Raw genomic sequence first — 114,291 nt, 5'->3', positions numbered from 1 at the left:
CGCAGCCGGTTGTGCGTCGTGATGGCGCAACGATTGGTGAGCTTGCAGGGCGTCCTGCAGCAATCGTGACCTTCCTTGAAGGCATGTGGATGCGTAAGCCAACCGTCGCTCATTGCGAAGAAGTTGGTCGTGGATTGGCAGAAATGCATCTGGCGGGTGAGGACTTCGACATGCGCCGCCGCAACGGTCTGACATTGCCCGATTGGCGTCCGTTGTGGGACTTGTCCAATGCGCGCGCCGATGCTGTTGAGCAGGGGCTGGCTTCAGAGGCAGAAAGCGATCTTGATTACCTTGAAAAAAATTGGCCAACGGGATTGCCTGAAGGCGTCATCCACGCTGACCTCTTTCCTGATAACGTGTTTTTCCTTGGTGATCGCCTGTCGGGCTTTATCGATTTCTATTTTGCGTGCACGGATATTCTCGCCTATGACGTGGCGGTCTGCCTGAACGCATGGTGCTTTGAGAAAGATTTCTCCTTTAATCTAACCAAGGGCGCGGCCTTCCTGCGGGGTTATAATTCAGTGCGACCGCTTTCGACCGCTGAAATTGAGGCTCTGCCAGTATTGGCCCGCGGCGCTGCTGTTCGCTTCATGCTGACCCGTCTTTATGACTGGCTTAATGTGCCGGATGGCAGCTTTGTCAATAAGAAAGACCCGATGGAATATGTGCGCCGTATGCGCTTCCACCGACAGGTCACATCTGCAACGGAATATGGTCTTGAACTTAGCGGAGCTGACGCGTGAAGCAGATTGAAGCTTTCACGGATGGTGCATGTTCTGGCAATCCCGGTCCCGGTGGCTGGGGCGCTATCGTGCGCTGGAACGGTCATGTGAAAGAGTTGAAGGGCGGCGAAGCCGATACCACCAACAATCGCATGGAGCTGATGGCTGCGATTTCAGCGCTTAATGCGCTCAAAGAGCCATGCGAAGTCGATCTCTACACTGACAGTGTCTATGTGCGTGATGGTATTTCCGGCTGGATTGAGGGCTGGAAGCGCAATGGCTGGAAAACTGCAGCCAAGAAGCCGGTCAAGAATGCAGAGCTGTGGCAGGCACTGGATGAGGCGCGCAAGCCGCATAAGGTGACGTGGCACTGGGTTAAAGGCCATGCTGGCCATCCGGAAAATGAACGCGCTGATGAACTTGCCCGCGCCGGTATGGAGCCATTCAAGTATAACGGTCACAAATCGCTTCAAGTTAAGTAATCAAAGCATTTCGAGTAAAAGTGCGATGCATCGGATAATGCGAGAGAACAAAGCGATAGAGCGGTTTCAATGATTCAGCATTAGCTGGAACCGCTCTAACTTCTGATATTTGGACAAGAAAAAGCCGCGCTGGTTTCAGCGCGGCTTTTTAGTTTCAAGCAGATTACTTGCCCTGCTGTACTTCTGTTGGGTCTTTAAGACGACCTGTCAGGGAAAACGCCAGCAGCGAAGATACCAGCATGACAGCGCCGACAATGAACATTGGCATTTCGTAAAGACCAGTCCAGTCTTTAACGAGGCCTGTGATGTATGGTGCTGCGAAGCCCGCAATATTGCCGATCGTATTGATCAGCGCGATGCCAGCTGCCGCTGCCGTGCCGCTTAGGAAGCGGGACGGAATGGCCCAGAAGTTAGGCAAGGCGGAGAAAATCGCGCAAGCCGTAACTGTGATCATCAGGATCGTGGTTGCAGGCGTTGGCATGAAAAGTGCTGCCGGAATGGCAATGGCGCCAACAAGTGCTGGAATACCAATATGCCATGGGCGCACACCGCGCTTTGCAGCATCGCGGCTCCAGAAATAGAGAGCGATAGCGGCTGGCAGATATGGAATTGCGGTGATGAGACCTTTATCGAACACGTCAAATTTTGTGTTGAACTGTTGCTCGAAGCCGCCAATGATTGTCGGCAGGAAGAAAGCCAGTGCATAGAGGCCGTAGATCAGGCCGAAATAGACAATCGAGAGGAGCCAGACGCGCTTGTCTGCGAGAGCAAGGCCCGTCTTGTGGCTGCCGTGCGCCTTTTCCTTGATCTTCTCTTCCTGAGCGAGCGCGCCGTTCAGCCAGTCGCGTTCTTCCTTGTTCAGCCACTTGGCGTCATTTGGCGTGTCAGGCAGGTAGAAGAAGGTGATGATGCCGACAACGATTGCAGGGACTGCAACGCCGAAGAACATGATGCGCCAGCCTTCGAGACCAAAAGCGCCATGCATTGCGATCAGCTCTGCTGCAAGTGGCGCGCCAATTACAGTGGTCAGCGGCTGTGCGAGATAGAACAGTGCCAGGATCTTGTTGCGGTGACGCGAAGGCACCCAGGTCGACAGGAACAGAATTGCACCTGGGAAGAAGCCAGCTTCAGCAACGCCCAGCAAGAAGCGCAGGATGTAAAGCTCGGTTGCGCTGGAAACCCAAGTGAACAGAAGGGCGACGATGCCCCATGTCACCATGATACGGGCAAGCCATTTGCGTGCGCCAAATTTGTGCAACGCGAGATTGCTAGGCACTTCAAGAATGATATAGCCGACAAAGAAGATACCGGCGGCAAAACCGAACTGAGCTGCTGTCAGCGCAAGGTCGGCAGTCATCCCGTTCGGACCAGCAAAGGAAATTGCGGTGCGATCCAGGAAGTTGATGAAGAACATCAGCGCGATGAAGGGAACCAGCCGGATCGAAATTTTCGATATGGCTGACTTTTCAGCGGACGTCATTTCGTGAGATTTTTGCTGCATTGCAGTTCCTCCCTGCTTGCATAGTAACAAGAGCGAAGGGAACTGCCTGAATGCATATCATACGATATAATGGATTCCAGCGGTGCTTTCGCCCCTAAATACGCGAGATAGCTAAAGAATGCGACATGCCGCCGCAAGCGATTTATTGTCTGTGATTTGTGATAGAACCTCACAGGTATGCTCAGATGCGAACGGGAGTTTCCATGCGTCCATTGCCTTCTTTGAACGCGCTAAAGGCTTTTGAAGCCGTCGCACGCCATCGCTCGATGACGAGGGCGGCAGAGGAATTATGCGTGACGCATGGGGCAGTTAGCCGTCAGATACGATCACTGGAGGATTCCCTTGGCGTGCTTCTGCTTACACGCAATGCGCGACTGAGCGACCCCACGCCCGAAGGTGCGCGACTGGCTGAGGGATTGGCCAGCGCATTTTCAATTATTGAAGGCAGTATAGAGCGTGTAAAGCCGGGACCACTGACCTTGTCGTGTTCGTCCTCAATCATGATGGAGTGGATCATCCCGCGCATTGGCCGATTCCATGATCGCTATCCGGGCATCGAACTGCAGTTCAACATGAATTATGATCGTATCGATTTCATGCGCGACAAGATCGGCATAGCAATCCGCTCAAGCATTATCGAACCGCCAGCAGATGCGGTCATTCGTGATATGGGTCGTGAAGCGATCGGACTTGTCTGTGCGCCGTCCTATCTTGCACAATGCCCGTTGATAACGCCTGCCGACTTGAACCAAGCAGCTGTACTTGCCACGCAAACGCGTCTTGAAGCATTTGCTGACTGGCAAAAAGCGGCACATGCGGATTTCCCGGCGCCAGAGCCAAAATCCAAGTTCCATCATTTCTATCTGCTGATTCAGGCGGTGCTGTGCGGGCTGGGCGTGGCGGTCGTACCGCATATGCTGGTTGCCGAGCATATTGCATCGGGACGTCTGGTAGCGCCTTTTGGCTTCCGTCCGGGGCCGCGTCGAATGTTGCTCTGGATTGCGCCGCACAGGGCAGGGCAACCAGATACGCTTGCACTTGAAAAATGGCTCACGCGTGAAATGCGCGCCCTGCCGGAAAAGCAGGGCGCATAAAGATTTGGATTACAGCTGCTCGATGAGGGTCGCAGCACTTGAAGTTGCGGCCTGACCAGCCTGTTCTTCGATATTGAGGGTCTTGAGCACGCCGTCTTCAACAATTGCCGAATAGCGCTTCGAGCGGATGCCAAGGCCACCAGCGGTCGCATCCAGTTCCAGACCGAGAGCTTTGGTGAACAGGGCCGAACCGTCAGCGAGATAGAGAATCTTGCCTTCGCCGCCGGTGCTCTGTGCCCATGCGCCCATAACGAAAGCGTCATTCACGGCAACGACTGCGATCTGATCAACGCCTTTTGCAAGGATGGTGTCGCGGTTTTCGAGATAGCCAGGCAGGTGGTTAAGGCTGCAGGTTGGCGTGAAAGCGCCGGGAACCGCAAACAGAACAACCTTCTTACCAGCGAAGACTTCGTCGGTCGTCACTTCTTTGACGCCGTCTGCGGTCTTTACCTTGAAGGTTGCTGCGGGCAGCTTGTCACCAACTTTGATCGTCATCGTTTTTCTCCTGAAGGTGAGCCTTTGCCGTTATGGCCCACCTTTATGATGGCTGAATTTCGAGTGCCCATGCTTGAAACATGGCAAAGACATTTAAGCTGATAATAGCCCATTCCACAATTTCAAATTACTGATCTTGCACGTTAATCCAGCCGGACTTGTCCGGAAACTGCTTTACCATTCTGAACCAGCGTATAGTCGATCAGTGCGCCGTCTGCGGCTTTACCATGTAGCGTTGCTGCGAAGCGCGACTGGTCGCTAGCGCTCTGGCGCTTTGCTTCGGAAAGGCTAAGCTGGTCGCTTCCGACAAACAGTTCAGCAGGTGCTTGTGCATCGGGAAGTGCGATCTCGAAAACCGCTTTGCTATCCTCCTGCTTGGCGGTTTTTATGCCGAATTCAGCCGATGCGGGAGTTGGCAGCCGATCAAAGGCTGTTTCAATGATGGTACGCGCGGCAATGGCTTGAGGCGATTGTGCAGAGGTTTCATTCAATGGAAAGTCAAACTGAGCCTGAACGGGAATGCAGATCTTCTCACAGACACCAAGGAAAACGTGTCCTTTCAGGCGTTGCTCGCCGGGCTTTACGTGGAAGGTCAATGGCAACGACACCGAATGCTTGTAACCGATACCGCCTTCACCCCCAGCGTCAAAATGCACGGGGGCAGGGAAGTCGATCCGCGCAAAAGTGTCACCTTCAATGCTAAGCTGCGGCGGTACACCTGCATCACCCGGATTGCGCCAATAGGTTTTCCAGCCCGGGTTAAGATCGATCTGCAACGCGCCGCGCACTTCGCCATCCGGCTTTGCATCTTCGATAATAACGCGCACTTTGCCGCCCGGCGTTTCCGACCAGTCAGATGTAGCGGCTTGAGCAGAAAATGCTGCGCTCATGAGCAAAGGGAGGGCAAGAAACTTCAAAGATCTCATGCGGCGAGATTGGTAGAAAATCATGTTTCTATCAAGGCTGATTTTATGCGTGCAAATTGTAGTTCAGAGTTTCAGCAACAATTGCAGCGCGACACTAGAAAAGATCAGAAAGCCGAGACCAAGATGAAACAGAAACGCGATATTGGATATGATGCGCAGCCTGTCATAATCCGCGAAATTTGAAGCGATTTCATCGGGCGGTGTAGGGTTGTGCCAGAGATATAGTGCGAAACGATAGTTACCGCGTGGCATGGTGAAAAGATAATAGAGATCAGACACATTTCCGATCGCCTTCGTCATTGACGGGCTTTGTCTGATGTAATCAATAAGCGGAGAAAGTCTGACCTGCGCATATATAGAGTAAGCCAGGAAAAATACTGCTGAAACTACAACTATATACATCAACATGCTGGTGATTCTTCTCAATCATTAATTGCATTTCTTCGCCGAGAGGTTGCTTCATTAAGCAACCGGAAATCAAGCCCGTTCGAAACAATAAGGAGCTTTGCACGATTTTCATTGTCATTTGGCGCAGTCTTGCTACCTTGATAGCTATGACCATTCTCAGGAAGCCAAACCAGGAGCAGGGTTTCTTGAACGGGCAATTCCTGCTCGCCATGCCCGGAATGAACGACGAGCGCTTCGCCCGCGCTGTGGTCTATATCTGTGCGCATTCTGAGGAAGGCGCGATGGGTTTCATTATCAATCAGCTTCAGCCGGTGGGTTTCCCCGATCTGCTTCGTCAGATTGGGGTTATCGACGATGAGGATCTGATCGTTCTTCCCTCGCGTGCGCAGAACATGATCGTGCGCAATGGCGGGCCTGTGGATCGCACGCGCGGCTTTGTGCTCCACACCGATGATTACATGGTGGATTCCACCATGCCTGTTTCAGAAGATGTGTGCCTGACAGCAACGGTCGATATCCTACGCGCTATCTATGGCGGGGGCGGCCCTGCTCAGGCTCTTATGACGCTCGGATATTCGGGCTGGTCTCCTGGGCAGCTTGATATGGAATTTGCCGAAAACGGCTGGCTCGCATGTCCTGCTCCCATGGACATGCTGTTCGACAGCGACATTGCCGGAAAGTACGACCGGCTGATGGCTCGTATGGGCATTGATGTGACCCGGCTCGTTTCCGAAGCAGGTCATGCGTGATCTAAGCCTAAGGGAAAATAGTGGGACTTAGGCAGTAGAGGTGTATGTTTCCGTTATCTGAAACAACCGCGAGATGCCTATTCCCTAAAATCACGCAGCAGCAGAATCCTGCTGCTCTCGGATCAGGCGTGTCGCTTCATCGCGGCTCGATGGTTCGCCGAACATGAAGCTCTGCACATATTCACAACCCATCTGGCGCAGTTGAAGCGCATCGCTTTCGCTATCGACGCCTTCTGTTACGACAGCGAGACCGAGGTCATGGGCCATGCTGACGATAGAGCGCAGAAGTGTGGTTTTCTGCGGTTGGTCGCCTTTAACGAATGAACGGTCAATCTTGATTATATCGAACGGGAAGCGGGTGAGATAAGCGAGCGACGAATAGCCAGTGCCGAAATCGTCAAGCGACAGGCCAACACCCATGGTTTTCAAGCGCGCCAGCACATGGGCCGATTGCTCGGGATTTTCCATCAGAACGGATTCTGTCAATTCGAGTTTGAGGCTGCCCGGATTGAGGTGAATGCGCGAGAGAACCGAGCGCACATCATTGATGAGGTCTTGTCGTATCAATTGCGTGCTCGAAAGATTGACTGACACAAACAGATCGAGCTTGGAAAACTGTTCTTGCCAAGCGAACAGATCTTCTGCCGCACGCTGAATAGCAAACAGACCGAGCTGCACGATCAGACCAGAGCTCTCTGCAATCGGAATGAATTCCGATGGTGGGATCGCACCACGGCGCGGATGCTCCCAACGCATCAGAGCTTCAAAGCCTGCAATTGTTCCTTCGTCCAATCGGACAATTGGCTGATAAACGAGACTGATTTCATCGCGCTCAAGCGCACGGCGCAAATCGGATTCGAGCTGCAACTTGTCGCTGCCAATGGCGCGGAATGCCGGGCGGAATGGTTCGATGCGGTCGCCGCCGAAGCGCTTGGCCTGATGCATCGCAAGTTCTGCATCCTTGACGAAATCTTCGGCTGTTGATGCAGTCTTCGTCCAGGTGATGAGGCCGACTGATGCTGTCAGCACGATTTCGCGTTTTGCATAGGCGATAGGCGCGCGTACTGCCTGACGGAGGGCTTCAGCAAAGGAAGCAATACGCCCCGGGTCGCTTTCAGAGGCAAGGAGGAGCCCAAACTGATCAGAAGACAGGCGCGAAAGCGTATCCTGTGGCTTCATCAGGCGCGACAAGCGGCGAGAAATGGTGAGCAGGATTGTATCGCCTGCTGACATGCCGAGACTGTCATTGACCTGCTTGAAGCGGTCAATGTCGATAATAAAAACAGTCGGATGCAATCTGCTCTCGCCACGCGCCATGTTCATCACATTGCTTAGGCGGTCGAGGAAAAGCTCACGATTTGGCAAGCCAGTCAGATTGTCATGCACGGCATCGTGCAGCAGACGTTCTTCGGCTTTTTTCTGCTCAGTCACGTTAATCAATGTGCCGACGCAGCGGACAATCTCACCGTCTGAACCAATCACGGGGCGAGCACGCAGCGCATACCAGTGATAATGGCCATCATTGGCGCGCAAGCGGAAAATCTGTCCAATTCGGCCGCGTCGATTTTCGAGAACGGCATCGAGTGTGGACCGGAAACGGTCGCGATCATCAGCGTGCATGGCCGGCAGCCAGTTACGGACTGGGCCTTGCAGTGAACTCGCTGTGTTGCCGAGATAGTTTGCGATATCTGGCGTTGTGACAACACGGTCACGCGGTACGTCCCAATCCCAGACAATGTCACCTGCACCAATCACAGCAAGTGCCTGACGTTCCATGTCAGAAAGCAGACCTTGCTGAAGTGCCCCGCCTGAAAAGGCGTGCTGCATGACGGTGAAGCCAATCAGCAATACAATAAGAACAAGACCACCGCCAAGCGCGGGTTGGATAATGTCATTATCCAGTTTCCCCGAAACTGTCATCCATGCGCCGAGGAGCCATATGAGTGTGAGCAACCATGCGGGGATCAGCATCACCGCTCGATCATAGCCTTTGACGGCAAGATAACCGATGATGAAAATGCCTGACGCAACGGTTAATGCCAGCGACATGCGCGCAATACCCGAAGCAATTGGTGGGTCGAAAACCGCAACGCCTGCGAGCGCCAGAAGGCCGAGAACCCATGTAACGGCACCATAGCTGAAATGGTCGTGCCAGCGATTGAGGTTGAGATAGGTGAACAGGAAAATCACCAGAGAGGCGGCAAGGGCTACTTCGGTGCCCGCTCGCCAGACTTGCTCATTTCCGGGCGTTATCTCCATCAGCTTGTTCCAGAAGCCGAAGTCAACGCAGATATAGGCAAGAACCGCCCATGCAAGGGCTGCGGTGGCCGGAAACAGTGAGGTTCCCTTGACGACGAAGAGAATGGTCAGGAACAGGGCCAGAAGGCCCGAAATACCAAGCAGAATGCCGCGATAAAGCGTGTAAGAGTTAACCGCATCCTTGTACGCTTCTGGCTCCCACAGATAGAGCTGTGGCAGATTATGCGAGGAAAGCTCAGCAACGAAGGTGACAACCGTACCCGGATTGAGCGTGATGCGGAAAACGTCGGCATCGGCACTTGGCTGACGATCAAGCGCAAAGCCTTCACTGGGCGTAATCGATGAAATGCGCGGCGAACCAAGATCCGGCCAGATGACGCCAGAGCCGACCAGACGGAAGTGTGGTGCAACAATCAGGCGGTCTATCTGCTCGTCTGTCGGGTTGGCAATGGAAAACGCGGCCCAGTCACCGGATGCGTTGGAATTTGGATCAGCCTGCACCTCAATGCGGCGAACAATGCCATCAGCACCGGGAGCTGTAGAAACCTGAACGCTTTCGCCCTGATTACGCAGCAGCTCAACAGCGCGCGAAAGATCAAGGGCAGTATCTTCCTTCGAGATTTTTATAGGTTCAACAGCAGATGCCTGAACGACTGAAAAGGTCACAAAGACGATAAGCGCGAGAAACCGCGCAAGAGTTGAAAATAACTTGTCTGTAAGACCGTTCACGAGCGTTCAACCTTGCCATTGATCATGCGTTTGTCGCTTTCTATCAGAGCAAACAGCAGGTGATCCTGCCAGAAGCCGTTTATCTTGAGATAGGAGCGCAACAGTCCTTCTCTCTGAAATCCGGCTTTTTCGAGAAGCCGTATCGAACGAACATTATGGGGAATACAGGCAGCTTCAATTCGGTGCAACCTCAGTTGACCGAATGCAAAGGGGATAACCAGATTGAGTGCCTCGGTCATATAGCCTTTTCCGGCAAATGAAGCGCCGCTCCAATAGCCGACCATGCCATTCTGCCCCACGCCGCGCTTGATGTTGCCAAGCGTTATACCGCCGACAATCTGGTGGTCGTTGTTGCGAAAAATAAAAAACGGATAGCCGGTTCCGTCAGACATTTCGTCCTGAACGCGGCGTATCCGATAGCGAAAAGCACTTTTTGTAAGTTCGTCGTCGGCCCAGGTGGGTTCCCATGGGGTGAGAAAAGCCCGGCTTTGCGCCCGCAGGCTGGTCCAGGCGGCAAAATCGCTCATCATCGGTTCGCGTATGTAAACGCGTGGACCGCGAAGAACTGTCGGATTGCTGCGCCGGAAAGGCAGGCCGATCATGCGGGTTCCTGTGTTGTTATGAGAGCAGGGGGTAGGGAAGCGATGGCGCGTGTTTTAAAAAATGAACAAACAGTATCGCTCTGTTGATCCAGCCAAGCCGACCCTGGTTCCCCCTATTTCCCTTAGACAGCAATCTTCCTTGTATGCGCGCTCGTCGAAAGCGCATCAGTCAGCCGATCAAAGCTCATCAAGCGTCCGACCGGACCAACACCGGCAATTGTCGGCTTCGTGTCGAGGAACAGTCGGCCTGCAAGATCACTCAGGCGTTCAGGGGTGATCTGCGACAGGCGGTCCATCAGCTCACTGTTTGCAACCGGACGACCATAAAGCAGGAACTGACGCGCAAGCTGACCTGCACGGCTGGCAGCACTTTCCTGTGACATCAGCAGGCTAGCACTATACTGCGCACGAGCACGGTTCACTTCTTCGAGCTGAATGGAGTCTGCAGCTTTATGCAGCTCATCAATGATGACGGGCAGAAGCTCGACAAGCTCATCACGACCGGTTGCCGCATGAATGCCGAACAGGCCGGTGTCAGAGAAGCCCCAATGGAACGCATAGACCGAATAACAAAGGCCACGCTTTTCGCGCACTTCCTGGAACAGACGTGAGGACATGCCGCCGCCCAGAATCATCGACAGAAGCTGAGAGGCGTAGAAGTCGCGTACATGATAGGCGCGACCTTCAAAGCCGATCAGAACCTGCGCATCCATCAGATCACGATCTTCACGGAAGTCGCCGCCAACATATGTTGCGAGGTCAAGCGTAGGGGCTGTGTTGTGAGCACGGAAGCCACCCAGGCGTTGTTCCACTTCTTTCACGAACTGATCGTGATCGATGCCGCCAGCTGCGGTCACAACCATGCGGTCGGCGCTGTATTGCTCGTCCATATATTGACGAAGATCAGCGGACGTAAACGACATCACCGTATCCGGCTCGCCCAGAATGGCGCGCCCGATTGGCTGATGACGATAGGCAGTTTCCGTAAACCGGTCGAAGACGATATCGTCAGGCGTATCGTGCGCCGCACCGATCTCCTGCATGATAACCTGCTTCTCACGTTCAAGCTCGGCTTCATCGAACTTAGAGGCGGTCAGAATATCAGCGAGAATATCGATTGCCAGCGGCACGTCATTGCGCAAGACACGCGCGTAATAGGACGTGGTTTCGACGCTCGTAGCTGCGTTTATCTCTCCACCCACATTTTCAATGTCGGAGGCAATTTGCCAGGCCGTGCGCTTTTCCGTCCCTTTGAACGCCATATGTTCAAGGAGGTGGGCTATGCCATGCCGGTCAGGCGCTTCATTTCGAGCACCAGCTTTGACCCAGATACCCAACGCAACACTTTCCACATGCGGCATGTTATCGGTGGCAATTGTCAGGCCGTTGGAAAGACGCGTTACTTCAACACCCATCAGAAAAATGCTCCCATAGTCCCATTCGGGTTCCCGTTCTTATTCTCGCAAAAGATTTGAATTCATGCCCGAGAATGACGGCGAACGTATTCTTCCACGATTTTCAGGTCGTTGTGAAGAACCGTGAAACTTTCTTTTCGTTCCATAAGGTCCGAAAGCCATGCCGGAAGCGCTGGAGTAACACCGCTTGCAGCCTTTACAGCATCGGGGAATTTGGCCGGATGTGCGGTTGCCAGAACCACCATTGGAGCTGCTTCAGACACATTTTCGCGAGCGACCTTAACCGCAATCGCTGAGTGTGGATCCAGCAGATAACCGTCGGTTTCCAGAACAGATTGAATGGTTTGCGCCGTTTCTTCAACCGAAGAACGACCAGCCGAAAACTCGCTGCGGATAGCAGCAAGTGGCTTTTCGGAAATGGTGAAGCCTCCCGATTGCTTCAGGCCTTCCATCAAACCGCGCACCGCCGCCGCATCACGATCATGTGCTTCAAACAGCAGGCGCTCAAAGTTTGACGAAATTTGAATGTCCATCGATGGCGACGTGGTCTGTTCGACGCCGCGCATTTCATAAGCGCCGGTTTGAAGCGTGCGCGAAAGAATGTCGTTGTCATTGGTCGCAATAATGAGGCGCTCGATTGGCAAGCCCATTTTTTTGGCGACATAACCCGCAAAAATATCCCCGAAATTGCCGGTTGGCACGGTGAACGAGACTGCGCGATCTGGCGCGCCAAGGCTCAGTGCTGCGGAGAAATAATAAACCACCTGGGACATAATGCGTCCCCAGTTGATCGAATTAACGCCGGATAGCGAAATGCTGTCGCGGAATTGAAGATCGTTGAACATGCCTTTGACGAGGTTCTGACAGTCGTCGAAATTGCCTTCGATAGAAAGGGCATGAACATTCGAGAAGCCAGAGCTGGTCATCTGGCGCTGCTGCACCGGAGACACACGGCCATTCGGGAAGAGAATAAAGATATCGGTGTTATCGCGACCGCCGAAGGCTTCGATAGCCGCACCACCTGTGTCGCCGGATGTCGCGCCAACAATGGTCGCGCGCTCGCCGCGTTGAGCAAGAACGTAGTCCATCATGCGCGCAAGGAGCTGCATGGCGACGTCTTTAAAGGCAAGTGTCGGGCCATGAAACAGCTCAAGCACATATTCGTTCGCGCCGGTCTGAACCAATGGGCAGACAGCATCGTGGCGGAAGGAGCTATAGGCTTCGCGTACCATGCGTTCGAAATCGGCGTGAGGAATCTCGCCGCCAGTGAAGGGTGTCAGCACGGCCAATGCGATATCCACATAGGATTTTCCACGAAGATCGCGGATCTGATCTGCGCTGAACTGCGGATATTCCTGTGGGAGATAAAGACCGCCGTCGCGGGCAAGTCCGGCGAGCAAAGCGTCGCTGAACCCCAGAACAGGTGCTTCGCCGCGGGTACTGATATATTTCATCTCAAAGGCCTTCATTTCGGGTCGAGGCGGATTTTTAGCCGTCAATGCAATAGAGCGTCCCTAAAAAAGCCGCAAGAATTAAAGCAACCTTTGAGGGATGGGGTTGCTCTTGGCGACAAAAAACAGGAAAACACCCTCACGCTATGCATTGCGTAGTGGTATAGAACAGGTCGATCAGTGCAGGGAAGCCCGGTTTATGCAGAAAGCATTACAGAATCGTTCATCGTTGTTTCCAGTCTTTGCAACGGTTTTGCTCGCAGCGCTTGCAGGCTGCACCACAAGCGGCACGCAGAAGTCTGCGGATGGCGCGCTTACGGACGCAAGCCAGCCTCGTGTGAAGGAATCGGAGCTTCGCGCCTTTTGTCCATCCGTCACGCTGCGTGACGGCACAGCTTATTTCAACACTTATGAAAAAGGCGGCGATAAGGACGCAAGCCGGGTGATTTATCAGGCTGCTTTGACCGACACCACTCGCAGCTGCCAATATGGCGAAGGGACTATCACCCTTGATGTAGCAGCGGCTGGTAAGGTCGTGCCGGGTCCGAAGTACAAGAGCGGAAATGTCACTATGCCGGTGCGCGTTGCCGTGGTTCAGGGCGACAAGGTGATCTACTCCAAGCTCCACAAGCAGGCTGTTAGTGTTACCAGCGGTGGCGGTGCCACGCAGTTCGTCTTTAACGACAAGGGAATTACGGTGCCGTCTGAAAGTGCTCGCAGCGTTCAGATTTTTGTGGGCTTCGACGAAGGTCCGTACAACACCAAATAATTTCTCAATTTAGAACGCCGATCTGATCCAGTCACATGGGCGTTCTAAGAATATGCATCGACATTACTGATGCAGCTGGAAACTGATAATCAAAAGAGGCGTTCATAGCGATTGTGAGCGCCTTTTTTAGACTTGCACTTTGAATTAATTGCTAATTATAGTGCTCCGAAAGTTTTAGTACTGTATTATATATTGCTTGTTTGAAAGTTTGATTTTGATCTTTAGCAAGAATATTTGAGCATTATTCATTTACATTATTTGTTTTTATGCGCCATATAAGTATGGCGGCGCAGTTTTAAACTGGATTGTCGATTGTCGATATTGAAACGGCAGGTTTTCTGATGGGACTTCAACGCAGGTCTGTTATTTTGCCTGTTTATATCCTGGTCGTCGTCATGCTGCTGCTTGGCGCAATAATAGGCAAATGGACCGGAGAACGTTTCCAGCTTCTTGAAGAAGAACGCGACATGGACGCGTATATGACCGTGCTCATGTCTCAGGCAAACCGCATTGTCACTTCCGCCCGGAAAACTCTGGAACAAACGAACCGCTCACCTTACCTGGTCTGCTCAGACGACGATAAACGTTATTTGAGAGAACTGCTGTTCAGTGCCTATCATATCAAAGACATCGGTCGTCTTATCAATGATCGCCTTCAGTGCTCGACCTTGTTAAACGACATTGACACCGATGAGGTCCGCTCGACTGAAGATGTGCTTTTGGGAGACGGAACTTATGTTTATGGCGACCATCAGCTGCTCACGCCCGGTAGTCATGGGCCTGTCATGGGGCGGGCTGAAGCCAATGTCGTATTAAGTTCGGTTGCTTTTGATGCTCTGCATGTCTCGCAGTATCATTTCGCAGTTTTTCTCGTGAATTCCGATAAAACAAAATCTGCTCGTCTCTACAGCTTTCCGGATGAATTTCCCGGCAATGTCCAGAATAGTTTTGTACCGACGAGGAATAGTCGATTTTTCGGTGTTGGAGACGATATCCTGCGGGAAAACACCTGCGATCCCGTCACGGGTGTTTGTATTGCTCTGGCGACGTCGGAAAGCTGGCATACGCAGTCGGATGGCATTTTGCCTGTCCTGTTCACGGTTCTTGGCACATGCGTAGGAGCAGGGCTCGGTGTCGGTTGGAATTACTATCGCAATCGCGACCGATCATTGATTTCACTTTTGAAAAAGGCGCTGGCGGCGAATAGTCTGACACTGGTTTATCAACCCGTTGTCTGCATCGGCAGCGGTAGAATTACCGGTTTTGAGGCGCTAATTCGTTGGGAAATAACAAAAGGCGATTTTGTCCCGCCCGATTTGTTTATAGCGCGTGCGGAAACTGCTGGGATTGCTGACAGGATCACAATTTACGTCGTCGATCATATGCTTGCAGAAATGGGTGAGCTGCTTCGTGAGCAGCGCGATTTACGTATCAATATCAATATGACGGCAGGCGATGTGCAAAATCCAACTTTCAGGGCAGCACTTGAACAGCGCTTGCTTGCTGCCGACATTGATCCCCATCAGATTGGGCTGGAGCTGACTGAACGCACTGCTGTTGACTTTTCTAAGGCTTCCGAAGGTATCAAGGACCTGCGTGAGCGGGGCCACTGCATCTATATCGACGACTTCGGTACTGGCTATTCCAGTCTTGCCTATCTGGGAGAGTTGCAGGTCGACGCGATCAAGATCGATAAGGCTTTCACCCGAACCGTGGGTGACGAGGATGGCAAGGTTTCGATCGTTCCGCAGATCATTTCCATGGCGCATGGACATAATCTCGATATCGTCGTTGAAGGTATCGAAACCGCTGCTCAGGCGGAATATTTTCGCAGCATTAGTGGCGATATTTCAGGGCAGGGATGGTTTTTCGGAAAGCCGGTTGATGCCAAGTTCGCTCAAGCGCTTGTCGTTGGTTCTAAGAGCCCCAAAAAACGCGGACAGGCAAAGACACCTAATTCGAAATAGATATTTAACTATAGGACAAATCTATAAGATTCTAATTAAATTAAACCGCTTGTGTGAAGTGAATAGCAAGAGGTTTGCGCTAGAACAGTATCAACAGAGATGACTGCATCTGAAGTTCGGACGCAATCATCTTCGACTGAAACTGCAACGAAACAAGAGGATGGGGCGGCTCACAGAAACCGCTCTGGTCTATGCCCATGAAACAGAAATATGAACGCGTGCTTGAACCGACGGATACCTGGGCTATCTTCGATACGATCTCAGGCGAACCTGCTTCACTGGGTGAACGCGTGCTGATCGGATTGAGCGAAAGCGAATCTGAAGAGCTGCTTGCGACACTAAATGCCGCGTCGAAGGGCAAGAGCAAGCGTAGCGCTGCCTGAGCGCTCTAATCATCTGTTTTAACGCGCATCTTGTTCCGAAAACCGTTTCACACTTTTCGGGATGCGCTTTAAGCGGATAGAAATGCTTCATTTCCATGAACTGATGCAGCGAGAACATGCTGCATCAATTGCACCAGCGGCTATAATTCTCCCGAAAATCCATTCCGGAGAAATGGGTGCAAATCAGGCATCCGTCCAAATTGACAGTGCTTCGATCACGCCCGGAAGATCCTTGTGGCGGTGAATAACTGTTTCCGCTCCTGCATCAGTCAGCTTGTCTGCATGTCCGGGATAGGTGTGAGCGCCTCCGGTGAAGCCGATGACGCGCATACCCGCAGCGCGCGCGCCATGAATGCCGTGGGCTGAATCTTCAATAACAATTACATCAGCCGGATCGACACCGAAGTGCTTCGCTGCATGAAGGAAGACGTCTGGTGCAGGCTTTGGCTTCTTGGAGCCAACTTCACGAGACGAGAAGATGTTTGGTTCAAAAAGATCGTAGAGGCCGACGCGCTTCAGCATGAGTTCAAGGCGAGCGCTGGTCGAGTTTGAGCAGATGCACTTTGGAAGGCCAAGAGCTGAAACGACTTCGACGATATCTTCAATCGCCTGAACTTCGTTCTTAAGGCGTTCATCCAGCAGCTTGTCGGCTTTATCGAGCAGGGACGCCGAAAGTGGAATTCCGGCTTCACGCTCAACGGTGAGAAGGATGTCCTGCCATGTAAGGCCTGCGAAACGCTCACCCACTTCTTCCGCTTCAATTGGATAACCGGCTTCAGTGAGAAGGGCGGCATCCACTTGTGCGGCGATGAATTCCGAGTCCACCAATACGCCATCACAGTCAAAAATAATCAGGGACGGAGCCGCCATTTCAAAAAGCCTTTGTGTGGGAGGTGTGGGGGTAATAGCACCCACCGAACTATCGCCGATGAGCTACACCTTTATGACTTAGGCGTCAAACTTGGCGTCTTCAAGGATGAAGGGATATCAGGAACGATATCAGTTGCTGACCGTTTTCTCTTGGTCGGAGCGTGATGCGATCTGACAAACATACTTGACGCGTATCACCGTGAAGCTTGCTTAGGCTCTCCCTGATGCGCTCTCAAAGGAGAATTCGATGCGTAAATCCGTTGTACTGTTTGTTCTGGCAGTTATCGTCGTTCTAACTTTTATTTTTGCCACCCCGTATTATTACCGCGCAACGCCGGAAAACAACGGAAGCGAACCCACTTCCCAAACAAGCCAGTAAACTTAGACCTCGCCTGAAACCTCACGGCGGCGGCGATCCAGTTCTTCACTATAGCGACGCAATGTATGTGCTTCACTCAAAAGCCCCAGCACTTTGCGGTCCTGTGCATTGTTGATGACTGCGAGTGCTTCAGCTTCCGCACGGTCAAAACGCGCAACAGCTTCTTTGGCATTCATCTGTGGAAGCAGGAACTCATCCTGATAGCGCAACAATTCGGAGATACTGCGTGTCTCATCCGTTGTGTCGAAACTCTCGGAATAGGCAGCAGGAACGGGAATCATGCCGACATATCGGCCGTCGCTATCGACGGCGATTACGCGCTGTGTTGAACCAAGCGGAAAGTCGTGGCGGAATGTTTCGATATCTGTGTCGATCTGCACCGTACGCACGTCATGACGCATCATCCGGGTGACAGTCAGGTTACGTATCCAGCCAATATCGTGTGCGGAACGTATAGCTTCACCGCGCAAGTGGAAACGCCAGGTTGCGAAGGAATAGCCGAAGGTTTTGCGAACCATCAGAGATGAAGACACGACGGCACCAAGCACAAGCATCGCAATCGGGAAATCGCCAGTTAGTTCAAGAGCCAGAAAGGTCATCGTCAATGGGCCGCCAACGATGGCGACGGCCATCGAACTCATGCCGATCACAGCGTAGACCTCTGGTTCAAGCGTGAGTGGTAAGACATAGCCGGTCACGGCTGCAAAGAGCTTTCCAGTAAGCGCGCCAAGAAACAGGGACGCAAAGAACAAGCCGCCGCGAAATCCTGAACCGATTGAGATGGCTGAAGCCAGTGACTTGCTGAAAATTAGCAGCAGCAAAACCGGAATGGTTAGATTGGCATTCAGGTCGAGATGCAGGGCGCCATGGCCGGAAGCCAGAACTTGTGGCGAGACGAAAGCGATCATGCCAACAATTGCGCCACCAATGGCTGGAGCGAGAACTGTCGGGACCACGCTTTTGCGTGCGACACGCTCAACGGTTGTCACGCCACGCATGATGAGAATGGCGATGCCAGCAGCAAGAAAGCCGAGAACCAGTGCAGGCACATAGTCGCGTGCCGCAATGCTATCCAAAGGTCCGATGTGAATGACAAAAGGCGGACCACCGATGGCTTGTGTGACCAACATGCCGACGATGGCTGCGACCACCACAGGTGCAAGAGTGGCAATCGAGTAAACGCCGATAATGAGTTCAAACGCGTAGAAAGCGCCGGTCAGCGGTGCGTTAAAGGCGCTTGCAATCGCGGCTGCTGCACCACATCCAACTAAAGTACGCAAATCGGCGCGACGCAATTTCAGTGCACGTCCGATACGCGATGCGAAACCACTGGCGAGCTGCGTATAAGCTGCTTCAAGCCCGACGGACGCACCAAACCCGTTGGAAATAAGGTTCTGCCCGACGAGGATAAAACTGTCCGTCAGCGAAAGATGGCCGCCGTGCAAAGCATTGGCTTCAATGGGGTCAACGATGGGACGTTTACGCCAGCGCGCCAGTACCCATATGACAATGCCCATGAGGATGCCGCCGGCGAGTGGAGCAATGTAAGCGCTGGAACTCAGTTCCGAGGCGGAGCTCAGCCGCTCCCCTTCCGCAAGACCGAACAGAGCTTGGTGCATCCACTGAGAAATGCCGCCAATTGCTGCAACAGCAAGCGCGGAAATCACGCCGATAACCACGCCCGCGATAGCGAGACCAATTTCACTGCCGCGCACAAGCGCGCGCATACGGAAGGGTACGAAAAGAACCCGCAAATACCGGTTGTGGCGCAGCTCGTTGATATTCATGTCAGACACATAGAACAGGTACGCTTATCAGTCTCGGGTTGCAGTCCAAAATATGAAACGGTTTTCGGACAAGCAGCACGTTGAAGCAAATCACTTGAAGGCAATTATAGGCGCAAAACGAATAACCAAGCCTTATTGATTGCGTCATATTGCATTTCTGCACTGCAATTTGTTGACGGCTTTAATATGGCTGGAAGAAAACTGTTTAAGCCATATCGCTCGCAAAAGTGCCGGAAACGCAGGCATTTACCGCTCAATTAAGAAAAGGTTTACGATTTCAATCACTTGGCGTTAACCGCATATTTACCCTACTCAGTAACCATAAGGACAAGTTTTTAGCGTTCACAGGTAATCGAGTATCCCATGTCCCTAGTACGTCTTGCACATGAGTTGCCTATTGAGGCCCCACGTACCGCTTGGCTCGACTCTATCATCAAGGGTGATTGCGTTGCCGCTCTGGAACGCCTTCCTGATCACTCGGTGGACGTCATTTTCGCCGATCCTCCATACAATCTTCAGCTTGGTGGTGATCTCCATCGCCCTGATCAGACGATGGTCAGCGCAGTTGATGATCATTGGGACCAGTTTGAAAGCTTTCAGGCCTATGATGCTTTCACTCGAGCATGGCTTCTGGCCTGCCGCCGCGTTCTGAAGCCAAATGGCACTATCTGGGTCATCGGTTCTTACCACAACATCTTCCGCGTCGGCACGCAGTTGCAGGATATTGGTTTCTGGCTGCTCAACGATATCGTCTGGCGCAAGACCAATCCGATGCCGAACTTCCGCGGTCGTCGTTTCCAGAACGCGCATGAAACGCTGATCTGGGCTTCGCGAGATGCAAAGGGCAAAGGTTACACCTTCAATTACGACGCCATGAAGGCCGCCAATGACGACGTACAGATGCGCTCTGATTGGCTGTTCCCAATCTGCACGGGCTCAGAACGCCTGAAAGATGAAAACGGCGACAAAGTTCATCCGACGCAAAAGCCGGAAGCACTGCTTGCCCGTATCATGATGGCATCGAGCAAGCCGGGCGACGTTATTCTTGATCCGTTCTTCGGTTCCGGCACCACTGGTGCTGTTGCAAAGCGCCTCGGTCGCCACTTCGTTGGTATCGAACGGGAGCAGGCTTATATCGATGCGGCAACAGCTCGCATTGATGCGGTCGAACCGCTGGGCAAGGCCGAACTGACGGTTATGACCGGCAAGCGTGCAGAGCCGCGGGTGGCCTTCACCTCGATCATGGAAGCAGGTCTCCTACGTCCGGGCACGGTTCTTTCTGATGCACGCCGTCGTCATGCCGCCATCGTTCGTGCTGATGGCACACTGGCTGCGAATGGTGAAGCGGGTTCGATCCATCGCATTGGGGCCAAGGTACAGGGATTTGATGCCTGCAATGGTTGGACATTCTGGCACTATGAAGAGGCAGGTATGCTGAAGCCTATCGATGATCTGCGCAAGGTGATCCGCGATCAGATGGCTGTCGCAGGCGCTTAATCTTGATCCATTTGTTTTTGCGTACATCTTGTTCCGAAAACCGCATCGCACTTTTCGGAATGCGCTCTAACACTCTATATTTGCAGCATATTTAAGGAATTATGCTGTAGAGCTTACTATCGGACGACCTCCAACAAAGTCTGATGAAAAGACCCCCGAAGTGTTTCGCTTCGGGGGTCTTTTTCTGTTTAGGTATTTTTTGGATCAGAATGAGAGACCGAGGCTTCTCAGATCGTCTGCCAATTTAGGTGCGCCGGTGAAATGCACAGCCTGCCAACCGGCTGCTTTGGCACCTTCCACATTGGCCGGACTGTCATCAATAAAAAGCGTTGCAGCAGGATCAAGATCGAAGCTTGCAACGTGATGCTCGTAAATTTCGCGGTCTGGTTTCAACATACGGATATCGCCTGAGACCGTGACGCCGCGGCTCTCCGTCAGAAACGGAAACCGTCCTTGCGCTTCACGTAATGTGTCGGAAGCGAAGTTCGTGAGCATGGTTACGTCATTGCCCTCAGCAATAAGTCCGCGCAGGATTGCAACACTGTCGTCATAGGAATGGGGTACCATCAGATTCCAGTTTTGGCGAAATGCGCGAATGTGACTGCTCTTTTCTGGGTGCGCTTCAATCAGCAGCGCTTCAGCATCCTGCCAGCTGCGGCCACGATCCTGCTCGATATTCCAAGCGCCTGTGCAGATATTCTCCAGAAACCAGCGGCGCTCTGCCTCGTCAGGGATCACATCGAGATAGGCAAGCTCTGGGTCATAATGCAACAGCACTTTTCCAATATCGAAAACGACGTGTTTGACTTGATTGGTCAACGGTTTTTCCTCCCCCGTTTGAATGCGTCTGGAATAGCGGCAGTAATTGCCTTTTTCATGACAGTCGGCAGCGCTTCGCCTTCAAGTTCGGAAGGCGAAGACCACCAGCCTTCTGTAATATCGTGCTTGGTGATGTTGGCGGCTGAATAGACGGAAAGGCGCAATTCGAAATGTGTGAAGACATGCGTGATGCTCCCTGAGGCGACCCAGTCGCCAGCAAAAGGAGCGGCATCTACCGTTGCGTCGCCATCAATACGTGCCGTCCAGTGACTGCCCGGCACTTCTGTCATGCCAGCAAGCAGACCTTCACCTTTGCGTTTGCGCAACAAAACGGAACCATCATCGGCAATTGCAACGAAAGCAGCGCCCGTTCGGATTGGCTTCGACGCTTTAGGGGCTTTGACGGGAAATTCTTCCGGGTCGCGCTTTGTAAGAGCTTCGCAGCCGTCATTGACAGGACAGATCGCGCAAGCTGGGCGACGCGGTGTGCAGATGGTTGCGCCTAAATCCATGACTGCTTGCGCAAAATCACCAGGCCTGTCTGCAGGTGTCAACTCTCCCATAAGGAGGCGGATTTCTGCTTTAGCTGCAGGAAGAGGAGTGTCGATAGCATAGAGACGTGAAATAAAACGCTCGACATTGCCGTCCACTACGGCTGCAGGCTGACCAAACGCAATTGCTGCGATCGCCGCAGACGTATAATCGCCGATGCCCGGTAGTTCTTTTAACTCGGCAGCGGTTGTGGGGAAGCTTCCGGCATACTGAGCTGCAACCAGATCTGCGCATTTTTTGAGATTGCGCGCGCGTGAATAATAGCCAAGTCCTGCCCAGGCTCGCAAAATGTCGTCTTCGCTCGCAGCGGCCATAGCTATGACATCCGGCCAGCGTTCGACAAATTTGGTGAAGTATGATTTGACCGCTTCAACCGTTGTTTGTTGAAGCATAATCTCCGAAAGCCATATCCGGTATGGGTCAGCTTTGATGCCGCGCGATTGTTCTGATGGCGATACACGCCATGGTAGAATACGATGGTGCCGATCATACCAGTCAAGAATTCGTCCAGTTCTGTGGCTAACGCAGGTATTAAGCATTTTTCCGGTATGATTTAAGTGTCGGGAGAGGTAGTCATCTCTGATTAGAGACCTTTGTTTAGAATTGATAGAAATTAATGCGTGGCATCGCCTCACTGAGCTGCCAAGAGAATAAAAATTAAGGAGAGCCCGTGGTTGGTTCTGTCCCGGTTTACGCCATCAATCTTGCTCGCTCTCAGGACAGATGGGATGCCCTGCGAGCAAGCGCTGATGCATTCTCCATTGATATTCGTCGCGTAGAAGCAGTCGAGGGTAAACTCCTCGCTCCAGAAGAGCTGACCGATTTGGACGAGAATAGCTTCCGCCGCTGGCATGGAAAAATTCCACTCCCTGCTGAAATCGGATGTTATTTCAGCCATATACGTGCGCTTGAAACAATAATCTCTGAAAATGAGCCTTTTGCAGTCATCATTGAAGATGACGTGGAATTCACACCGGAGTTTCTTCCGTTTTTAGCGGCAGCACGTAAGTTGGCAGGCTGGGATATTATAAAACTCGTCAATCATCGCACAAATAGCTACCGCAATTTTCACACTTTAGGTGCGGGATTTACGATTGGTCGGTGTATGCATGGGCCTTCGGGCAGCTCTGCTGCCTACATCGTTACACTTGAGGGGGCCAAGCGGCTACTTACGGCGATAAAGCCTATGTATCTTCCATATGATGTTGCATTGGAGCGTGGATGGGCGGGCAGTTATGAAATCTTCACGACGAATAAGCCCGTTGTCGCTCTGTCAGAAATACTAATATCTACTATAACACAAGGTAGACAAGGCTACGCCAAAACGCGTTTACCTCCATACAAACGGCTGACAACGTTGTTGTTTAGAGCAACTGACTATATCAGGCGAATCGCATACGCTCTAAGGCGAAATAGCCTGAAAGAGGTTTAAGTGGCATTTCTAAAAAAATCTTTTCTTCTCCGCCGGCGGGTGGACCATTGGGTTCTAGGCGTTGCATCTGCAGCGATGCCCATCCGATTAGGATTGGGCCCAATCATTCTTTTTGTATTTTCATGCATTGGTATCTATCTCAGTTTTGCTCGTCACGCAGCGACCCGTCTATTTGCTAAGAAGTTCTACATATTCATTCTACTTTATGCTGGTTGGTCTTTAGGCCTCATTCTGTTCCGTGGAGAGCCGTTCGCTAACAACAGACAAATTGGCTACACGCTTTTGATCACGGTATTCGCCTTTGCAGGTCCCGGAATGCTGCTGGTTCGGAACCCTCTTCGGGCCTATGTGCTAGGATCGCGTGTCGGTGTCATTATGGCCGTCCTTGCGGTTATTTACCTTGTATTCGCTGAGGGTGGGCGGATTGGTGTTGGTGGCAATGAGGCGGTCTTTGCCTTTGTCGCAGGCGTGGCAGCTATTTCAGCCGCTATTCCAATTGGCAAAACTCATCGCTATCTTCCAAACGGCCCTCATTGGCTGATTTTGGGTTTGGTTTCTGTTCTGGCGTCGGAAACGCGGGCAGTTATTGTTGTGCTGCCGGTTTTTGCAGCGATCGAAGTCATATTCTTCCTCAAACGCTTTAGTATTCGACAACAGGGAGCTGCTTATGCAGCCATGGTGGCCGCTCTCGCGGCTCTTGTCGTTGTAGGACCCGTTGGTGATATTATCTCCAAACGTTTTGCGGGGATGGTCGAATACTACGACAGTGGTGACAGCTCGCAATGGGAAGATAAAATTTCGGCAGATATCCGCGAAGTCATGTGGACGAGTGCTGCAAAGGTTATCGAGCAGAATCCGATAGCGGGGGTTGGTGCTTATTCGAAAATGGATATCGTCCGGGCGCAAGCTGGAGAGCAAGCTTCGCTAATGCAAGGTTTTCGCCACGTCCATAATACTGTGCTCGATGAATTGCTGAACGATGGCATCATCGGATTGTTTTTTATGTTTGCGGCGTTCCTCTCGATTTTTGTGCATCTTTGGCGCAGCTCCGATAGTTGGGCTATGCGCCGAGCCTTGATTTACTTTGCGGTGGTTTGTGGCAGCTATGGCATGTTGCATAATCCATTGCTGCATGAGGTTACGATCTCGTCGGTGATGTTCTTCCTCGCAGCGCTGAATGCTGCAGCATCACGCCGCATTATGGCTTTGCGTCGTGCCGGCCTTACAAACTACATTTGCAGGAAATGACATCCATGAAAGCAATCGTGACGGGCGCCGCTGGTTTCATCGGCTTTCACACCGCAGCGCGCCTTCTGGATGAGGGATGGCAGGTCATAGGTATCGATAATCTTAATGATTATTATCAGGTTGACCTCAAGGAAACGCGTCTTGCCAAGCTGAATGCGCGCGACGGCTTTCGCTTTGCGCAAGCGGATGTTTCCGATGCGGAAGCTTTCAATGCGGCAATTGGTGCTGATCGTGATGTCGATGTCATCGTGCATCTCGCAGCCCAGGCTGGCGTTCGTTATTCCATAGAAAACCCGGCAGCCTATGTGTCGGCCAATGTCATGGGGCAGATTACAGTTTTTGAAACGGCTCTTAAGCTCGAAAAGCGTCCGCCAGTCGTTTATGCCAGCTCGTCGTCAGTCTATGGCGCTAACGAAAAAATTCCGTTTTCTGAAAGCGATGCTGTTGACCATCCGGTCTCGGTTTATGCCGCTACAAAGCGTTCAGGTGAACTTTTGGCCGTGTCTTATAAGCATGTTCACGGCCAGCATTCGACGGGTTTGCGCTTTTTTACGGTCTATGGTCCGTTCGGACGCCCGGACATGGCGCCATGGCTGTTTACCTCGGCAATCCTCAAGGGCGAGCCGATCCGTGTTTTCAACAATGGTGAAATGCAGCGAGATTTCACATTCGTTGATGACATCGTAAGTGGCGTTTTAGGCGCCATAAAACGCATCATGGAACAGCCTGAACAAACTGCGCCTGTCTATAACCTCGGCAATAACCGCCCGGTCATGCTCAGCGATTTCATCTCAGAAATTGAAAAAGCATGTGGAAAGCAAGCGATCCGCAAACTTGAACCGATGCCAGCTGCCGACGTTCCGCGCACCTATGCTGATATTACACTTGCTGCGCGCGATCTTGGTTTCAGCCCTAAAACCACACTCGATGAAGGTATTCCTTTGTTTGTTGAGTGGTTTCGCGGCTATAATGGAACGCGATGAGCGAACGTAAACCCAAAAGAGGCTTCCGCCCTCTGGCAGATATGGCATCTGGTTTGATGGACCCGATGTTGCAAAAGCGTGCGGGTATCAATCTCTCATTGCTGCAATCCTGGGAAGATATTGTCGGCCCGGCAATAGGTGCTTCATCACGCCCGCTGCGCATTATCTGGCCGCGGCGCCTGCATGAAGACGATCCATTCAGTCCCGCTACGCTGATTATTGCCTGCGAAGGTTTTTCTGCTTTGCAGATCCAGCACGAAACGGGTGAAATTATCAGTCGTGTGAATGGCTTCCTTGGCTTCTCGGCTATAGGTCGCATAAAGATTGAGCAGAAGCCGCCTGCGCTGGATTTCAGGCGTAAGCCAAAGCGAATGGCTCCTCTGGCGCCTTCAGAAGAACGGCGTATCGATAAGGCAACGGACGGTATTGAGGACGATGCTCTGCGCGCCGCTCTTGCCCGCCTTGGAAAAAATATACTCGCTGAGAAACGCGCCACGAAGAAGTGAGCGGCTTGCCTTAAATTTGATCCAAGAGTCGTGCTGAACTTCATTTGATCAAGTGAGGGCTGGTGATTAGTCATCGGCCACCCTAAATTGCTCTTAAACGTCAACATTTAAACAGGACTGGATGATTCGTATGCCTGCAACGCTTAACCGCAGACATGTTATTTCTCTTGCAGGCGCAGCTGCCGCAGGGTTGGCTCTTGCTGGCAATGCAAGCGCTCAGTCCCGCAGCGCGGAAGCCACCATCGATGCCGCCAAAGTCGCAGAACCTGGCAAGCTCAAGGACATGGTCTATGGTAAGGCCGATGCTCCAGTCACGATCGTCGAATATGCATCGCTGACCTGTTCGCATTGCGCTGATTTTGCAATCAACACTTTCCCGACCATCAAGGAAAAATACATCGATACCGGCAAGGCGAAGCTGATTTTCCGCGAGTTCCCGTTCGATCCACGCGCAACCGCTGCTTTCATGCTCGCTCGCTGCGCACCGGAAGATCGTTATTTCCCGATGGTTGAAGTGTTCTTCAAGCAGCAGCAGCAATGGGCTGGCGCCGCTGATGGCGAAGCTGCACTGCTCCAGATCGCAAAACTTGCAGGTTTTACACAGGAGTCATTCAAGGCTTGCTTGACGAACCAGCAAGTTCTCGATGATGTGAGAGCAACGATGGAACGCGGTTCGACGGAATTTGGTGTGAACGCCACGCCAACTTTCTTCATCAATGGACAGAAATACGCTGGAGCCCTTTCGGTTGACGAGATGTCGGCAATCATTGACAAGCTGCTCTAAGCCGCCTTTCGGCAAGAAAAGCGGACGCTTCGTTGCGTCCGCTTTTTGTGTTTATACGCAAGCGCCAGGCGAAAAAGTGGAAGCCGGTTTTTCGCATAACCGGCGCGTTGAAACAGTTTCGGGGAGGGCTCACTGATGCGCTTCTCCAAGCTGCGTCTTGTTGGTTTCAAATCCTTTGTCGAACCGATGGAGTTCGTCATTGAAGGTGGGCTGACGGGCGTTGTCGGACCCAATGGCTGTGGCAAGTCCAATCTCGTTGAAGCTCTGCGCTGGGTGATGGGTGAAAACTCATACAAAAACATGCGCGCTTCCGGCATGGACGATGTGATCTTTTCCGGCTCCGCTACGCGACCCGCGCGTAATACGGCGGAAGTGACGCTTTTCCTCGATAATTCTGACCGCACAGCACCTGCTGCCTATAATGATCAGGACGAGTTGCAGGTTTCGCGCCGTATCGAGCGCGAAGCGGGTTCGGTTTATCGCATCAATGGCAAGGAAGCGCGCGCCAAGGATGTGCAGCTGCTCTTTGCTGATCAATCAACCGGCGCCCGCTCGCCATCCATGGTGGGACAGGGCCGGATTGGTGAACTCATTCAGGCCAAGCCACAGGCGCGTCGCGCGCTTCTGGAAGAAGCCGCAGGCATTTCCGGATTGCATACCCGTCGCCACGAGGCGGAATTGCGCCTTCGTGCAGCTGAAGGCAATCTTGAACGTCTCGAAGATGTCGTTGGCGAGCTTGGCAGCCAGATTGAAAGTCTGAAACGTCAGGCGCGTCAGGCCAATCGCTTTAAAGCACTTTCGGCTGATATTCGTCGGGCCGAAGCAGCTTTGCTTCATTTGCGCTGGTCGCAAGCCAAAACGCAGGAAGGCGAGGCGCAAAGCGCACTGGCACAGGCAACCTCTGTTGTCGGCGATATGGCGCAGGCACAGATGAATGCCGCGCGCGAACAGGGCGTTGGCGCGCATAAATTGCCTGAAATGCGTGAGGCAGAAGCCAAAGCCGCTGCCGCTTTGCAGCGTCTTTCAATCGCTCGCACCCAGCTCAACGAAGAAGACGGTCGTATTCGTGCCCGCCGTGCCGAGCTTATGAAGCGGCTCGAACAGTTGACTGCCGACATTGCACGCGAAGAGCAAATGGTGCGCGAGAATGCCGACATTCTGGCACGGCTTGACGAGGAAGAGCAGGAGCTGCTCGCATCCAATGAAGCATCTGGCGAACGGGATGAAGAGTTGCGTGCGATTTTCGAGGAATCGGAAATCCGGTTGCAGGATAGCGAAAACGCGCTTGCTCGCGTGACCGCGGAACGCGCAGAGGCCGCTGCCGAACGAACGCAGATCGAGCGGGCCTTGCAGGAGACGCAAAGCCGTCGTGACCGTCTGGCGAACCAGATGGAAACAATCGAGCGCGATATTGCGGCGGTCACGGAGCAGATCGGTGGACTGTTTGATCCGGCTGAGAAGCGCGTTGCAGTTGAAGCTGCAACTGACGCACTGGCAGCATCCGAAGACGCGGTGACTGCCGCTGAAGAACTCGTGAGTGCTGCGCGTGAGCAGGAGGCGGCAGGCCGCCAGCCGCTCAGCGAAGCGCGCACTGAGCTTAATCGGATCGAGACCGAAGCGCAGACATTGGCGCGCATTCTCAATGCTGGAGAGACAGGACAGTTTCCGCCGGTTGTCGAAGAGTTACAGGTCGAAAAGGGCTATGAAATTGCCTTGGGTGCCGCTCTGGGTGAAGACCTTGATGCAGCGAGCGACGCCGATGCTCCGGTCTTTTGGGCCTATAATCCGGCAGCCGAAACCGATCCGGTTCTGCCTGAAGGCAGTGTATCGCTTGATCGTCTGGTGCAAGGCCCTCAGCAATTGCGCCGCAGACTGGCGCAGGTCGGCGTGGTTTCTGACAATGATGGTCCGCGTTTGCAGGCTTCTCTGCGTCCTGGCCAGCGACTGGTCAGCAAGGCTGGTGCTCTGTGGCGCTGGGATGGCTATACTGCAAGCGCCGATGCGCCGACACCAGCTGCTCAGCGGCTTGCGCAAAAGAACCGTCTGGCGGAGCTTGAGCAGGAAGCAATCAGTGCTGACGCCCGCGTAAAGAGTGCCGAACAGGCCGTGCAACGTTTTGAAATGGCTGTTCGCGAAGCGGTTGAACAGGAACGCGTTGCCCGCGATGCCTGGCGTGCCAATCAGCGCAAGCTAGATGATGCGCGTGAGGCTCTGGCTGCTGTTGAACGTGCTGCGGGTCAGCTGGCGACCAAACGTGCTGGTCTCGAAGAAGCCAAATCGCGCCTTGAGGAAAACCTTGAGGAAGCACAGATCCGTGTTGTTGAGGCCGAAGACCGTCTCAACGAAATGCCCGATATGGATGCCATCGGCGAACGTCATTCGGCCATGACTACGGAAGTGCAAGCGGACCGCGTTCAGCTTGCGGAAGCTCGCGCTGCCTATGAAGGTCAGCGTCGCGAAGCCGACAACCGTTCGCGCCGTTTGGCGATGATTGGGCTTGAACGCCGCAACTGGGCGTCTCGTGCAGAAAACGCCGCGCAGCAGATTGCTGCACTAAATGATCGTCGTTCTGAGACTGCCGATGAAGCTGAAGCACTGGCGGAAGCACCGGAAGAGATCGAAAGCCGCCGCCGCGCTCTGCTTAATGAGCTTTCGGGAGCTGATGAGCGTCGCAAGCAGGCTGCCGACATTCTTGCTGAAGCAGAGGCTGCACAGGCAGAGCTCGACAAGGCCGCAACGCTTGCCATCCAGCAGCTTGCGACCAGCCGCGAACAGCGTGCGCGTGCTGAAGAGCGCCTGACAGCTGCCGAGGAACGTCGCAAGGATACGGAAGCGCGTATTGTCGATGCACTTAATTGTGCGCCGCACGAAGCGATCCGCCACACAGGTTTGAAGCCTGAAGACCGTATGCCTGATCCTGATCAGCTCGAGCGCCAGCTTGAACGTTTGCGGATCGAACGCGAGCGTCTTGGTGCAGTCAACTTGCGCGCGGAAGAGGAAAGTCAGGAGCTTTCGGCGCGTCTTGAGGCGATTATCTCCGAGCGCGAAGACGTCATTGAAGCGATCAAGAAACTGCGTCAGGCGATTCAGAGTCTCAACCGCGAGGGCCGTGAACGGTTGCTGGCTGCATTTGATGTTGTGAATGCGCAATTCCAGCGTCTGTTCACGCATCTTTTTGGTGGTGGTACTGCGGAATTGCAGCTCATTGAGAGCGATGATCCACTGGACGCAGGGCTGGAAATTCTGGCGCGCCCACCGGGCAAGAAGCCGCAGACCATGACGCTGCTTTCAGGTGGCGAACAGGCACTGACTGCAATGGCGCTGATCTTTGCCGTGTTCCTGACGAACCCGGCACCGATCTGCGTACTGGACGAAGTGGACGCGCCGCTCGATGACCATAATGTCGAGCGCTATTGTAATCTGATGGACGAAATGGCGGCTTCAACCGAAACGCGTTTCGTAGTCATCACGCATAATCCGATCACCATGGCGCGCATGAACCGTCTGTTCGGTGTGACCATGGGTGAGCAAGGCGTGAGCCAGCTTGTCTCGGTTGATCTTCAAACCGCGGAGCAGCTGCGCGAAGCAAGCTGATTTTAGAGCGCATCCCGAAAAATGTGAAATGGCTTTTGGAAAATATAGTACTTCCAGCAAAAGTGCGAAGCGGCTCTGCGTCGGATGATGCGCAAAAGCAAATAATCAGATCGACGCGCTCATTTCTGAGTCAGAGTATCACTCTTCATTCCCGCTTTCGTCTTCGTCATCATCATCGGCTTCAATGACTTGCCAAATAAACGCATGAAGACGTTCTTCAATGCTTGCTCTGGATGCACCTGATGCTTCCATTTCACGCTTGATTTTGAAGAACTGATCTTTGTCGGATTGCGACAGATATTTAGCGGCGGTTTCAAGGGATGATAGAGATGTGGACATGGCGGTTGATACTGCTTTGTTTCGCAAGATGCGCTTAGAGCGCGTTTTGATCTGATTATATCAGATCTGCGACCTAAGCATTTTTATTTGAAGCATAATCTTATCGATCCTCGTTTCACTCCGATAGGACTTATGCTCTAAAACAGATAGACAGAGCATTTCCAACAGTTACAGCGGTTCCAGTTAAGAATGAATCGTTGGAACCGCTGTAACTGTTTATTTCTACGCATTATCCGACGCAAAACCGCTTCGCACTTTTACTGGAAATGCTATAAATCGAAATTGGAAAAGCTCTGGCTTCAGGTTTTATCTGATTAGCGAGCCTTATAGGTTACGCTGATCTTTGCGCCTGTCAGAGCGTGTTGTGCAAGTTTGCCCGGCTCCAGATCCTTGAGGCCGATTGGCAACGGCTTGTCGAAATGCACATCCATTGTGAAAAAGCCCGTCGGATTTGGCATGTCCTGAACAAAACGAGCCAGCGCTTTTCTGGAAGCCGCATCGATCTCGCTGTCGGGCATGGCTCCAATGGCTTTGCTGGCAATATCGCGTAGACGCGCAATGTCGACTTCCGGGTCGCTTTCGCCGGTCTCAGATGGCAGTGCAGCGAAATTGACGAGTGTCGGCAAAGCGACACTTTCCAACAGGCCCTGATTATCGAGGCGCAAACGCAGATGCGAAAGTGTGGCGGTCGGATTAACGGTCAGGGAAGCAACCGATGAATCGATCGGCAGGTTGATTTCCGCAGAAATTGAAGCTTTGCCCAGCTTTATGCTGCTGATTTCTGCGTTCTGAATGTGCAGATAACCACTCTCCGGATTGAAGCGATAGGAGGCCGTAAAATCCATCGGCCATTGCTGAATTGAGGTGATGTAATCCGAGATTTTGCTGCCGCTTTGCAGCGTGAAGCGCACACCATCGACCGCAATGCGTCCCCATTGCGGTGCAGTTTTGCTCACATCAGGCGCTTCGGACAGATAGTCCTGCAAACGATCCACTTCGATGATGGCCCTGTCTACTGTCCAGCCCATCATGCTCGTGGCTTGATACAAACCGTTCAAAACAACGCAGCCATCGGGGATGTCTCTGACTGCATAATCCTTACCGGGCTTGAGAACGCTCATACCTTTGAGAAACTCTTCGCATCGGCTGAGCGGTGCGCTGTCGGGCGCAGGCGCCGTTGTCTGAGCGGATGCTGACGAAGCGGCGAGAGAAAGCAGAACGGCTGGGAGAATGAAGCGCATGTCACCAATTCTATGTTGAACTAAATAAGACATGGCGCATCATTTCCATGTGGTCGCTGCTGTCAACTAGCAACTATGATGTTGTTACTTCTCGCTCCAGACAGCAAGCTCATTGCCGGCAGGGTCGGTGAAGTGAAAACGACGACCGCCGGGAAATGCAAAAATCGGTTTCACAACCGTTCCACCAGCTTCTGTCACAGCCTTCAAGGTTTCTTCGAGCTGCGCGGAATAAAGCACAGGCAACGGCTTGCGCGTCGCTTCCGGATCGGCATCAAAACCGCCATCCAGGCCTTCCGCGAAGGCGGAATAGGTCGGCCCATAATCGACGAACGACCAACCAAAAGCGCGCGAATAGAAACTCTTCGCAGCGTCCAGTGATCCATTGCCCGCTGGCATTTCAAGATAATCAAGCTTGCCGGTGATACGCATAATCAACTCCAAATGTTCTATATTTGTTCTTATTTTTGATCTAATCCGTGATCAGAGTCAATCGGTGGATCGGCTTTATTGTCGTCTAATCGATTCTATTACGGTGCTTTGTCTTTTTTGATTGGCAGACAACGACTTGATCGCATAAGCACGAAGATAGTTTCTGCAAGCCTGTGGAAAACCACAGACATTGCGGACCGTTACCTGCGCAAGGGAGGCCGGCATGGCGAAGTGGGTGTACGCATTCGGTGATGGTAAGGCAGAGGGCGCTGCGAGTGATCGCAACCTTCTCGGCGGTAAAGGCGCGAACCTGGCTGAAATGAGCAGCCTTGGTCTGCCAGTGCCGCCCGGTTTTACGATCACGACGGAAGTGTGCACTTCCTATTACGACCATGAGCGGTCCTATCCCGACGAACTTGATCAGCAGGTGCAGACAGCACTTGATCAGGTGGCTGAGCGGACTGGACGCGTGTTCGGTGGTGCGGAAAAGCCGTTGCTTGTGTCGGTGCGATCGGGTGCGCGTGCATCCATGCCGGGCATGATGGATACGGTTCTGAACCTTGGTCTCAATGATGAGACTGTGCAAGCCATTGCGCGTGAGGCTGGCGACGAGCGTTTCGCCTATGACAGCTATCGTCGATTCATCCAGATGTATTCGGATGTCGTGCTGGGTGTTGACCATGGTTTCTTTGAAGAAATCCTCGAAGACAAGAAGGCCGATCTCGGCGTTGAAGTCGATACGGCTCTAAGTGCGGACGACTGGAAAGATGTGATCGCGCTCTACAAGGCGAAGGTCGAGGAAGAGCTCGGCGAGCCTTTTCCGCAAGACCCGCGCGAACAGCTTTGGGGAGCAATCAGTGCTGTTTTCTCCAGCTGGATGAACGCCCGCGCTATCACCTATCGTCGTCTGCATAACATCCCGGCCCAATGGGGTACGGCGGTGAATGTTCAGGCCATGGTGTTCGGCAATATGGGCGAAACGTCTGCGACCGGCGTTGCCTTCACCCGCAATCCATCGACCGGCGAAAAGAAACTCTATGGCGAATTTCTGGTCAATGCGCAGGGTGAAGATGTCGTGGCAGGCATTCGCACACCACAGAACATTACCGAAGAAGCGCGTATTGCTGCGGGTTCTGATAAGCCTTCGCTTGAAAAGGTCATGCCGGAAGCCTTTGCTGACTTTCTGAAAGTGGCAGATCGGCTTGAACAGCATTACCGCGATATGCAGGATCTGGAATTCACCATCGAGCGCGGCAAGCTCTGGATGCTGCAAACCCGCTCCGGCAAGCGCACGGCAAAAGCAGCACTAAAAATGGCTGTTGAAATGGCCGCAGAAGGGCTGATTACTGAAGAAGAAGCCGTGCTGCGCATTGATCCGGCCGCACTCGACCAGCTTCTGCATCCGACCATTGATCCGCGAGCCGAACGCATTGTTATAGGCCAAGGCTTACCCGCTTCTCCTGGCGCTGCGACAGGCGAAATCGTGTTCTCGTCTGAAGATGCAGAACAGGCAAAGGCCGAAGGCCGCAATGTCATTCTGGTGCGTGTTGAGACAAGCCCTGAAGACATTCACGGTATGCACGCGGCTGAGGGCATTCTGACCACGCGCGGTGGCATGACCAGTCACGCGGCAGTGGTTGCACGCGGCATGGGCAAGCCCTGCGTGTCGGGTGCAGGTTCTCTCCGTGTTGATTATCGCAACGGTACCATGCTGGCTGCTGGCCAGACCTTCAAAAAAGGTGATGTAATCACCGTTGATGGCGGCAACGGGCAAGTGCTGAAAGGCAAGGTTGCCATGCTGCAGCCCGAACTGTCGGGCGATTTCGGCAAACTCATGGAATGGGCAGACAAGACCCGCCGCATGAAGGTGCGCGCAAATGCCGAAACGCCTGCCGATGCCCGCACCGCACGCTCGTTCGGGGCAGAAGGCATAGGTCTCTGCCGCACCGAGCATATGTTCTTTGAAGGCGAACGCATTATCGCGATGCGGGAAATGATCCTTGCCGACAAGGAGGATGGCCGCCGTGCGGCTCTAGCAAAGCTTCTGCCGATGCAACGCTCGGATTTTGTCGAGCTGTTCGAGATCATGAAGGGCTTGCCTGTTACCATCCGTTTGCTCGATCCGCCTTTGCACGAATTCCTGCCACGCACTGATGAAGAAGTAGCAGAAGTGGCAAGCGCCATGGGCGTCGACGCCGATAGACTGCGCGAACGTGCCGATAGTCTTCATGAGTTCAATCCGATGCTCGGCCATCGCGGTTGCCGTCTGGCAGTATCCTACCCGGAAATCGCTGAAATGCAGGCGCGCGCGATCTTTGAAGCCGCCATTGAAGCAGGCAAGAAGACCGGTGAGCATGTCGTGCCGGAAGTCATGGTGCCGCTGGTCGGCCTCAAGGCAGAACTTGATTTTGTCAAAGCGCGCATCGATGCGGTGGCAAAAGAAGTGATCGGCGAGTCTGGTGTTCAGATCGACTATATGGTCGGTACGATGATCGAATTGCCGCGTGCCGCTCTTCGGGCTGCTGAAATTGCTGAAACGGCAGAGTTCTTCTCTTTTGGCACGAACGACCTCACGCAGACCACGTTCGGTATTTCGCGTGATGATGCAGCGCCATTCCTTTCGACCTATCAGAGCCGTGGTGTAATCGAACAGGACCCGTTCGTTTCATTGGATTTTGATGGCGTGGGAGAGTTGATCCAGATCGCAGCTGAGCGTGGACGCAAAACCCGCGACAAGCTCAAACTGGGTATTTGTGGCGAGCATGGCGGCGATCCGGCATCGATCAGATTCTGCGAGCATACAGGTCTTGATTACGTGTCCTGCTCGCCATTCCGTGTGCCGATTGCCCGACTGGCGGCAGCTCAAGCTGCAGCCCGCAATAAATAATTACCACATTTCGGCTATGATTCTGGCATTTAAGTTATAAGCTTAATGCCAGAATTTCATTTGCCGGGGTGGCTATGTTTCGTCAGTTGTTAGCGGCGGGGGCCGCGCTTGTTTGCTTGAGCTCTGTGGCCAGCGCCTATGACGCGCTACCGCAGCCAGAGAAGCACGAGAAAATCAGCATTGTTGAACCGCAATTGCGTATCGCCAAAGGTGGTCCTGCTTCGCCACAAGTCGCGCTGACGCTTGATGCCTGCATGGGCAAAACGGATCACCGTATTCTCGATGTGCTGGTAGAGAACCGCATTCCGGCGACAATTTTTGTCACCGCGCGCTGGTTGAAACAGAATGCCGAAGCTTTCGCGGTGATGAAGGCCCATCCTGATCTTTTCGATATCGAGAACCACGGTAATTTGCATGTGCCAGCCATTACGAATGTGCCGACCATGTATAATATCAAAACGGCAGGTTCGCTTGATGCGGTCCGCTCCGAAATCGATGGTGGCGCTGATGCGATCGCGAAATCGGGCGCATCAAAGCCGCAATGGTATCGGGATGCCACGGCCCGTTATTCGACTGACGCTATTAAACTTGCGGAGAGCATGGGTTACAAAATCGGCGGCTACTCGCTCAATGGCGATCAGGGCGCATCCCTGCTTGCACCTGTCGTAGCCCGCCGTATTTCGGCGGCGCGCGATGGCGATGTCATCATTTCCCATATCAACCAGCCGACACGTTCGGCAGGTGAAGGTGTCGCCAAAGGCATTCTTGCGCTTCAGGCAAAAGGCATGAAATTCGTGAAGCTACGCGATGTTCAGACGACGATGACGCTCAACCCGGTGCCAGCACACAATCTTCATGCAATAGCACCAGCTGCAGCTGTGAAGCCGCAGGCCGAGAAATAGTGCTTTAGAGAGCATCCCGAAAAGTGCGAAGCGATCTTTGTGCGCCCAGGAGGGCGCACGGCGCTCTAGGTTCCGTTGGTTGTCTTACCATTCGGTGTCAGGCTTTTCATGACAGCGGCATAATTGCGGCCAAGGCTTTCAAACAGCGCATTGTTGCCGGTTGGCGGAGCGACTGAAAGTGTTGTTCCATCGTGACCAAGCGTAACGAAGACGACCTGATCTTGCGGCTGTCCGGGAATGGCAATTGCACCGATACGTTGTGCCTCGGTGGTGTCCAGCGCTGGCATATTGAAAAGTACTTCGCCGCCCACACGCTCAGCTGCCTTGGCAAGAGCCGTGTCAAATCCTTCGATGAGAACGTCTATGGCACCGAGCGCAAATTCGAGCTCGACTGCTTCCAGCGTCATGACATCCTGCTTCGCTTCAGCGGTGCTGGATGTGGCTGGCATTTGGCCATTATGAAGGGTTCGATCCATGTCGTCCTCTCCGACGAATCCGAAAAAAGCCCCCATATACGCGATCATGCCCTTCGTTAGAAGTTGCTGCAATAGCTTTTATATTGATTTCACTCTATTTTTCCCGCTGTTTTTTCATAGCTGGTTAAATTGCCAGCGAGTGCTGAGCCTTTTTCTTTTGCGCCAGAGCAGTCTCTGTTATGCATGATTGCGCTCTAAAGGCAGTTGGGACCCCGCATGAGAAAACTTCGCTATCAGCGCCGACAGTCGCGCTCCGCAATTTGGGCATTGCGGTTTGGCGTTTTTGCGGCTGTCCTGTCGGTGCTTGGTCTTATTCTGCACAGGTTCGGTAAAATCGAGACACCCGATTTTGTTCTGGTTGCAGCTGCAGGCGGGATATTCGCGATTTTAGCACTGCTTTGTGCCGCAAAGGGGCTACGCAATCTATGGGTGAATGGTGACAAAGGCGGTGCGCGTTCGTTCTGGGCCAGCTTTCTGGCATGTGCTGTTCTGCTGCCCCTCTGTTTCGTCGCCTCGCTCTGGTATGGCTCTCCTCCGCTCTATGATCTGACGACCGACTTTGAGACGCCACCGCAGTTTCCTTCGACCATGCCTGCACGCTTAACGCGAATGAATTCGCTGCCTGTTGAGGTCCAGAGCGATATGCTGAGGCAGATGTCCGCCTATCCTGATGTGATGGGGCGCCGCTATGAAGCTGCACCCGACCGGGTGGCGCAAGGCGTGGAAAACACGTTGAAAGCATTTGGCTGGAAACAAATCAGCCGTGACACGCCGCTGCCAACGCAGAATGCGACACGCTTTGCAGCAACTGCGCACAGCACCATTCTTGGTTTGAAAAGCGATGTGGTCATCCGCCTGCTTGATGAAGGCGAAACAACCTATGTCGATATGCGATCCGTTTCGCGTTACGGCAATCGGGATATGGGCCTGAACGCTGCCTTTATCACCGAGTTTCTGTCCGCGCTTGAAGGCGAAGTGAACAAGGCTCCTTCAGATGTGGAGTAATCACCGCGGCTGATAAATGCCGTTGAGCGACGGGTTGCCATCCGTAATGACTTCACCGCGCCCGACAAGATCTTCAAGGTGGGCGAGAACTGAGAGAGCTGCAGCACCATGCAGGCGCGGGTCGGTATCGCGGTAGATAGCCTTGACCATGTCGGGAATGGTGCGGTCACCTTGCACGATCCGCTCCAATATCGCGCGCTCCCGCATTTTCCGATGTGCGCGTAAACCACGCACAAATGCAGCTGGCTTGGTGACGGCTCCACCATGTCCGGGCAGATAGATGCGATCATCGCGCTCCAGCAGCTTTTCAAGTGAAGTCATGTAATCGCTCATCGATCCATCGGGCGGTGCGACGATGGATGTGGCCCATGCCATCACATGATCGGCTGAAAAAAGAATGCCGGTGCCTTCAAGGCCAAAAGCCATATGATTGGCGGCGTGTCCGGGTGTGTGTATGCCGCGAAGGCTCCAGCCATCGCCATCGATTTTCGCACCATCGGCGAGAGCCAGATCGGGCGCAAAATCAATATCGGCGCTCGCCTCCAGCATATTGATCTCACCGCTGTAATAGGGGCGGGCAGGGCGATGCGGACCTTCGGCGACAACGAGCGCGTCCGTCTGTTCCTTCAGTCGCTTTGCGAGAGGCGAGTGGTCGCGATGCGTGTGGCTCACAAAGATATGACTGACAGGGCGACCGGCAATTGCTGCGAGCAATGCTTGATAATGCGCTTCATCTTCCGGTCCAGGATCGATAACCGCCAGTGTATCGGTGCCTACAATGTAACTATTGGTGCCATGAAAGGTAAAAGCGCTGGGATTATTCGCGGTCAGCCGCAGCAGGCCTTTATTCAGGGCAACCGGAGTCCCATATTCAGGGGCAAAGCTGCCGTCAAAATCAAGCGCCATGGACTAACCCGTTCTTCTTTGGTTTTATTGATTAAGCGGCTTAGGACGAATATAGTCCGGTTTCAAATGATAATCTGGTGGAACGGTACTCACAGCGCCCATATTGGGTCGATATAAGGAGTGCGATGAACATGCGTCAGAGAAACAAATCAAGGGTTGACGTTGCTTCTCTTCCTGCCGGCTACTTGCAAACCAGGCAATTGGCTCGTGCTTTCCGGTTTGTTTTGCTCGCGCTTATCGGTACCGCTGTTCTTACCATTTCCGCCAATATCAAAGTCGATCTTCTCTACGTCAACGTGACGATGCAGACAGCAGCGCTGTTTGCGATCTCTGCATTTTATGGCTCGCGTCTGGCGGTTGCCACGGTTGCCCTCTATTTGCTTGAAGGCGCACTCGGCTTGCCGGTTTTCACCGGAACGCCGGAAAAGGGGCTTGGCCTCGCTTACATGGTTGGTCCGACAGGTGGCTATCTGCTGTCCTATCTCATTGCGGCCTGGATGGTCGGTCGCGCTGCCGATAAGGGGCTTGCGCACAAACCGCTTGTTCTCGGCGGTGTCATGCTTGCTGCCGAAGTTGTCATCCTTGTGATGGGAGCAGGTTGGATGGCCTATTTGTTCGGTTTAGAAAAAGGCATCGCATTCGGCTTTGGCGTGTTCATCATTGGTGATCTCGTCAAGCTCGCACTTGCTGCCTGTGGGGTTCCCGCAATCATGTCGCTTCTCAAGCGATAAACAGCGCAAGTCTTTGATAATTTAGACAGGCCGGGCGACGACCCCGGCCTTTTTCATGTGTTTGTTGAAACTGCTTCGTGATTGACAATTTGCTGGCGGCAAAGCTTTGTTAGGTGTCATAAAATCAGGTTTGTGGGGAGGACAGTGTGAAATTTGAAGTGCTTGAAGTTGAGCCGCTGACAAAGGCAGCTTTTGCGCCATTTGGGGATGTAATCGAGATTGAAGGCGCCGAACGTCGCCTTATCAACAATGGCACGACGGAGCGCTTCCACGATCTGGCCCATGTTGAAGCAGCAGGCACCGACGCCCGTGTTCTGATCAATATTTTTAGAGGCCAGTCCTTCACAGCGCCTGTCGATGTCGTCATGCTGGAACGGCATCCGTTCGGCTCGCAGGCTTTTGTGCCGCTGAATGGCAGGCCGTTTCTGGTTGTTGTTGCAGAAGATGCGGATGGTAAACCCGACAGACCGAGAGCGTTTCTGGCGCGTGGCGATCAGGGCGTCAATTACTGGCGCAATGTCTGGCATCATCCGCTTGTGTCGCTGGAGCAGACATCGGATTTTCTTATTGTTGACCGGGCGGGAAGTGAGAATAATCTGGAGGAATATTTCCTGCCGGATGTCACTTATCGCATTGAGACAATTCCGGCTCTCAAAACACAAATCTGAGGTGAACCATGGGCAAGCTATCAACACATGTTCTCGACACTGCACATGGTAGTCCAGCCGCAGCAATGCGGATTGAACTCTATCGTCTTGGCGCTTTAGGCAAAACCGAGCTGATCAAGCGCACCGTCACCAATCTCGATGGTCGCACCGACGAACCATTGCTCAGCGGAAGTGAAATGCAGGAAGGCACCTATGAGCTTCAGTTTCACGTTGCTGAGTATTTCGAAGGGCGTAGCGCCGATGTCGCCAATCCGCCATTCCTTGATTTGATCCCGATCCGTTTTGCGATTGCAGATGAAGACGGCAATTATCATGTGCCGTTGCTGGTCAGCCCCTGGTCCTACTCGACCTATCGCGGCAGCTGACTTATCCCCACCAGCATAAGTGCGGTTAAGCTCCTCGCATTATCACAGCGAGGAGCTATTTATGGACCAGACACCCAATCTCAAACTTCCCTACATCATGCCCAGTCAGGCGCAGAAGCACGTCACACACAATGAAGCTTTGCGTTTTCTCGATGCAGTTGTGCATCTGAGTGTAAAATCCAGAACCCAAACGGGCGCTCCGGAAACACCTGCCGCAGGTGATCGTTATATCGTTGCAGCACCTTCTACCGGTCATTGGGCTGGAAAAGAGGGCAAGGTTGCTTTCTTTATCGACGGGGGATGGTCATTCGCGACCATCGCAAAAGGCTGGCTGGCCTACGTCGAAGAAGAAGCCAAGCTATTTGTTTACAATGGCACAGAATGGCAGGTGACAGGCTCGGTGCCGGATAGTCTTTCGTTGTCCATGCTGGGCGTGCAGGCGACGGCTGATGCGATCAACCGTTTCGCCATTTCTTCGGAAGCGAGCCTCTTCAACAATGCCGGTGCCGGGCATCAGCTGAAGATAAATAAACAGGCTGCAACCAATACGGCCAGCCTTCTGTTTCAGTCGGGCTGGACCGGATATGCTGAAATGGGCCTGAACGGGGACAATAATTTCAGCATTAAAGTCGGCGACGATAGCGGAAACTGGCGAGAGGCCATGAAGGTCGATCGAGCAACCGGCAATGTGGCCGTTGGTCAGATTTGGCCGGAAACACGGCTGCATGTCGATGGCCCGATACGCCCGGCGACCTATACCGTGGCTACTCTGCCCTCCGCTGCAGCGCACGGAGCAGGAGCGATGATATTTGTCAGCAATGCCAGCACTGGACCGCAGATGGCTTATTCAAACGGCGCATTCTGGCTCAGCATACGAACTGATGCTGTGATTGTCTGATACGCTTTTGATGGAATGCAGCGGTATTGCCGCATTCTCAGTGATTGCATGTTCTCGTCAATTCAGATGACAACGACCTTTTTTGCCTGTGACGATAGATGTTCGTGAATAACCAGCGTGCCGCCTTCCGATTGTAACGGCAGCGGGGCTTTGGCTTCTCGTGCTTCCTTCGGTGCAATACCGAAGCGCCCTTTGAAAGCCTTGGTCAGTTGTGTGCTGTCATTAAAACCGCAGCGATAGGCGATTTCTTTAAGTGAAACAGGCTTGCCTTTTTGTTCGATCAGAATCCGGTAAGCCATATCGAGCCTCTTGTCGCGGATAACCTTTGCCACGCCGCCGTCCGGTTCAAATGCGCGATAAATATGTGAGCGCGACATGCGGAAACATTGTTGTATCGAATGGGGACCAAGAAGCGGGTTCGTTATGTTCTTGTCGATATAGGCAAGAATGCGATTGCGTATCGGCAGGTTGATTGTTGCACTCTCAGCAGCGCCTGTGTCCGCCCTCTTAATACATGCAGCAAGTAGCGCCATCATTGCATCTTTGGCGGCGATGGCCTCCACGGCGGAGAGTTCCTGAACCACATCATTGAGCCCGCGCAGAAACTCGAAGAGGAGCTGGGTTGTCGCAGCTTCCGTTTTGAACACCATGCCATGAAGATTTCGCCATCCGATAAGCTTCTCCAGCTCTTGCCGTGGCATGATAACCGTCAGACGTGCGCCCGCTTCTGCATGACTGGTTATGACCTGTGACATGTCGAGGATGAAAATGTCACCGGGTTTCGCAGCAACAGAGGCTCCGTTGAAATCTCCACTCAGGGTGTCGGAAAGTAGGGCTTGAAGAACATAGTGATCGAGACCAGTCTGAGCGATCAGGTTCTTTGTGCGCTCATAATGCTGGGTGTTAAAGGTGGTGGAACCAACCAGCATGTTGCCGAATGGATAAGAGCGCAAAGTACCGATAAAGCCTTCTTCGTTTTCTTCATCGAGGGCAGATACTTCGTAAAATAGCTTGATAGCGTCGCGCCAAAAGTCGTCGCGCGCTTCGGCATCGACCATATCTGTCGATAAAAACAGCTCTTTTGTCATTCCAACCCCATTGTGGGAGGTAATTACTATTTCCCGCAAAAGGTTATTGCGACAAAAGCAATCAATTAGACGTTAAAATTCAATATAATAAGAAAGATGTGATCAATCTTTTGGGAAGTCGAAGTTTACTGGTCGCTTTTATGGCGTAAATATTGTGCTTGACCATAAATGACAAAGCCCCAATCAATATTAGTAGTTGCTAATATTGATTGGGGCTTTGTGTTGTTTGCTAGGTGGGATTAGTAGGGGCTGTCAACCTTGCCCATTTCCACATAGACAGTCTTGATCTGGCTGTAATGTGTCAGTGCGGCAATGCCGTTTTCGCGGCCAATGCCGGACTGTTTGTAGCCGCCAAATGGCACTTCAACAGGAGTCAGATTATAGGCGTTAATCCAGCAGGTTCCTGCCTTGATCTGTCCGATTACGCGATGGCCGCGGGCGATGTCGGCGGTGAATACACCGGCAGCCAGACCGAACTCGGTATCGTTGGCGCGCGCAATCACTTCATCCTCGTCCGAGAATTCGAGAATGCTCATGACCGGGCCGAAGATTTCCTCGCGGGCAATCGTCATGTCGTCAGTCACATCGGTAAAGACGGTTGGCTCGATGAAGTAGCCTTTGTCGAAACCCTGCAGCTTTGGAACGCCGCCGCCGCATACAAGCTTCGCGCCTTCTTGCTTGCCCTTTTCAATAAAGGACAAAACCTTGTCGCGCTGCGCGCTGTTGACGAGTGGTCCCATCTGGGTGGCTTCATCCAGAGGATCACCAATGCGGATTTTGCGGGTGCGTTCAACCAGACGCTCGACAAATGTTTCGCGAACATCCTTATGAACGAAAACGCGCGTGCCGTTGGAGCAGACCTGACCGGTCGAATAGAAGTTGCCGAGCATCGCACCGCCAATAGCGCTGTCGAGATCTGCATCATCAAATACGATGATCGGAGATTTGCCACCAAGTTCCATCGTGACATGCTTCAGATGCTCACCAGCCTGTGACATGATCCGCTTGCCGGTTGGAACTGAACCGGTGAGCGAAACCTTCGCTGTCATGCGGTGATTGACGAGTGCCGCACCAACATCGCCAAAGCCTTGTACGACATTGAACAGGCCGTCAGGAAGACCAGCTTCCTTGTAGGCTTCTGCCAGCGCGAGTGCCGAAAGAGGAGTGTTCTCGGACGGCTTGAAGATGAAAGCGTTGCCCATAGCCAGTGCTGGCGCAGATTTCCATGCGGCGATCTGGATCGGGTAATTCCACGCACCGATGCCTACACAGATGCCGAGTGCTTCGCGGCGCGTGTAAGCAAACGACCCGCCAAGCTCTACGAACTCACCATTAAAGCCGGAAATGATGCCTCCGAAAAACTCAAGCGCATCTGCAGCCGACGCCGCATCCGCTACCAGTGTCTCCTGCAATGCCTTGCCGGTATCAAGCGTTTCGAGCTTGGAGAGCTTCTTGTTTTTCTCGCGTAGGATTTCCGCCGTGCGGCGCAGAATGCGGCCGCGTTCCACCGGCTTGAGCGCTGCCCATTCGCCTTGCGCTTTCAACGCGGCAGCATAGGCGCTCTCGATCACATCCGGCGTTGCTGAATAAAGCTTTGCGATTTCTTCGCCTGTCGCCGGATAGATGACGGGAAGCGGCTTGCCAGCTTTGTCTTCCACGAATGCGCCGCCGATGAAATGCGAGGCTTTAGGTTGGGCTTTCATTTTATTCTCCTCGAGTTTCATTAGCGATCAGATACTTCCCAGCGCGGGTTGATCCATGGTTCCTGATTGGATCGCGCCAGCGGAGTGCGTCCCAGAATATGATCCGATGCCTTTTCGCCACTCATGATCGACGGGCCGTTGAGGTTGCCGTTGGTGATGCGCGGAAAGATGGATGAATCCGCAACCCGCAACCCCTCAACGCCAATAACCCGGCATTCTGGATCAACCACTGCCATTGGATCGTCAACTGATCCCATTTTGCAAGTTCCGCAAGGGTGGAATGCACTTTCCACATGCTCGCGAATGAAATTGTCGATCTCGTCATCAGACTGCACATTCGCGCCGGGCTGGATTTCCGCGCCGCGATAAGGGGCAAATGCGTCCTGTCCGAAAACTTCGCGTGTCAGTCGCACGCAATGACGGAAATCGGCCCAATCATCCTCATGCGACATATAGTTGAACTTTATGACAGGCTTTTCGCGCGGATTAGCCGAGCGCAAGGTAACACTGCCGCGCGACTTGGAGCGCATCGGTCCGACATGCGCCTGAAAGCCGTGCGATTCTGCAGCCGCTTTGCCGTCATAGCGGATCGCGACCGGCAGGAAGTGGTATTGGATATCCGGATATTCCACGCCCGCTTTAGAACGCACGAAGGCTGCGGATTCGAAATGGTTTGTCGCGCCGTCGCCGGTTTTGAAGAACAGCCATTCCGCGCCAATCTTGGCTTTGGAAAACAGGTTGAGCTTGGAATAGAGCGTGATCGGCTGTGTGCATTCCTGCTGGATATAGACTTCCAGATGATCCTGCAGATTTTGCCCAACGCCGGGACGATCAGCCACGACCTCAATGCCGTGCTCTTTAAGCTGCGCAGCAGGGCCAATGCCTGAAAGCATAAGCAGCTTTGGCGAATTGATGGACGATGCAGCGATGATAACTTCGCGGCGTGCGCGGATAGTCGAGAAAGTACGGCCCGCTTCGATTTCAACTCCGACCGCGCGCTTTCCTTCCATCACGATTTTTCGTGCTAAGCCTTTGACGAGCTTCACATTGGGGCGCTTGAGGGCAGGCTTCAGATAGGCATTGGCCGCAGACCAGCGACGTCCATTATGGATCGTCTGCTCCATCGGGCCAAAGCCTTCCTGCTTCTCGCCATTATAATCGTCAGTGACTTCAAAGCCCGCTTGTTGGCCGGCATCGACGAAGGCCTTGAACAGCGGGTTATCGCGACGACCGCGCTGAACATGCAGCGGACCATCGGTGCCGCGCCAGCCTTCCTGTCCGCCGTGGGAATTTTCCATCCGCTTGAAGTAGGGCAATACATCGGCATAGGACCAGCCGCGCGCGCCACTTTCCGACCAGTGATCGTAATCGCGTGCGTGCCCGCGCACATAGACCATGCCGTTGATGGATGATGATCCGCCCACCACCTTGCCGCGTGGGGTAACGAGGCTGCGCCCGCCGATATGCGGCTCAGGTTCGGTGGAAAAGCCCCAGTCATAGGTTTCCATATTCATGGGGAAGGAAAGGGCGGCTGGCATCTGAATCAGCGGGCCGATGTCCGGGCCGCCGAATTCAATGACAATAACCGAGTGTCTGCCATCTTCCGACAGCCGGTAGGCCATAGCCGAACCGGCAGAGCCGGAGCCGATAATAACGAAATCCGCTTCCATCTTATTTCTCCGCCGAAAGCTGAACAGCGATGTAATCTTCAACAAGGGCAATTGCCGATGCCGCATTTGGCGCATCGGCACCAAGGGCATGGCGGATATAAAGCCCATCGATCAGCGCACCTGCGCCTTCGGCAATACGGTTGGCGCGCTCGTGGCTGGTCAACTGTTCCAGCGCGAAGACTAAGTTTGAATGCAGGCGGCGCGCATAGATGCGCAAAAGCCGCTTTGTGTCTTCGGATTGCTGCGCATGAACATAGAAGGTCAGCCAGGCTGCAATCGTCTCCTGCGCAAACTGCGAGGCGGAAAAATTAACCGCGATGATGGCGGCAATACGCTCACGCGGAGTTTCTGCAAGCTTCACGGCGGCGTTCAAATCGCTCCCGAGCTCACGCAAGAGATGGCGCATGGTGGCCAGGATCAGCTTGTCCTTGCCGCCAAAATAGTGATGCGCAAGCGCGGGCGATACACCTGCTTCATGGGCGATCTGCGCAACAGTGACGTCCAACGAACCACGCTGGCCGATAGTACGGATGGCGGCATCGATCAGTTCGCGCCGCCGTAGGGGTTCCATCCCGATCTTGGGCATAATCGTCATCCGGGTTGAGGGCTGTTGATCCCTATTTTAACTTTGATTGACTGGTCAATCAATAAAAACTCGGTATGCATTAAAATACGGATTTTTATCCGGTCGCACTCGTGTTCAGACTGTGGGCTTGCGGGGCGCAAGCGCTCTGCATACATTCAGATGATGAGCAGAGCTTTCACCAAAGAACAGGACGACGCGCCCATCGATCTCGGCGAGCGTCCCATCAGTCCTCACCGCAATCTCGTCACGCCGAATGGTTTGAAGATGATTGACGACGAGCTTGCACGGCTTCACCGCGAACTGGCCGAAGCGAATGTTGCAGGCGAGCGCTCAGCGATTGCCCGCGTTTCGCGTGATTTGCGCTACTGGACTTCGCGACGTGAAACCGCAGAACTATCCGTGCCCGAACCGGACAGTGACGTTGTACGCTTTGGCATGACGGTGGAGCTGGAAAACCTCGATGAAGGCGGCGTGCGGGTCTGGACCATTGTTGGCGAGGACGAGGCCGACCCCGCCAATGGTAAGATTTCCCACGTCTCGCCTGTAGCCATCATGCTTTTTGGCAAGCCGGTGGGCGACGTGCTGAAAATCAAAGGCAGAGACTGGGAGATTGTGGCTGCATCGGTGTGATTTACAGCCACCCCTTCCTTCGGAAATAAAACAGTGGCAGCAAAGCTGAGGCCACCATCAGGCCAAGCGCCATTGGATAACCCCAGGGCGAGTTCAGCTCCGGCATGAATGAGAAGTTCATGCCATAGATGGATGCGACGAGAGTTGGAGGCATGAAGCCCACCGCTGCAACCGAGAAAATCTTGATGATCGCGTTCTGCTCGACAGAGATAAGCCCGACAATCGTATCAAGCAGGAACGTCACCTTGTTGGACAGAAAATCCACATAGGCGACCAGCGACTGCGCATCGCGTTCCAGCGATTTGACCCAAGAGCGCGTGTCTTTCTTGGTCGCAACCGGGCTGTTGATCGCAGAGAGATAAACCAGCATTCTGCTGATGCCTGCCAAACTTTCGCGCATTCGCGATAGAAACGTACCCTGTCCACCGATCTGCGTGAGGATGTGCCGGAAATCCTCAGTCGTCATTGGCCGTGCCTTGGGCTGCCGACGATAGATCGAATGCGATGCCGCATCGATCTTGCCTGCAACGCCTTCCAGAATATCTGCCAGACGGTTGGTGGTGGCCTCGATTATGCCGAGCATGATTGAAAGGCCTGAACATTTTGCATTCGGGATAAGGCCGTTGCCCGGTTTTGTCGCTCGCGTGATGTAAATGCTGACCGATTTCGGATCGGCATAGCGAACTGTTACCAGCCGCTGCCCATGCAGAATGAAAGTGACAGGTGCGAGTTCACGATGATCGAGATCCACCGCATGAAGGATCGGCACAGTCAGATATTGCGCGCCGTTCTCCATATAGAACCGGCTAGATTCCTCGATTTCCGTCATGTCTTCACGGGTCGGGATCGAGATGCCGGTCCACGCCTCAACGATATGATCTTCATTGACGCCGGGTGCGAGAAGGTCAATCCAGATAACGTTTTCAGGAAGGGGATTGCCCGGCTCAACCTCGACGCGGTCGAGATGGTCTCCGTTAAGGCAGTAAAGAGTAATCATGCGGCACCCGGTTGCGAAGGCTTCATTCTAGCGTGCCACATTGCGCGATAATTGTTAACGGAATGCGGCAGATAAGGTTAAAGCAGATTGCGCGTCGCATGTAATCCACATTGACACGCGAGATTATGACATATAATTCATCAAGTCATCCGATGACTTTGGTGATCTATGGAAACACTCTCAAGAAAAAGCCTTGCCGATGCTGCGGAACAGTCCATCCGGGCTGAGATCACGGCCGGCAATTGGCGCGTGGGTGAGCAATTGCCCAATGAAGCAAGCCTTTCCGCGAAACTCGGGGTCAGTCGTGGCACTGTGCGTGAAGCCGTGCGTGCGCTGGTCGCCCAAGGGATGCTGGAAACGCGACAGGGTTCAGGAACCTATGTTCTGTCGGCGGCAGACATGCGCCGCAGCCTTGATCGTATTCGCCATACAAGTTTGCGTGACCGCTTTGAAACGCGGGCAGCGCTTGAGGCGGAAGCTGCCCGACTTGTTGCTCAACGAGCGACACCGGAAATGATCCGCCATCTTGAAGCGATGCTGGAGCAGCGCAACAAGCGTGCGGAAACAAGCCGAACCGATTTTGTTTCGCGAGATTTTGCCTTCCATGAAGCAATCGTCGCGGCATCGGGCAACAATGCGCTTATCGAGGTCTATGCCTTCTTTTCCCAATCCATCCGGGAATCAATAGAGGCGACGCTCGATGGAGAGCTGCCGGAACCCGATCACGAAGAACACAGCGCCCTTATTGAAGCTATCGCCACTGGTAATCCCGACCTGGCAGGCGAAGCAGTGCGTCGATTTATGGCGCCCCTAATCAAAGAACTTGAAAGGCTGTTGGCATCATGAGCCACACAAACAATGTTTCGTTGCAGGCAGCAACGGAAGAAAATCCGGCACACAATGCGGAGCCTTTTGTTGATGCCGAGGCCGACAGCGTGCCGCAACCCGCTGCACAACGCCTGCCGAGCCAAGCTTTGCGCGTGTTGCTGGGATTAAGTCTGGTGTTGATTGCTGCCAATCTGCGTCCGGTATTTTCAAGCGTTTCGGTCCTCCTTCCAGAAATCATCGACGCAACCGGTATGTCCGGTTTTGCTGCTGGCTTACTAACGACATTGCCGGTGGTCTGTTTGGGCGTATTCGCACCTTTCGCGCCAAGACTGGCCCAACGCTACGGTGCCGAGCGCGTCTTATTGTTTGTTCTGATCGTCTTGACCATCGGAACGGCAATCCGTGGCATTGGAAGTCAGGCGTCACTGTATATTGGTGCGATATTGGCTGGTGCGGCCATCGCTACCGGCAATGTGTTACTGCCGGGGGTCGTAAAGCGGGATTTTCCTAAAACCGCTGCGATTATGACCGGCTTTTATACGATGGCACTTTGTGGCGGCGCAGCCGCTGCTGCCGGGTTCACAATTCCGATTGAGCATATGCTCGGCGGTTCATGGAACCTTGCACTGGCTTTCTGGGCAATTCCAGCAGCGCTGGTTCTCGCACTTTGGCTGCCGCAGGCGCTGCGTGCGAAGCACAATGTCGCGCATTCAGGTTTTAAGGTTGTCGGGCTTTGGAAAGACAAGCTCGCCTGGCAGGTCACACTGTTTATGGGCCTTCAATCCTCGATGGCTTATGTCGTTTTTGGCTGGCTTGCGCCAATTCTGCGAGAGCAGGGGCTGAGTGCTACGGCAGCTGGCGGTTTGGTTTCATTTTCGATCATGGTGCAGGTCGTAACCTGTCTCGCGATCCCATCGATTGCGATACGCCAAAAGAGCCAGAGCCTGCTTAATGTGGTGCTTTGCATCAGCGCGGCGTTGCCTTTGATGGGCTTCCTTTATCTGCCGCAATGGAGTTTCTGGCTTCTGGCCATTGTGCAGGGCTTTGGGCAGGGCGGTTTGATCGCTGCCGCTATGATGGTGATCGTGTTGCGCTCACCGGATTCACATACGGCAGCTCACCTGTCCGGCATGGCGCAATGCGTCGGCTATACATTGGCGGCTATTGGTCCGCTCGTTGTTGGCATGATCCATGGTGCGACAGGAAGCTTTGCCGCCTGCGGTATATTCTTTGCAGCCCTTGGCTTGGGAGCAGCCATCAATGGCTGGGGTGCCGGGCGTACCCGTCATGTCGGCGTGACGGTCATAAAAGAAGCATAAAAAAAAGCCCCGGAAATCCGGGGCTTTTTCTTTGGTGCGTCAAATTTATACGAACTGGCCGAGGCCTGGGATCGAGCCGACAACGGCGTCGACTGGTTCAGCCCCCGCCTTTTCCTTGGCAAAACGGATGGTTTCCTTGGCAACGCCGGAGATTTCACCCATGCCGAGGCCAGCGCCCATCAGCTGCGAGCCGAGACCCATCACGCCGCCCATCAGGCCGGAAAGCAGACCGCCACCCTTGACCTGCGAAATGGCTTCTTCGGCGCCCGGGAAAGCTGCCAAAAGCTGCTGTACTTTATCCGCTGGGCCTTCTTTCTGCAGAAATGCCAAAATCATGCCAACAGCCTTTTCAGCAGTAGCCGCATCAATGCCAACATTGGAGGTGATGCGCGCGATCAGTTCGTCCATGAGAGTCTCCCAAATTTCTTACGTTTACGTAATATGCATTCTCATTGGCGCTTTGCAAGCTTTCCTGATTTAAAATATTCGCATTTTTCTGTGACGGCATGACGCCAAAATTGCACATCAATGGATAAAATGGCTTAATCATTGTTGCAGGGCGGTAGTGCTAGTATATCGTAAGGGAGCAAACCTTTTACGGAGCGACCTGCCTCATGACTGCTGATGATGCCATTTTCCTTGGTGCAAGCCGCAAACCAGACGATTCCTACCAGCAGCCTGAATATCTGGCGCTGAAATATGGTAACAGACATGGCCTCGTTACCGGTGCGACAGGTACTGGTAAAACGGTCACGCTGCAGGTTCTCGCCGAGAGCTTTTCGGCGGCTGGCGTTCCAGTCTTCTGTGCCGATATCAAGGGCGATCTTTCCGGCATCGCCGCCAAAGGTGTCGTCAATGACAATCTGACCAAGCGCGCAGAGGAAATTCAGCTCAACCCATATGAGATGCGCGCATCTCCCGTTATTTTCTGGGATATTTTTGGCGAGCAGGGCCATCCGGTCCGTGCCACGATCTCCGAAATGGGGCCGCTGCTGCTTTCGCGCCTGATGAACCTGACTGATGCTCAGGAAGGCGTTCTTAACGTTGCTTTCCGTTTGGCCGATGAAGAAGGCCTACTGCTGCTTGATCTCAAAGATTTGCAGGCAATTCTCGCGGAAATGGCCGAACGTTCGGCTGAGCTTTCTGCAAAATACGGTAACGTCAACAAGGCGTCGGTTGGTGCGATTCAGCGCTCGTTGCTCGTGCTTGATCAGCAGGGCGGCTCCAAATTTTTTGGCGAACCCGCCCTTCGTATCGCTGATCTGATGCGGACGACGACCGACGGTCGCGGTGTTATCAGCGTGCTCGCAGCCGACAAGCTGATGATGAGCCCGCGCCTTTATTCCACTTTCCTTCTCTGGCTCATGTCTGAACTCTTCGAAGAACTTCCCGAAGTGGGCGATCCTGACAAGCCGCGTCTGGTCTTCTTCTTTGATGAAGCGCATTTGCTGTTCGATGAAGCACCGAAGGCGCTGGTTGATCGCGTCGAGCAGGTGGTTCGCCTGATCCGTTCCAAGGGCGTTGGTGTTTATTTTGTGACGCAGAATCCGCTCGATGTGCCTGAAACAGTGCTCGCACAGCTTGGCAATCGTGTTCAGCATGCGCTCCGCGCTTATACGCCTCGCGAAACAAATGCAGTGAAGACCGCTGCCGATACGTTCCGTCCAAACCCGGATTTCAAGACGTTTGAGGCGATCACCAACCTTTCAACCGGTGAAGCACTGATTTCGACCTTGCAGGCCAAGGGCGTGCCTTCGATGGTGCAGCGCACATTGATCCGCCCACCATCGTCGCAGATTGGTCCTCTGACGCCTGAAGAACGGGTGAAGATCATTGCCGCAAGCCCTGTCTCCGGCCAATATGATCAGACAATCGACCGCGATTCAGCGTTCGAAATGCTGGCGCGCAAAGCGCAGGCAGCAGCCGACGCCCAGCAGAAGACGAAGCAGGAAGAGGCCGGTGAAGGCGGCGGTATTTTTGGCGATCTGTTGGGAACTGCGCTTGGAACTGGTCGTCGATCGGGCCGTCAGACAGTTGCAGAAACGGCCATGAAATCAGTGGTTCGTTCTGTCAGTACGTCACTTGGACGTGCGCTTGTGCGCGGCATTCTTGGCAGCTTCAAGCGCTGATAGATAATGGTCTAAAATGAAAAAAAGCCCCGGTTTTCCGGGGCTTTTTTTGTATCTCGTAAATTCTGGATTACATAACCAGAATAGGCGATTTCGGTGGAACACGGTTGTAAAGATCGATGATATCCTGGTTCATCAGGCGTACGCAGCCCGAAGAAACGGCCTTGCCGATCGACCACCATTCAGGATTGCCGTGCAGACGATAGATCGTGTCCTTGCCATCCTTGAAGATGTAAAGAGCGCGGGCGCCGAGCGGATTCTTGAGACCTGGAGCCATGCCGCCGTTGCGCGAGCTGTATGGTTCGAGTTCTGGCTGGCGGGCAACCATTTCATCCGGTGGCGTCCAGCGTGGCCATTCGCGCTTGTACTGGATGACTGCGCGGCCCGACCATGCAAAGCCGTCGCGGCCGATGCCGACGCCGTAGCGCATTGCCTGTCCATTGCCCAGCACCAGATAAAGGAAACGGTTTGCCGTATCCACGACGATTGTGCCTGGCATTTCGCCAGTTGGATCCTGAACGACCTGGCGAAGATAGCGCTTGTCCATCTTCTGGATCGGAATGGCCGGTAGCTGAAAGCCATTGTCTTCTACAGCGGCATACATGGATGCCCAGCTTCCATAAGAAGCATCAACATTGGCCTGAGGGGTCCTGTTGATAGGATTGCCATTGGCATCAACATCAATGATTGGAACATTCTGCCCCAACTGAGCGCAACCGGCGAGGCCGGCCGCCGCTGTTGCTGTCATGGCCGTCAGAAAGGAACGGCGGGTAAGGGTCGTTTGCATATGAAAACCATTTTAGTGGCGGGAGGATTTTTAGATACAACGGTTAGGGTTAATGAAGTGCGACCAACTGGTTGTGATAATCGCAGATTCTGCGGCTATAACGGCGTTAGACGCGTTTTGTTGCGGGCAAAACGCCCGATAATTGTGGCTCTCAGCCGTTCGTAATAAGGCCTAAAAGTGGCTGAAGCGCTGCAACAGGCCTCGTGTTGCCGTTGCGACACAATTTTAGCCGCAACAGGCGGTTGTCACCCATTTTGCGTTGTTCAAGTTTTAGTGAGATTCAGTCGAGCAATTGCAGGCTCGGCAGAATGAGGGCAGGGGGATATTGCTTATACTCGTCGGGTTGGTTGGAGCGGTTGATCCAGACCGCGCGCATTCCGAATCGTGCGGCCCCTGCAACATCCCAGCGATTGGACGATTGAAACGAAATCGCCGACGGATAAAGCCGCCATTGCATCGTGATGAGTTCATAGACTGACGGTGACGTCTTATAACGCCTGACGCTATCGGCAGAAATGACATCATCAAGCAGGACATCGAGTGCAGAGGATTTGACTGCGGCTTCAAGCATAGCGGGCGAGCCATTGGACAAAATAGCCAGCCGCGCTCCCCGGCTTTTCAGGCTTTTGAGGGCCGCTGGCACTTCTGGATAACAGTCTAGCTTCCAGTATGCTTCAAGCAAATCGTTGCGAAGTGCCGGATCGACAGATGGATAGCGTGCAAAGGCGAAATCCAGTGCTTCTTCTGTAAGCTTCCAGAAATCGCGATATTCGCCCATCAGACTGAGCGTCCACGAATATTCGAGCTGCTTGGTTCGCCAGAGCAGGGAGAAGGCCGCGCCATCCGGTCCCGCTTTATCTTCATGCCTACGCACGGCGGAATGCACATCGAACAATGTGCCATACGCGTCGAAAACATAGGAACTGTGGGACACCGATTTTCTCCGTTCGTGCATCAATCTCAAAAAAAGTAAAGTGAACCCTATCCTCATGCAATTTCAATAATAATTCATTGTGATGGGCGCTAAATTTAGAACATCCGGCATTGCCGCCTGCGGCATTGCGGCCTATGTAGATTGCGCACGCAAGTTTCCGGGTATGTGTTCGCACTGCCCCACAGTAGCTGCCTATTGTAAGCTGAAAGACAGAGGAGAGTTCCAATGGCCTTTGAACTGCCCGCCCTTCCGTACGATTATGACGCACTTGCTCCGTTCATGTCGCGCGAAACCCTCGAATTCCACCACGACAAGCACCATCAGGCTTATGTTACCAATGGTAACAAGCTGCTCGAAGGTTCCGGCCTTGAAGGCAAAAGCCTCGAAGAAATCGTCAAGGAAAGCTTCGGCAAGAATCAGGCGCTCTTCAACAATGCTGGTCAGCACTACAACCATCTCCATTTCTGGAACTGGATGAAGAAAGACGGCGGCGGCAAGAAGCTGCCAGGCAAGCTTGAAAAGGCTGTTGAATCCGATCTCGGCGGCTACGACAAGTTCCGCGAAGACTTCATCGCTGCTGGCGCTGGTCAGTTCGGTTCGGGCTGGGCATGGCTGTCGGTTAAGAACGGCAAGCTCGAAATCTCGAAGACCGCAAACGGTGAAAGCCCGCTGGTTCACGGCGCAACGCCAATCCTCGGCGTCGACGTATGGGAACATTCCTACTACATCGATTACCGCAACGCGCGTCCGAAGTACCTCGAAGCTTTCGTTGATAGCCTTGTTAACTGGGATTACGTCCTGGAGCTTTACGAAAAGGCATAATTTGCCCTTCAGTAATGACAATGAAGAGCCCCGCGAAAGCGGGGTTTTTCTTTGCATAGAAAAAGTTCAATCGCCATTCGGGCTTAACCCAAACCCGTGAGTCATACGCATGGTTTTGAGTGCAAGGGACCGGTGGGTCAGGAAATGCTTGAATTTAAAAGGTGAGTATTAATATCAAGTAATATCCTTTTTATATAGTGATAATCTTGAATGCCTCCATGATTAAACAATAGTATTTATATCAAGTTTTTCACGTTGTCGTGAATGCGCTGTAATAATCGATATAAACTCGGCGTGTTACTTTTAAGAAGTGGGATTTATTCGGCGTCTTTGTTGCAAAGACTGAGATTGTATCGGATATTTTTACCAAGGGACGATCGTTGTTCAATTTTTAGATGCGGAGGATCGCATGCGTTCATTTTTTCTCGCCGTCAGTTCAGTGGCTCTTTTGACTGCCGGTGTGGCACATGCCGATGCTATTGCAGATCGTCAGGCAATCATGAAAGACATGGGCCGTTCTGTTGGACAGCTCGCGCCAATGGTGAAGGGTGATAAGCCTTTCGATGCGGCAGCCGCTCTGGCTGCCCTTGAAAAGATCGATGCCGACGCAAAGAAGTTCGACGTTGATGCCCTGTTTCCTGCAGGTTCCGATCAGGGCGACACGGAAGCCTCACCAAAGATTTGGGAAAACAAGGAAGACTTCGTCAAGCACGTCGAAAAATTCCGCTCTGATGCAGCCGCAGCGCTCGCGGCCAAGCCTGCTGATCTCGATGCGCTGAAGCCAGCCTTTCAGCAGGTTGCCGCCAATTGTGGTTCCTGCCACCAGGCTTATCGCGTGAAAAAGAACTGACAAGAGCATCTGAGCCAATAGCGCGAAGCCTCTCCGGGGCAGATAAGTCTACTGACTGATTTCTGATCCCGCTTCGATGCATCGGATAATGTGCAAACAAAGGGATAGGGCGGTTTCAACAATTCTACTTGAATAGAAACCGCTCTAGCAGAACAATGGTCCGTAAACTCGCATATGCTGCCGGCGCGATAGTCATCATTGGTGCCGCCACCTTTTGGGTGCTGACAACGCCTCAGACGGTGGACCAGTCGGTGATTGCAGCTTTGCAGCCAGGTGATGCGACAAAGGGCGAGCATGTGTTCTGGGCAGGGGGCTGTGCTTCCTGTCACGCTGCTCCCGGCGCGTCGGGTGATGACCGCAAGGTTCTTACTGGTGGACATGAACTGGTTTCAGATTTTGGCACATTCATTGCGCCTAACATCTCTCCGTCAGCGCAGGGCATCGGTAACTGGACCCTGCATGACTTTGCAAATGCAATGCTGAAAGGTGTTGGGCGGGCAGGGGAACACCTTTACCCTTCTTTCCCTTATACATCCTATGCAAAGATGCAGCCGCAGGATGTTGCAGACCTTTTCGCCTATATGAAAACCCTGCCTGCGTCGGATAATGTGGCACCACCCCATAAGCTGAGCTTCCCATTCAATATCCGCCGTGGATTGGGTCTTTGGAAGCAGCTTTACCTTTCCGATAAGCCGGTCGTTGAACTGGAAAATGCATCCGATCAGGTGAAGCGCGGTCAATATTTAACAGAAGCGCTTGGCCATTGTGGCGAGTGCCATACGCCGCGTAATGTCATTGGCGGGCTTGATGATAAGCAATGGATGGCCGGTGCGCTGTCACCTGAAACGGGAAGCGATGGTCGCAAAGGTGTGGTTCCCAACATTACCTCTGGTGAAGGCGGTATTGGCGAATGGGGCGAGAACGATATCGCCTATGCGCTGCAAAGTGGCTTCACACCGGATTTCGACTCACTCGGCGGATCGATGGCCGATGTCGTTGCCAATATGGCGCATCTGACAGACGCAGATCGCGACGCGATTGCCGCTTATCTCAAAGCCATTCCGGCGCATTCAAACGGCTATCCGTCCAATCGCTAGAGCATAATTCCTTAAACTTGAGTCAGTTTAAGATGAAATTATGCTCTAGTTTTAAAGTGTTAGAGCGACCTTTGCGCGCCTATTCAGGCGCACGGCGCTCTAATTACCGCTTCGTACAGCGAACAACTGTTGCGGCACCGGCATTGGTGTATTTGCTCTGCATTGTGTAGAGCCAACCTTTACACTCAGCCATTGTCTTGAAGCAGCGGAAGCGATCAATCGGAACCAGCCCATCGCCATCGCTGACAAATGGTGAATCGTCTACACCGCTGAACTGACCGACAATAACGCCGCTACCGCGTGGTGGCGTATTGCAACGTTGACCCGCAAATTCGCTGACGTTTTTGCGGACTTGTGCGTTGGCGGCCGATACTGACGGTAGTGCTACAAAAGCGGAAACCAGTAAACTCAATGCGGCCGTTGAAACGGTGAAGCCCTGACGCAACATGGAACACTCCCACTATTTGAAGTTATTCAACTAGAGCGGTTTTAGCGAATGCTGAGCCATTGAAACTGCTCTATCTATTTGTTCTTACGCATTTCCAGACGCAAAATCGGTTCCCACTTTTGCTGGAAATGCTCTAAGAAGATTATACGCCATTTGGTGAAGTTTTCTAATCTCAAATTTTCTTACAACTTCCGATATTTGTTCACTAAATTAGGCTTAAGATCGAAAGTACGTTCACTTCTTAAGTATTAATCTTGTTGACGAAAGGCATCGTTATTTATTGACAGCAGCACGGTTCCGGCACCTGCCGCCTGCAGACGAATGTCTCGGTGAAGCCCGGCTTTTGATATCTTCACCCTCGAAGCATTTCGTTGGTGGTAATGCAGGCACCCATCGCAATTGAAATGTGATTTGAGGAGTCTGTGATGTCTTCGGGACAATCACTCGATAATCGTTTTCTGCACGCTTCTCCGGGGCGTGTGTTTCTGACCAATGTGCTGCCCATGACGCTCATCATGGTGATGAACGGCTTGCTGAGCGTGGTCGATGCAATCTTCCTGGCCATTTTGTTGGCGCCAGAGCCATGGCTGCAGTCAGTCTGGTCTTCCCGGCAATTATGCTCACAATTGCCATGTCAACGCTGGTCAGCGGCGGCATGTCGAGCCAGATGGCAAGGCAGCTTGGTGGCCGCAGGATTTCAGAGGCGGAAGCAACCTTTGCACGCGCTCATGGTCTGGCACTCATCATCGCGTTGGGCTTGATTGCGCTATTTTTTCTGGTTGGACGCCCGCTTATCAATGGTATGGCGGACGGCGATATGGCGCTTGCAGAAATGGCATATCTCTTTCTGTTCATCACCATTCTAGCGCTGCCGCTTCAATTTGTCCTTGGCCTTCATGCCGATGCATGGCGCAATGAGGGGCGAGCTGGCCTGATTGCGATAATGTCGGTCTGCGTGACGCTCGCCAATATTGCACTGAACTACATTTTCATTGCGAAGATGGAGCTTGGCATTGCCGGATCGGCTTTGGGTACGGTTTTTGCTCAAACTCTTGGCTTGTTGTTGCTGCTTGGTTTCAGGCAATTCAAGCAGGGTACGATTTCGCTCAATGCTTTGTGGCACAACTCCTGGGTCGGCGGTTGGGGACGTATAGCGGGTCTTGGGGCTCCGCTGAGTTTGAGCTTTATTGGCATTGCGTTGAGCACTGCCTTTGTGATCAGCGCGCTTCGTTTCTCCGAAGGCTCGGACTATGCGTTGAACGTTGCGGCTTATGGCATTGTAATGCGGATATTCGGCTTCACATATCTGCCTTTGATGGCCGTAGCGCTCGCAATGCAGAGCATCGTCGGCAACAATGTGGGTGCGGGTCTTTATAAGCGCTCGGACACTGTTTTGCGCATTGCGCTAACAACAGTGTTCGTCTATTGCCTCATCATTGAGATCATTGTCCTGATGGTCAGTAATTCCATCGGCTTGATCTTTGTGGACGACCTTGCAGTGAGTGAAGCGGTGGCACAGATCATTCGCCCAATGACCTATGCTTATCTTTTCACCGGGCCCGTTTTGGTTTTTGCGCTTTATTTTCAGGCCATTGGGCAGCCCGCACGCGCAGGACTTCTGACATTGAGCAAGCCGTTTGTGCTTCTGCCTGCTTTCGTAACGGTGCTTACAGCATTCTGGGGCGTTAATGCGATCTGGTTTGCATTCACGCTCGCAGATACGGTGATTGCGCTCATAGCTTTCGCAGTTCTGATTGCCGCTTTGAAGAAGCGGACATCGACAGGCGGGCTTGGACTGTCACCTGCAGTGAAGCTCGCAACGGAACGTTACAGCGGTTCCAGTTAAGAATGAATCGTTGGAACCGTTGTAACTGTTTGTTTTTACGTATTATCCGACGCGAAACTGCTTCGCACTTTTGCTGGAAATGCTATAAAAACGAAAATTCCCGCCGGATGTAAATCCGGCGGGAATTCCAATTTTCTTGCATTTATCGATAAGCCGTCAGGCTTTTCCAACGGCCTTCAACGCAAAAGCATAAGTGTAGGCAACTTCTTCCAGTCGAGAGAAGCGACCTGAGGCACCGGCATGTCCGGCATCCATATTGATGCGGAAAAGAACCGGATGATCGTCCGTCTTAAGCTCACGCAGTTTCGCAACCCACTTGGCAGGTTCCCAATAGGTAACGCGTGGGTCGGTCAGACCAGCCACAGCCAGAATGCGCGGATAGGCTTGCGCGCTGACATTATCGTAAGGCGAATAGGCTGCGATGTTGCGATAATCGGTTTCCGAGGTGATCGGATTGCCCCATTCCGGCCATTCAGGCGGCGTCAGCGGCAAGGTATCATCGAGCATGGTGTTGAGCACATCCACGAACGGAACTTCCGCAATGATGCCACCAAAGGCTTCCGGTGCCATGTTGGCGATAGCGCCCATCAGCATGCCGCCTGCCGAGCCGCCATGGGCGACAATGCGATCATGGCTGGTGAAACCATGCGTGACGAGGTGTTTTGCTGCCGCGATGAAGTCCGTAAACGTGTTGGTCTTTTTTTCACGTTTGCCGTTTTCGTACCAAGCAAAACCCTTGTCCTTGCCACCACGAATATGCGCGATGGCATAGACGAAGCCGCGATCCACGAGCGACAGACGCGAGGTGCTGAAACTTGCCGGAATGGTGATGCCGTAAGAACCATAGCCATAAAGCAGGCAAGGGGCCGAGCCGTCGAGCTTTGTATCCTTATGATAGATCAGCGAAACGGGCAGCAATTCGCCATCCGTTGCCGGAGCGAGAACGCGCCGTGTGATGTAATCAGCAATATTATGGCCTGATGGAACTTCCTGCGTTTTGAGCAGTGCGCGTTCACGCGTGCGCATGTTGTAATCGAACAGTTGCTCAGGCGTGGTCATCGAAGAATAGGAGAAACGAATAACATCCGTATCGTATTCCGCGCTGCCATGCAGGCCGAGCGAATAGGCTTCTTCGTCGAATGCGATGGCGTGCTGCTCGCCGGTTTCGCGATCACGGATAACGATGCGCGGCAGGCCATTGTCACGCTCCATCCAGACCAGATGCCGCTTATAGGCGGAATGCGACAGGATCAGGCGTCCCGGCACTTCCGGAACCAGCTCTTCCCAGTTTTCAGGCTGCGGTGCCGATGCCGGTGCGCGCATGATCTTGAAGTCTTTGGCGCCATCAACATTGGTCAGAATGAAGAACTCATCGCCGCCAGGCGCGATATCGTATTCAACGCCTGTTTTACGAGCCATGATCAGCTGCGGTTTTGCAGATGGATCATTTGCAGGCAACAACCAGCATTCCGAAGTCTCGTGATCATGAATATCGATGAAGATGAAGTCATCGAGTGCCGAGCCACCAACGCCAAGGAAGAAACCGGCGTCTTTTTCTTCAAAGATCAGCTTGTCCTGCGTCTGTGCTGTGCCGATCTCATGATAGAAAACCTTGGATGGTCGGTGATTTTCATCCAGCAAAGTATAGAAGAAACCTTTGCTGTCAGCATCCCAGCTGCCACCGCCATTGGTATCTGTCAGAATATCTTCGAGATCCGACATGCTGTCGAGGTCACGTACCTTGAGCTTGTAGAACTCTGATCCCTTGTCATCATAACCCCAGATCAAACGATTGTGATCGGGCGAATGAACGGCAGATGCGAGGCGGAAATAGGCTTTGTCTTTCGCTTCCTTGTCGCCGTCGAGCAGAATGGTTTCATCACCGCCATCGCGCGGGGTGCGAATGAAGTAAGGCTGCTCGCCGCCGGTCCGGAACGACATGCCGTAAGCATAGGGGCCATCCTTTGAAGGAATGGATGAGTCGTCTTCCTTGATGCGTCCGCGCATCTCGGCAAAAAGCTGCTTCTGAAGTGCATCTGTGTCCTGCATCAACGCAGTCTGGTAGGCATTTTCCGCCTCCAGATGCTCGCGGATTTCGGACGCCAGAACGGACGGGTCTTTGAAAACTTCTTGCCAGTTTTCAGCGCGGAGCCAGGCATAATCATCGGTGCGGGTGATGCCGTGGCGTGTGTCGCTCGCGGGGTGCTTTGGTGCTTTTGGTGGCTGAGGAAAATTGGTGTCGTGTGGCATGTAAAATCCAGTAAAAAGCAAATGAAATCAGTCCGAACCGTTGTGCCGGTCCGGACTGTGAAGCACAGGAATTAATCCTGATCGAAGATCAGTGCATTACCGTTCATGCAATAGCGCAGGCCGGTTGGCGGAGGGCCGTCCGGGAAAACGTGACCCAGATGTGCATCGCAATCCGAGCAACGAATTTCCGTGCGGTTCATACCGTAGGAGTGATCTTCAAATGCTGAGACGGCATCTGGTTCGATCGGCTGAAAGAAGCTCGGCCAGCCAGTGCCGGACTCGTATTTCGCTTCCGACTTGTAGAGTGGACGGTCACAGCAAACACAACGATAGGTGCCGTGTAAGGAGCTGTCGAAGTTCGGGCTTGAAAAAGCGCGTTCCGTGCCGTGCTGTCGGGTGATCTGATACTGGATCGGCGTAAGCTGTTCGCGCCATTCCGCATCGGTCTTCACAACCTTCAATGGGCGGGTTTGATCGGTAGAGCTAGACATATATATCTCCTCTCTTGAGCGAAGCCGTATGGATTTGAATGCGGCACAGTGCAAACGGACATAAACTCTTCAATATATTGTTGAATTGCTTGTGCGTTTAGATGCCTGCATGTGCTCTGCGTTTCGTAGCGATTATATAGTTGGTGGATAAGCCAAATGCGAGCTGATCTGAATGAAATATATTTTAATTATGCCTTTTTGCTGCCCGACTCCCTGTTCATGGTCGCAATCAATAAATTGTGTTTGTAGTGGCGTGGGTAAATAGACTTGGCAGAAAAAAACTATTGCTTATGTGTGAGCTACAAATTAATGAAGCTGCGGAAAAGAGATGCAAATCCCCCCATCTTTAAGAATATATGGCTGAGCTGAAAATAGCGTCAAACGCGTTTGGCTACAGCATAATTCCTTAAACTTGAATCAGTTTAAGGTAACGTTATGCTGTAAATATAGATTGTTAGAGCGACCTTTGTGCGCCCAAGAGGGCGCACGACGCTCTAGTCTGAACGGTAATTGGTTTTTTGTGTTTAAGTACATTGTATTTGCACAACCAAGAAGAAATCAATTCCGTTAATGTAAAGTGGTTTGACAATTCTATTGCAAATGGCACTATTCATTGGTATTCGCATCGCGAAATGAGTTGGGCAGGGCATAAGAATTCGCGTAGACGGCAATCGGTTTTGAGAGTCGCAGTCTGCTTGATAAAAAGCAAAGACAAAAAAAGGAAATACAATGGAAAACCCTGAAATTTACGACGAAAGCGCAGAACTGCTTCTCAGCCTTACTGCTGATGTTGTTGCTGCTTACGTCGGAAACAACTCCATTCGTGCGAGCGAACTGCCTCTCCTGATTTCGGAAGTGCATTCTGCTTTCAAGCGTCACGTTGAGCGTGAAGAAGCTCCGGTTGTTGTTGAAAAGCCGAAGCCAGCCGTCAACCCAAAGAAGTCGGTTACTGACGATTACATCATCTGCCTGGAAGATGGTAAGAAGTTCAAGTCGCTGAAGCGTCACCTGATGACTCATTACAGCATGACGCCAGAACAGTACCGTGAAAAGTGGGATCTCGATCCTAACTACCCAATGGTTGCTCCAAACTATGCTGCAGCACGTTCGCGTCTTGCAAAGAAAATGGGTCTGGGCCGCAAGCCTAAGGACGCATAATTATAGCATCTCCAGTAAGAGTGCGAAGCAGTTTTGCTTTGGATAATGCGTAAAACCAAACAGTTACAGTGGTTCCAACGATTCAGTCTGAACTGGAGCCGCTGTAATCAAATCCTGGTATCGGAAGCTTGTGTTTCGATACTGACATGCGATTTGTTTGATGATGGCTCCGAACGCATGAGGTAACCTTCATGCTCTCCGGGCCATTATTCATTTGAATTTATAGCATCGACTTTTGCTTTGCTTTTATCCCGCATAGCCGGTCCAAAGCCTGTTTTAATGCAATATGTCGATTAAGATCATAGCTCCAGTGTCCGCGAACACCACGAAGACGTTCGCGTTCGATAAGGCGGTTTAGGCGGCCTTTTGCCTGCCGCTGCTCCTCAGCTGGGGCGTGGAGAAGCTTATCCATATCAATCCCTGCTATGATTTGCAGCGCTGCGCGTTGTATCGCGCTCATGCGCTCTTCTTTGCGCGCGTTCAAAAAGGTTTGGGTTGCTTCTCTTAGGGCTAATTCCATTATCATACTCCTCGTCGGCTTAATTTGGTGCCGAAAGGATCGCGCATTTCGCGGTTTGATGGATAAATTCCTATTATTTATAATTTTGTTAGACGCGGTATCAATTTTCTGTTGTAAAAAACTTATCCACGCTTGCAAATTCCTCACTATAAGAAGATATTCCTATTACGGTGAGGAAAGATGAATGTCTTTGGAACTAACAGATATCATCCATACCCGGGCTGAAGCTCTTGAGGCTTTGAAGGTGATTGCGGCGCGACACGGTCGAGCCCTCAGGATAGATAATTCTGGTCGTGCGTTGGGTCGCAGGCGCCAGGAAAAAAGCGTGGAACTCTGTGACGCGTTGATCGATTTGTTGTCGGCACATTTTTCTGTAAGCGGCGCTGAACTGCGCTCGCCGCTAAGATGCAGAAGAGAAGTAGCACAGGTCAGACAGATCGGAATGTATCTGGCGCACACATCGTTTGGAATGGTGATGAGCGAGGTTGCATGTGGGTTTTCGAGAGACAGGAGCACTGTTGTTTATGCGTGTCATCTTGTTGAAGACAGACGTGATGACGAAGATTTTGATGCAGTGGTTTCCACACTTGAAAAGGTTGTGAATTCAGGGTTCTCGGCTTGGAGGATGGCAGCATGAGTGTGGCGTTATCAGCTTCTGAAATAAGATTGGTCCGCTTTTTAAAGCAGGGCGGCTGCGAAATGCAGGATTCCGTTCGCGAAACGCATGTATTGCTGGTTGGCGAGCAGGGAACCATTGCCGCAACGCGTTTCGAAATCGGTGAAATGCAGAAGCGCGGCGTCATCATCTGTGATGGCCAGCGCCTGGCTCTCTCTGTGCCAATCCGCAAGGTTGCTGCAAAATGTGCCAAACCAGCAAAGACAGCACGGGTCAGTCAGACAATTGAAACGGAGCAGGGGGAGACTGTTGAAATTAATCCAGCCGAATCACCGCTCGCAAAGCTTTATCGCCTTAGAAGTGCCGATGGTTGCAGCTTCATTTCTGAGGACGAGTTTCGGGCAGGCGAGCGCCTAAGAGCTGATTTCACGCGCGGTTCTTTAATGCCTTCGATTTCTGCGCGATGGGATGCAAGTGTGGGCAATTCGGGTCGTTCCGGTCCCGGCGGGATGGCCGAGCTGACTGATATTGCACTGGCGAGCAGAATCCGTGTGGAGCGTGCGCTGGAAGCGGTTGGCCCCGAACTTAGCGGGGTCCTGATTGATATCTGTTGCTTCCTGAAGGGATTGGAAACTGTCGAGCGCGAGCGTCAATGGCCGGTGCGTTCAGGGAAGATGTTGCTAAAAATGGGGCTGGCAATGCTGAATAGGCACTATAATCCGCCGCGCGCAGTCGAACATAGGTCGCCGGCAGTGCTGCATTGGGGTGCGGACGATTATCGTCCGACTGCTCGTCCCGGCCAGGGTTGAATTGGGGGTGCTCATTTTGACCGCATTGACCCTTTGAAGACTTTGAACAACAAAGCATTAGCAGCGGGGGTGAGAATGAAAAGCAATCGGCAAAGTCTTGAGCGAGTTCTTGCAGAGCTTGAAGCTCGAGCGAAAACCGAACGTGTCTTCGGTAAGATTTATGCTGAAACCGCGCGTAATGAAGCCGATGCCGCTGATCAGCGCATCAAAGAAGGACGTTCCCGCGGACCTCTGGACGGTCGGATTGTATCGATCAAGGATCTATTCGATGTAACTGGCGAGCCAACGCTCGCTGGTTCCATCGTGCGTAAAATTGGATCGCCTGCCACCAATGATGCCCTCATTGTGCAACGTTTGAGGGATGCGGGCGCGATCATTGTCGGTAAAACGCATATGACGGAATTCGCCTTTACTGCAGTCGGATTAAACCCCCATTACGGCGTGCCAGCCAATGCAGTGGACCCAACGCGCGTTCCTGGTGGTTCATCGTCGGGGGCGGCAGTTTCGGTTGCAGAAGGCACGAGCGAAATCGCCATAGGTTCAGATACTGGCGGCTCTGTGCGAATCCCTGCCGCTTTGAATGGCGTAGTTGGCTTCAAACCAACCGCTAAACGCATTCCGCTGGATGGCGCATTTCCACTGGCCCCCTCACTTGATTCTATCGGGCCTCTGGCGCGGACGGTTGCGGATTGCATTCTGACGGACGCGATAATGGCTGGCGAAGCGCCTGTTCTGCCTGATGCTACAGATTTGAGCACGCTGACGGTTGGCTTGCCGGAAGGCGTGCTCTTGGCTGATATGGAGCCGGAAGTAGCGGAAGCTTTTGGTGAGGCGTTAAACGCTCTCAAAAATGCGGGCGTTAGGGTCGTCCCGCTTGAGGTCAACGATCTTATTTTAGAGCTGCGCAAAGCAGCACGGATTGGTTCGATTGCCGGTATTGAAGCAAGCCATGTTCATGCCGACACCTGGCTCAAAGACCCGGATGCAAATGTCGATCATCGGGTGAAGTATACGCTTGCAGAACGCTTGAATGTCTCAGATCAGGCATATGAAGGCTTGATGCAAACGCGGAAAAATCTGGTTCAGGAAATGGACCGGCGATTGGGTGGCATGGATTTCTTCGTAACCCCCACGACGCCAATTGTTGCGCCGACGATTGCGTCTGTCAGCGAAGATCCCGTTGAATATGACCGTGTTGAAGGATTGCTGCTGCGTAACACGCAGATCGCCAATCAATTCGACCTTTGCAGCATCACTCTGCCGATGCCGGTTAAAGGAATGCCAGCAGGATTCATGCTGACAGCCCGAAATGGTGCAGACAAGTTGTTGTTTGCTGCAGCTCTTGCCGTCGAAAAGTTGCTAGAGCGCCTCCCGAAAAGTGGGAACCGGTTTTCGGAATAAGATGCGCGTAAAGACAAACAGATAAAGCATCTCCAATGATTCAATCTGAACAGGAAATGCTTTAGGCTGAGACTTTCAATGCTGCTGCATCGCGGCGGATGCGCGCGACCATGGAGCGAAGACCATTTGAACGCTGTGGCGTAAGATGCTCATCAAGTCCGAGCTTCTTCAGCACCTCTTCCGGATCGGAAGCCACGATTTCAGACGCTTTACGGCCGGAATAGAATGCAAGCACGATAGCGACGAGACCGCGGACGATATGAGCATCAGAATCGCCGAGAAATTCGACAACCGGATCATTGCCTTCATGTGGAATAGTCTTCAGCCACACCTGGCTGACGCAGCCTTGAACCTTATGCGCCGCATCACGGGCATCATCTGGATAGGCTGGCAATTCCTTACCAAGATCAATCACATAGCGATAGCGATCTTCCCAATCGTCGAGAAATTCGAAGTCGGAGATAATGCTGTCGATTGTGGTGGTCATGATATTTGCTCAGATTTGATCCCGGATATGCCGTCTATATAGGGATAAATGTGACAAAGGTCACGGAAAAGCATCACTTGCGTGCGGGAATTGCACCTGTGGAAGAATGATCAAGTGCGCGCAGTGCTTCAGCGCGTGGCGTAGGGATCGGAATGGCATGGAGTACGCTTTTCGTGGGCTGCTCCGTCGTTGTGTCCTGCGTTACAGTAACTGGCACCGCAGTCTGCGGCTTTGTACCGAAGCGATCGCTTAAATATTCAAGTACTCCGCCGCTGCGTTCCAGCACACCGCTCGCGGCACTGGAAAGAATAGACGCGCCGTTTTCACACAAAGCAGGGTTGTTTACGCAAAGCTTGCCCAGTTCCAGCGCCGTTTTGCCATTATTGAGCATTTGGTCAATCGAATCCGGCTCCGCTTTGGTTTGAACCGGAGCGCTGTTCTTCGTCGATGTGTTTTCCTGATCCGCAGGAAAGAAGTGCGGCATCACCATGAATGCCAGCGACAGCCAGATTGCGGATTTGATGAGAAAACGGATCATTAGCTCAAAAATGTTGATCGGAAGCTTCGGGGCTATTCTCTACTGAATTTGAAAAGATTCCGTAACTGACGGATTCGACGCATTCATGACATGAAACAAATGCCGAGAGCCGAAGGCCTTGATGTCACTTGTCTACCTTCTGTTTACCATAGTGAAAAAACCCGGCCTCTGAACCGTCAGATTTTGGCTCAATGGACGCAACACGGCTCAGTTTTATCGTTTCTTTAAAGCCTCACCTGCAATTCTACTGTCGACGGGCTGATCCCTGATGGTGAAGCCAAACGAGTATTGAGTGAGTAAGGCAAGTTGAACGCCATTCTTTTGAACGCAGCACAGATCGTAGGCACGCAGGTGCAGGCGCTCGCGCGTTTTCACGAACGTTTCTGTCAGCGCTGGACTGAGCAATCAGACGCGTCTGCGATTCGCGTCGTCGGCTCATTCATGCTTTTCCCGGTTCTTTTGTTTGCTGCGGTACTCGCATCCGGCGTAGTGACTGATGTTGCAGCCATAGCCGTTCTCGCGGCGAGCCTTGCAGGCGTTGCCATGATTTTCTGTGCTCTGAGCCTGATGGGCTTGAGTGCCGCAGTCCTTGGTGGTCTGAATTTTGCCGCCTATGGCGCAGGGCTGGTTTCAATTGCCGCCTTTGCGAATACCAGCAATGTCACGCTTTGGCTTCTGGCTGCAGCTTTGCCGTTGGAAGCATGGTTCGTGAGCCGCAAGCCCATGGCAACACTTGGCGGCGCAGCTGTTGCGGCTTCCGTACTAAGTGCGTTTGGGTTGATCGGCGGCGCCACCGTTGCTGGTGCATCGTCGGTCTCATTGCTTGTTTTGATGCTTTACATGGCGAGCCTTGTTGCGCGCAGCTTCATGATCCGAAGCGCGATAACAGCGGCGCCACAGACTTTGAAAAAGCCTGTCGTTGCTGAAGGCGATGTGCAGCTTTCGATGGATGCTGAAGGTATTGTATCGGAGATTGATGCGAAGTCTGCCGCCGTTCTGGGCGTCAAACCCAAGATGCTGGAAGGCACGGCACTGATTGATCGCGTTCATGTGGCTGATCGCGTGCAATATTTGTCGCTTCTCGCAGACCTGCGCTCGTCGCGCACTGCCCGCGCAGCTGATATTCGTCTGCGCACACTTGAAAACGGTAGTCCGGTCTTTCTGTCATTCCGCATGGATGGTGCGGCAATGAATGGCGTGATCACGCTGATCGGACGTTCGCTTGAAGGTGAGCAGAAGCTCATTGAGGAAATCAATGCGCTGAAGGCGCAGCTTGAAGCGGAACGCATCGGCAAAGGTCGATTGCTCGCAACTGTCAGCCACGAGCTGCGTACGCCGCTTAATTCGATCATCGGCTTCTCTGATATGCTGTCGCATGAAATGGGATGCCAGCTGCAGAATGAAAAGCAGCGTGAATATGCCGGTCTCATTCACAAGTCGGGCCACTACCTGCTCGAGCTGGTCAATTCGGTTCTTGATAATTCAAGGCTGGAAACCGGCACGTATCGGATCGAACCGCAGAGCTTCAGCTTCCGCGATGCTGCTGAACTGTGTGCCGCGGTTATGCTGCCGCTCGCTGAAAAGAAGGGGCTTGCCTTCTGTCATCGTGTGAATGCGACAACCGGGGAGGTCGTTGCTGACCGCCGTGCAGTACAGCAGATTTTGCTTAATCTTGCTGCCAATGCGGTGAAGTTTACCGAGACTGGTGGCTGCGTCACCATCGACGCTACCCGCGTCATGATTGATGGACGTCCTCAGTTGGAAATTATCGTTGCCGATACGGGTATCGGTATCGAACCGGAAGATATGCAGCGCATTGGATCGCCATTTGTGCGAGCTGACAATAACTATACGCGCGCGCAAGAGGGAAGTGGACTTGGCCTTTCAGTGGTCAAGGGGCTGGTCGAGCTTCATCAAGGCTCGATGACCATTAAGAGCTGTGTGGGCGAGGGAACGGTCGTAACTGTTCTTCTGCCAGTCACAGGCCCGCAAAAACTGCTTGAGCAGGATTCTTTGGGAGAAGAAGATCAACAGAAGCTTGGCACGGTGATTGATATCCACCGTCACCAGGGAGAACGGATTAATGAGTGGCAGAAAGACGAAAACCGGGACCAAGGCCCAGAGCGGATCGATGCGCAAACCCGCAAAACGGCATAGTCTCGGTCGCCGCCTCCTTCAGTTCTTTTTCAATTCTGCTTCTAAGCTGGCGATAGCTGCTGGCGAATTCATTGTGCGCAATCCCGTGCTAACCGGTGGTGCGACGGCCTTTGCTGTGGTGATGGGCTTTGTTTCAGCCAATGCGCTTTGGTACCAGCCAGAAGCGCACAATGCCGTCTTCTTTAAAACCCGTGCGGACTTTGTGTTCAAGGCAACGCCGCGTGCGGTTCTGCCGGGCACAGCTGCTGCCAACAAATCTGAGGAAACAGCACCTACCCAAACGGCAAATGCGGAAACACCCGCAACGGCTGAGACGAAACCAGATCAGCAACCGACGGAAACTGCGGACCTGTCTCCTGATCGGCTGCAAACGACCGGCTCGATTGATGAAATGCTGCCCGCCCTTGCGCCAAATGCCGATATTGAAATTGCTCGACTGCAGCAAAGATTGCTGACGCTCGGCATCTATAAAGGTGCTGTCGACGGATTTACCGGTCCGCAAACACGCGAAGCAATTGAGCGTTGGCAGGCACTTCAAAAGAAGGTGGGCGTTCCGGCACAAAGTGGCGCGGTGCAGACGGCGAATGAAGATGATGTCGCGAAGGTGATTGATTTAGCGGTGCCGTCCCCAAGGCCTGAACCGGCGGTTTTGAAAATCGACGCATCAGCAAAACGCGCACCTGACCTTGCATCGCTGGAAAGCAAGCCGAGGCAGGAAAAGAAGCAGCTGGCTGCAGAACCTGCCGTACAACAGCAGGCAAAGATTTCCTCGCAGGATATCGTGCGGGTGCAGGCAGGCCTCAAAGCCTTCGGCAACGAAATGGTGAGCGTTGATGGTGTTCCGGGTAAATCCACGCAGGACGCGATTCGCGAGTTCCAGAAGCTGTTCAATCTTCGCGTCACCGGCGAAGTGGATGCCGCACTAATTTCCAAGATGCGTGAAATCGGTCTCATCAGTTGATGCAGGGTAAACTATGCGTCTGACATCGGATTTCTGGGTTTCGGCACTCATACGCAAAGTTCAGGGCGAGGGCGACTTTGCTTATCTCGCCCGCCGCGGTTCTAAAGAAGCCGGTGCAATTTTCATCAAGGTAAGTTCGCGCTTTGGCACATGTGATCTTTATTCACCTGCGCCGCAAACGTCCTATGAGGAAAACACAGACGGAGAGCGCATGTTTCTGCGCATTCTTCATGATGTCGATGACGTTAAAGCATCAGAACGCATGGATCGAGAGGTCAGATTTGATCCCGATCTTTGGCTTATAGAGTTGGAAGATATTGCCGATCCTGAGGGCTTTTTCTCAGTCTCGAAAGACGAGCTATAAGGTTGAACGCTTCGTTGCAGCCTCGTCATCCGTAGCCGTTACCATCTCGCGCAACTTGCTGCGAAGCAGTTTGGACATGTCATCTGCCTTCCATCGGCGCACGAGCATGACAGCCTTTTCCTGATCGATTGAACGATAAATCTGAATGAATTCGCGCAGGCCTTCGCGATCAGCGGCCACCGGCCCAAGCACGGCAGACATGACCATGAAACATTCGGAAGCAGACAAGCCAAGCGCACGCAAGGCGATAGGCAAATGTGAGGCGGGCCACTGACCGATAATGTGATCGGCACGCTCAAAAGATACGTCGAGAGAATCAGCCAATGCCGTGCGGAAAATCTGGTCGTCGATCAGAAGGGCTGTATCGATGAGATGTTCCGGGCTGGATAAGGCACCAGAGTTGAAAAACGATGGCTGATGCGGCAGCTCGCCTTCTGAACTTTCGGCCTCATTGATAGTGGGCTGGATTTCAGTCTTATCGGTTCCGAGCCCAGCAAGGTTTTCCTGTAAGGCCAACAGCCTATCAATAACCGGATCGGTGAAGCTGCGTAACACGCCTTTCAACAACGCATCGTCGGATTGTCTGCGGGCAATGGCGCGGGCATGAGCAAGGCCGTTCTTGCCGATGATATCGACGAGATCCTCAGACCGTAGCACAGGCGAACGCAAAAGAATCGGTGCGGAGATTTCGACAGGTTCGTTTGCGAGTGACAATACGAGGCGTCGTGGCGCGTCTTCAATCTGTGCCAGCGCCGAAGCGGCCTGCCGCTTGCCGCGCATAGTTGCGCGTTCAAGCAGCGGAAATGCAAGATCTTCAAGTTGGTGGGCATCATGCCGTCCGGGGCGTGTGATTGAGGCAAACGCAGCTATAGCAGCGCCAAGAAGGTCATCCGCTTTGCTCCCATCAGCTCTCAAATTTGATTGGTTCCGATTGCCTGAAATCTCTTCCAGGACGCGGAACTGATCGTTTGTCACGCAAGGTACTCCGGTAGGCTAATACTATTAACGCGGCCTGCCGCATGTCGGCAGACTGGATAATAGGCATGAAGCCTTAGCAACTCATTAACCGTGAGCAGGAAAGCGTCTGTTTTGCAGGTAGTTAACGACAGCATGTCTCCCGAAAGTGGGGAGCGGTTTCTGGATAAAGACAAGCTTAAAAACCAAAGCTTACAGCGTTTCGCCTAAATCGGATGGAACGCGATATGCTTTAAAGCGCCGTGCGCCCTCGTGAGCACACAAAGGTCGCTCTAACACTTTATATTTACGGCATAATTTACCTTAAACTGATTCAAGTTCAAGGAATGGTGCCCTATAACATTTCTAGCAAAAGTGCGAAGCGGTTTTGCGTCGGATAATGCGTAAAAACAAATAGTTACAGCGGTTCCAACGATTCCTTCTTAACTGGAACCGCTGTAGCTCGCTTCATACGGCGCACAGCTCGCTTGCGTGAAGAAGTTTTGCACTTGTTGACGCCAGCTTGCATCGGGAATGAAACTCCGCAGAACCACTGCTGCTTCGCTTACATCCTGCTCAATAATGATCGAGCGTCCATCATTCTGCACGCCTTCAGAGCGAAGAGCAGCGATGCCAATCGGGTCAGCGATAATGAGATCAAGCTGTTTGTCGGCCGATACATTGTCGTTGAGGCTGTAAAGATTGTCACCATTGGGAGCATAGACAGATAGTGACCAGAAGGGCGTGGCGCCTTTCGTCGTGATGTGGACCGGCCCTTCCGACAAATCAAACCGACAGGCAGCCTGCTCCATCAGCGGGTCCTGATCACTTATCAACCCTGATTTTTCGGATAGAAGGTGGAAGCGGTAGGTATCACCCAAAGCTTCCAGATGCGACCATGCATTCTTGCTTGAATAAAGCGGGACAAGCAGCAGGACAGCAATATGCACGATTGCAGCACCGATCAGGCCAAGAAGCAGTAAACGCAGAACTTTAGCCACGACATGCCTCCAGATTTGCGACCGGTACAATACGGGGCATGACAAGATCGACGAGGCCGGAAGAGCTTGCAGCCGGCGTGTCGTAAAGCGTCATCACCAGAACGAAGCTGCCGCTACCTTCAACAGGAAGCCAATTGTCCGGGCTTGCATTCGGACCAACCGTAACCTGCACGCGCCCGTCATTGTCATAGAGCATCTCACGCGAATGCAGCGCTGTCTGAAGACCTTCGCGAGGAACAATAGGCTCCAGATTGGTGTTGGCTGGATAAAGCGTCCAGAACCGCGTTGATGGTGTAAGGCCGGTCAAACGATAACTGCACCCACGACGCAGCTCCCTGCCATTGCTGTCACGGCGCGCATAGAAGGGGAGGCCTTCTGCTGTGCCGATAGCGAGGTAGGCTTTGCGGGCAGCGCGCGCTTTTGAATAAGGATCGGCGTCTGTCGTGCCGGAAGCTGGGTAAGCACTCCATGCACCCAGCTGCAATTCACCAAAACCATCGAAATTGTCGAGGGTGTAATCTGTTACCCAGATGCCCCCACCAAGCGAGATGACCAGAACCACCAGAACTTTGAGAATAGTCTTCAGCATAAGGCGCTCAGAGTACCGATACTTTCGAGCGCCCGGCAAGTGCAGGCACAGGTGGCGCGTTGCGAATCTTGTCGTTGAGTTCCTTGAGCGCCTTCGTGGCGACAGGTGACAGAACGCGCGGTGGTGCCGACATCATCTCTTCCGGCTTTCCGGTTGCAGCAACCTTTGGCTCAGCCGTCTTGGCCGGTGCAGGGAAGGCGGGTGTGATGCCCGGAATTGGCCTCAGCTCGATATTCTGATGGGCATAATTCATCATTCGCTGCCAGGCCATGGCAGGCAACACACCGCCAGTCAGATCCTTCATCGGCGTGAAATTATCATTGCCGAACCAGACAGCGGCGGTGAAATTGCCGGTAAATCCTACAAACCAGGCGTCACGATAATTCTGTGTCGTGCCGGTCTTTCCGCCAACGCGCGTCATTGGAAGTGCTGCCCGGCGGGCTGTGCCGCGTTCAGGCACCTGCACCAGCATCGAATTCATTTCGAAAGCGGCTTTCTCGGACAATGCCCGATGCGGTTTGGGCGCATCGCGAGAGAAGTCCCAGAGAACTTTGCCTTCAGAAGAGACGATCTGCGTGAAGGCATGACGATTGCCAGCCATGCCACCATTCGGGAAGACATTGAAGCCTGTCGCCTGATCCATCACGGTCATTTCGGACGTACCAAGCACCATGGTCTTGTGCGAGGAAATGGGTGATTCCACGCCCATTGCCTTGGTGAGTGCTACGATTGGCGCGGTCGTCAGATGATCGCGCGCCAGCCGAACCGGCACGGAGTTCAACGAGCGCACGAGCGCGGTTGTCAGGTCCACGCGACCGGCAAAGCTGCGGCCATAATTGCGTGGCGACCAGTTGCCCCAGCTGATTGGCGCGTCGGAAACGATGGTGTTCGGCGTCATGCCTTTCTCCATCGCAGCTGCATAAACATATGGCTTGAAGGATGATCCAGCTTGCCGCAATGCCTTGGTCGCACGGTTAAACTGGCTTTCGCCGTAATCGCGTCCGCCGACTAGCGCTCGCACCGAGCCGTCATTGGCGATGACGACCGTTGCAGCTTCGGAAACCTTATAATCCTTGCCGTACTGGCGCAGATGGAATTCGAGCGACTCTTCTGCGGCCTTCTGGATATTACGGTCGAGCGTAGTCCGCACCGTCAGGGTGTGTTGTGGTACGTTGCCCGCAATTTTCTTCACCTCTTCAAAAGCCCAGTCGAGGAAATAGTCCGGACTTTCATTTTTGGCGCGGTCGATGACGCTGGCCGGGTTGCGGCGCGCAACTGCCACCTGTCCGTCGCTCATGAAACCGCTTTCCACCATGTTCGATAGAACGACATTTGCGCGAGCGCGAGCGGCAGGAAGATTGACATGAGGCGCGAACTTCGCCGGCGCTTTGAACAGACCTGCCAGCATGGCAGCTTCGGCGAGACTCACATCCTTGATGTTTTTACCAAAGTAAAACTCGGATGCTGCCGCGATGCCGAAGGTGCCGCCGCCCATATAGGCGCGGTCGAGATAAAGCTGGAGTATCTCTTTCTTGCTCAGATTGCTTTCAAGCCAGATTGCAAGGAAAGCCTCCTTGATCTTGCGTTCGATCGTGCGCTCATTGGAAAGAAACAGATTTTTGGCAAGCTGCTGTGTGAGAGTAGAGCCGCCCTGAACAACACCGTTGGCGCGCAGGTTCTGGCTCAGCGCACGGCTCAGCCCCCAGAAATCAATGCCGTAATGATCGAAAAAGCGACGGTCTTCGGTGCCAAGCACTGCCTTGAGGACGTGGTCGGGCAATTCATCAATCGGCACAGCCTGCCGGTGCAGGATGCCGCGCTGGCCGATTTCGTTACCGTAACGGTCGAGGAATGTGACGGCATAATCATCCTGCGCGCGCCAGTCCTTCTTGGTTTCCTCAAAGGCAGGCAGCGCCAGCGCGAGCATGACGACAGAGCCGATCACGCCCAGCGTAAAACCTTCATCGAGAACCTCGACGACGAGACGACGGAACCCGCGCACCCGGAAACGCCGGGAGAAAATAGTGATGTTTTCCCACCATTCACGGGCATAAAAACGCATATTGTAGAGGCCGGAGTCAATCCAGGCGTCAAGACCGATGAGCCGCGAAACCCGGAAGGGCTTGCGCTTTTTCTTGTCAGTATCTTCATCGGCTGTTTTACGCATGAACTCTACTTTATAGCCGTTAAAGTTGTGAGACGAGCGAAACCTACCCGTCAATCATATCAGATTAATAAGCTATAACTCACGTAAATTAGTAAACAGATCTCATAAAAAGATCAGGAAAAGAATCATTGATAGGAAAATAGTCCTTGACGGCGTAACGGTCATTTGCTAGCTATTAGATACAGTCAGAAAAGTGTGACTGGTGCCGAAGAAGCCTCGATACCCCCGGCTTTTATCGGCAATGCAAAACCCCGGAAGCTTCATGCTTTCGGGGTTTTGCATGAAAAAGGGGAGTTTGACGGATAAGGCCGTTGAAAACGCGAAAAATTGACGAGTGCCGCGAGGCGAGGGTCAGGCTGGCTTTTCGCCTGCAAGTGAAACACGACGTTGCCGTCACCGAAATCGCAAAGGTGATGGGATGCTCCGAGAGACAATATCTTCATTGGTTGAAGCGCTTTGGTCTGAATGAGCAGGTGCAAATCAAATCGTCCAGCACCGAACATGCTCTGCAACGATTGCGGACTGAGCTCAACAAACTGATCGATGGGGAGGAGCTGCCAGACAAAAACAAGGCAGAAGCCCTCATGGCTCTGGCGAAAGCCGTGAAGACGGTTGGTGAGCTTGCAATTGAAACGGGGCGTCGGAAGTGGACGGTGGTGCTTTGGCACCAAGCCTTCGTGAAGCCAGACAGGCTCTGGCTCGCATAGACAGGAGAATCGACGAACTTGCAAAAAGGCGCGCGCAGGAAATCTTGGGGCGCGGACTTGACGCGAAATCAGATCATGACAGCAGAAAGCGAATGGCTGCTCAAGGCGCGTGATGCGCAATTGCCGCCGCCCGCCGGCTGGCGAACCTGGCTTATTCTGGGTGGTCGCGGCTCTGGCAAAACGCGTGCTGGTGCTGAATGGGTTTCTGGCATGGCACTGGGCCTGGCACCTTTTGCAGCAAAGGCTTGTGGGCACATCGCGTTGGTCGGTGAAACTTTTGCCGATGCGCGCGAGGTGATGGTGGATGGTCCATCCGGCATATTGTCGGTCTCACGGCTTTCGCGACCGCGATATGAAGCAACGCGTAAGCGACTTCTGTGGGACAATGGTACGGTGGCGTCGCTTTACTCATCCGAAGATCCAGATGGTTTACGTGGACCGCAATTTGATGCTGCATGGTGCGACGAGCTGGCCAAGTGGAAAAATCCCCAAGCCACATGGGACATGCTGCAATTTGGCCTGCGTCTGGGCGATTTCCCGCGTCAGGTTTTGACGACGACACCGAGGCCCGTGCCTTTGTTGAAGGCATTGATCAGCGATGCTTCAGTTTCGATGACGCATATGCGGACATCTGAAAACGCAGCCAATCTGGCGAACGGTTTTATTGAGACGATTAACCAGCGATATGCCGGAACGAGGCTTGGACGGCAGGAACTCGATGGCGATTTGATTGAAGAACGCGCAGGCGCCTTGTGGTCGCGCGACCGGATAGAACAGTGCTTTGAGGTTCAGGCACCGGAACTTATCCGCATTCTGGTGGCGATCGACCCTCCTGCTTCTTCGGGTAAGTCGTCGGATGCTTGCGGGATTGTGGTTGCAGGTATCGATGAAAATGGTTTTGCGCATGTGCTTGCCGATGAAACCATGAACATGGCCAAGCCACATCAATGGGCGCGACGGGCGATTGCGCTTTATCATTCCGTTGAAGCGGATGCGGTTCTGGCTGAGGTTAATCAGGGCGGCGAAATGGTTGCAGCCGTGCTTGCGGCGGAAGATGCGACGGTGCCGGTTTTGATGCGGCGTGCCTCGCGCGGCAAGTGGTTGCGCGCCGAGCCGGTGGCAGCCCTTTATGAACAGGGGCGTGTTCGCCATACCGGGCGTTTCGCAGCACTTGAAGACGAAATGTGTGACTTTGCGCCTGAAGGGCTCTCGAACGGACGCTCGCCGGATCGCCTTGATGCACTCGTTTGGGCGCTGACCGAACTCATGCTGGGTGGCGAACGAAAGCCACGTATCCGGCGCTTCGGGTAAAATTTAACTTTATTGGAGAGCCGATATATGGCGTGGAACTGGCCGTGGCGCAAAGTTGCCGCGAATGCCCCTTCGTATTCTGAAGCGGGGCGAGAGAGAAAAAGCGCAAATGGCTTCGTGGCGCTGCATATGGAGCGCGGCGCTTCGTGGATTGCGCGGGATTATACGTCGCTCGCTCGTGAGGGCTTCATGCGCAATCCGGTCGCGCATCGCTGCGTGCGGCTGATCGCGGAAGCGGCCAGCAATGTGCCGTGGCTGCTTTATGAAGGCACAACCGAACATGAAGTGCATCCGCTGCTCGACCTCATCGCGACACCGCAATGCGGGCTTGATGGTAGCAGTTTCTTCGAGCGGCTTTATGGGCATTTGCTGATTTCGGGCAATGCATATGTCGAGCGGGTTGATCTGCCGAGCGGTAGAAGTGAGTTGCATCTTTTGCGGCCTGAAAGGGTGACGCTGGAAACATCAAGTGACGGCTGGCCGCAATCGCTGGTCTATCGCTCGGCCAATACGAGCCGCATTGTTTCACTTGCGGGCGCTGCATCTGTTGGCCTGCATCTGAAGCTTTTTCATCCGCTGGATGACCATTATGGATTTCCGCCGCTTGAAGCAGCTCTGATGGCGCTTGATCTGCACAATGCGGCAGGTGCCTGGAACAAAGCACTGCTTGATAATTCAGCACGCCCCTCCGGTGCGCTGGTCTATGCTCCTAAAGATGGTGGTAACCTGACGGAAGAGCAGTTTGATCGCCTGAAAACCGAACTTGAGGAGGGCTACACCGGAGCATCTGCTGCGGGGCGGCCGCTGCTTCTTGAAGGTGGGCTCGACTGGAAGGCTATGGGTTACAGCCCGCAGGATATGGATTTCATCGAAGCGAAAAACGGGGCGGCTCGCGACATCGCTTTGGCATTTGGCGTGCCGCCGATGCTGCTCGGCATTCCGGGTGACAACACTTACGCCAATTATGCCGAGGCCAATCGCGCCTTCTATCGCCTGACAGTGCTGCCGCTGATTAACCGCACCGCCAAGGCTTTGGAGTGCTGGCTCGGTCCATTGTTTGGTGACGATCTCAGACTTGAGCACGATACCGACCGCATCGAAGGTCTGTCGCTGGAACGTGAATCGCTCTGGCGGCGCGTATCCGAAGCCTCATTCCTCAGTGACGATGAAAAACGTGATGCGGTTGGCTATCAGCCGCGCGCAGAAGGGAGAGTGCCATGAGTAATCTGAGTGAAACTGTGATGACATCTGATGCCACACTTGTGTGGTTTGCAAAGATTGCCGGGGCAGTCGCCGGTTCTGCCGTGTCGCTTGCTTATATGCTGCCAAATGGCAAGCGGGAAGCGGCAATCCGATTTGCGGTCGGCATCATCTGCGGCATGGTGTTTGGGGGAGCTGCAGGCGTGAAAATTGCCGAAACGCTTTCTCTGCAGACCCTGCTTGGGCGAGCCGAACTCATGTTGATGGGGTCGACGGCTGCAAGCCTCGCGGCATGGTCTGTGCTGGGCATTCTCAAACGTTTTGCTGAGCGGGCCAAGAACGCATCGCTAACTGGAATTCTACCCGTTGAAAGGAACAGGAATGGCAAAGCCTGACCTGAAACTTGAAACTAAGCGTGCATCATTGGTGCTTGAAGAGATCGAAATCGATGGCAGCTTTTCAGGCTATGCAAGCGTGTTTGGTTTAGCTGATCTCGGCAATGATGTGATCGAAAAAGGCGCCTTTGCGAAGTCGCTCACCTCGCGCAAATCATCGGGCGTGCGAATGCTCTGGCAACACGATGCGGCTGAACCGATCGGTGTCTGGACGGATGTTCGTGAGGATGCACGCGGCCTTTATGTCGAGGGCAGACTGGCCAAAGGCGTGGCACGCGCACGCGAAGCGCTGGAACTCATGCGCACTGGTGGGCTGGATGGGCTGTCCATTGGTTTTCGCACTGTCAAAGCGCGCAAGGATTCACGGACTGGTTTGCGCCACATCACGGAAGCAGATCTCTGGGAAATCTCGGTGGTCACGTTTCCTATGCTGCCACAGGCACGCATCGATAATCTGAAGGCGGATTTGCCGACAGTCAGAGAATTTGAACGCTGGCTCACGCGGGATGCGGGGCTGAGCCGTTCTGCTGCACGTCTGGTTATAGCCAAAGGCTATTCAGCGCTTGCAGCCATGCAAAGCCGGGACGGGCGGGACGCTTTCCAGGCAGATGATAAGGCGCTTGCGCAGCGTATGCGCGCCGCCTGCAAGATGATGCAACTCAATTAAATCAGGATCAAAAATGGTAAAAAATCATGAAATCCCGCTCGAAACCAAGAGCGTGGAAACGAAGGCGCTTGGGAACAACGGCGATGTGTCGGAAGCCTTCGACGAATTCATGACCGCTTTCTCGGCGTTCCGTGAAGCCAATGATGAGCGTCTGAAAAAGGTCGAAAAAAGTGCCGATGTCGATGTGCTGCTGCGCGACAAGGTTGATCGTATCAACCGGGCGCTCGACGAACAGAAACAGGCACTTGACCAGTATGTTTTGAAGAGTGCGCGTCCGCAGCTTGGCAAGGGCAATGCTATTATTGATGTCGAGCATAAGCAGGCTTTTGACGGTTATGTGCGTCGTGGCGACGAGCAGGCGATGCGTGGCATTGAGCAGAAGGCCCATTCTTATGCCTCTGGTCCGGATGGTGGCTATCTGGTGCCTGCGGAACTTGAAACTGAAATCGGCCGTTGTCTGGCCGTGCTCTCGCCGATACGTGGCATCTCCAGTGTGCGCCAGGTTTCCGGTGCCGTACTGAAGAAGCCATTTTCGGTCAGTGGCCCGGCAACGGGCTGGGTCGGTGAAGCCGATGCGCGTCCGCAGACAGCTTCGGCCAAGCTTGCAGAGTTGCAGTTCCCGACGATGGAAATCTACGCAATGCCTGCGGCCACTTCTTCATTGCTTGATGACGCAGCTGTCAACGTTGAACAGTGGATTGCTGAAGAAGTCGAAGCAGCCTTTGCCGAACAGGAAGGAGCTGCCTTCATCACCGGCAATGGCCTGAACAAGCCGATGGGGTTTCTGAGCTACAGCACCGTTGAAGATGCAAGCTGGGAGTGGGGCAAGATCGGCCACATAGCCACTGGTGTTGACGGCGCATTGCCTGCTTCCGATCCATCCGACAAACTGATTGAACTCATCTATGCGCTGAAAGCTGGTTATCGCCAGAACGCCAATTTCGTTATGAACCGCAAGACGCAGAGCGTGTTGCGTAAGCTGAAAGATGCGGACGGAAATTACCTCTGGCAGCCGCCAGCGGCTGTTGGCGAGAAGGCATCGCTGATGGGCTTTGGTCTGGTCGAGGCCGAGCATATGCCAGACATTGCTGCTGACGAAACGCCAATTGCCTTTGGCGATTTTGAACGTGGCTATCTGGTGGTGGATCGTATCGGCGTGCGCGTGTTGCGCGATCCATATTCTGCCAAGCCATATGTGCTTTTCTACACCACCAAACGCGTGGGCGGCGGCGTGCAGGATTTTGATGCGATCAAGCTTCTGAAATTCGCAGCCTGATATTTTTAGCAGTGATCTCCCTGCCGGTTTTGGCAGCTAGATTCAATTTGCGAACAGGTTGAATCTTTTTCTGGGGTTGCATGTGTAACTGTCTGATTTGAGAGTTATTTTAAGGGGAAAATGAATGACAATGTTTCTTGTCACGCCGCCGGCGCTGGAGCCGGTGACGATTGCAGACGCACGCGCATTTTTGCGAATTTCGACCGATAGTGAAGATGATGTTCTGCGCCGTATCATCAAGACCGCGCGCGAGCTTGTCGAAGCCGAGACGGGGCTTGCACTGGTTGATCAGACATGGCGCTTGCGTGTTGATCGTTGGCCGCGCTCGGGGCGTCTCGCTATTTTCAAATATCCGGTAAAAGCTGTAACGGCTGTGGTCGCATATCGTCCTGATGGCAGTGCAATCAGCATGGAGCCTGAAGAGTTCATGCTCCAGCATGGCCGCCGTCCGCAACGTGTTTACATGGCGCAATATCCGGATGCACAGACGTTCTGTGGCCTTGAGGTAGACTTCATTGCGGGCTTTGGTGAAACCGGCGTTGAAGTGCCGGATGCGCTCAAACAGGCTATACTTACTTTGACTGCGCATCTCTATGAGAACCGCGCAGGCCTGGATACAGCCAAGGCTGAACTGCCTGTGATGGTTGGCCAGATGGTCGATAGCTGGCGACGAATATCCCTATGAACAACGTGCTGTTTATTGATCCGGGTCAGCTCACGGCAGAGTTGGCCCTGGAGGCCATGCAGTCTGTTGCTGATGGTATGGGTGGCTATCGCGAAACATGGTCGGAGATCGGGACTGTTTGGGGTCGTATTGAACCCCTATCAACTAGTCAGCGGGATTTCGGTATCCGGCCACGCCCGGAGATCACCCACCGCATTCTGGTGCGTCATCGTGAAGATATCGCGACAGACAAACGCTTCCGCAAAGGCGGGCGTGTTTTCACGCTGCACTCTGTCCACGATCCGGATGAACGCGGACGTTACCTTATCTGCCTGGCGGTGGAGGAGGGGCGGTGAATATCACGATGAAACTGACCTTCGATGGTCTCGTTCGGGCACTGCGTTTCAGGCAAATCGCGGTGCGGGAGGATATTGCCACCGGGCAGCTGATTGCCCGGCGCGACACTCAAAAATCAGGCGGGGAGCAAGATGAGGAACGGCGCGGCAGCATTGCAGAAGGCACTTTATGACGCCTTGAAGAATGACGAAGAACTTATTGAAACACTTGGGGGTGAGCATGTTTATGATCACGTTCCGCCTAAGACTCCATTTCCTTATGTCACGCTCGGCGAAACGCTGAGCAAGGACTGGAATACGGCCTCTGAGCCGGGTGGAGAACATTTTCTCAATATCCAGATATGGGCGCGTGAAGCAGGTCGCAAACGCGTGCTTGAAATTGCCGGGCGTATCGCAACGAGGCTCGACGAAGAACCACTCGACCTCAACGGTCATCGCGTCGTTAACCTCATGCTGACCGAAGTTCTAGCCCGCAACACGGACGGGTTCGGCAGCTATCTCGGCACCATGCGCTACCGCGCCGTGACCGAACCGGAAAATTAAAGCGCATCCCGAAAAGTGGAAACCGTCTATGCGGGGAAATCAGTCCACTGGACTGATTTCTGATCCCGCTTCGATCAGAATTAAGATGCACGTAAAAGCAAAAAAGATCGAGGAACACAGAATGGCAGCTCAACGCGGCAAGGATATCTTGCTGAAAATTGCGCATGGCACGGACCAGTTTGAAACCTGTGCTGGCTTGCGCACCAAACGCATTGCTTTCAATGCCGAAACCGTCGATGTGACAGATGCAGATGCTGCCGGTCGGTGGCGGCAATTGCTGGCTGGAAGCGGCGTGCAGCGTGCTTCGATCAGCGGATCGGGCATATTCAAGGATGCAACATCGGATGCTCTTATCCGTAGTGTGTTCTTTGATGGTGAGATTCGCAACTGGCAGATATTGCTGCCCGACTTTGGCACCATCACCGGTCCTTTCCAGATTGTGGCCCTTGAATATGGCGGCAATCACGATGCGGAAGTGACGTTTGAAATTGCACTGGAATCCGCAGGACTGATCACCTTCGGAGAGGCACTATGATGGTCAATCGCCATCGCGGCGAGGTTTCGGCAAAACTTGATGGCCGCGACTGGACACTCTGCCTGACGCTGGGTGCGCTGGCACAATTGGAGTCTGCTTTTGAAGCGGACAATCTCTCCGATTTGATTGCCCGATTTTCGAGCGGCAAACTTTCTGCCTCCGATATGCAGCGCATTATCTGCGCGGGTCTGCATGGCGGTGGACATGATGTGCCGTTTGAAGATGTAGCAGAAATGCGAGCAGATGGCGGCGCGAGCGGCTATGCCCGCATCGTTTCAGCACTGCTGACCGCGACCTTCGGAACGGAAGAAAGCGATTCTCCTTCAAACCCTTGAGTGCCGCAGTTGAATCAGTTCCTTCACGTCAGCCTTTTCCCTGGGAAGAGGTGATGCGCGCAGGTTTTGGTTTGCTGCGGCTTTCCTCAAAAGACTTCTGGGCCATAACCCCACGCGAACTTGGCGCCGTTCTCGGACCCGTTTCGCAGAGCACGAATGCTCCTTCGCGCGCGACACTCGACGCGCTGATGCACGCCTTTCCCGACAGGTAATTTACAATGACAGATGAAAACGTAACCGTTTCCGTCGAGGCGGACACGAGCGCCTTTGATCGCGCTCTGACCGATCTTGAAAAGCGTTCGTCAAGCTTCGGCTCAAGCCTGACAACGGCACTGAAAAGTGCGATCGTTTCCGGCAAGGGGCTTGATGATGTGCTGCGCGGGCTTGCCAGCAGTTTGGCAGGCTCAGCGCTCTCTGCTGGGCTTCAGCCACTGCAAAGCCTTGGCTCCTCGCTAATGTCGGGTGTGATGGGCGGTATTCGCGGCATCATGCCTTTTGCCAAGGGCGGGGTTGTATCAAGTCCCACTTACTTTGGCATGGGAAATGGTTCGCTGGGCCTGACGGGTGAGGCGGGTGCGGAAGCGATCCTGCCGCTGGCGCGCGGTGCTGATGGCAGGCTGGGCGTTGCAACTGGCGGCAGTGGCTCCAAGCCCGTGCAGGTCGTGTTCAACATGACATCGCCCGACGCATCTTCCTTCCGCAAATCCGAAGCGCAGCTTTCAACCATGCTTGCGGGTGCTGTGCGCCGCGGCGCACGGAGGATGTGAGATGGACGCTTTTCACGATGTCCGTTTTCCGCTGGGTGTCTCATTCGGTGCGACGGCCGGACCGGAGTGGCGCAATGAAATCGTCACGCTCACATCAGGATTTGAAAAGCGTAATGCCAGATGGGCGCATTCACGCAGACATTTCGATGCGGGAACCGGTCTGCGGTCGCTGGACGATCTGAAATCAGTGCTTGCCTTTTTCGAGGCAAGACGCGGATCGCTGCATAGTTTCCGCTTCCGCGATCCGTTCGACTTTTCGTCTACTACTGGCAGTTTCGCACCATCCTTTACCGATCAGGTTATCGGAACAGGCGATGGCGCAACCGCCATGTTTCACCTTGTCAAACATTACGAAGCGTACAGTCGTCCGATCACACGCCCTGTCGCGGGTTCCGTGCTGATTGGCGTCAATGGTGTAGGTCTCAACGAGGGCGAGGCTTTCACGATCGACCATGCCAAGGGGATTGTATCTTTTACCCCCGATTACGTGCCTGCAGACGGCGCACAGATGACGGCTGGTTTCCTTTTCGATGTGCCTGTGCGCTTCGACACAGACCGCCTCACGGCAAGCATTGCTTCGTTTCAAGCAGGTGAAATCCCATCTATTCCCATTATCGAGGTCAAGGCATGATCCCTGTCCCGGCAGAACTTGAATCACATCTGAATGGAGAAGTGACAAGCCATTGCTTTACATGGCTTATCAGACGTTCCGATCATGTGGTCTTGGGCTTCACAGATCACGACCAGACACTGGTTCTGGAAGGTATTTCCTGTGAGCCATTGACGGGTCTCAACAGCAGCGAAGCCACGACAACGCTCGGTCTTTCAATCGCGGGTGGCGATGTCGAAGGTGTGTTGTCCTCGATACGCATCAGTGAGACCGACATCGAGCAGGGACGCTTTGATGGTGCCGTGGTCGAGAGCTATCTCGCCAATTGGAACATACCAGATCAGCACATGCTTTTGCGGCGCTGGACGGTGGGGACAATCACGCGCTCAGGTGGCCGGTTTGTGATGGAACTGAAAGGTGCTGCTGCGGCTTTTGATGCTGTCTGTGGGCGCCGTGTTCTGCGTCAATGCGATGCGGTGCTGGGCGATAAACGCTGCGGCGTGAATATCGACGATCCGCGCTTTTTTGCCGTTGGTTCTGTTGTAAGCGCCGACGGTGCACTTCTCAGTGTAAGTGGGCTCGATGGTTTTGCCAGCAACTGGTTTGCACAAGGGCGGCTCGCATGGACAAGCGGAGATAATCAGGGCGGTTCGGTGCGCGTCCTCGCACATAGCGGCAATCGCCTGAATCTCACAGAACCGCCAGTTCTTGCCGCAAAACCGGGCGACGGTTTTCGACTGGTGGCAGGTTGTGACAAGAGCTTTGCCACCTGCAAAGCAAAGTTTGCCAATGGTACAAATTTCCGCGGCTTCCCGCACCTGCCGGGCAATGATGCTGCCTTTGCCTATGTCAGCTCCGACAACGAATATGATGGGAGCGCGCTGGTTCCATGAATATTGCAGACAGAGTTCTGACAGAGGCGGAAAGCTGGATCGGCACGCCCTACCGCCACGGCGCTTCCGCGTGCGGCATCAGCTGTGATTGCCTTGGTCTCGTGCGCGGCATCTGGCGCAAGATCTATGGTACTGAGCCGGAAAGACCCGGTACCTATGCGCCAGACTGGGCGGAGGCCGCTCACGGCGATCCGCTGCTTGAAGCCGCATCGCGCCACATGCGGTGCCGCGACGGCACTGATCCGCAGCCGGGTGATCTCCTCGTTTTTCGCTGGCGGTCCGATGTGGCGGCCAAGCATTTCGGCATTATGGTCAGTGAGAACCGTTTCATCCATGCCTATGAGGGGCATCGGGTGATGGCTTCTGCGCTGGTGCCGCAATGGCAAAAACGTATAGCCGGAATTTTCATTTTTCCTGAACCAGAAGGTTAAGCAATGGCGACTGTTGTTCTGCAGGCGGTGGGCGCTGCCGTCGGTGGCATTCTTGGCCCTGTGGGTGCTGCCATCGGCGCAGGGCTTGGCGCAATGGGTGGTTATGCCATCGATACGGCTATCATCAACTCCACTCGCCATATGGAAGGGGCAAGGCTCAACGGCGGGCGCGTGGCGACAGCCGAAGAAGGAGCAGCTTTGCCGTTCGTCTATGGCACGGCAAGACTTTCCGGCACGCTGATTTGGGCGACACGGCATGAGGAAAAGAAAACGACTGAACGTCAGGGCGGCAAGGGCGGTCCGAAGGTGACCTCCTACAGCTATTTCGGTAATGCAGCCTATGCCGTTGCCGAGGGGGAAATTGCTGGCATTCGCCGTGTCTGGGCCGACGGGCAAGAGCTTGATCTTACCGAAATCGAAATGCGCATTTATCACGGCACGGATACGCAGCAGCCCGATCCGCTGATTGAAGCCAAGCAAGGCACGGGCAATGCTCCCGCCTATCGCGGAACGGCCTATGTCGTGTTTGAGCGTATTCCACTTGATGTCTATGGCAATCGCTTGCCGCAGTTTCAGTTCGAGGTTCTGCGTCCGGTTGGGAAGCTGGCGCGAGAGGTCCGTGCTGTCGCACTTATTCCCGGTTCAACCGAGTTTGGTCTTTCACCAACTCCCGTTACGGATCGACCGTCGCCTGGTGAAAGCCGCACGCTTAATCGAAATGCAAAACGCGGTCGCAGCGATTGGACCGTGGCTATGGATGAACTGCAGGAGCTTTGTCCTCAGTTGCAGCATGTGGCGATTGTCCTGCCGTGGTTTGGCGATGACTTGCGCGCAGGATATTGCCAGATACGCCGCGGTGTTACCCATCAGAGTGCTTTGTCGTCGAGCCAGACATGGAAAGTTGAGAATGTTACGCGCAGCGGAGCGCATCTGATTTCCCAGAGCGGCGAGGGAGCGGCCTATGGTGGTACACCATCCGACCAGAGTGTGGTTGATGCAATCCGCGATGCCAAGGCGCGCGGCCTGAAAGTAACGCTATATCCTTTCATCATGATGGATGTTCCCGCCGGCAACTCGCTGCCGTCGCCTTATGGCGGTGTGGGACAATCCGTTTACCCATGGCGTGGGCGCATAACTTGTAGTCCCGCGATTGGTATCTCTGGATCACCTGACAAGACGCTGGAAGCGGCCAATCAGGTTGCAGCTTTCGTCAACGGAACATGGGGTTACAGACGTTTTCTGAATCACTGTGCAAGCCTCGCAATGCAGGCGGGCGGAGTTGATGCGTTTTTGCTGGGTTCCGAACTGCGTGGGCTTACCAGCATCCGCGAAAGCCGCGACAGCTTTCCGTTTGTAACCCATCTCTGCACGCTTGCAGCCGAAATGCGCACGAAACTCGGGCAGAGCTGTCGCATCAGTTATGGCGCGGACTGGACTGAATATTTCGGTTATCAGGCACAGGATGGCACCGGCGATCTCTTCTTCAATCTTGACGCGCTATGGGCGCATCCAGCCATCAATGCCATTGGTATCGATAATTATATGCCGCTCGCTGACTGGCGAGACGGCGACCTGGATGGTGGCAACCCTGATGGTTTTGAAGGCGCTTACGATCTTGATGGTTTGAGCAGCAACATCGAAGCGGGTGAGGGGTTCGACTGGTATTATGCCAATAGTGAAAACCGCGAGCAGCGCAAGCGCACGCCAATCACGGATGGGCTTGCGGGAAAGCCATGGGTTTACCGATACAAAGACATTCGCTCATGGTGGAGCAACCCGCACTATAATCGCATCGACGGTGCTGAGGCTCTTACGCCAACGGCATGGGCCCCACAATCAAAGCCCATATGGTTCACCGAACTGGGATGCCCTGCGGTCGATAAAGGGCCAAACCAGCCGAATGTGTTCCCTGATCCGAAATCCTCGGAAAACGCGACACCTTATTTTTCGAATGGGGCGCGTTCCGATATTGCCATGGATCGCTTTCTGCGGGCGCATTATCACTACTGGCCGGATAGGAACCCAGTTTCCCCAATCTATGGTGGGCCGATGCTCGACATGGATCGCGTCTATCTCTGGTCATGGGATACGAGACCATTTCCAGAATTTCCGCTGAAAGCCGACGTGTGGGGAGACACACCAAACTGGCGGTTGGGACATTGGCTTAATGGCCGCATGAGCGGTGTTGCACTCGATGAGCTTATTGCAGCTATCCTCAAAGATTTCGGTTTGCCGGAAGCAGACTGCGCAGGCCCGGATGGGCATCTGACTGGCTTCGTGATTTCAGAACCGAGTACAGCTCGCGGTGTGCTGGAGCCACTGATGAATGTGTTTGGTGTGCACGGCTTTGAGCAGGCAGGGCAGTTCAAGTTCCGTAGCATTGGTCGTGCGGCTCCTGTACTTGACCTGGCGGCTACGCTTGTCGAACCGACTGATGGCGAAGCATTGACCGCGGTGCTTGAGGATCAGGGCGATTTACCTTCGGTTGCTGAACTTTACTGCAACGATCCGCTGCGTGATTTTCAGGTGGTCGGTGCCTCGGTGCGGCGCGATATGGGCCAAGGCACGGAAAGCCTCAGCCTCTCCGGCTCAGTGGAAGCGGGACAGGCGACTGCACTCGCTGAAGCCTGGATGGCGCGCCGTTATGCTGAACGGCGGACAGCAAGTTTCTCATTGCCGTGGTCTGAGGCTGCCCTTCATGTCGGGGATCGTGTGCGGCTGAATATGCTGGGCGGTGGGCGCGATTATGTTGTGTCGTCTCTCGAAGACGGAGAGGTGCGGGTGGTGAAAGCTGTAGCGCTGGCACCCAATGTGGCTTTTGCTGATAGGGGAGAAACGCCGCAGCTGACGCCGGGCGGACCTGTTTCGGATATGAAGCCGATATTTCATCTCATCGACCTGCCACTTTGGCCAGGTGCAGAAGATCCGGCTGGTCAGTTTCGCATTGCCTGTCATGCGAAGCCTTCGCGTGGGGTCGCGACTTATGCTTCGCCCTCCGATGACGGCTTTGCCGAGCGTGGCCTGATCGGCGAACGCGCCGTTATGGGTGAGCTGACAGTTCCATTGCCCGGAGGGGCAAGTGGGCGACTTATCGACGGTCAGACACTGGAACTGGTGCTGTATTCGGGCGAGCTGGAATCGAAACCGTTCACGCAAATCCTGAATGGTGCCAATACCGCGCTTGTGCAGTCCTCCGATGGAAAATGGGAGGTACTGCAGTTTCTTGAGGCTGAAGAAATCGGCCAGAACCATTGGCGCTTAAATGGTCTTTTGCGCGGGCAGCTTGGCACAGAAGCCGCTAGCCTCAATGAAAAACCGACGGGTACGCCCTTCATCCTGCTGGATGGGGGCGTTCAAAGCATCGGTCTGCAAACATCTGAAATCGGGTTGGAACTCAACTGGCGCATTGGGGCGGCCGGTAAATCGTTCTCGGACGATTTTTTCGACACTGTAAAAGCAATCGGCGGTGTGCAGGCGTTGAAACCATTGAGTCCTGCTCACCTCAAAGCAGAGCGGCTCAGTAATAATGATCTGTTGTTCGGCTGGATCAGGCGTGGACGTGTTGATGCCGATAGCTGGCTTGGGGAAGAGATTCCACTGGGTGAAGAGCGCGAAGCCTATCAGGTCGAAATCTGGAGTTCGGATGTGCTTGTCCGAAGCGTTCAGGTGCAAGCGGCTTCCTGGATTTACCCCGGTGCAGACCGGCTTTCGGATTTGGAGGCCAGCGACTTCCAGCTTCGCGTTGCAATGGTGAGTTCTAAAATCGGAGCAGGGGATTTTGCTTCCATTGATATTTCAAACGGGATCTGAATTTAGAAAGGAAAAGTCATGATCGAAGATAAGCCTTGGTATCTTTCTCGCACAGTCTGGGCAGGCCTTGTTGCCCTGTTTCTATCACTTGCGGGAGCTTTTGGTCTGGTCAGTGAAACTGTGGATCAGGGGGCTCTAACGGATATTTTGTTGCAGCTTGCTACTGCTATTGCCGGCCTTATCGCCGTTTTTGGGCGCATAGGGGCAACTTCACGCATTTCATAATTTTATAATCCGTGATAGCAAGGTTTTGAAAAGATGCATGAAACCGGAATATTGACTGATGTTCCGGTTGATATTATGCATAAAAACAATAGTTTAGAATGGCTTCAATCCGGAGATGGGGTTGAAGCTGTTTTATGAGCATAATTTCCTTTGTGTCGACAGGCAGAGTGTATCGTTCATGCATCGTTCAGCTGGGAGGCGCTATATAAGGGACATGATGAAACAGAACCCTGCTCTCAAAATTTTCGCGCTTCTGGCCGTTAGCATTGGTCTGTTGCCGGTTGATGCCGGTGCCCTGCCAATTGCGACGCCACAGAAGTCCAATCTTCTGGTCGCTGCCGCTGGTGATTGCGCGGCAGTTGGAGAACAAGTGGCAGCCTCACAGGGTGGCCAATTGGCCAAGGCAACACCAACCACGCAAAATGGTCGTGCCATGTGTGTGATCGTTGTGCTCGTACCTGGTCGCGATGGCGAACGCCCGCGCCGTGTAGAAGTCGCCGTCCCCGCACAGTAATGCGTTCCTGCGAGGAGCTTTAAACTTGCGTATCCTGATCGTTGAAGACGACAAGGACCTGAACAGGCAGCTCTCGGATGCGATGGTTGCTACGGGCTATGTTGTCGATAGTGCCTTTGACGGCGAAGAAGGTCATCATCTCGGTGATACCGAGCCTTATGATGCCGTGATCCTCGATATCGGTCTGCCGCAGATGGATGGCATTAGCGTTGTTGAGCGTTGGCGCCGCAGCGGTCGTACAATGCCTGTTCTAATGCTGACCGCCCGTGATCGCTGGAGCGATAAGGTTGCAGGTATCGATGCTGGTGCCGACGATTATGTCGCAAAGCCTTTTCATATCGAAGAAGTGCTGGCGCGACTGCGTGCGCTTATCCGACGTGCGGCTGGACATGCTTCGTCGGAGCTGGTGTGCGGTCCGCTGCATTTGGACACCAAGACCTCAAAGGCCAGTATTGACGGTGTGGCGCTAAAGCTTACCTCGCACGAATATCGGCTGCTTTCCTATCTGATGCATCATATGGACGAAGTGGTGTCGCGCACCGAACTGGTCGAGCATCTTTACGATCAGGACTTTGACCGAGATTCCAATACGATTGAAGTCTTTGTCGGCCGCTTGCGCAAGAAGATGGGCGTTGACTTGATCGAAACGGTACGTGGCATGGGCTATCGTATCCGTTCGGAAGGAAATACAGATGTGAAAGGGAGTGGGAACTGAAGCTTCTTAGCATTTTCCCCCCTCTGCGTTCTCTTGCGATACGCGTCGTAACCCTTTCGACGCTTTGGGTCATTCTGGCGCTTGTCGTTGTCGCGACATTGATAAGCACGCTTTATGGCGATGCTGCGCGCAACAACTTTGAACGTCTTCTGACTGCGCACCTTTTCAGTCTCGTCGGTGCTGTGAGCATCTCTCCGGAAGGCACCCTTCAAGGGCGTCCGGAGCTGGGCGAACTGCGTTATTCCAGTCCGCTTTCTGGCTGGTACTGGTCTGTAGATCCCGTTTCCTCAAATATTTCCGGCAAACTCCAGTCGCTATCCTCGGTCGGGCGCATCGTGCCTGAAATGCCGATCACGCAGGCGCCCTTTGATAGCTCGTTTATGCGCAGCTACACGCTGCCAGGCCTGAACGGTGAAGAGCTCTATATTGTCGAGACCGAAGTTGTTCTCGATAACGACAATCGCGTCGCACGCTTCCGTGTCATGGGCAATCTCAGCGAAGTCATGAATGAAATCTCAGACTTCAGAAGCAAGTTGGCTCTTTATCTGGCGATTTTCGGCCTTGGCAGCGTGTTCATCAATGCTGGTATTATTCTCTTTGGTTTGCGACCGCTTGATAAAGTGCGTCAGGCTTTAGCTGATATTCGTGAGGGACGATCGGCCAAACTCGACACGTCGCTGCCGCTGGAAATTGCACCGCTGGCAAACGAGATGAATGCGCTTATCGAGAATAACCGCCGCATTGTTGAGCGCTCGCGAACGCAGGTCGGAAATCTCGCCCATTCTTTGAAAACACCGCTTTCGGTGCTGACGAATGAAGCGCGCTCCATGGGTGGTGAACAGGGCCGCGTGGTGCTTGAGCAAAGCGAGGCCATGCAGGTTCAGATACAACACTATCTCCAGCGCGCTCGGATTGCTGCGCAACGGGATAGTGTCGTATTTCGAACTCAGGTTACACCTGTGCTTGAGCGTATGGAACGCGTAACTGCAAAGCTCAATCCGTCGTTCAATATTGCATTCAGAAATGTTCTGCCGGATGCGGTTTTCGCTGGTGAAAAAGAAGATCTGGAAGAAATTGTCGGTAATCTTCTGGAAAACGCGGGCAAATGGGGACGTCGACGGATCAAGATCGTTCTGCGACCTGCGGCGGATGTGCAACGCCAGTTCGAGATTCTGATTGAGGATGATGGCCCTGGTCTTGCTCCCGACAAGATTGATGCCGCATTGAAACGGGGTAACCGCGTTGATGAAACGAAGCCAGGCACTGGGCTTGGTTTGGCAATCGTTCAGGATACGGTTCGTGAATATGGGGGCAGCTTGTTCTTGGGCAAAAGCAATCTTGGCGGCCTTCAGGTGCGCGTTGTGTTGCCGCTGACTGAAGATTGATAGTTGTTTTTGCCACGAGGCAGACTAGAAGGTTAGATTAATAGCTGCATCCTACGATAGTATGCATGCTCATTTTTATGAAGGCCGATTTGTTATGACGATGGTATCAAGGTTTTCTGCTCCGTTTTTGATCGCTTCTATGGCGTTCGCTCTCTCTGCCTGCGGAACTTCCGGCGGAGGCAAGGGCTCAGGGCTGACTTCGCTTGGTGGGCTTTCCTCGAAAGCAGAAACACGTCCGGATCTGCTCGCGTCGCTCGGCAACGGACTCCTTGGCAGTTCAGCAGGTCAGCTGACAGCGGGCGACCGTAAGAAGGCACTTGAAGCGGAATATCGCGCGCTTGAGTATTCTCCGGCAGGTAAAGCGGTTTCATGGAGTGGTAGTGGTTCGACTTCCGGCGATGTGACTGCAGCACAGCCTTATCAGGTGGGTTCTCAGAACTGCCGCCAATATACCCACACATTCTCGATTGGCGATGCGTCACAAACCTCCCGCGGCACCGCTTGCCGGAATGCCGATGGCAGCTGGACCCCGCTTACATAAAGCCAAAGGTGCTTAAACAGTCATGCATGGGATGCATCGCTAAATTTTATCCCATGCGTATGTGCGGGCACAAATACGCGTCCTTTGATTAAGCCTTTGCGGCGAATTGCCCTAGTCAGCCTAATTCCACGTCCTTCGAGTTGGTTTTTGCCTTCGCTGAGATTAAGTCTCAGCCATGGAATTCTGGTTGACTGCCGCACTGCTGACTTTTGCAGCTACTTTGACTGTTTTGTTGCCGCTGACGCGGAACAAGCAAGAATTTTTGCCCCCTGAAAAAAACGATCTAGAGGTCTATCGAGACCAGCTGCGCGAAGTAGAGGCCGATGCTGCGCGCGGCATGATCGATGCTCCCAGCGCGGAGCAAGCACGTATCGAAATTTCCCGTCGTATACTCGGTGCTGAAAAGAGCAGCGCCGACGCTGCTGCCGAGGTGAAAAAGGTTCGCTCAGGACGGTTGCTGGCTTTTTTAGCTGTATTGGCTGTCCCCCTTATCGCCTGGGGTGTCTATCCACTTTTTGGCGCGCCCGACACGCCGTCCATGCCACTTGCTGCACGCTTGGCTAACAGCCCGCAGAACAGTTCGGTTGATGAGCTTATTGCCCGCGCTGAATCACACTTGGCTCAAAACCCCAATGATGCTCGCGGCTGGGATGTTCTGGCGCCGATTTATTTGCGTATCGGCCGAGGCGCCGACTCAGTGAACGCATATCGTTCGGCCATTCGTCTTGAGGGTGAAAATTTTACTCGTATTCTTGGTCTCGGAGAAGCTTTGATTGCTGTCTCAGGTGGACCAATCACTGCAGAGGCAGAGGGTCTGTTTGAAAAAGCAGCTGTGCTCGAACCCAATGATATCCGCCCGCAATATTATCTTGCACAGGGCGAAATGCAGGACGGCAATGCCGACAGCGCCATTACAAGGTTGCAGACTTTCCTTGATAAGGCGCCGAAAGATGCGCCATGGCGTGCTCAGGTTGAGCAGACAATTGCGCGCATTCGAGGATCGCTAGCACCGTCCGCGCCAGCCAAAGGACCCACGACAGACGACGTAGACGCTGCAGCATCCATGAGCCCGGAAGATCGTCAGGCGATGGTTGAGGGTATGGTTCAACGTCTTGATGAAAGTCTTCGCGAAAACAGCGGGGATATCGATGGCTGGAAGCGTCTCGTGCGCTCCTATATGATCCTCAATCGCCGCGATGCAGCACTCGATGCACTCAAACGTGGAGTTGCGGCGCTGGATGGTGAAAAGCGGACGGAGCTGACAAGCTTTGCCGCAGGACTAGGTTTGGAAGCAGGGAGCGCAACACAATGAGTGCGACTGCAGAAGGTAATGGACGCAACACGAAACCTGCAGGCAGCTTAGCCCGCACTGTCAGTCAGAGGAAGCGCAAGCGCCTCATGCTGATCGGCGGTGCGCTGGTCGTACTCGCAATCGCTGTCGGTCTTATGCTTATGGCCTTTAGCCAGGACATCCGTTTTTTCCGTACGCCAGCTGATTTGACAGAGCAGGAAATTACATCGGGTGCGCGGTTCAGGCTTGGTGGTCTTGTTGAAGAAGGCTCGGTTACTCGTGAGGGTAGCGAACTTCATTTCACCGTCACGGACACAATTAAAACCGTCAATGTCGTGTTTGAAGGGATTGCGCCTGATCTGTTCCGCGAAGGTCAGGGCGTGGTTGCCGAAGGCCGTTTTGGCTCTGACGGTGTATTCCGCGCCGACAATGTTCTCGCCAAACACGATGAAAACTACGTACCGAAAGATCTCGCCGACAGCCTGAAGAAGAAAGGCGTGTGGGAGGGCCAATGATGAATATTGGACCAGTAATCGAGCCAGTAATTGAGATTGAAACTGGAAAAAGCCTATGAATGTCGAGATTGGTCATTTCGCGCTTGTTCTGGCACTGGCTTTGTCAGTGGTGCAGTCAATCGCGCCTGTTGTTGGCGCACAGCGCAGAGACATGCAGCTGATGGGCGTCGCCGTGCCAACTGCACTGGCTGTTTTTGCTCTTATTGCTTTTTCTTTCGCAGTTCTGACTTTCGCCTATGTCGTCTCTGACTTCTCAGTTCTGAACGTTGTCGAGAATTCGCATTCGCAAAAGCCGATGCTCTATAAAATTACCGGCGTTTGGGGCAATCATGAAGGCTCGATGCTCCTCTGGGTGTTGATCCTTAGCTTCTTCAGTGCGTTGGTTGCTGCCTTTTCAGGCAACTTGCCAGAAACGCTACGCGCAAATGTGCTTGGTGTTCAGGGTTGGATCGGAACCGCATTTCTCGCTTTCATCATTTTCACGTCCAATCCGTTTACGCGTATTATCCCCGCGCCGATTGAAGGTGGCGATCTAAACCCGATCCTTCAGGATATTGGTCTCGCGATTCATCCGCCGTTGCTTTATCTCGGCTATGTCGGATTTTCAGTCTGTTTTTCCTTTGCCGTAGCAGCGCTGATCGAAGGCCGTCTTGATGCGGCTTGGGCGCGCTGGGTTCGCCCTTGGGCGCTGGTCGCCTGGATGTTTCTGACCGGTGGTATCGCGATGGGTTCATATTGGGCCTATTACGAACTCGGCTGGGGCGGCTGGTGGTTCTGGGACCCGGTTGAGAATGCGTCCTTCATGCCATGGCTGGTCGGGACTGCTTTGCTGCATTCGGCAATCGTCATGGAAAAACGGTCGGCGCTGAAAATCTGGACCGTGTTGTTAGCAATCTTGACCTTTTCGCTGTCACTGCTTGGTACTTTCCTTGTGCGTTCCGGCGTGTTGACTTCAGTGCATAGTTTCGCGACTGATCCGGGGCGCGGTCTCTTCATTCTTGCTATTCTCGCGATCTTCATCGGTGGGTCGCTGTCGCTTTTTGCACTTCGTGTTCAGAGTCTGACTTCAGGCGGGTTGTTCCAGCCGATTTCGCGTGAAGGCGCTTTGGTCTTCAACAATCTCTTTCTCACGACTGCTGCTGCAACCGTCCTTATTGGGACGCTCTATCCCCTGCTGTTGGAAGTGATGACCGGAGAGAAGATCTCTGTCGGTGCTCCCTTCTTCAATATGACCTTCGGACCATTGATGATTCCGCTGTTGTTGGCAGTCCCATTTGGTCCGTTGCTAGCTTGGAAACGCGGTGATTTGTATGGTGTCGCACAAAGGCTGATGACTGCCTTCGCTCTCTCACTGATCACTGTCGGTATTGTGGTTTGGCGTAGCAATGCCCATTCCTTACTTGCCGCGCTGGGTATTGGTCTTGCCGTTTGGCTGATCCTTGGAAGCCTGACCGATCTTTGGCTGAAGGCAGGTATCGGCAAGGTTTCGGCAGGCAAAGCATTTTCTCGCTTCAAAGGTCTGCCGCGTTCCGTCTTTGGAACGGCGCTGGCACATATAGGCCTCGGCGTGACCTTGCTCGGCATCGTCAGTGTCACGACTTACGGCACTGAAAGTGTCTTGCTAATGCGGCCGGGCGAAACAACAAAAGTTGCCGAATATTCGTTGCGCTTTGAAGGATTACGTCCTCTCACCGGCTCCAATTTCACTGAAAATCGCGGCAGCTTCACGCTTTTGGATTCCTCAGGTCGTGACATGGGCCTGATTGAGCCGTCGAAGAGGTTCTTCCCGGCTCGACAGATGCCAACAACGGAATCAGGCATTCGCACACTTTGGTTTAGTCAGGTGTACGTTGCTTTGGGCGATGAACCTGGAAATGGCTCCATCGTTGTACGCGTCTGGTGGAAACCGCATGTGACGCTCATCTGGTATGGCGCATTGGTCATGATGATTGGTGCAATCTTCTCGCTTGCCGATCGGCGCCTGCGTGTTGGTGCTCCATCGAAGACCCGTAAATCTTCATCCAAGCCCGCTGAGGCTGCAGCATGAAGATTGCGAGAGGGTTTACAGCACTTTTCCTGGCAGTCCTTTTGTCATTTTACGGGTCCGCCGCACTTGCGGTGAACCCGGATGAGATATTGCCTGATCCGCAATTGGAAAAACGGGCACGGCAGATCTCGGCAGAGCTGCGGTGCATGGTCTGTCAGAACGAATCGATTGATGATTCCAACGCTGAATTAGCGCGTGACCTTCGTATTCTGGTGCGTGAACGCCTGACATCGGGCGATTCTGACAAGCAGGTCATGGATTTTGTCGTTGATCGATATGGTGAATTTGTTCTGCTGAAACCTCGTTTCAATGCCCAGACAGCATTTCTTTGGGGTTTCCCTGTTCTTGTTTTGCTGTTTGGTGGAATTGCTTTGTTCATTGCTTTCCGCAGACGAAATGCGGTCGTCGAGGTCCAAAAGCCTTTGTCTGAGCGTGAAAAAGCCGAGCTTTCCCGGCTTCTTGATGACAAATAAGATCTTTTTCTTCTCCTGAATTGAACCCAAACCTTACAAAACTTTCATTTTCCGGAAATTGAGCGGTAAGGTAGCTCGAACTATCTTGTGCTCTATAAAGGATTACAGGACCGGATTTGCCTTGGTGGAAATTCCTGGTCCGAGATTGCTGCTCGTAAGGAGAGACAGATGTCGAAGATCATAACTTCAAAGTACCGCAAGGGTGTTGCAGCAGTAGCGCTGTCAGCCGCGCTGGCTGGTGCCTTCGTTGCCACCGGCCCGATGGGCGTGATGAACAATGCCCGTGCGGAAGCCGTAAGTGTCACTCCGCCCCAGCAAGCTGGCTTTGCTGATCTGGTCGAAAAGGTTCGTCCGGCAGTCGTCAGTGTTCGTGTCAAGAAAGATGTTCAGGAAACAGCAAACAGCGGTTCGCAGTTCTCCGGACCTCCCGGATTTGATCAGCTCCCAGACGGCCATCCATTGAAGCGCTTCTTCCGTGATTTTGGTATGGAACCGCGCGGCGATGCACGTCCTGATAGCCGTCGTCCTGGCAGAGCTCCAAAGGGTCGCCCGGGTCATGAGCGCCCTGTCGCACAGGGTTCCGGCTTCTTCATCTCTGAGGATGGCTACCTTGTCACAAACAACCACGTTGTTTCAGATGGCGATGCCTATAGCGTCGTTCTCGACGACGGCACAGAACTCGATGCCAAGCTGATCGGCACCGATCCACGCACTGACCTCGCCGTACTGAAAATAGACGATTCAAAGCGCAAGTTCACTTATGTGAAACTCGGCGATGACAGCAAGATCCGCGTCGGTGATTGGGTCGTTGCAGTCGGTAATCCTTTCGGTCTCGGCGGTACTGTAACCTCCGGTATTGTCTCTGCTCGTGGTCGTGACATCGGTGCAGGTCCTTACGACGACTTTATTCAGATTGATGCTGCAGTGAACAAGGGTAACTCCGGCGGTCCAGCCTTCGACCTTTCCGGTGAAGTTATCGGCATCAACACCGCCATCTTCTCTCCTTCAGGTGGCAGCGTGGGTATTGCCTTTGCAATTCCTGCATCGACCGCCAAGCAAGTTGTCGATCAGCTGATCAAGAAGGGCTCAGTTGAACGCGGTTGGATCGGCGTACAAATTCAGCCGGTAAACAAGGACATTGCCGCGTCGCTCGGCCTTGCAGAAGAAAAGGGCGCACTTGTTGCATCGCCTCAGGCCGATGGTCCGGCTGCCAAGGCTGGTATCAAGGCTGGTGATGTAATCACTGCCGTCAATGGTGAGACAGTTCAGGACCCACGCGATCTTGCTCGCAAGGTTGCGAACATTATCCCGGGCGAAAAGGCTGCTCTGACTGTATGGCGCAAGGGTAAGGCTGAAGAAGTCGATATCACCATTGCAGCCATGCCGCAGGATCTCGGAAAGGCTGACACCCAGTCCGGTGGTGGTGGCGATACCGAGCAGGGTGAAACCCTCGACTCGTATGGTCTGACTGTCACCCCTTCTGAAGAAGGTGATGGCGTGGTGGTCACAAATGTTGACCCTGACAGCGATGCATCTGATCGCGGCATTCGTTCCGGCGATGTGATCGTAAGCGTCAACAATCAGGTGGTGAAGAACGCCGCAGACATCAATAAGGCAATTACCGAAGCTTCAAAGGCTGGTCGTAAGGCGGTATTGTTGCAGCTCCAGAGCAATGATCAGAGCCGCTTCGTGGCGCTGCCTATCGATCAGGGATAATGATGATCGTCTGGACAATTAGTGTCTGAAATTCAGATGCCAGGCGGTCAGTCCGCCTGGCATTGCTCCATTTACCACATCGAACTTTGTTTTTACGCGTGTCGTCAAAGGAAGAAACTCGTTCCAACTTTTCCCCGACATGCTTTAGGGTGGCGCCATGAAGATTCTCGTTATTGAAGACGACCGCGAAGCGGCCCGCTATCTTGAGAAGGCCTTTATCGAGGCCGGCCATTCTGCCGACATTGCTGGCGATGGTGAGATTGGTTATACGTTGGCTGAAAACGGTAGCTATGATGTGCTGGTCGTTGACCGGATGTTGCCGAAGCGCGATGGCCTTTCTGTGGTCGCCGGGCTGCGTGCGAAAGGCATGGAAACGCCGGTTCTTATCCTTTCGGCCCTTGGCGAAGTGGATGATCGCGTGACAGGACTTCGCGCAGGCGGTGACGATTATCTGACCAAACCTTACGCATTTTCCGAGCTTCTGGCTCGTGTTGAAGTTTTGCAGCGCCGTTCAAGCCCTCGCGAAGCGGACACGATTTATCGTGTTGGCGATCTGGAGCTTGATCGTCTCGCACACACTGCGCGCCGACAGGATGTAGACATCACACTTCAGCCGCGTGAGTTTCGTCTGCTGGAATATCTGATGCGCCATGCAGGTCAGGTCGTGACACGTACTATGCTGCTTGAAAATGTTTGGGATTATCATTTTGATCCTCAGACCAACGTGATCGACGTCCATATCTCGCGCCTGCGCTCCAAGATCGAGAAGGGCTTCGATGGCCCGCTTTTGCATACAGTGCGTGGCGCCGGCTACATGTTGAAAGCTGGACGCGCTAAAAGCTCATCAGCGAGTGCCAAGGTGGAATGATGGGTCGCTTTTCTGCGCTCATGCGCACGACGGCTGCGCGACTATCGACACTCTATCTGCTGTTGTTTGCTGTTGGTGCGGTGGCATTGGTCTTTTACATGACCAATCTTTCCGCTTCGATTATCAATTCCCAGACGCAGGAAGCACTGGGTGAAGAAGTTGCCAGCATTGGTAAGGCCTATGCGCGTGGCGGCATTCCGCAGCTCGTACGCACGATTGATTATCGGTCGCGTCAACCCGGCGCCTATCTCTATCTCGTTGCTGATCCATCGGGGCGGATTCTATCTGGCAACGTAGAAGGCGTTGAACCGGGCGTTCTGGACACTGACGGCATCGTTGAACGCGCCTTCAAATATCGCCGCTATGGTGAGCAGGGCACAGAAACCGAGCATCGCGCAATTGCCGTGGTGATCGCGCTTCCGAATGGCATGCGTCTTCTGGTTGGCCGTGATCTTGGTGAACCGGAACGGTTCCGCGATCTGGTACGCCGATCGCTTATGTTGGCGCTGGGCATTATGGGTGTCGGCGCGCTGTTGATCTGGTTCTTTGTGGGCCGTCGAGCACTCAAGCGTATTGATGAAGTTTCGCGTGCTTCGCAACGCATTATGGATGGCGATCTGACTGGTCGGTTGCCTGTTAATGGTTCCGGCGATGAGTTTGATCGTCTTTCTGGCAACCTCAATGTCATGCTTGGACGAATTCTGGAGCTCAACGAAGGTTTGAAGCAGGTATCCGATAATATTGCTCACGACCTCAAGACGCCGCTCACCCGCTTGCGCAATCGGGCGGAAGAAGCTCTCTCAGGCAAAAAAGCAGGAACGGAATATCGTGAAGCGCTGGAAGACATCATCGGCGAATCCGATCAGCTAATCCGTACTTTTAATGCGATCCTGATGATCTCACGCTTGGAAGCGGGCTATTCTTCGGAAAATCTGGAAAATATGTCGGTCGCGCCAATCGTCAGCGATGTGTCGGAAATGTATGAGCCGGTTGCCGAAGACGCTGGCGTAAAGCTTACTCTTGGTGATCTGATTGACGTGCCTTTGCATATCAATCGTGAGCTTGTCGGTCAGACCGTTTCCAACCTCGTCGATAACGCCATTAAATATGCGCTGAATAGTGAAAACACCGCAACAGTCACGCTTTCCATGGAACGTGATCAGCAGTGGGTACGCATTGTGGTGGCTGATAATGGCCCCGGCATCCCGGAAGATAAACGTGAGCAGGCAACTGAACGCTTTGTGCGTCTTGAGGAAAGCCGTACGCAGCCCGGATCGGGTCTTGGTTTAAGTCTTGCCAAGGCAGTTATGAAGTTGCACGGTGGCGCTCTGCGTCTGGAAGACAATGGACCGGGCCTGCGTGCAGTTCTCGAGTTTCCGTTGTTGAAGGACAGCTGATCTTAATACTCGCATGAATGAGGGGACCATGGCGGCTGAAGACACAAAGGCACTGTTTTTCGACCGAAACCTTTGTGGGCTGACACCCCTTGATAGTGGGCGTGCAAAATCGTTTTTTACTGATCTCATCCAACGGTCCAAGGAAGAAAATCTTTCCGACGTCGATGCGCTGTTGCATCAGCCCAAAGCGGAAGCATTTCTTGCTGCTGTTCTAGATCTTTCCCCCTTCATTCGCGAAGCTCTGACACGTCATCCTGGTATTCTGCAGCGTCTGATTGCAAAAACACCCGAGACTGCACTCAGTGACATCATGGGCGAAATATCGGCCAGTGGCGCGGAAGAGGGTGCGAGCGAAACTTCGCTTATGTCCGATCTACGCCGATTGAAGCGCGAAGCCCATGTGCTGATTGCGCTTTGCGATCTAGGGCAGGTTTTCAATACGGAAACGACAACCGGCTGGCTCACCGATCTGGCCGAAGCTTGCACTGGTGCAGCCATTCGCTTCCTGCTTCGCGATGCGGATCGCGCGGGTAAGATCAAGCTGGTTGACCAAGCCAATCCTGAAAAAGAGAGCGGCTGGATTGTGCTCGGCATGGGCAAATTCGGTGCGCGTGAGCTCAATTACTCGTCAGACATCGATCTCATTGTTTTCATTGATTCCGAACGCCCATCAATCATCGATCCCTATGAATGTGTTGATACGTTCTCACGGTTGACGCGTCGTCTTGTCCGCATTCTTCAGGACCGCACTGCGGATGGTTATGTCTTCCGTGTTGATTTGCGTTTGCGTCCTGATCCGGGATCAACGCCGCTTGCAATTCCGGTGGGCGCAGCGTTGCACTATTACGAAGGTCGTGGCCAGAATTGGGAACGCGCTGCAATGATCAAGGCACGACCAGTTGCCGGTGATCGTGAATCCGGTCTGCAGGTGCTGGCCGAGCTCGCCCCTTACGTCTGGCGCAAATATCTCGACTATGCCGCGATTGCCGATGTGCATTCGATCAAGCGACAGATCCACGCTCATAAGGGGCATGGCGATATTGCCGTGCGTGGTCATAATGTGAAGCTTGGGCGCGGCGGTATTCGCGAAATCGAATTCTTCGTGCAGACGCAGCAATTGATTGCCGGTGGGCGTTTCCCTGAGTTGCGCGGCAACCAGACCGTGCCGATGCTTGCCCGGCTCGCTGAACGTGGCTGGATCACCGAGAAGGCACGCGATGCGCTTGCAAAGGAATACTATTTCCTGCGCGACGTTGAGCATCGTATCCAGATGATCGCCGACGAGCAGACGCATATTCTGCCGGAAGACGACGAAGGCTTTGCGCGCGTCGCTCATATGATGGGCTATGCTGATCCAGCAGAGTTTTCCGATGTTTTTCTTGCTGCACTCAAGGTCGTTGAAAAGCAATATGCGGCATTGTTTGAGCAAGCCCCTGAACTGGGTACAGCGACCGGCGGCAACCTCGTCTTCACCGGTGATGTTGATGATCCAGGTACGCTCGAAACGCTCTCATCAATGGGTTTTGAACGGCCGAGCGATATTTGCCGTGTAATCCGTACCTGGCACTTTGGACGCTATCGCGCCACGCAATCAGCCGAGGCGCGCGAACGCCTGACCGAACTGACACCCGCACTTTTACAGGCCTTTGCCGAAACCAAGCGAGCCGATGAATCCTTGCTGCGCTTTGACAGCTTTTTGCAAGGGCTTCCGTCGGGTATCCAGCTTTTCAGCCTGCTGCAATCCAATCCGCGTCTGCTTAATCTAATTGTCATGATCATGAGTGCGGCACCTCGTCTTGCTGAAGTCATCACCCGTAACCCGCATGTCTTTGATGGTCTGCTCGATCCGGCAATTTTCTCAGAAATGCCGACGCGTCACTATCTGGAAGAGCGGCTCCGTGCGTTTCTCGGATCAGCCAGTGATTATGAGGAGGTGCTGGATCGTCTGCGCATCTTCGCAGCCGAACATCGTTTCCTGATCGGTATCCGGCTTTTGACCGGCGCGATTGATGGTGTGCGGGCAGGGCGTGCTTTCTCCGATCTCGCCGAGCTTATGATCGGCAAGGCATTCGAGGCCGTGGAGACGGAATTACAACGCCGACATGGCAAGGTTCCGGGTGCTAAAGTGGCGCTGCTTGCTATGGGAAAGCTTGGCAGTCGCGAGCTGACTGCTGGCTCTGATGTCGATCTGATCCTTCTCTACGATCATGACGTTGATACCGATGAGACCGACGGTGAGAAGTCTCTTGCGCCTTCTCAGTATTACATTCGCCTTACGCAGCGTCTGATCGCTGCACTGTCTGCGCCGACGGCCGAGGGCGTGCTTTATGAAGTTGATATGCGGCTGCGTCCTTCCGGTAATAAGGGGCCGGTTGCTACACACATTGAATCTTTTGGCAAATATCAGCGTAGTGAAGCGTGGACATGGGAGCATATGGCACTGACGCGTGCTCGCCCGATCCATGGCGATGCTGATTTTATTGATTTCATCAAAGGCGAGATCGATGAGGTGCTTTCAGCACCACGCGATACAACGAAGATCGCAAAAGACGTGCGCGAAATGCGCGATCTTATCTATCAGGAAAAGCCACCGCGCGATGATTGGGATTTCAAGTTAAAATCCGGTGGCATTGTCGATCTCGAATTTATCGCGCAATTTGCAGTTCTGACGGGCAAGCTGGTCACTGAGCCCAGACCGCTTGGAACCGAAGATGTGCTTTCAGGACTGGACCCGTCCTTTGCCGATCCAGCATCAAGCGACATGCTGGTGGAGGCGCATCGCTTCTACACCAATCTAAGCCAGACAATTCGCCTCTGCCTTGGTAGCGACGCATCGCGGGAAGAGTTCATTCCGGGGATGATCGACCTTCTCTGTCGCGCTGCCGAATTGCCGGACATCAAGCGCGTCGAACATCAATTGGCGGAACTGGCGACAAGTGTTCGGGCCAGTTTTGATGAGCTGATCAAATAAACTTATACCAAAACTCCATGAGTATGACTCATGGAGTTTTGGTTACGCCCGAGTGGCGATTGAACTTTTTCAAGGCGTGATGCGTCAGCATCTTCACGCCTTGCTATTAAGCGCATCCCGAAGCAAACAGATGGCGCATTTCCATGGGTTAAATTGAAACGTGAAATGCTCTAGCGCCAATCAGGCTGCGTGGATTTCTGCCTCATGACTGACGATGGCTTTCTGTCTGCGGTCTGGAATGCAGACGGAAACTACAGTGCCAATGCCCTCGGTCGAGCGGATGCGCAGCCAGCCACCATGCAGTTCTGCAAGTGAGCGCGTAATTGCAAGGCCAAGACCTGAGCCACTATGCGTCTTGGTAAACTGGTTTTCCACCTGCTCGAACGGCTGGCCGATTTTCCGCAAGGCAGACTTTGGAATGCCGACGCCTGTATCCTGAATGGTCATGAAAAGAGCCGATCCGGTTTTACGAGCGCGTACAGTGATGTGTCCGTTATGCGAGGTGAACTTGACCGCATTGGAAAGCAGATTGATCAGCACCTGTTTGACCGCACGACGGTCTGCATTGAGCTGCATCGCTTCTTCGATACGCGTCTCGACTGTGATGTTCTTTTCGTCTGCCTGCAGCGAGATCATGCGTACGGTTTCATTGATCAGCGGGCAAAGGTCTATCTCTTCGCGATCAAGTGAGAAATGACCAGCTTCGATCTTCGACATATCCAGAATGTCATTGATAACGTTGAGCAGGAAGTTGCCGCTGGTGTGAATGTCGTTGATATATTCTTCATAGCGATCGGAACCAAGTGGCCCGAAAGTGCCGGCTTGGATCATTTCGGAGAAACCGATAATCGCGTTGAGCGGCGTGCGCAACTCATGAGACATGTTGGCGAGGAATTCAGACTTCGCGCGGTTTGCAGCTTCCGCGCGTTCCTTTTCCTGACCGTATTTACGAGCCAGTTCCGACAGTTCACGAACACGGTCGCGCTCACCCTTACGGGCTATCGAAAGATCGTGAATGGTTGCCATGAGGCGACGTTCGCTATCAACCAGACGTTCCTGATGCTGCTTGATCTGCGTAATGTCGGTGCCGATGGAAACAAGTCCGCCGTCCTGCGTGCGGCGTTCGTTGACCTGCAACCAGCGTCCATCGCTCAGCTGTCGTTCGAAGGTCTGACCACCTGCACGGTTATGCTCGTTGGCCATGCGACGCTCAAAGCTGAATGGACGTGTATGGGCATCGACTTCATTGCGCGGAACGCCTGGCTTCAGTGTCCAGACTGGAAGTCCCGCATATTCACTGAACTTGGAATTTGCCATCACCAGACGATTATTGGCATCCCACAAAACGAAGGCCTCGGAAATGTTTTCAATAGCCTCACGGATGCGCATATCGGCTTCAGCCGTTTGCTGCGCAAAACGGTGCTGTTCGCTGACGTCAAAGGCAATGCCGACCAGATGCAGGTCATTCTCTGCGGCAATTTCCGCACGAACTCGCATCCAGACCCACGAACCATCGGCATGGCGCATACGGAATACGCGATCGACGTGGGAAATATCGCCCGCCGCGGCCTGTTCAGCAATTGAATAGAGATCGCCGTCCTCAGGATTGATGATGGCTGAAACGTCGCCAAAGGCGAGAACCGCATCCTGCGCTTCATAACCCAGCATTTCATACATAGAGCGCGACCAGTAGATGCGCCCGCGTGCCATATCCCAATCCCATAGACCACCACGGCCACGCGCAAGCGCCATATCGATGCGGCGCTGAATCTGCCCGGAAAGGTCGTCAGCTTCGCGAGCGCGCGCTGCCTGACTGAAATAGGCATAAAGGATGGCAAACATCACGCCTGTCGTGCCTGCAAACAGCGTCACATTCAGGGAGACTGCGCGCTTCCATTCGGCAAAGATTGTACTTTCCGGTTCCGCGGCCACAATCGCATAGGGCACAGTCATAGGTTTGGATACAGTGCCGTAAGCGGCTTCACCGTTCATGACGATGGTCAGAACGCCTGCGCGCTCCGCAAACATGAAAAGTGGCTGGATGTCGCTGAACACATCGTCAGCCCGTTTGCCGATGATGTCCGTTGCAGGGCCGGAAGCGGTGACGATAGCGGAGTCATCATTGACCAGAGCAACGGTCATGCCGCTGGAGGACAGTCCGCGCGACCGAAATTCGGCAATTGTATTATCGAGGTCTTTTGGCGACATCTGAGCGCCAGCCTGCGTTCCATTGGCTGCACGCTCAATCATCTGCGCCAGATTGGCCGTTGCAGCGGAAAGGGCGGCTTTGTGCTGAAGCTCAATGTCTTCGCGCCATGACAGCATCGAGAAAACACGAGCCACACCCAGTATGATCAGGAATATGATGATGAGAGCCGGAACAAGGCGGCGCAACGCGGGTTCAACCGCTGCGAATTTGCCATAAGCAGGGCCTGCAAGAAGCTTGGCATGGCCAGAAAGCCTGCCTTTCTTTCGCTTCCGTCCGGAGTCGCGATGCTTCCCCGCCGTCGCGTCGTACGCGTCGGTGCTCGCCATCTATTGGCCCCTCTTTGATTTGCCGTAACAGTTCCCAAGATGCGCTCAAAGCGCTGTCCGCCCAGAACTGCTTTTGCCGCGTGAACTGAAATCTCTACTCAAAATGTTTCGGAATACGCCATCTCCGAACAACATCAATGAATCAAAAGTGATTCGTGCTGTCCAGTGAATTCGTTAACGAGACGTAAAAAACACCATTCGTGAATTTGGATTTTCCGTTGAATCTCAATCTGTTAAGCGGAATCAGTTTGAGAGCGTGCCCATCTAACACCCTGAAAAGACTCATGAAAGCCGGAAGTCTTTTCAGGTTTTATGCAGCTTTGCTTGAATATCTGCGCAACGGCCAAACCCAGCCTGTTCAGAGGCCGAGTTTGATGAAGTAGAGAATCAATCAGCTGATTCGCGAATCAAGCAAGCGTTCTGTCGACGATGTCCCGAAGATCAGTCGACAGCTTCTGCGTCCCTGCAATGCGGGCGAGGGCTGCGCGAGCATGTTCACGACGGGTATCTTCCAGCGAACGCCACGACCGCAATGCTGTGAGAAGGCGAGCTGCGAGTTGCGGGTTTTCTGGGTCGATTGCCAGAATGATATCGGCAAAGAAGTTGTAAGCCGCGCCATCTTTGCGATTGAAGCCCGTCGGATTGCTCGCCGAGAATGCGCCGATCAATGCGCGTACGCGGTTCGGATTATCAAACGAAAGCAGCTTGTGTTTCGTCAAAGCTCGAACGGCTTCAAGTGCCTTGTCGCCCGGTCGGGTTGCCTGCACAATGAACCATTTGTCCATCACCAAGCCATCGTCACCAAAGCGCCTTTCAAATGACGCAAGCGCCCCCTGAGCTTCATGGCTATCGCCGAAGCGATGCACCAGCACGCTTAAGGCTGCTGCACGTTCGGTCATGTTATCGCCGTCTGCAAACTGCTGTGCAGCACGCGCCGGGCTATTCTCGTGACGGCTGAGGTAATCAAGCAGCACATTCCTTAAAGCACGCTTGCCCGCTGATACAGCATCAGGAGAGAATGCATCCTGCTGCTCCAGCCGTGTGTAAAGTGCTGCGAAGTCTTTCGCATAGGCGGAACCAATCGCAGCAATCAGATGGTCGCGGCTTGCAAAGATTGCATCCGGATCAACATTCTCGCCCATCTCACGCGCAATGTCGCTTTCGCTTGGCAAAGTCAGACATAGTGCACGGAAAGCGGCATCAAGGCTCTCATCCGAGGCAATACGTCCGGCAAGTTCGATAATTTTAGTATCGGTCTCCGGCAAGTAGCCGCCACGCACTCGTTTGGCGCCTTCTAGCAAGGCTTGCGTAAAGATGCCGGTCAGAGCCTGCCAGCGGGCAACCGGGTCGCTGTCATTGATAGCGAGGAAGGCCCGATCTTCCGAGTTAAGCGGTGAGACCAGATTGATCGGGGCGGAAAAACCACGCAACAGCGAGGGGACTGGGCGTTCCTTGATTCCATGGAACGTGATCGCTTCCGAAACACGATGCAGATGAATGACGCCATCGTGCACATCTCCACCTTCGACAGAGGAAGGTTGAATATCTTTGCCATCCGATCCCAACAAGCCAAAGGCGATCGGAATATGCATCGGTTTTTTTACCGGCTGACCGGGCGTGGGTGCGAGGGATTGCGTGAAACTGATGGTGTAAGTTTCTTTTGCTGCATCAAAACTGAAGCTCGCTTCAACCTTTGGTGTGCCCGACTGATCATACCAGAGCGCAAATTGCGAGAAGTCTTGGCCGGAGACATCGGAAAAAACTTTGATGAAGTCTTCAATGGTTGCAGCATCGCCATCATGGCGCTCAAAATAGAGATCCATACCTTTGCGGAACAGCTCGGAGCCGATGATCGTTCGGATCATACGCACCACTTCCGAACCTTTTTCATAAACGGTCGCCGTATAGAAGTTGTTGATCTCACTATATTCACGCGGGCGTACAGGATGTGAAAGAGGGCCGCTATCTTCAGGGAACTGCTGGGCTTTCAGTATTTTCACTTCTGCGATGCGCTTTACCGGACGCGAGCGTTCGTCGGCCGAAAATTCATGGTCGCGATAGACCGTCAGGCCTTCCTTGAGGCACAACTGGAACCAGTCGCGGCAGGTAATGCGATTGCCGGTCCAGTTATGGAAATATTCGTGCGCGATCACGGCTTCGATGCCAGCATAATCGACATCCGTTGCCGTTTCGGGGTCGGCCAGCACATATTTGTCGTTAAACACATTGAGGCCCTTGTTTTCCATAGCCCCCATATTGAAGTCCGAGACGGCAACGATGTTGAAGACATCGAGGTCATATTCGCGACCGAATTTTTCTTCGTCCCAACGCATGGAACGTTTCAATGCATCCATCGCATAAAGTGCGCGATACTCTTTGCCATGCTCGACATAGATGGCGAGGTCGACAGGGCGCCCTGATTGTGTCGTGAAATGATCCTGCACGACATCAAGCGAGCCAGCAACAAGGGCGAACAAATAGGAAGGCTTGGGGTGTGGGTCGTGCCAGACGGCAAAATGCCTGTCGGCATTACCGGCGACAGCGCCGTGTTCAACGGGATTGCCATTTGCGAGCAGTATTGGTGCAGCAGCCTTTTCCGCGTCAATACGAACCGTATAAACTGAGAGAACGTCTGGACGATCATAATAATAGGTGATGCGCCGAAAACCTTCTGCCTCGCATTGCGTGCAATAGACATCGCTTGAGCGGTAAAGCCCGGAAAGCTGCCGGTTTGTAGTGGGATTAACTTCGGTGACGATTTCCAGAGTGAAACGCTCAGCGTCGGGAAGGTCAGTGATTTCGAGTTTATCCGGCGTCACTGAGTAGCTGTTATCATTGAGCGCCTTCCCATCCAGGCTGATGCTGACGAAGTTCAGCTCGTCACCATCCAGAACAAGTGGTGTATCAGCAGCCGTTCCAGCGCGGCGCTCAATAGTCAGTTCGGCGCGAACGATCGTTTTCTCGGGCTCAAGTGTGAAATCGAGTTTCGTTTCAGGAATTGCGTAAGGTGTCGGGCGATAATCTTCGAGGCGGAATGTCTGGCCGGTTTCAGTACGCATTGCGAAACTCTTCTTTGTGATCACTTCGATACGAGAGTCGTATCCGGCTTTTTAGCAAACGACAAGAAAAGCGAAGTTGCTCAATATTTTTTAATTACTGATCTTTGCTTGGCTGGCACTTTGTTGCGAACAAGCCTATGGATAGCGCAATAACTGTAATTTCCCGCCTTGCTCCTGCATCCCCCGTTTAAGGAACTGCGTTGTGAAGTCCCTCCCGGACGCGGCCTCCGCAAATGTTCAGATCGGCGAAACTGCCGAGCCTGATCTGCTTCAAAACAATCCAATGCTGGGCATTAGCCTCAAAGTCGCTTCCGTCGCTGTTTTTGTCGGCATGTCGACCTTGCTCAAGGCTGCAGATGGTATCCCGCTTGGCCAGTTAATCTTCTTCCGATCTTTTTTCGCAGTCCTTGCCATCCTGGTCTATTTTGCGTTGCGCGGGCAGCTATCCGGCATTCTTCAAACCCGCCATGGGTTCAGCCACTTCTGGCGCGGCATGGTCGGAGTTGGCGCGATGTCTCTGAGCTTTTATGCACTGACCAAGCTGCCTTTGCCGGAAGCAATTGCAATCAACTACGCATCACCGCTTATAGCTGTTGTTCTTGGCGCACTCATTCTGCATGAAGTGGTCCGGCTCTATCGCTGGAGTGCGGTCGTCATCGGCTTGTTCGGTGTGATGATTATCATCTGGCCGCGCATGACGCTGTTTGCGGAAGGCAATGTCGGACATAATGAAGCCATGGGCGCCTTGGCGGCATTGGGCGGCGCCGTGATGGCTGCCTTTGCCATGATGCTGGTGCGTCGTCTTGTGCAGACCGAACGCACATCGACAATCGTTATCTATTTCTCGATTTCAGCAAGTGTTATTGCGCTAGTTAGTGTGCCGTTCGGCTGGGTTGCTCCGAGCTGGCCTCAGCTTGCAATGCTGATTGGCGCGGGTATTGCGGGCGGGATTGCGCAAATTCTGCTGACCGAATGCTATCGGCATGCCCCGATGAGTACCATTGCACCATTTGAATATACCTCAATGCTGCTCGGTCTCGGTATTGGGTTTCTATTCTTCGGGGATATTCCAACTTTTGAAATGCTGATTGGTAGCGTGATCGTTATGGGCGCTGGCGGCTATATCATCTACCGTGAGCATCAGTTGGCGATTGCGCCTCACAAAACCAATACGCCACAACAGTCACAGTAGATTAAGCCTGTCCCGGTGAACCTTCTGCGCGCGGATCGAGCTGCATTGTTTCAGGTGTAGGCTGACCGTCTGGCGTGTAGATTTTGAATTCTGTTTTTTGATCGCTGACTGCTGGTCGCTCGAAACGGCGAATACGCCAGAAAGCATGCAGACCATAGACTGCATAAGCGAGTGCCATAGTTACAAAGAAGCCGGATGCCCCCATAAGATCCATGAGTGGGCCGGATAGGGCCGGGCCGACCATGCTTCCTGTGCCATAGATGATAAGCAGGCCGCCAGAAATTTTCACAAATTCACTCGCGTCGGCATAGTCGTTGGCGTGGGCTACGTTAAGGCTGTAGATCGAGTAAAGCACTGAGCCGAACAGAAACATCATGATGTAGAGCGCATAGGGCGATGTGGGATGAACCAGCAGCATGATTGCTGAGAGCACAAAGCCAATAGCGCCCGCGATAACCATGACGAAACGGCGATCCACAATATCGGAAGCGCGCCCGAGTGGATATTGGAAGATAGCGCCGCCAATCATTGCGCAGGCCAGCATTGTGGCGATGCCAAAGGTCGAAAGGCCGTTCATTTCACCATAGATGGCGGCGAGGAAGCTCCATGTGCCGGTCACTATGCCCGCGATGAAAGATCCGACGGCTGCTGCGGGGGAGCGTCTATAAAGCCCCTTTAGGTCCAACGAAGCTTGCGTCAGCGGATTTGGTGACTGAGCGCTGGAAAGTGTGGTTGGCAACAGGGCGCTGGCATAAATGATCGCACAGATGATGAATAGGGTTACGGTCGTCGCATCACCAAATGGCAGGATGTATTGGCCACACATGAGACCAAGCATGGTAATAATCATATAGATCGAGAAAATCTTGCCGCGCGTTTCATTGGTGACGCGTTCATTGAGCCAGCTCTCGATAATCATATAGGAGCCTGCAAGCGAGAAGCCTGCGATGCCGCGGAAGATCATCCAGGCATAAGGGTTTACAATGAGCGAATGAAGCAGCAACGCGATTGATAGAAGCGTGAGTAGTGCCGAGAATACACGCACATGCCCGACGCGCCGCACCAGATGAGGAATAACAATGCAGCCTATGGTGAAAGCGAGCGCATAGGTCGTTCCCATCCAGCCAATTGTGGTTGTTGACCAGCCTTCAACGCCTCCGCGGATTGGCAGGAGAATGCCTGCAAGTCCACCGGCAAGCAGCATTAGAAATGTGCTTGCAAGCAAGGCAGCTATAGGCAGAAGCTGGCCGGCCATGAAAACCTCCCCGATGCACTAAGCTTAAAGAACGTTTGTCGAGTTCGGATATAGTGCAAGCGGCGGAATAATGTATGTTTGCGGCATGTTAGTGACAATTCGCTGTCTGATACGTGCAATCTGGGAAGATTATTCAGCCAGTTCCGCAAGCTTCATTTTCACTGCAAGAAAATCGCGCCAGGCAAACCTTTTCTGTGCAGGCGTGCGCAAGAGATAGGCCGGATGCAGCGTTGGCATGACCGGGATTTCAATACCCGATGGCGTGCGGTGCACTTTCCAATTGCCGCGTAATCGCAAAATGCCTTCCGTTGCACCTGTCAAAGCCTTGCCAGCTGGACCGCCGAGCGCAACAAGCACTTTGGGGGCTGCAAGTTCGATCTGCCGTTCGATGAACGGGCGGCAAAGTTCTGTTTCGACGGGGGTTGGCGTACGATTACCCGGCGGACGCCAAGGAATAGTGTTGGCGATGTAGACGCCTTCACGCTTGAGGCCGATAGCCTCGATCATCCGGTTGAGAAGTTGGCCGGATTTGCCAACGAATGGCAAGCCTTCCATGTCCTCATCACGCCCCGGCGCTTCGCCTACGAACATGATGTCTGACGAAGGATCGCCATCTGCAAAGCAGAGATTTTTTGCAGTGAATTTCAGATTGCAGCCATCAAAGGCTGCAAGCTTTTCGCGCAGCTCATCAAGCGTTGCGGCTTGCAAAGCGGCTTCGCGGGCTAGTGCAATTTGGGCATTATCCGGAACGTCGGATGCAGCCTGAACAGGACGGCTGGTCGGCGAGGGCGTTGCTGCCTGACGCGGCTGCTGTTGTTGCGCGCGCGGGCGTTCCGCTGACGAAGTTGATCGGTTTTCCTGCTGCGCGGGAGCTGAACGCACCGGCTGACGCTGGGCTTCTGCAAATCGATCGATCGGCGTATCGGAAAGCGGCATGTCAACACCCGCTTCCGCGTAAAAGCGGAGCAGGCCTTCCATATCCAGCGTTTCCCGGTCATCGATCATATTTTACACCTCATAAACTGAGGTGGCGAATTTTGGTGTTGAATGCAAGAGCAGAGCGCATATTTCCGGTTCATAGAGTGGATTAAAGCATCTCTCGTGAAGATGGAGCTGGCTTTTGGAAGCGCAGAATTACGTTGCGTCACAATAGCCCATAATCACTAAAGCGGCTGTTTAAAATTTGACGTTTACGTTAAGGTCAATATTATGAATGCTTGTATTGCGGCGATTTTGGACAATTGGACGCATATACGACAGTCTTTAACTCTGCGAGAGGGTAAGACCAATATGGGGAAGCCTATCTGTATAAAAGCGGATTATCGCCGTTCGCGATAGGATCATGAGTAAAAACAATTGGATGCTTCACGCCCGCTGCATTAGTGGGTGATGAAGTTACACCAGACGGAGGCCTAGAATGTCTGAAGCCCCAGCAATCGCGAGCCAGGAGCTTCCCGAACGCGAAAGCATGGAATTTGATGTTGTGATTGTCGGCGCAGGCCCTGCAGGCCTTGCTGCGGCTATTCGGTTTAAACAAATCAATCCGGAGCTTTCAGTCGTCGTTCTTGAAAAGGGCGGGGAAGTTGGCGCGCATATCCTGTCGGGCGCCGTCGTTGATCCAAGTGGTATCGATCAGCTTCTGCCA

109 protein-coding genes (1 of these 109 only partly in view) are annotated in these 114,291 nt (G+C 53.4%); 70 read left to right on the top strand and 39 right to left on the bottom strand.

Annotated features, from left to right (window positions below):
* Window positions 1-743 carry the 3' portion of a homoserine kinase gene (locus tag QSJ70_RS20635; protein WP_285539198.1) on the top strand. 238 nt of this gene lie to the left of the window's left edge, so only the last 743 of its 981 coding nucleotides appear in the window; its start codon lies off the left edge, out of view; it ends in the stop codon at window positions 741-743.
* Entirely contained in the window at window positions 740-1,204 is a 465-nt protein-coding gene (rnhA, locus tag QSJ70_RS20630) for a ribonuclease HI (protein ID WP_064320288.1), read from the top strand. Before QSJ70_RS20635 ends, rnhA begins: the two co-directional genes overlap by 4 nt.
* A gap of 163 nt (window positions 1,205-1,367) precedes the next feature.
* Here the strand turns inward: rnhA and QSJ70_RS20625 are convergent, their stop codons facing one another.
* Window positions 1,368-2,705 carry an MFS transporter gene (locus tag QSJ70_RS20625; protein ID WP_113487217.1) on the bottom strand — a complete coding sequence of 446 codons (1,338 nt, stop codon included), beginning with the start codon at window positions 2,703-2,705 and terminating at the stop codon, window positions 1,368-1,370.
* Between the two features lie 203 nt (window positions 2,706-2,908).
* Between QSJ70_RS20625 and QSJ70_RS20620 the strand changes: the two genes are divergently transcribed.
* On the top strand, window positions 2,909-3,799 hold the full coding sequence (locus QSJ70_RS20620) for a LysR substrate-binding domain-containing protein (RefSeq protein WP_285539197.1): 891 nt from the start codon (window positions 2,909-2,911) through the stop codon (window positions 3,797-3,799).
* 9 nt (window positions 3,800-3,808) lie between these two features.
* Here the strand turns inward: QSJ70_RS20620 and QSJ70_RS20615 are convergent, their stop codons facing one another.
* From QSJ70_RS20615 to QSJ70_RS20605, 3 genes are all read right to left on the bottom strand, one after another.
* Complete coding sequence (locus QSJ70_RS20615) at window positions 3,809-4,294, bottom strand: peroxiredoxin (RefSeq protein ID WP_007874034.1); 486 nt, start codon at window positions 4,292-4,294, stop codon at window positions 3,809-3,811.
* 143 nt (window positions 4,295-4,437) lie between these two features.
* Complete coding sequence (locus tag QSJ70_RS20610; RefSeq protein ID WP_502871705.1) at window positions 4,438-5,220, bottom strand: protein-disulfide reductase DsbD domain-containing protein; 783 nt, start codon at window positions 5,218-5,220, stop codon at window positions 4,438-4,440.
* 63 nt (window positions 5,221-5,283) lie between these two features.
* Window positions 5,284-5,520: a hypothetical protein gene (locus QSJ70_RS20605; RefSeq protein ID WP_285539196.1), complete on the bottom strand. Its 237-nt coding sequence runs from the start codon at window positions 5,518-5,520 to the stop codon at window positions 5,284-5,286.
* A gap of 254 nt (window positions 5,521-5,774) precedes the next feature.
* Here QSJ70_RS20605 and QSJ70_RS20600 point away from each other — a divergent pair, with 254 nt between their 5' ends.
* Window positions 5,775-6,377: a YqgE/AlgH family protein gene (locus QSJ70_RS20600; protein ID WP_007874038.1), complete on the top strand. Its 603-nt coding sequence runs from the start codon at window positions 5,775-5,777 to the stop codon at window positions 6,375-6,377.
* Window positions 6,378-6,467: 90 nt separating this feature from the next.
* Here the strand turns inward: QSJ70_RS20600 and QSJ70_RS20595 are convergent, their stop codons facing one another.
* The 4 genes from QSJ70_RS20595 to thrC form a co-directional block, all read right to left on the bottom strand.
* Window positions 6,468-9,365, bottom strand: a complete 2,898-nt coding sequence (locus QSJ70_RS20595; RefSeq protein WP_007874040.1) for an EAL domain-containing protein — start codon at window positions 9,363-9,365, stop codon at window positions 6,468-6,470.
* Window positions 9,362-9,967 carry a GNAT family N-acetyltransferase gene (locus QSJ70_RS20590; RefSeq protein WP_007874042.1) on the bottom strand — a complete coding sequence of 202 codons (606 nt, stop codon included), beginning with the start codon at window positions 9,965-9,967 and terminating at the stop codon, window positions 9,362-9,364. Before QSJ70_RS20590 ends, QSJ70_RS20595 begins: the two co-directional genes overlap by 4 nt.
* A 122-nt stretch (window positions 9,968-10,089) precedes the next feature.
* The gene (locus QSJ70_RS20585) at window positions 10,090-11,382 is read right to left on the bottom strand and encodes a M16 family metallopeptidase (RefSeq protein WP_007874043.1); all 1,293 of its coding nucleotides are present in this window, start codon (window positions 11,380-11,382) and stop codon (window positions 10,090-10,092) included.
* Between the two features lie 62 nt (window positions 11,383-11,444).
* A complete protein-coding gene (thrC, locus tag QSJ70_RS20580) occupies window positions 11,445-12,836 on the bottom strand; it encodes a threonine synthase (protein WP_285539192.1) in 1,392 nt (463 codons plus the stop codon).
* A gap of 196 nt (window positions 12,837-13,032) precedes the next feature.
* Between thrC and QSJ70_RS20575 the strand changes: the two genes are divergently transcribed.
* The 3 genes from QSJ70_RS20575 to QSJ70_RS20565 all read left to right on the top strand — a co-directional run bounded on the left by QSJ70_RS20575 (window position 13,033) and on the right by QSJ70_RS20565 (window position 15,952).
* Entirely contained in the window at window positions 13,033-13,602 is a 570-nt protein-coding gene (locus QSJ70_RS20575; RefSeq protein WP_007874049.1) for a hypothetical protein, read from the top strand.
* Between the two features lie 341 nt (window positions 13,603-13,943).
* Complete coding sequence (locus tag QSJ70_RS20570) at window positions 13,944-15,569, top strand: EAL domain-containing protein (RefSeq protein WP_285539189.1); 1,626 nt, start codon at window positions 13,944-13,946, stop codon at window positions 15,567-15,569.
* Between the two features lie 197 nt (window positions 15,570-15,766).
* A complete protein-coding gene (locus tag QSJ70_RS20565; protein ID WP_007874053.1) occupies window positions 15,767-15,952 on the top strand; it encodes a hypothetical protein in 186 nt (61 codons plus the stop codon).
* 183 nt (window positions 15,953-16,135) lie between these two features.
* Here the strand turns inward: QSJ70_RS20565 and QSJ70_RS20560 are convergent, their stop codons facing one another.
* On the bottom strand, window positions 16,136-16,822 hold the full coding sequence (locus QSJ70_RS20560; protein WP_007874055.1) for an HAD family hydrolase: 687 nt from the start codon (window positions 16,820-16,822) through the stop codon (window positions 16,136-16,138).
* Between the two features lie 247 nt (window positions 16,823-17,069).
* Between QSJ70_RS20560 and QSJ70_RS20555 the strand changes: the two genes are divergently transcribed.
* Complete coding sequence (locus QSJ70_RS20555; protein ID WP_256443839.1) at window positions 17,070-17,201, top strand: hypothetical protein; 132 nt, start codon at window positions 17,070-17,072, stop codon at window positions 17,199-17,201.
* Between the two features lie 2 nt (window positions 17,202-17,203).
* Here QSJ70_RS20555 and QSJ70_RS20550 read toward each other — a convergent pair whose 3' ends face one another.
* Entirely contained in the window at window positions 17,204-18,988 is a 1,785-nt protein-coding gene (locus tag QSJ70_RS20550) for a chloride channel protein (protein WP_007874057.1), read from the bottom strand.
* A gap of 363 nt (window positions 18,989-19,351) precedes the next feature.
* On the opposite strand from QSJ70_RS20550, the gene QSJ70_RS20545 reads away from it, so the two are divergent.
* Window positions 19,352-20,485 carry a site-specific DNA-methyltransferase gene (locus QSJ70_RS20545; RefSeq protein WP_079211600.1) on the top strand — a complete coding sequence of 378 codons (1,134 nt, stop codon included), beginning with the start codon at window positions 19,352-19,354 and terminating at the stop codon, window positions 20,483-20,485.
* Window positions 20,486-20,689: 204 nt separating this feature from the next.
* Here QSJ70_RS20545 and QSJ70_RS20540 read toward each other — a convergent pair whose 3' ends face one another.
* Together QSJ70_RS20540 and mutY are read right to left on the bottom strand one after the other, a co-directional pair.
* On the bottom strand, window positions 20,690-21,304 hold the full coding sequence (locus QSJ70_RS20540; protein WP_064320297.1) for an HAD family hydrolase: 615 nt from the start codon (window positions 21,302-21,304) through the stop codon (window positions 20,690-20,692).
* The gene (mutY, locus tag QSJ70_RS20535) at window positions 21,301-22,395 is read right to left on the bottom strand and encodes an A/G-specific adenine glycosylase (RefSeq protein ID WP_285539178.1); all 1,095 of its coding nucleotides are present in this window, start codon (window positions 22,393-22,395) and stop codon (window positions 21,301-21,303) included. The genes QSJ70_RS20540 and mutY overlap by 4 nt, the downstream gene beginning before the upstream one ends.
* Before the next feature lie 131 nt (window positions 22,396-22,526).
* On the opposite strand from mutY, the gene QSJ70_RS20530 reads away from it, so the two are divergent.
* The 6 genes from QSJ70_RS20530 (at window position 22,527) to smc (ending at window position 30,403) form a co-directional block, all read left to right on the top strand.
* Window positions 22,527-23,288 carry a glycosyltransferase family 25 protein gene (locus tag QSJ70_RS20530; RefSeq protein ID WP_285539176.1) on the top strand — a complete coding sequence of 254 codons (762 nt, stop codon included), beginning with the start codon at window positions 22,527-22,529 and terminating at the stop codon, window positions 23,286-23,288.
* Window positions 23,289-24,536: an O-antigen ligase family protein gene (locus tag QSJ70_RS20525; protein WP_285539175.1), complete on the top strand. Its 1,248-nt coding sequence runs from the start codon at window positions 23,289-23,291 to the stop codon at window positions 24,534-24,536. It begins immediately after the preceding gene.
* Between the two features lie 5 nt (window positions 24,537-24,541).
* Window positions 24,542-25,519, top strand: a complete 978-nt coding sequence (locus QSJ70_RS20520) for an SDR family NAD(P)-dependent oxidoreductase (RefSeq protein WP_113498312.1) — start codon at window positions 24,542-24,544, stop codon at window positions 25,517-25,519.
* A complete protein-coding gene (locus QSJ70_RS20515; RefSeq protein WP_007874074.1) occupies window positions 25,516-26,025 on the top strand; it encodes a DUF721 domain-containing protein in 510 nt (169 codons plus the stop codon). Before QSJ70_RS20520 ends, QSJ70_RS20515 begins: the two co-directional genes overlap by 4 nt.
* Before the next feature lie 130 nt (window positions 26,026-26,155).
* Window positions 26,156-26,809 carry a DsbA family protein gene (locus QSJ70_RS20510; RefSeq protein ID WP_007874076.1) on the top strand — a complete coding sequence of 218 codons (654 nt, stop codon included), beginning with the start codon at window positions 26,156-26,158 and terminating at the stop codon, window positions 26,807-26,809.
* 135 nt (window positions 26,810-26,944) lie between these two features.
* The gene (gene smc / locus QSJ70_RS20505) at window positions 26,945-30,403 is read left to right on the top strand and encodes a chromosome segregation protein SMC (RefSeq protein WP_285539171.1); all 3,459 of its coding nucleotides are present in this window, start codon (window positions 26,945-26,947) and stop codon (window positions 30,401-30,403) included.
* 138 nt (window positions 30,404-30,541) lie between these two features.
* Here smc and QSJ70_RS20500 read toward each other — a convergent pair whose 3' ends face one another.
* The 3 genes from QSJ70_RS20500 to QSJ70_RS20490 all read right to left on the bottom strand — a co-directional run bounded on the left by QSJ70_RS20500 (window position 30,542) and on the right by QSJ70_RS20490 (window position 32,412).
* Entirely contained in the window at window positions 30,542-30,742 is a 201-nt protein-coding gene (locus tag QSJ70_RS20500) for a hypothetical protein (RefSeq protein WP_079211606.1), read from the bottom strand.
* 314 nt (window positions 30,743-31,056) lie between these two features.
* Window positions 31,057-32,016, bottom strand: coding sequence for a hypothetical protein (locus tag QSJ70_RS20495; RefSeq protein ID WP_285539165.1), 960 nt, complete (start codon window positions 32,014-32,016; stop codon window positions 31,057-31,059).
* Window positions 32,017-32,067: 51 nt separating this feature from the next.
* Window positions 32,068-32,412 carry a VOC family protein gene (locus tag QSJ70_RS20490; RefSeq protein WP_007874082.1) on the bottom strand — a complete coding sequence of 115 codons (345 nt, stop codon included), beginning with the start codon at window positions 32,410-32,412 and terminating at the stop codon, window positions 32,068-32,070.
* 223 nt (window positions 32,413-32,635) lie between these two features.
* Between QSJ70_RS20490 and ppdK the strand changes: the two genes are divergently transcribed.
* Entirely contained in the window at window positions 32,636-35,299 is a 2,664-nt protein-coding gene (gene ppdK / locus QSJ70_RS20485; protein ID WP_285539164.1) for a pyruvate, phosphate dikinase, read from the top strand.
* A gap of 74 nt (window positions 35,300-35,373) precedes the next feature.
* The gene (locus QSJ70_RS20480) at window positions 35,374-36,201 is read left to right on the top strand and encodes a polysaccharide deacetylase family protein (RefSeq protein WP_285539163.1); all 828 of its coding nucleotides are present in this window, start codon (window positions 35,374-35,376) and stop codon (window positions 36,199-36,201) included.
* Window positions 36,202-36,266: 65 nt separating this feature from the next.
* Here the strand turns inward: QSJ70_RS20480 and QSJ70_RS20475 are convergent, their stop codons facing one another.
* Entirely contained in the window at window positions 36,267-36,677 is a 411-nt protein-coding gene (locus QSJ70_RS20475; RefSeq protein WP_285539161.1) for a hypothetical protein, read from the bottom strand.
* 216 nt (window positions 36,678-36,893) lie between these two features.
* On the opposite strand from QSJ70_RS20475, the gene QSJ70_RS20470 reads away from it, so the two are divergent.
* Entirely contained in the window at window positions 36,894-37,682 is a 789-nt protein-coding gene (locus QSJ70_RS20470) for a DUF1499 domain-containing protein (RefSeq protein WP_285539160.1), read from the top strand.
* Here QSJ70_RS20470 and QSJ70_RS20465 read toward each other — a convergent pair whose 3' ends face one another.
* Window positions 37,683-38,588, bottom strand: a complete 906-nt coding sequence (locus QSJ70_RS20465) for an MBL fold metallo-hydrolase (RefSeq protein WP_285539159.1) — start codon at window positions 38,586-38,588, stop codon at window positions 37,683-37,685. It abuts the gene before it with no gap.
* A 131-nt stretch (window positions 38,589-38,719) separates the two neighbouring features.
* On the opposite strand from QSJ70_RS20465, the gene QSJ70_RS20460 reads away from it, so the two are divergent.
* The 4 genes from QSJ70_RS20460 to QSJ70_RS20445 all read left to right on the top strand — a co-directional run bounded on the left by QSJ70_RS20460 (window position 38,720) and on the right by QSJ70_RS20445 (window position 41,250).
* Entirely contained in the window at window positions 38,720-39,319 is a 600-nt protein-coding gene (locus QSJ70_RS20460) for a biotin transporter BioY (RefSeq protein WP_285539157.1), read from the top strand.
* A 146-nt stretch (window positions 39,320-39,465) separates the two neighbouring features.
* Window positions 39,466-39,987, top strand: coding sequence for an ureidoglycolate lyase (locus QSJ70_RS20455; protein ID WP_105518274.1), 522 nt, complete (start codon window positions 39,466-39,468; stop codon window positions 39,985-39,987).
* An 8-nt stretch (window positions 39,988-39,995) separates the two neighbouring features.
* Window positions 39,996-40,352 carry a hydroxyisourate hydrolase gene (gene uraH / locus QSJ70_RS20450; RefSeq protein ID WP_007874093.1) on the top strand — a complete coding sequence of 119 codons (357 nt, stop codon included), beginning with the start codon at window positions 39,996-39,998 and terminating at the stop codon, window positions 40,350-40,352.
* A 61-nt stretch (window positions 40,353-40,413) separates the two neighbouring features.
* Window positions 40,414-41,250: a DUF2793 domain-containing protein gene (locus QSJ70_RS20445; protein WP_285539153.1), complete on the top strand. Its 837-nt coding sequence runs from the start codon at window positions 40,414-40,416 to the stop codon at window positions 41,248-41,250.
* 62 nt (window positions 41,251-41,312) lie between these two features.
* Here QSJ70_RS20445 and QSJ70_RS20440 read toward each other — a convergent pair whose 3' ends face one another.
* The 4 genes from QSJ70_RS20440 to betI form a co-directional block, all read right to left on the bottom strand.
* Entirely contained in the window at window positions 41,313-42,338 is a 1,026-nt protein-coding gene (locus tag QSJ70_RS20440; protein WP_285539152.1) for a helix-turn-helix domain-containing protein, read from the bottom strand.
* Window positions 42,339-42,577: 239 nt separating this feature from the next.
* Window positions 42,578-44,041 carry a betaine-aldehyde dehydrogenase gene (betB, locus tag QSJ70_RS20435; RefSeq protein ID WP_285539150.1) on the bottom strand — a complete coding sequence of 488 codons (1,464 nt, stop codon included), beginning with the start codon at window positions 44,039-44,041 and terminating at the stop codon, window positions 42,578-42,580.
* A gap of 20 nt (window positions 44,042-44,061) precedes the next feature.
* Window positions 44,062-45,711: a choline dehydrogenase gene (betA, locus tag QSJ70_RS20430; protein WP_285539147.1), complete on the bottom strand. Its 1,650-nt coding sequence runs from the start codon at window positions 45,709-45,711 to the stop codon at window positions 44,062-44,064.
* A gap of 1 nt (window position 45,712) precedes the next feature.
* Entirely contained in the window at window positions 45,713-46,297 is a 585-nt protein-coding gene (betI, locus tag QSJ70_RS20425) for a transcriptional regulator BetI (protein WP_285539145.1), read from the bottom strand.
* Between the two features lie 162 nt (window positions 46,298-46,459).
* Between betI and QSJ70_RS20420 the strand changes: the two genes are divergently transcribed.
* The gene (locus QSJ70_RS20420; RefSeq protein WP_285539325.1) at window positions 46,460-46,927 is read left to right on the top strand and encodes a GreA/GreB family elongation factor; all 468 of its coding nucleotides are present in this window, start codon (window positions 46,460-46,462) and stop codon (window positions 46,925-46,927) included.
* Window position 46,928: 1 nt separating this feature from the next.
* On the opposite strand, the gene QSJ70_RS20415 is transcribed toward QSJ70_RS20420, so the two are convergent.
* The gene (locus tag QSJ70_RS20415) at window positions 46,929-47,924 is read right to left on the bottom strand and encodes a magnesium transporter CorA family protein (protein WP_007874109.1); all 996 of its coding nucleotides are present in this window, start codon (window positions 47,922-47,924) and stop codon (window positions 46,929-46,931) included.
* A gap of 168 nt (window positions 47,925-48,092) precedes the next feature.
* Between QSJ70_RS20415 and QSJ70_RS20410 the strand changes: the two genes are divergently transcribed.
* Entirely contained in the window at window positions 48,093-48,770 is a 678-nt protein-coding gene (locus tag QSJ70_RS20410) for a FadR/GntR family transcriptional regulator (protein WP_105518279.1), read from the top strand.
* The gene (locus QSJ70_RS20405; RefSeq protein WP_112805127.1) at window positions 48,767-50,071 is read left to right on the top strand and encodes a CynX/NimT family MFS transporter; all 1,305 of its coding nucleotides are present in this window, start codon (window positions 48,767-48,769) and stop codon (window positions 50,069-50,071) included. The genes QSJ70_RS20410 and QSJ70_RS20405 overlap by 4 nt, the downstream gene beginning before the upstream one ends.
* A 45-nt stretch (window positions 50,072-50,116) precedes the next feature.
* Here QSJ70_RS20405 and QSJ70_RS20400 read toward each other — a convergent pair whose 3' ends face one another.
* Window positions 50,117-50,479, bottom strand: a complete 363-nt coding sequence (locus tag QSJ70_RS20400; protein ID WP_007874122.1) for a hypothetical protein — start codon at window positions 50,477-50,479, stop codon at window positions 50,117-50,119.
* A 206-nt stretch (window positions 50,480-50,685) separates the two neighbouring features.
* On the opposite strand from QSJ70_RS20400, the gene QSJ70_RS20395 reads away from it, so the two are divergent.
* Window positions 50,686-52,200, top strand: coding sequence for a helicase HerA-like C-terminal domain-containing protein (locus QSJ70_RS20395; RefSeq protein WP_285539140.1), 1,515 nt, complete (start codon window positions 50,686-50,688; stop codon window positions 52,198-52,200).
* Window positions 52,201-52,270: 70 nt separating this feature from the next.
* Here QSJ70_RS20395 and QSJ70_RS20390 read toward each other — a convergent pair whose 3' ends face one another.
* Both QSJ70_RS20390 and QSJ70_RS20385 read right to left on the bottom strand, forming a co-directional pair.
* Window positions 52,271-52,987, bottom strand: coding sequence for a L,D-transpeptidase (locus QSJ70_RS20390; protein ID WP_007874129.1), 717 nt, complete (start codon window positions 52,985-52,987; stop codon window positions 52,271-52,273).
* 280 nt (window positions 52,988-53,267) lie between these two features.
* A complete protein-coding gene (locus tag QSJ70_RS20385; protein WP_007874130.1) occupies window positions 53,268-53,921 on the bottom strand; it encodes a haloacid dehalogenase type II in 654 nt (217 codons plus the stop codon).
* Window positions 53,922-54,146: 225 nt separating this feature from the next.
* Here QSJ70_RS20385 and QSJ70_RS20380 point away from each other — a divergent pair, with 225 nt between their 5' ends.
* The 3 genes from QSJ70_RS20380 (at window position 54,147) to QSJ70_RS20370 (ending at window position 56,690) form a co-directional block, all read left to right on the top strand.
* The gene (locus QSJ70_RS20380) at window positions 54,147-54,743 is read left to right on the top strand and encodes a superoxide dismutase (RefSeq protein WP_007874131.1); all 597 of its coding nucleotides are present in this window, start codon (window positions 54,147-54,149) and stop codon (window positions 54,741-54,743) included.
* A gap of 409 nt (window positions 54,744-55,152) precedes the next feature.
* Entirely contained in the window at window positions 55,153-55,593 is a 441-nt protein-coding gene (locus tag QSJ70_RS20375) for a c-type cytochrome (protein ID WP_285539135.1), read from the top strand.
* Window positions 55,594-55,748: 155 nt separating this feature from the next.
* Window positions 55,749-56,690, top strand: coding sequence for a cytochrome c (locus QSJ70_RS20370; RefSeq protein ID WP_285539133.1), 942 nt, complete (start codon window positions 55,749-55,751; stop codon window positions 56,688-56,690).
* 103 nt (window positions 56,691-56,793) lie between these two features.
* Here QSJ70_RS20370 and QSJ70_RS20365 read toward each other — a convergent pair whose 3' ends face one another.
* Complete coding sequence (locus QSJ70_RS20365; protein ID WP_064320321.1) at window positions 56,794-57,138, bottom strand: hypothetical protein; 345 nt, start codon at window positions 57,136-57,138, stop codon at window positions 56,794-56,796.
* 583 nt (window positions 57,139-57,721) lie between these two features.
* Here QSJ70_RS20365 and QSJ70_RS20360 point away from each other — a divergent pair.
* A complete protein-coding gene (locus QSJ70_RS20360) occupies window positions 57,722-58,984 on the top strand; it encodes an MATE family efflux transporter (RefSeq protein WP_352231020.1) in 1,263 nt (420 codons plus the stop codon).
* A gap of 156 nt (window positions 58,985-59,140) precedes the next feature.
* Here the strand turns inward: QSJ70_RS20360 and QSJ70_RS20355 are convergent, their stop codons facing one another.
* Together QSJ70_RS20355 and msrB are read right to left on the bottom strand one after the other, a co-directional pair.
* Window positions 59,141-61,234, bottom strand: coding sequence for a S9 family peptidase (locus QSJ70_RS20355; RefSeq protein ID WP_285539131.1), 2,094 nt, complete (start codon window positions 61,232-61,234; stop codon window positions 59,141-59,143).
* Window positions 61,235-61,305: 71 nt separating this feature from the next.
* The gene (gene msrB, locus QSJ70_RS20350) at window positions 61,306-61,725 is read right to left on the bottom strand and encodes a peptide-methionine (R)-S-oxide reductase MsrB (RefSeq protein WP_007874139.1); all 420 of its coding nucleotides are present in this window, start codon (window positions 61,723-61,725) and stop codon (window positions 61,306-61,308) included.
* Window positions 61,726-62,454: 729 nt separating this feature from the next.
* Here msrB and QSJ70_RS20345 point away from each other — a divergent pair.
* Window positions 62,455-62,883 (top strand): Ros/MucR family transcriptional regulator, encoded by a 429-nt coding sequence (locus tag QSJ70_RS20345; RefSeq protein ID WP_007874141.1) that lies wholly within the window; start codon window positions 62,455-62,457, stop codon window positions 62,881-62,883.
* A gap of 220 nt (window positions 62,884-63,103) precedes the next feature.
* On the opposite strand, the gene QSJ70_RS20340 is transcribed toward QSJ70_RS20345, so the two are convergent.
* The gene (locus QSJ70_RS20340; RefSeq protein ID WP_502871704.1) at window positions 63,104-63,406 is read right to left on the bottom strand and encodes a cytoplasmic protein; all 303 of its coding nucleotides are present in this window, start codon (window positions 63,404-63,406) and stop codon (window positions 63,104-63,106) included.
* 187 nt (window positions 63,407-63,593) lie between these two features.
* Here QSJ70_RS20340 and QSJ70_RS20335 point away from each other — a divergent pair, with 187 nt between their 5' ends.
* The 3 genes from QSJ70_RS20335 (at window position 63,594) to QSJ70_RS20325 (ending at window position 66,229) form a co-directional block, all read left to right on the top strand.
* The gene (locus QSJ70_RS20335; protein WP_007874145.1) at window positions 63,594-64,040 is read left to right on the top strand and encodes a helix-turn-helix domain-containing protein; all 447 of its coding nucleotides are present in this window, start codon (window positions 63,594-63,596) and stop codon (window positions 64,038-64,040) included.
* Window positions 64,037-64,828, top strand: a complete 792-nt coding sequence (locus tag QSJ70_RS20330; protein ID WP_285539126.1) for a DUF6456 domain-containing protein — start codon at window positions 64,037-64,039, stop codon at window positions 64,826-64,828. Before QSJ70_RS20335 ends, QSJ70_RS20330 begins: the two co-directional genes overlap by 4 nt.
* Before the next feature lie 75 nt (window positions 64,829-64,903).
* Window positions 64,904-66,229: an amidase gene (locus QSJ70_RS20325; protein ID WP_285539124.1), complete on the top strand. Its 1,326-nt coding sequence runs from the start codon at window positions 64,904-64,906 to the stop codon at window positions 66,227-66,229.
* Window positions 66,230-66,290: 61 nt separating this feature from the next.
* On the opposite strand, the gene QSJ70_RS20320 is transcribed toward QSJ70_RS20325, so the two are convergent.
* Entirely contained in the window at window positions 66,291-66,716 is a 426-nt protein-coding gene (locus tag QSJ70_RS20320) for a SufE family protein (protein WP_007874152.1), read from the bottom strand.
* Window positions 66,717-66,789: 73 nt separating this feature from the next.
* On the bottom strand, window positions 66,790-67,254 hold the full coding sequence (locus tag QSJ70_RS20315) for a hypothetical protein (RefSeq protein ID WP_285539121.1): 465 nt from the start codon (window positions 67,252-67,254) through the stop codon (window positions 66,790-66,792).
* A gap of 306 nt (window positions 67,255-67,560) precedes the next feature.
* On the opposite strand from QSJ70_RS20315, the gene QSJ70_RS20310 reads away from it, so the two are divergent.
* From QSJ70_RS20310 to QSJ70_RS20300, 3 genes are read left to right on the top strand one after another with little or no spacing between them, the layout of a single operon-like run.
* Window positions 67,561-69,411 carry a sensor histidine kinase gene (locus QSJ70_RS20310; RefSeq protein ID WP_285539119.1) on the top strand — a complete coding sequence of 617 codons (1,851 nt, stop codon included), beginning with the start codon at window positions 67,561-67,563 and terminating at the stop codon, window positions 69,409-69,411.
* On the top strand, window positions 69,386-70,372 hold the full coding sequence (locus tag QSJ70_RS20305) for a peptidoglycan-binding domain-containing protein (protein WP_039859588.1): 987 nt from the start codon (window positions 69,386-69,388) through the stop codon (window positions 70,370-70,372). Before QSJ70_RS20310 ends, QSJ70_RS20305 begins: the two co-directional genes overlap by 26 nt.
* 13 nt (window positions 70,373-70,385) lie before the next feature.
* Window positions 70,386-70,736: a DUF1491 family protein gene (locus QSJ70_RS20300; RefSeq protein ID WP_285539117.1), complete on the top strand. Its 351-nt coding sequence runs from the start codon at window positions 70,386-70,388 to the stop codon at window positions 70,734-70,736.
* Here QSJ70_RS20300 and QSJ70_RS20295 read toward each other — a convergent pair.
* From QSJ70_RS20295 to QSJ70_RS20280, 4 genes are all read right to left on the bottom strand, one after another.
* Entirely contained in the window at window positions 70,731-71,711 is a 981-nt protein-coding gene (locus QSJ70_RS20295) for a DUF2336 domain-containing protein (RefSeq protein WP_285539115.1), read from the bottom strand. The genes QSJ70_RS20300 and QSJ70_RS20295 overlap by 6 nt on opposite strands.
* Before the next feature lie 422 nt (window positions 71,712-72,133).
* Window positions 72,134-72,691: a DUF1254 domain-containing protein gene (locus QSJ70_RS20290; RefSeq protein WP_007874158.1), complete on the bottom strand. Its 558-nt coding sequence runs from the start codon at window positions 72,689-72,691 to the stop codon at window positions 72,134-72,136.
* Window positions 72,684-73,280 (bottom strand): DUF1214 domain-containing protein, encoded by a 597-nt coding sequence (locus QSJ70_RS20285; RefSeq protein WP_064320333.1) that lies wholly within the window; start codon window positions 73,278-73,280, stop codon window positions 72,684-72,686. Before QSJ70_RS20285 ends, QSJ70_RS20290 begins: the two co-directional genes overlap by 8 nt.
* 7 nt (window positions 73,281-73,287) lie before the next feature.
* Window positions 73,288-75,447 (bottom strand): penicillin-binding protein 1A, encoded by a 2,160-nt coding sequence (locus QSJ70_RS20280; protein ID WP_285539112.1) that lies wholly within the window; start codon window positions 75,445-75,447, stop codon window positions 73,288-73,290.
* Between the two features lie 311 nt (window positions 75,448-75,758).
* On the opposite strand from QSJ70_RS20280, the gene QSJ70_RS20275 reads away from it, so the two are divergent.
* The 31 genes from QSJ70_RS20275 (at window position 75,759) to QSJ70_RS20125 (ending at window position 104,605) form a co-directional block, all read left to right on the top strand.
* Complete coding sequence (locus tag QSJ70_RS20275) at window positions 75,759-76,154, top strand: hypothetical protein (RefSeq protein WP_285539110.1); 396 nt, start codon at window positions 75,759-75,761, stop codon at window positions 76,152-76,154.
* 75 nt (window positions 76,155-76,229) lie between these two features.
* Window positions 76,230-77,465, top strand: a complete 1,236-nt coding sequence (locus QSJ70_RS20270) for a DNA-packaging protein (protein ID WP_285539108.1) — start codon at window positions 76,230-76,232, stop codon at window positions 77,463-77,465.
* A gap of 27 nt (window positions 77,466-77,492) precedes the next feature.
* A complete protein-coding gene (locus tag QSJ70_RS20265; RefSeq protein WP_285539107.1) occupies window positions 77,493-78,686 on the top strand; it encodes a phage portal protein in 1,194 nt (397 codons plus the stop codon).
* Complete coding sequence (locus tag QSJ70_RS20260; protein WP_285539105.1) at window positions 78,683-79,060, top strand: DUF6107 family protein; 378 nt, start codon at window positions 78,683-78,685, stop codon at window positions 79,058-79,060. The genes QSJ70_RS20265 and QSJ70_RS20260 overlap by 4 nt, the downstream gene beginning before the upstream one ends.
* Window positions 79,047-79,727: an HK97 family phage prohead protease gene (locus QSJ70_RS20255; protein ID WP_285539103.1), complete on the top strand. Its 681-nt coding sequence runs from the start codon at window positions 79,047-79,049 to the stop codon at window positions 79,725-79,727. Before QSJ70_RS20260 ends, QSJ70_RS20255 begins: the two co-directional genes overlap by 14 nt.
* 13 nt (window positions 79,728-79,740) lie before the next feature.
* A complete protein-coding gene (locus tag QSJ70_RS20250) occupies window positions 79,741-81,003 on the top strand; it encodes a phage major capsid protein (protein WP_285539101.1) in 1,263 nt (420 codons plus the stop codon).
* 124 nt (window positions 81,004-81,127) lie between these two features.
* Window positions 81,128-81,688, top strand: a complete 561-nt coding sequence (locus tag QSJ70_RS20245) for a head-tail connector protein (protein ID WP_215776180.1) — start codon at window positions 81,128-81,130, stop codon at window positions 81,686-81,688.
* Complete coding sequence (locus QSJ70_RS20240; protein WP_285539097.1) at window positions 81,685-82,023, top strand: phage head closure protein; 339 nt, start codon at window positions 81,685-81,687, stop codon at window positions 82,021-82,023. Before QSJ70_RS20245 ends, QSJ70_RS20240 begins: the two co-directional genes overlap by 4 nt.
* Window positions 82,020-82,196, top strand: a complete 177-nt coding sequence (locus QSJ70_RS20235; RefSeq protein ID WP_285539095.1) for a hypothetical protein — start codon at window positions 82,020-82,022, stop codon at window positions 82,194-82,196. Before QSJ70_RS20240 ends, QSJ70_RS20235 begins: the two co-directional genes overlap by 4 nt.
* Complete coding sequence (locus QSJ70_RS20230) at window positions 82,156-82,566, top strand: DUF3168 domain-containing protein (RefSeq protein WP_064320342.1); 411 nt, start codon at window positions 82,156-82,158, stop codon at window positions 82,564-82,566. The genes QSJ70_RS20235 and QSJ70_RS20230 overlap by 41 nt, the downstream gene beginning before the upstream one ends.
* A gap of 121 nt (window positions 82,567-82,687) precedes the next feature.
* Window positions 82,688-83,101 (top strand): phage major tail protein, TP901-1 family, encoded by a 414-nt coding sequence (locus QSJ70_RS20225; RefSeq protein WP_064320343.1) that lies wholly within the window; start codon window positions 82,688-82,690, stop codon window positions 83,099-83,101.
* The gene (locus QSJ70_RS20220) at window positions 83,098-83,436 is read left to right on the top strand and encodes a gene transfer agent family protein (RefSeq protein WP_084479791.1); all 339 of its coding nucleotides are present in this window, start codon (window positions 83,098-83,100) and stop codon (window positions 83,434-83,436) included. The genes QSJ70_RS20225 and QSJ70_RS20220 overlap by 4 nt, the downstream gene beginning before the upstream one ends.
* On the top strand, window positions 83,433-83,648 hold the full coding sequence (locus QSJ70_RS20215; RefSeq protein WP_285539090.1) for a rcc01693 family protein: 216 nt from the start codon (window positions 83,433-83,435) through the stop codon (window positions 83,646-83,648). Before QSJ70_RS20220 ends, QSJ70_RS20215 begins: the two co-directional genes overlap by 4 nt.
* Before the next feature lie 6 nt (window positions 83,649-83,654).
* Entirely contained in the window at window positions 83,655-84,203 is a 549-nt protein-coding gene (locus QSJ70_RS20210; RefSeq protein WP_285539089.1) for a phage tail tape measure protein, read from the top strand.
* A gap of 1 nt (window position 84,204) precedes the next feature.
* Complete coding sequence (locus QSJ70_RS20205) at window positions 84,205-84,834, top strand: DUF2460 domain-containing protein (protein WP_285539088.1); 630 nt, start codon at window positions 84,205-84,207, stop codon at window positions 84,832-84,834.
* The gene (locus QSJ70_RS20200; RefSeq protein WP_285539086.1) at window positions 84,831-85,706 is read left to right on the top strand and encodes a phage/gene transfer agent baseplate hub protein; all 876 of its coding nucleotides are present in this window, start codon (window positions 84,831-84,833) and stop codon (window positions 85,704-85,706) included. The genes QSJ70_RS20205 and QSJ70_RS20200 overlap by 4 nt, the downstream gene beginning before the upstream one ends.
* On the top strand, window positions 85,703-86,137 hold the full coding sequence (locus QSJ70_RS20195) for an NlpC/P60 family protein (RefSeq protein ID WP_285539083.1): 435 nt from the start codon (window positions 85,703-85,705) through the stop codon (window positions 86,135-86,137). Before QSJ70_RS20200 ends, QSJ70_RS20195 begins: the two co-directional genes overlap by 4 nt.
* A gap of 3 nt (window positions 86,138-86,140) precedes the next feature.
* Window positions 86,141-89,947 carry a baseplate multidomain protein megatron gene (locus QSJ70_RS20190; RefSeq protein WP_285539081.1) on the top strand — a complete coding sequence of 1,269 codons (3,807 nt, stop codon included), beginning with the start codon at window positions 86,141-86,143 and terminating at the stop codon, window positions 89,945-89,947.
* 18 nt (window positions 89,948-89,965) lie between these two features.
* Window positions 89,966-90,172, top strand: coding sequence for a hypothetical protein (locus QSJ70_RS20185; RefSeq protein WP_064320349.1), 207 nt, complete (start codon window positions 89,966-89,968; stop codon window positions 90,170-90,172).
* Window positions 90,173-90,389: 217 nt separating this feature from the next.
* The gene (locus tag QSJ70_RS20180; protein ID WP_079212552.1) at window positions 90,390-90,686 is read left to right on the top strand and encodes a hypothetical protein; all 297 of its coding nucleotides are present in this window, start codon (window positions 90,390-90,392) and stop codon (window positions 90,684-90,686) included.
* 25 nt (window positions 90,687-90,711) lie between these two features.
* The gene (locus QSJ70_RS20175) at window positions 90,712-91,401 is read left to right on the top strand and encodes a response regulator transcription factor (protein ID WP_007874201.1); all 690 of its coding nucleotides are present in this window, start codon (window positions 90,712-90,714) and stop codon (window positions 91,399-91,401) included.
* 74 nt (window positions 91,402-91,475) lie between these two features.
* Complete coding sequence (locus QSJ70_RS20170) at window positions 91,476-92,786, top strand: ATP-binding protein (protein ID WP_079211667.1); 1,311 nt, start codon at window positions 91,476-91,478, stop codon at window positions 92,784-92,786.
* A gap of 94 nt (window positions 92,787-92,880) precedes the next feature.
* Entirely contained in the window at window positions 92,881-93,327 is a 447-nt protein-coding gene (locus QSJ70_RS20165; protein WP_039859602.1) for an RT0821/Lpp0805 family surface protein, read from the top strand.
* 175 nt (window positions 93,328-93,502) lie between these two features.
* On the top strand, window positions 93,503-94,639 hold the full coding sequence (ccmI, locus tag QSJ70_RS20160) for a c-type cytochrome biogenesis protein CcmI (protein WP_285539077.1): 1,137 nt from the start codon (window positions 93,503-93,505) through the stop codon (window positions 94,637-94,639).
* On the top strand, window positions 94,636-95,133 hold the full coding sequence (gene ccmE, locus QSJ70_RS20155; RefSeq protein ID WP_285539075.1) for a cytochrome c maturation protein CcmE: 498 nt from the start codon (window positions 94,636-94,638) through the stop codon (window positions 95,131-95,133). Before ccmI ends, ccmE begins: the two co-directional genes overlap by 4 nt.
* A gap of 55 nt (window positions 95,134-95,188) precedes the next feature.
* Window positions 95,189-97,180: a heme lyase CcmF/NrfE family subunit gene (locus tag QSJ70_RS20150; RefSeq protein ID WP_285539042.1), complete on the top strand. Its 1,992-nt coding sequence runs from the start codon at window positions 95,189-95,191 to the stop codon at window positions 97,178-97,180.
* Window positions 97,177-97,653, top strand: a complete 477-nt coding sequence (locus QSJ70_RS20145; protein WP_007874212.1) for a cytochrome c-type biogenesis protein — start codon at window positions 97,177-97,179, stop codon at window positions 97,651-97,653. The genes QSJ70_RS20150 and QSJ70_RS20145 overlap by 4 nt, the downstream gene beginning before the upstream one ends.
* 168 nt (window positions 97,654-97,821) lie before the next feature.
* Window positions 97,822-99,369 (top strand): Do family serine endopeptidase, encoded by a 1,548-nt coding sequence (locus QSJ70_RS20140; RefSeq protein ID WP_064320354.1) that lies wholly within the window; start codon window positions 97,822-97,824, stop codon window positions 99,367-99,369.
* A gap of 157 nt (window positions 99,370-99,526) precedes the next feature.
* Entirely contained in the window at window positions 99,527-100,237 is a 711-nt protein-coding gene (locus QSJ70_RS20135; RefSeq protein ID WP_007874215.1) for a response regulator transcription factor, read from the top strand.
* Window positions 100,234-101,634: a sensor histidine kinase gene (locus tag QSJ70_RS20130; RefSeq protein WP_285539037.1), complete on the top strand. Its 1,401-nt coding sequence runs from the start codon at window positions 100,234-100,236 to the stop codon at window positions 101,632-101,634. Before QSJ70_RS20135 ends, QSJ70_RS20130 begins: the two co-directional genes overlap by 4 nt.
* 28 nt (window positions 101,635-101,662) lie before the next feature.
* Window positions 101,663-104,605, top strand: a complete 2,943-nt coding sequence (locus QSJ70_RS20125; RefSeq protein WP_285539035.1) for a bifunctional [glutamine synthetase] adenylyltransferase/[glutamine synthetase]-adenylyl-L-tyrosine phosphorylase — start codon at window positions 101,663-101,665, stop codon at window positions 104,603-104,605.
* A 180-nt stretch (window positions 104,606-104,785) separates the two neighbouring features.
* On the opposite strand, the gene QSJ70_RS20120 is transcribed toward QSJ70_RS20125, so the two are convergent.
* Complete coding sequence (locus QSJ70_RS20120; protein ID WP_285539033.1) at window positions 104,786-107,140, bottom strand: PAS domain-containing sensor histidine kinase; 2,355 nt, start codon at window positions 107,138-107,140, stop codon at window positions 104,786-104,788.
* A gap of 407 nt (window positions 107,141-107,547) precedes the next feature.
* The gene (gene pepN / locus QSJ70_RS20115; RefSeq protein ID WP_285539032.1) at window positions 107,548-110,199 is read right to left on the bottom strand and encodes an aminopeptidase N; all 2,652 of its coding nucleotides are present in this window, start codon (window positions 110,197-110,199) and stop codon (window positions 107,548-107,550) included.
* A 283-nt stretch (window positions 110,200-110,482) separates the two neighbouring features.
* Here pepN and QSJ70_RS20110 point away from each other — a divergent pair, with 283 nt between their 5' ends.
* Window positions 110,483-111,391, top strand: coding sequence for a DMT family transporter (locus QSJ70_RS20110; protein ID WP_285539315.1), 909 nt, complete (start codon window positions 110,483-110,485; stop codon window positions 111,389-111,391).
* Window position 111,392: 1 nt separating this feature from the next.
* On the opposite strand, the gene QSJ70_RS20105 is transcribed toward QSJ70_RS20110, so the two are convergent.
* Both QSJ70_RS20105 and QSJ70_RS20100 read right to left on the bottom strand, forming a co-directional pair.
* A complete protein-coding gene (locus QSJ70_RS20105; RefSeq protein WP_285539030.1) occupies window positions 111,393-112,646 on the bottom strand; it encodes an MFS transporter in 1,254 nt (417 codons plus the stop codon).
* 129 nt (window positions 112,647-112,775) lie between these two features.
* Window positions 112,776-113,651, bottom strand: a complete 876-nt coding sequence (locus QSJ70_RS20100) for a uracil-DNA glycosylase (RefSeq protein ID WP_194778754.1) — start codon at window positions 113,649-113,651, stop codon at window positions 112,776-112,778.
* Between the two features lie 412 nt (window positions 113,652-114,063).
* Between QSJ70_RS20100 and QSJ70_RS20095 the strand changes: the two genes are divergently transcribed.
* Window positions 114,064-114,291, top strand: a 228-nt coding sequence (locus tag QSJ70_RS20095; protein WP_285539027.1) for an FAD-binding protein, incomplete at its 3' end; no start/stop codon positions are given.

The sequence above is a fragment of the Brucella sp. NBRC 12950 genome (assembly GCF_030268145.1).
Lineage (GTDB): Bacteria > Pseudomonadota > Alphaproteobacteria > Rhizobiales > Rhizobiaceae > Brucella.
The sequence above is the reverse complement of the archived record's forward strand: the minus strand, read 5'-3'. Positions and strand labels throughout refer to the sequence as shown.

What these genes read in the sequence shown, in the direction of transcription:
- QSJ70_RS20445 (WP_285539153.1), top strand. Translation starts at nt 40,414, where the DNA reads ATGGACCAGACACCCAATCTCAAACTTCCCTACATCATGCCCAGTCAG.
- QSJ70_RS20240 (WP_285539097.1), top strand. Translation starts at nt 81,685, where the DNA reads ATGAACAACGTGCTGTTTATTGATCCGGGTCAGCTCACGGCAGAGTTG.
- QSJ70_RS20615 (WP_007874034.1), bottom strand. Translation starts at nt 4,294, where the DNA reads ATGACGATCAAAGTTGGTGACAAGCTGCCCGCAGCAACCTTCAAGGTA.
- QSJ70_RS20185 (WP_064320349.1), top strand. Translation starts at nt 89,966, where the DNA reads ATGATCGAAGATAAGCCTTGGTATCTTTCTCGCACAGTCTGGGCAGGC.
- QSJ70_RS20325 (WP_285539124.1), top strand. Translation starts at nt 64,904, where the DNA reads ATGAAAAGCAATCGGCAAAGTCTTGAGCGAGTTCTTGCAGAGCTTGAA.
- QSJ70_RS20125 (WP_285539035.1), top strand. Translation starts at nt 101,663, where the DNA reads ATGGCGGCTGAAGACACAAAGGCACTGTTTTTCGACCGAAACCTTTGT.
- QSJ70_RS20575 (WP_007874049.1), top strand. Translation starts at nt 13,033, where the DNA reads ATGCAGAAAGCATTACAGAATCGTTCATCGTTGTTTCCAGTCTTTGCA.
- QSJ70_RS20300 (WP_285539117.1), top strand. Translation starts at nt 70,386, where the DNA reads ATGCGTCTGACATCGGATTTCTGGGTTTCGGCACTCATACGCAAAGTT.
- msrB (WP_007874139.1), bottom strand. Translation starts at nt 61,725, where the DNA reads ATGTCTAGCTCTACCGATCAAACCCGCCCATTGAAGGTTGTGAAGACC.
- QSJ70_RS20330 (WP_285539126.1), top strand. Translation starts at nt 64,037, where the DNA reads ATGAGTGTGGCGTTATCAGCTTCTGAAATAAGATTGGTCCGCTTTTTA.
- QSJ70_RS20600 (WP_007874038.1), top strand. Translation starts at nt 5,775, where the DNA reads ATGACCATTCTCAGGAAGCCAAACCAGGAGCAGGGTTTCTTGAACGGG.
- QSJ70_RS20255 (WP_285539103.1), top strand. Translation starts at nt 79,047, where the DNA reads ATGGCAAAGCCTGACCTGAAACTTGAAACTAAGCGTGCATCATTGGTG.
- QSJ70_RS20520 (WP_113498312.1), top strand. Translation starts at nt 24,542, where the DNA reads ATGAAAGCAATCGTGACGGGCGCCGCTGGTTTCATCGGCTTTCACACC.
- betI (WP_285539145.1), bottom strand. Translation starts at nt 46,297, where the DNA reads ATGCCCAAGATCGGGATGGAACCCCTACGGCGGCGCGAACTGATCGAT.
- QSJ70_RS20375 (WP_285539135.1), top strand. Translation starts at nt 55,153, where the DNA reads ATGCGTTCATTTTTTCTCGCCGTCAGTTCAGTGGCTCTTTTGACTGCC.
- smc (WP_285539171.1), top strand. Translation starts at nt 26,945, where the DNA reads ATGCGCTTCTCCAAGCTGCGTCTTGTTGGTTTCAAATCCTTTGTCGAA.
- QSJ70_RS20405 (WP_112805127.1), top strand. Translation starts at nt 48,767, where the DNA reads ATGAGCCACACAAACAATGTTTCGTTGCAGGCAGCAACGGAAGAAAAT.
- QSJ70_RS20355 (WP_285539131.1), bottom strand. Translation starts at nt 61,234, where the DNA reads ATGCCACACGACACCAATTTTCCTCAGCCACCAAAAGCACCAAAGCAC.
- QSJ70_RS20565 (WP_007874053.1), top strand. Translation starts at nt 15,767, where the DNA reads ATGAAACAGAAATATGAACGCGTGCTTGAACCGACGGATACCTGGGCT.
- QSJ70_RS20440 (WP_285539152.1), bottom strand. Translation starts at nt 42,338, where the DNA reads ATGACAAAAGAGCTGTTTTTATCGACAGATATGGTCGATGCCGAAGCG.
- QSJ70_RS20280 (WP_285539112.1), bottom strand. Translation starts at nt 75,447, where the DNA reads ATGCGTAAAACAGCCGATGAAGATACTGACAAGAAAAAGCGCAAGCCC.
- QSJ70_RS20105 (WP_285539030.1), bottom strand. Translation starts at nt 112,646, where the DNA reads ATGGCCGGCCAGCTTCTGCCTATAGCTGCCTTGCTTGCAAGCACATTT.
- QSJ70_RS20320 (WP_007874152.1), bottom strand. Translation starts at nt 66,716, where the DNA reads ATGACCACCACAATCGACAGCATTATCTCCGACTTCGAATTTCTCGAC.
- QSJ70_RS20120 (WP_285539033.1), bottom strand. Translation starts at nt 107,140, where the DNA reads ATGGCGAGCACCGACGCGTACGACGCGACGGCGGGGAAGCATCGCGAC.
- QSJ70_RS20410 (WP_105518279.1), top strand. Translation starts at nt 48,093, where the DNA reads ATGGAAACACTCTCAAGAAAAAGCCTTGCCGATGCTGCGGAACAGTCC.
- QSJ70_RS20110 (WP_285539315.1), top strand. Translation starts at nt 110,483, where the DNA reads ATGCTGGGCATTAGCCTCAAAGTCGCTTCCGTCGCTGTTTTTGTCGGC.
- QSJ70_RS20560 (WP_007874055.1), bottom strand. Translation starts at nt 16,822, where the DNA reads ATGGCGGCTCCGTCCCTGATTATTTTTGACTGTGATGGCGTATTGGTG.
- QSJ70_RS20130 (WP_285539037.1), top strand. Translation starts at nt 100,234, where the DNA reads ATGATGGGTCGCTTTTCTGCGCTCATGCGCACGACGGCTGCGCGACTA.
- QSJ70_RS20625 (WP_113487217.1), bottom strand. Translation starts at nt 2,705, where the DNA reads ATGCAGCAAAAATCTCACGAAATGACGTCCGCTGAAAAGTCAGCCATA.
- QSJ70_RS20400 (WP_007874122.1), bottom strand. Translation starts at nt 50,479, where the DNA reads ATGGACGAACTGATCGCGCGCATCACCTCCAATGTTGGCATTGATGCG.
- QSJ70_RS20585 (WP_007874043.1), bottom strand. Translation starts at nt 11,382, where the DNA reads ATGGGTGTTGAAGTAACGCGTCTTTCCAACGGCCTGACAATTGCCACC.
- pepN (WP_285539032.1), bottom strand. Translation starts at nt 110,199, where the DNA reads ATGCGTACTGAAACCGGCCAGACATTCCGCCTCGAAGATTATCGCCCG.
- betA (WP_285539147.1), bottom strand. Translation starts at nt 45,711, where the DNA reads ATGGAAGCGGATTTCGTTATTATCGGCTCCGGCTCTGCCGGTTCGGCT.
- QSJ70_RS20550 (WP_007874057.1), bottom strand. Translation starts at nt 18,988, where the DNA reads ATGAATATCAACGAGCTGCGCCACAACCGGTATTTGCGGGTTCTTTTC.
- ppdK (WP_285539164.1), top strand. Translation starts at nt 32,636, where the DNA reads ATGGCGAAGTGGGTGTACGCATTCGGTGATGGTAAGGCAGAGGGCGCT.
- QSJ70_RS20480 (WP_285539163.1), top strand. Translation starts at nt 35,374, where the DNA reads ATGTTTCGTCAGTTGTTAGCGGCGGGGGCCGCGCTTGTTTGCTTGAGC.
- QSJ70_RS20545 (WP_079211600.1), top strand. Translation starts at nt 19,352, where the DNA reads ATGTCCCTAGTACGTCTTGCACATGAGTTGCCTATTGAGGCCCCACGT.
- QSJ70_RS20510 (WP_007874076.1), top strand. Translation starts at nt 26,156, where the DNA reads ATGCCTGCAACGCTTAACCGCAGACATGTTATTTCTCTTGCAGGCGCA.
- betB (WP_285539150.1), bottom strand. Translation starts at nt 44,041, where the DNA reads ATGAAAGCCCAACCTAAAGCCTCGCATTTCATCGGCGGCGCATTCGTG.
- QSJ70_RS20495 (WP_285539165.1), bottom strand. Translation starts at nt 32,016, where the DNA reads ATGTCTTATTTAGTTCAACATAGAATTGGTGACATGCGCTTCATTCTC.
- QSJ70_RS20570 (WP_285539189.1), top strand. Translation starts at nt 13,944, where the DNA reads ATGGGACTTCAACGCAGGTCTGTTATTTTGCCTGTTTATATCCTGGTC.
- QSJ70_RS20490 (WP_007874082.1), bottom strand. Translation starts at nt 32,412, where the DNA reads ATGCGTATCACCGGCAAGCTTGATTATCTTGAAATGCCAGCGGGCAAT.
- QSJ70_RS20500 (WP_079211606.1), bottom strand. Translation starts at nt 30,742, where the DNA reads ATGTCCACATCTCTATCATCCCTTGAAACCGCCGCTAAATATCTGTCG.
- QSJ70_RS20140 (WP_064320354.1), top strand. Translation starts at nt 97,822, where the DNA reads ATGTCGAAGATCATAACTTCAAAGTACCGCAAGGGTGTTGCAGCAGTA.
- QSJ70_RS20555 (WP_256443839.1), top strand. Translation starts at nt 17,070, where the DNA reads ATGCGTAAATCCGTTGTACTGTTTGTTCTGGCAGTTATCGTCGTTCTA.
- QSJ70_RS20465 (WP_285539159.1), bottom strand. Translation starts at nt 38,588, where the DNA reads ATGGCGCTTGATTTTGACGGCAGCTTTGCCCCTGAATATGGGACTCCG.
- QSJ70_RS20265 (WP_285539107.1), top strand. Translation starts at nt 77,493, where the DNA reads ATGGCGTGGAACTGGCCGTGGCGCAAAGTTGCCGCGAATGCCCCTTCG.
- QSJ70_RS20460 (WP_285539157.1), top strand. Translation starts at nt 38,720, where the DNA reads ATGCGTCAGAGAAACAAATCAAGGGTTGACGTTGCTTCTCTTCCTGCC.
- QSJ70_RS20200 (WP_285539086.1), top strand. Translation starts at nt 84,831, where the DNA reads ATGATCCCTGTCCCGGCAGAACTTGAATCACATCTGAATGGAGAAGTG.
- QSJ70_RS20180 (WP_079212552.1), top strand. Translation starts at nt 90,390, where the DNA reads ATGAAACAGAACCCTGCTCTCAAAATTTTCGCGCTTCTGGCCGTTAGC.
- QSJ70_RS20190 (WP_285539081.1), top strand. Translation starts at nt 86,141, where the DNA reads ATGGCGACTGTTGTTCTGCAGGCGGTGGGCGCTGCCGTCGGTGGCATT.
- ccmI (WP_285539077.1), top strand. Translation starts at nt 93,503, where the DNA reads ATGGAATTCTGGTTGACTGCCGCACTGCTGACTTTTGCAGCTACTTTG.
- QSJ70_RS20205 (WP_285539088.1), top strand. Translation starts at nt 84,205, where the DNA reads ATGGACGCTTTTCACGATGTCCGTTTTCCGCTGGGTGTCTCATTCGGT.
- QSJ70_RS20415 (WP_007874109.1), bottom strand. Translation starts at nt 47,924, where the DNA reads ATGATTACTCTTTACTGCCTTAACGGAGACCATCTCGACCGCGTCGAG.
- QSJ70_RS20345 (WP_007874141.1), top strand. Translation starts at nt 62,455, where the DNA reads ATGGAAAACCCTGAAATTTACGACGAAAGCGCAGAACTGCTTCTCAGC.
- QSJ70_RS20150 (WP_285539042.1), top strand. Translation starts at nt 95,189, where the DNA reads ATGAATGTCGAGATTGGTCATTTCGCGCTTGTTCTGGCACTGGCTTTG.
- QSJ70_RS20195 (WP_285539083.1), top strand. Translation starts at nt 85,703, where the DNA reads ATGAATATTGCAGACAGAGTTCTGACAGAGGCGGAAAGCTGGATCGGC.
- QSJ70_RS20605 (WP_285539196.1), bottom strand. Translation starts at nt 5,520, where the DNA reads ATGACGAAGGCGATCGGAAATGTGTCTGATCTCTATTATCTTTTCACC.
- QSJ70_RS20590 (WP_007874042.1), bottom strand. Translation starts at nt 9,967, where the DNA reads ATGATCGGCCTGCCTTTCCGGCGCAGCAATCCGACAGTTCTTCGCGGT.
- QSJ70_RS20380 (WP_007874131.1), top strand. Translation starts at nt 54,147, where the DNA reads ATGGCCTTTGAACTGCCCGCCCTTCCGTACGATTATGACGCACTTGCT.
- ccmE (WP_285539075.1), top strand. Translation starts at nt 94,636, where the DNA reads ATGAGTGCGACTGCAGAAGGTAATGGACGCAACACGAAACCTGCAGGC.
- QSJ70_RS20285 (WP_064320333.1), bottom strand. Translation starts at nt 73,280, where the DNA reads ATGCTGAAGACTATTCTCAAAGTTCTGGTGGTTCTGGTCATCTCGCTT.
- QSJ70_RS20245 (WP_215776180.1), top strand. Translation starts at nt 81,128, where the DNA reads ATGACAATGTTTCTTGTCACGCCGCCGGCGCTGGAGCCGGTGACGATT.
- QSJ70_RS20305 (WP_039859588.1), top strand. Translation starts at nt 69,386, where the DNA reads ATGCGCAAACCCGCAAAACGGCATAGTCTCGGTCGCCGCCTCCTTCAG.
- QSJ70_RS20475 (WP_285539161.1), bottom strand. Translation starts at nt 36,677, where the DNA reads ATGGATCGAACCCTTCATAATGGCCAAATGCCAGCCACATCCAGCACC.
- QSJ70_RS20165 (WP_039859602.1), top strand. Translation starts at nt 92,881, where the DNA reads ATGACGATGGTATCAAGGTTTTCTGCTCCGTTTTTGATCGCTTCTATG.
- QSJ70_RS20315 (WP_285539121.1), bottom strand. Translation starts at nt 67,254, where the DNA reads ATGATCCGTTTTCTCATCAAATCCGCAATCTGGCTGTCGCTGGCATTC.
- QSJ70_RS20420 (WP_285539325.1), top strand. Translation starts at nt 46,460, where the DNA reads ATGAGCAGAGCTTTCACCAAAGAACAGGACGACGCGCCCATCGATCTC.
- QSJ70_RS20470 (WP_285539160.1), top strand. Translation starts at nt 36,894, where the DNA reads ATGAGAAAACTTCGCTATCAGCGCCGACAGTCGCGCTCCGCAATTTGG.
- QSJ70_RS20365 (WP_064320321.1), bottom strand. Translation starts at nt 57,138, where the DNA reads ATGTTGCGTCAGGGCTTCACCGTTTCAACGGCCGCATTGAGTTTACTG.
- QSJ70_RS20515 (WP_007874074.1), top strand. Translation starts at nt 25,516, where the DNA reads ATGAGCGAACGTAAACCCAAAAGAGGCTTCCGCCCTCTGGCAGATATG.
- thrC (WP_285539192.1), bottom strand. Translation starts at nt 12,836, where the DNA reads ATGAAATATATCAGTACCCGCGGCGAAGCACCTGTTCTGGGGTTCAGC.
- QSJ70_RS20620 (WP_285539197.1), top strand. Translation starts at nt 2,909, where the DNA reads ATGCGTCCATTGCCTTCTTTGAACGCGCTAAAGGCTTTTGAAGCCGTC.
- QSJ70_RS20250 (WP_285539101.1), top strand. Translation starts at nt 79,741, where the DNA reads ATGGTAAAAAATCATGAAATCCCGCTCGAAACCAAGAGCGTGGAAACG.
- QSJ70_RS20210 (WP_285539089.1), top strand. Translation starts at nt 83,655, where the DNA reads ATGACAGATGAAAACGTAACCGTTTCCGTCGAGGCGGACACGAGCGCC.
- QSJ70_RS20230 (WP_064320342.1), top strand. Translation starts at nt 82,156, where the DNA reads ATGAGGAACGGCGCGGCAGCATTGCAGAAGGCACTTTATGACGCCTTG.
- QSJ70_RS20270 (WP_285539108.1), top strand. Translation starts at nt 76,230, where the DNA reads ATGACAGCAGAAAGCGAATGGCTGCTCAAGGCGCGTGATGCGCAATTG.
- QSJ70_RS20395 (WP_285539140.1), top strand. Translation starts at nt 50,686, where the DNA reads ATGACTGCTGATGATGCCATTTTCCTTGGTGCAAGCCGCAAACCAGAC.
- mutY (WP_285539178.1), bottom strand. Translation starts at nt 22,395, where the DNA reads ATGCTTAATACCTGCGTTAGCCACAGAACTGGACGAATTCTTGACTGG.
- QSJ70_RS20390 (WP_007874129.1), bottom strand. Translation starts at nt 52,987, where the DNA reads ATGCAAACGACCCTTACCCGCCGTTCCTTTCTGACGGCCATGACAGCA.
- QSJ70_RS20260 (WP_285539105.1), top strand. Translation starts at nt 78,683, where the DNA reads ATGAGTAATCTGAGTGAAACTGTGATGACATCTGATGCCACACTTGTG.
- uraH (WP_007874093.1), top strand. Translation starts at nt 39,996, where the DNA reads ATGGGCAAGCTATCAACACATGTTCTCGACACTGCACATGGTAGTCCA.
- QSJ70_RS20135 (WP_007874215.1), top strand. Translation starts at nt 99,527, where the DNA reads ATGAAGATTCTCGTTATTGAAGACGACCGCGAAGCGGCCCGCTATCTT.
- QSJ70_RS20145 (WP_007874212.1), top strand. Translation starts at nt 97,177, where the DNA reads ATGAAGATTGCGAGAGGGTTTACAGCACTTTTCCTGGCAGTCCTTTTG.
- QSJ70_RS20370 (WP_285539133.1), top strand. Translation starts at nt 55,749, where the DNA reads ATGGTCCGTAAACTCGCATATGCTGCCGGCGCGATAGTCATCATTGGT.
- QSJ70_RS20220 (WP_084479791.1), top strand. Translation starts at nt 83,098, where the DNA reads ATGATGGTCAATCGCCATCGCGGCGAGGTTTCGGCAAAACTTGATGGC.
- QSJ70_RS20360 (WP_352231020.1), top strand. Translation starts at nt 57,722, where the DNA reads ATGGCTGCAGTCAGTCTGGTCTTCCCGGCAATTATGCTCACAATTGCC.
- QSJ70_RS20100 (WP_194778754.1), bottom strand. Translation starts at nt 113,651, where the DNA reads ATGATCGATGACCGGGAAACGCTGGATATGGAAGGCCTGCTCCGCTTT.
- QSJ70_RS20225 (WP_064320343.1), top strand. Translation starts at nt 82,688, where the DNA reads ATGGCAGCTCAACGCGGCAAGGATATCTTGCTGAAAATTGCGCATGGC.
- QSJ70_RS20610 (WP_502871705.1), bottom strand. Translation starts at nt 5,220, where the DNA reads ATGAGATCTTTGAAGTTTCTTGCCCTCCCTTTGCTCATGAGCGCAGCA.